The organism is Quatrionicoccus australiensis (genome assembly GCF_020510525.1).
In the GTDB taxonomy this organism is placed as follows: Bacteria; Pseudomonadota; Gammaproteobacteria; order Burkholderiales; family Rhodocyclaceae; genus Azonexus; species Azonexus australiensis_B.
Map to the genome: position 1 here is coordinate 1 of NZ_CP075188.1, position 112,588 is coordinate 112,588.

At 61.8% G+C, this 112,588-nt stretch carries 104 protein-coding genes, 1 tRNA gene and 1 riboswitch (1 of these 106 cut by a window edge); of the genes, 39 read left to right on the forward strand and 66 right to left on the reverse strand.

Annotated features, from left to right (window positions below):
* The 4 genes from dnaA to dtd all read left to right on the forward strand — a co-directional run bounded on the left by dnaA (position 1) and on the right by dtd (position 5,741).
* Positions 1-1,380 (forward strand): chromosomal replication initiator protein DnaA, encoded by a 1,380-nt coding sequence (dnaA, locus tag KI612_RS00005; RefSeq protein WP_226441778.1) that lies wholly within the window; start codon positions 1-3, stop codon positions 1,378-1,380.
* A gap of 209 nt (positions 1,381-1,589) precedes the next feature.
* The gene (dnaN, locus tag KI612_RS00010) at positions 1,590-2,696 is read left to right on the forward strand and encodes a DNA polymerase III subunit beta (protein ID WP_226441779.1); all 1,107 of its coding nucleotides are present in this window, start codon (positions 1,590-1,592) and stop codon (positions 2,694-2,696) included.
* 40 nt (positions 2,697-2,736) lie between these two features.
* On the forward strand, positions 2,737-5,226 hold the full coding sequence (gyrB, locus tag KI612_RS00015; protein ID WP_226441780.1) for a DNA topoisomerase (ATP-hydrolyzing) subunit B: 2,490 nt from the start codon (positions 2,737-2,739) through the stop codon (positions 5,224-5,226).
* A 62-nt stretch (positions 5,227-5,288) separates the two neighbouring features.
* Positions 5,289-5,741 carry a D-aminoacyl-tRNA deacylase gene (gene dtd, locus KI612_RS00020; RefSeq protein WP_226441781.1) on the forward strand — a complete coding sequence of 151 codons (453 nt, stop codon included), beginning with the start codon at positions 5,289-5,291 and terminating at the stop codon, positions 5,739-5,741.
* On the opposite strand, the gene KI612_RS00025 is transcribed toward dtd, so the two are convergent.
* From KI612_RS00025 to gshA, 7 genes are all read right to left on the reverse strand, one after another.
* Complete coding sequence (locus KI612_RS00025) at positions 5,738-6,547, reverse strand: SIR2 family NAD-dependent protein deacylase (RefSeq protein ID WP_226441782.1); 810 nt, start codon at positions 6,545-6,547, stop codon at positions 5,738-5,740. The two genes, dtd and KI612_RS00025, sit on opposite strands and share 4 nt — an antisense overlap.
* A complete protein-coding gene (locus KI612_RS00030) occupies positions 6,547-6,735 on the reverse strand; it encodes a hypothetical protein (RefSeq protein WP_226441783.1) in 189 nt (62 codons plus the stop codon). The genes KI612_RS00025 and KI612_RS00030 overlap by 1 nt, the downstream gene beginning before the upstream one ends.
* 43 nt (positions 6,736-6,778) lie before the next feature.
* A complete protein-coding gene (locus tag KI612_RS00035; RefSeq protein ID WP_226441784.1) occupies positions 6,779-7,915 on the reverse strand; it encodes an HD-GYP domain-containing protein in 1,137 nt (378 codons plus the stop codon).
* Positions 7,912-12,276, reverse strand: a complete 4,365-nt coding sequence (locus KI612_RS00040) for a response regulator (RefSeq protein WP_226441785.1) — start codon at positions 12,274-12,276, stop codon at positions 7,912-7,914. The genes KI612_RS00035 and KI612_RS00040 overlap by 4 nt, the downstream gene beginning before the upstream one ends.
* A 125-nt stretch (positions 12,277-12,401) precedes the next feature.
* Complete coding sequence (locus KI612_RS00045; protein WP_226441786.1) at positions 12,402-13,430, reverse strand: FAD:protein FMN transferase; 1,029 nt, start codon at positions 13,428-13,430, stop codon at positions 12,402-12,404.
* Entirely contained in the window at positions 13,415-14,437 is a 1,023-nt protein-coding gene (gshB, locus tag KI612_RS00050; protein WP_226441787.1) for a glutathione synthase, read from the reverse strand. The genes KI612_RS00045 and gshB overlap by 16 nt, the downstream gene beginning before the upstream one ends.
* An 11-nt stretch (positions 14,438-14,448) precedes the next feature.
* On the reverse strand, positions 14,449-15,735 hold the full coding sequence (gene gshA / locus KI612_RS00055; protein ID WP_226441788.1) for a glutamate--cysteine ligase: 1,287 nt from the start codon (positions 15,733-15,735) through the stop codon (positions 14,449-14,451).
* A 161-nt stretch (positions 15,736-15,896) separates the two neighbouring features.
* Here gshA and KI612_RS00060 point away from each other — a divergent pair, with 161 nt between their 5' ends.
* The gene (locus KI612_RS00060; protein ID WP_226441789.1) at positions 15,897-17,519 is read left to right on the forward strand and encodes an ABC-F family ATPase; all 1,623 of its coding nucleotides are present in this window, start codon (positions 15,897-15,899) and stop codon (positions 17,517-17,519) included.
* Positions 17,520-17,588: 69 nt separating this feature from the next.
* Here KI612_RS00060 and KI612_RS00065 read toward each other — a convergent pair whose 3' ends face one another.
* Positions 17,589-18,059 (reverse strand): SRPBCC family protein, encoded by a 471-nt coding sequence (locus tag KI612_RS00065; RefSeq protein WP_226441790.1) that lies wholly within the window; start codon positions 18,057-18,059, stop codon positions 17,589-17,591.
* A gap of 95 nt (positions 18,060-18,154) precedes the next feature.
* On the opposite strand from KI612_RS00065, the gene KI612_RS00070 reads away from it, so the two are divergent.
* The 3 genes from KI612_RS00070 (at position 18,155) to KI612_RS00080 (ending at position 20,920) form a co-directional block, all read left to right on the forward strand.
* Positions 18,155-18,862, forward strand: coding sequence for a pseudouridine synthase (locus KI612_RS00070; protein WP_226444320.1), 708 nt, complete (start codon positions 18,155-18,157; stop codon positions 18,860-18,862).
* Positions 18,859-19,773 (forward strand): hydrogen peroxide-inducible genes activator, encoded by a 915-nt coding sequence (locus tag KI612_RS00075; protein WP_226441791.1) that lies wholly within the window; start codon positions 18,859-18,861, stop codon positions 19,771-19,773. Before KI612_RS00070 ends, KI612_RS00075 begins: the two co-directional genes overlap by 4 nt.
* 64 nt (positions 19,774-19,837) lie before the next feature.
* Positions 19,838-20,920, forward strand: coding sequence for a GNAT family N-acetyltransferase (locus tag KI612_RS00080; RefSeq protein WP_226441792.1), 1,083 nt, complete (start codon positions 19,838-19,840; stop codon positions 20,918-20,920).
* A gap of 87 nt (positions 20,921-21,007) precedes the next feature.
* On the opposite strand, the gene KI612_RS00085 is transcribed toward KI612_RS00080, so the two are convergent.
* The 3 genes from KI612_RS00085 to KI612_RS00095 all read right to left on the reverse strand — a co-directional run bounded on the left by KI612_RS00085 (position 21,008) and on the right by KI612_RS00095 (position 25,711).
* Positions 21,008-23,524: a DNA topoisomerase III gene (locus tag KI612_RS00085; RefSeq protein ID WP_226441793.1), complete on the reverse strand. Its 2,517-nt coding sequence runs from the start codon at positions 23,522-23,524 to the stop codon at positions 21,008-21,010.
* Between the two features lie 79 nt (positions 23,525-23,603).
* Positions 23,604-24,680: a DNA-processing protein DprA gene (gene dprA, locus KI612_RS00090; protein WP_226441794.1), complete on the reverse strand. Its 1,077-nt coding sequence runs from the start codon at positions 24,678-24,680 to the stop codon at positions 23,604-23,606.
* The gene (locus tag KI612_RS00095) at positions 24,677-25,711 is read right to left on the reverse strand and encodes a LysM peptidoglycan-binding domain-containing protein (RefSeq protein ID WP_226441795.1); all 1,035 of its coding nucleotides are present in this window, start codon (positions 25,709-25,711) and stop codon (positions 24,677-24,679) included. The genes dprA and KI612_RS00095 overlap by 4 nt, the downstream gene beginning before the upstream one ends.
* 142 nt (positions 25,712-25,853) lie before the next feature.
* Here KI612_RS00095 and def point away from each other — a divergent pair, with 142 nt between their 5' ends.
* Both def and fmt read left to right on the forward strand, forming a co-directional pair.
* Entirely contained in the window at positions 25,854-26,357 is a 504-nt protein-coding gene (gene def, locus KI612_RS00100) for a peptide deformylase (RefSeq protein ID WP_226441796.1), read from the forward strand.
* A complete protein-coding gene (fmt, locus tag KI612_RS00105) occupies positions 26,354-27,277 on the forward strand; it encodes a methionyl-tRNA formyltransferase (protein WP_226441797.1) in 924 nt (307 codons plus the stop codon). The genes def and fmt overlap by 4 nt, the downstream gene beginning before the upstream one ends.
* 36 nt (positions 27,278-27,313) lie before the next feature.
* Here fmt and speD read toward each other — a convergent pair whose 3' ends face one another.
* Together speD and KI612_RS00115 are read right to left on the reverse strand one after the other, a co-directional pair.
* A complete protein-coding gene (gene speD / locus KI612_RS00110) occupies positions 27,314-27,694 on the reverse strand; it encodes an adenosylmethionine decarboxylase (protein ID WP_226441798.1) in 381 nt (126 codons plus the stop codon).
* Positions 27,695-27,703: 9 nt separating this feature from the next.
* The gene (locus tag KI612_RS00115) at positions 27,704-28,585 is read right to left on the reverse strand and encodes a S1/P1 nuclease (protein WP_226441799.1); all 882 of its coding nucleotides are present in this window, start codon (positions 28,583-28,585) and stop codon (positions 27,704-27,706) included.
* Positions 28,586-28,619: 34 nt separating this feature from the next.
* Here KI612_RS00115 and rsmB point away from each other — a divergent pair, with 34 nt between their 5' ends.
* The 7 genes from rsmB (at position 28,620) to KI612_RS00150 (ending at position 38,331) form a co-directional block, all read left to right on the forward strand.
* Positions 28,620-29,879, forward strand: a complete 1,260-nt coding sequence (gene rsmB / locus KI612_RS00120; RefSeq protein ID WP_226441800.1) for a 16S rRNA (cytosine(967)-C(5))-methyltransferase RsmB — start codon at positions 28,620-28,622, stop codon at positions 29,877-29,879.
* Entirely contained in the window at positions 29,872-30,450 is a 579-nt protein-coding gene (locus KI612_RS00125; RefSeq protein WP_226441801.1) for a DUF4390 domain-containing protein, read from the forward strand. Before rsmB ends, KI612_RS00125 begins: the two co-directional genes overlap by 8 nt.
* Entirely contained in the window at positions 30,447-32,579 is a 2,133-nt protein-coding gene (locus KI612_RS00130; protein WP_226441802.1) for a sensor histidine kinase, read from the forward strand. The genes KI612_RS00125 and KI612_RS00130 overlap by 4 nt, the downstream gene beginning before the upstream one ends.
* Entirely contained in the window at positions 32,579-33,844 is a 1,266-nt protein-coding gene (locus KI612_RS00135) for a sigma-54-dependent transcriptional regulator (RefSeq protein ID WP_226441803.1), read from the forward strand. Before KI612_RS00130 ends, KI612_RS00135 begins: the two co-directional genes overlap by 1 nt.
* An 84-nt stretch (positions 33,845-33,928) precedes the next feature.
* Complete coding sequence (gene hemE, locus KI612_RS00140; protein ID WP_226441804.1) at positions 33,929-34,996, forward strand: uroporphyrinogen decarboxylase; 1,068 nt, start codon at positions 33,929-33,931, stop codon at positions 34,994-34,996.
* Positions 34,997-35,295: 299 nt separating this feature from the next.
* Entirely contained in the window at positions 35,296-37,278 is a 1,983-nt protein-coding gene (locus KI612_RS00145; RefSeq protein ID WP_226441805.1) for a primosomal protein N', read from the forward strand.
* A 51-nt stretch (positions 37,279-37,329) separates the two neighbouring features.
* Entirely contained in the window at positions 37,330-38,331 is a 1,002-nt protein-coding gene (locus tag KI612_RS00150) for a hypothetical protein (RefSeq protein WP_226441806.1), read from the forward strand.
* Here the strand turns inward: KI612_RS00150 and KI612_RS00155 are convergent.
* From KI612_RS00155 to KI612_RS00170, 4 genes are read right to left on the reverse strand one after another with little or no spacing between them, the layout of a single operon-like run.
* On the reverse strand, positions 38,275-39,495 hold the full coding sequence (locus tag KI612_RS00155; RefSeq protein ID WP_226441807.1) for an MFS transporter: 1,221 nt from the start codon (positions 39,493-39,495) through the stop codon (positions 38,275-38,277). The two genes, KI612_RS00150 and KI612_RS00155, sit on opposite strands and share 57 nt — an antisense overlap.
* Before the next feature lie 13 nt (positions 39,496-39,508).
* Positions 39,509-40,189: an MOSC domain-containing protein gene (locus tag KI612_RS00160; RefSeq protein WP_226441808.1), complete on the reverse strand. Its 681-nt coding sequence runs from the start codon at positions 40,187-40,189 to the stop codon at positions 39,509-39,511.
* A gap of 18 nt (positions 40,190-40,207) precedes the next feature.
* Positions 40,208-41,101 carry an ROK family protein gene (locus KI612_RS00165; protein ID WP_226441809.1) on the reverse strand — a complete coding sequence of 298 codons (894 nt, stop codon included), beginning with the start codon at positions 41,099-41,101 and terminating at the stop codon, positions 40,208-40,210.
* Between the two features lie 3 nt (positions 41,102-41,104).
* Entirely contained in the window at positions 41,105-41,755 is a 651-nt protein-coding gene (locus KI612_RS00170) for a methyltransferase domain-containing protein (protein ID WP_226441810.1), read from the reverse strand.
* Between the two features lie 76 nt (positions 41,756-41,831).
* On the opposite strand from KI612_RS00170, the gene KI612_RS00175 reads away from it, so the two are divergent.
* Positions 41,832-42,158, forward strand: a complete 327-nt coding sequence (locus KI612_RS00175) for a DUF1840 domain-containing protein (protein ID WP_226441811.1) — start codon at positions 41,832-41,834, stop codon at positions 42,156-42,158.
* A gap of 14 nt (positions 42,159-42,172) precedes the next feature.
* Here KI612_RS00175 and KI612_RS00180 read toward each other — a convergent pair whose 3' ends face one another.
* A complete protein-coding gene (locus KI612_RS00180; RefSeq protein WP_226441812.1) occupies positions 42,173-42,742 on the reverse strand; it encodes a hypothetical protein in 570 nt (189 codons plus the stop codon).
* 106 nt (positions 42,743-42,848) lie between these two features.
* Between KI612_RS00180 and KI612_RS00185 the strand changes: the two genes are divergently transcribed.
* Positions 42,849-43,583: an N-acetylmuramoyl-L-alanine amidase family protein gene (locus tag KI612_RS00185; protein WP_226441813.1), complete on the forward strand. Its 735-nt coding sequence runs from the start codon at positions 42,849-42,851 to the stop codon at positions 43,581-43,583.
* Here KI612_RS00185 and murB read toward each other — a convergent pair.
* Positions 43,534-44,547, reverse strand: a complete 1,014-nt coding sequence (murB, locus tag KI612_RS00190; protein WP_226441814.1) for a UDP-N-acetylmuramate dehydrogenase — start codon at positions 44,545-44,547, stop codon at positions 43,534-43,536. The genes KI612_RS00185 and murB overlap by 50 nt on opposite strands.
* Positions 44,548-44,551: 4 nt before the next feature.
* Positions 44,552-45,208, reverse strand: coding sequence for an HAD family hydrolase (locus KI612_RS00195; RefSeq protein WP_226441815.1), 657 nt, complete (start codon positions 45,206-45,208; stop codon positions 44,552-44,554).
* Between the two features lie 184 nt (positions 45,209-45,392).
* On the opposite strand from KI612_RS00195, the gene KI612_RS00200 reads away from it, so the two are divergent.
* A complete protein-coding gene (locus KI612_RS00200; protein ID WP_226441816.1) occupies positions 45,393-46,259 on the forward strand; it encodes an AraC family transcriptional regulator in 867 nt (288 codons plus the stop codon).
* A 64-nt stretch (positions 46,260-46,323) separates the two neighbouring features.
* Here KI612_RS00200 and metH read toward each other — a convergent pair whose 3' ends face one another.
* The 5 genes from metH to KI612_RS00225 all read right to left on the reverse strand — a co-directional run bounded on the left by metH (position 46,324) and on the right by KI612_RS00225 (position 53,589).
* On the reverse strand, positions 46,324-49,986 hold the full coding sequence (gene metH, locus KI612_RS00205; protein WP_226444322.1) for a methionine synthase: 3,663 nt from the start codon (positions 49,984-49,986) through the stop codon (positions 46,324-46,326).
* Between the two features lie 69 nt (positions 49,987-50,055).
* Positions 50,056-50,123: riboswitch (S-adenosyl-L-homocysteine riboswitch) on the reverse strand.
* 49 nt (positions 50,124-50,172) lie between these two features.
* Entirely contained in the window at positions 50,173-50,667 is a 495-nt protein-coding gene (bamE, locus tag KI612_RS00210) for an outer membrane protein assembly factor BamE domain-containing protein (RefSeq protein WP_226441817.1), read from the reverse strand.
* On the reverse strand, positions 50,664-51,860 hold the full coding sequence (locus tag KI612_RS00215) for a multidrug effflux MFS transporter (protein WP_226441818.1): 1,197 nt from the start codon (positions 51,858-51,860) through the stop codon (positions 50,664-50,666). The genes bamE and KI612_RS00215 overlap by 4 nt, the downstream gene beginning before the upstream one ends.
* On the reverse strand, positions 51,853-53,346 hold the full coding sequence (locus KI612_RS00220; protein WP_226441819.1) for a YifB family Mg chelatase-like AAA ATPase: 1,494 nt from the start codon (positions 53,344-53,346) through the stop codon (positions 51,853-51,855). Before KI612_RS00220 ends, KI612_RS00215 begins: the two co-directional genes overlap by 8 nt.
* Before the next feature lie 3 nt (positions 53,347-53,349).
* The gene (locus KI612_RS00225; protein ID WP_226441820.1) at positions 53,350-53,589 is read right to left on the reverse strand and encodes an accessory factor UbiK family protein; all 240 of its coding nucleotides are present in this window, start codon (positions 53,587-53,589) and stop codon (positions 53,350-53,352) included.
* A 246-nt stretch (positions 53,590-53,835) separates the two neighbouring features.
* Here KI612_RS00225 and KI612_RS00230 point away from each other — a divergent pair, with 246 nt between their 5' ends.
* From KI612_RS00230 to KI612_RS00240, 3 genes are all read left to right on the forward strand, one after another.
* Positions 53,836-54,618, forward strand: coding sequence for a TorF family putative porin (locus KI612_RS00230; protein ID WP_226441821.1), 783 nt, complete (start codon positions 53,836-53,838; stop codon positions 54,616-54,618).
* A gap of 82 nt (positions 54,619-54,700) precedes the next feature.
* Complete coding sequence (gene glnK, locus KI612_RS00235; RefSeq protein ID WP_226441822.1) at positions 54,701-55,039, forward strand: P-II family nitrogen regulator; 339 nt, start codon at positions 54,701-54,703, stop codon at positions 55,037-55,039.
* A 12-nt stretch (positions 55,040-55,051) separates the two neighbouring features.
* Positions 55,052-56,542 carry an ammonium transporter gene (locus tag KI612_RS00240; protein ID WP_226441823.1) on the forward strand — a complete coding sequence of 497 codons (1,491 nt, stop codon included), beginning with the start codon at positions 55,052-55,054 and terminating at the stop codon, positions 56,540-56,542.
* A gap of 163 nt (positions 56,543-56,705) precedes the next feature.
* Here KI612_RS00240 and KI612_RS00245 read toward each other — a convergent pair whose 3' ends face one another.
* From KI612_RS00245 to KI612_RS00260, 4 genes are all read right to left on the reverse strand, one after another.
* Entirely contained in the window at positions 56,706-57,248 is a 543-nt protein-coding gene (locus KI612_RS00245; RefSeq protein WP_226441824.1) for a hydrolase, read from the reverse strand.
* A 4-nt stretch (positions 57,249-57,252) separates the two neighbouring features.
* Positions 57,253-58,116 carry a formyltetrahydrofolate deformylase gene (gene purU, locus KI612_RS00250; protein WP_226441825.1) on the reverse strand — a complete coding sequence of 288 codons (864 nt, stop codon included), beginning with the start codon at positions 58,114-58,116 and terminating at the stop codon, positions 57,253-57,255.
* Positions 58,117-58,263: 147 nt separating this feature from the next.
* Positions 58,264-58,872 (reverse strand): bifunctional phosphoserine phosphatase/homoserine phosphotransferase ThrH, encoded by a 609-nt coding sequence (thrH, locus tag KI612_RS00255; RefSeq protein WP_226441826.1) that lies wholly within the window; start codon positions 58,870-58,872, stop codon positions 58,264-58,266.
* Between the two features lie 881 nt (positions 58,873-59,753).
* Positions 59,754-61,661: an ATP-binding cassette domain-containing protein gene (locus tag KI612_RS00260; protein WP_226441827.1), complete on the reverse strand. Its 1,908-nt coding sequence runs from the start codon at positions 61,659-61,661 to the stop codon at positions 59,754-59,756.
* Positions 61,662-61,702: 41 nt separating this feature from the next.
* Between KI612_RS00260 and KI612_RS00265 the strand changes: the two genes are divergently transcribed.
* Genes KI612_RS00265 through KI612_RS00275 form a run of 3 tightly spaced genes read left to right on the forward strand, consistent with a single transcriptional unit; the run spans position 61,703 to position 64,708 of the window.
* Complete coding sequence (locus KI612_RS00265; RefSeq protein WP_226441828.1) at positions 61,703-62,908, forward strand: HD-GYP domain-containing protein; 1,206 nt, start codon at positions 61,703-61,705, stop codon at positions 62,906-62,908.
* Positions 62,872-63,474, forward strand: a complete 603-nt coding sequence (locus KI612_RS00270) for a hypothetical protein (RefSeq protein WP_226441829.1) — start codon at positions 62,872-62,874, stop codon at positions 63,472-63,474. The genes KI612_RS00265 and KI612_RS00270 overlap by 37 nt, the downstream gene beginning before the upstream one ends.
* Positions 63,475-63,487: 13 nt before the next feature.
* The gene (locus KI612_RS00275) at positions 63,488-64,708 is read left to right on the forward strand and encodes an HD-GYP domain-containing protein (RefSeq protein WP_226441830.1); all 1,221 of its coding nucleotides are present in this window, start codon (positions 63,488-63,490) and stop codon (positions 64,706-64,708) included.
* On the opposite strand, the gene mutY is transcribed toward KI612_RS00275, so the two are convergent.
* A complete protein-coding gene (mutY, locus tag KI612_RS00280) occupies positions 64,680-65,717 on the reverse strand; it encodes an A/G-specific adenine glycosylase (RefSeq protein ID WP_226441831.1) in 1,038 nt (345 codons plus the stop codon). The genes KI612_RS00275 and mutY overlap by 29 nt on opposite strands.
* A gap of 62 nt (positions 65,718-65,779) precedes the next feature.
* Between mutY and KI612_RS00285 the strand changes: the two genes are divergently transcribed.
* From KI612_RS00285 to ltrA, 3 genes are all read left to right on the forward strand, one after another.
* Positions 65,780-66,271, forward strand: coding sequence for a flavin reductase family protein (locus tag KI612_RS00285; protein ID WP_226441832.1), 492 nt, complete (start codon positions 65,780-65,782; stop codon positions 66,269-66,271).
* Positions 66,272-67,238: 967 nt separating this feature from the next.
* Positions 67,239-67,313, forward strand: a tRNA-Gly gene (locus tag KI612_RS00290).
* 17 nt (positions 67,314-67,330) lie between these two features.
* On the forward strand, positions 67,331-69,001 hold the full coding sequence (gene ltrA / locus KI612_RS00295; protein ID WP_226441833.1) for a group II intron reverse transcriptase/maturase: 1,671 nt from the start codon (positions 67,331-67,333) through the stop codon (positions 68,999-69,001).
* A gap of 607 nt (positions 69,002-69,608) precedes the next feature.
* Here ltrA and KI612_RS00300 read toward each other — a convergent pair.
* Positions 69,609-69,755, reverse strand: coding sequence for a hypothetical protein (locus KI612_RS00300; protein ID WP_226441834.1), 147 nt, complete (start codon positions 69,753-69,755; stop codon positions 69,609-69,611).
* Positions 69,756-70,123: 368 nt separating this feature from the next.
* Between KI612_RS00300 and KI612_RS00305 the strand changes: the two genes are divergently transcribed.
* Positions 70,124-71,707 (forward strand): tetratricopeptide repeat protein, encoded by a 1,584-nt coding sequence (locus tag KI612_RS00305; protein WP_226441835.1) that lies wholly within the window; start codon positions 70,124-70,126, stop codon positions 71,705-71,707.
* Positions 71,708-71,756: 49 nt separating this feature from the next.
* Here KI612_RS00305 and KI612_RS00310 read toward each other — a convergent pair whose 3' ends face one another.
* From KI612_RS00310 to rapZ, 5 genes are all read right to left on the reverse strand, one after another.
* Complete coding sequence (locus KI612_RS00310) at positions 71,757-72,392, reverse strand: LON peptidase substrate-binding domain-containing protein (protein WP_319002966.1); 636 nt, start codon at positions 72,390-72,392, stop codon at positions 71,757-71,759.
* Positions 72,389-72,994 carry a flavin prenyltransferase UbiX gene (locus KI612_RS00315; protein ID WP_226441836.1) on the reverse strand — a complete coding sequence of 202 codons (606 nt, stop codon included), beginning with the start codon at positions 72,992-72,994 and terminating at the stop codon, positions 72,389-72,391. The genes KI612_RS00310 and KI612_RS00315 overlap by 4 nt, the downstream gene beginning before the upstream one ends.
* Positions 72,994-73,512, reverse strand: coding sequence for a Gx transporter family protein (locus tag KI612_RS00320; RefSeq protein WP_226441837.1), 519 nt, complete (start codon positions 73,510-73,512; stop codon positions 72,994-72,996). Before KI612_RS00320 ends, KI612_RS00315 begins: the two co-directional genes overlap by 1 nt.
* Before the next feature lie 106 nt (positions 73,513-73,618).
* Positions 73,619-73,993 carry a NusG domain II-containing protein gene (locus tag KI612_RS00325; RefSeq protein WP_226441838.1) on the reverse strand — a complete coding sequence of 125 codons (375 nt, stop codon included), beginning with the start codon at positions 73,991-73,993 and terminating at the stop codon, positions 73,619-73,621.
* A 37-nt stretch (positions 73,994-74,030) separates the two neighbouring features.
* Positions 74,031-74,873: an RNase adapter RapZ gene (gene rapZ / locus KI612_RS00330; protein ID WP_226441839.1), complete on the reverse strand. Its 843-nt coding sequence runs from the start codon at positions 74,871-74,873 to the stop codon at positions 74,031-74,033.
* Between the two features lie 71 nt (positions 74,874-74,944).
* Here rapZ and KI612_RS00335 point away from each other — a divergent pair, with 71 nt between their 5' ends.
* Both KI612_RS00335 and KI612_RS00340 read left to right on the forward strand, forming a co-directional pair.
* Complete coding sequence (locus KI612_RS00335; protein WP_226441840.1) at positions 74,945-76,120, forward strand: M20 aminoacylase family protein; 1,176 nt, start codon at positions 74,945-74,947, stop codon at positions 76,118-76,120.
* Between the two features lie 4 nt (positions 76,121-76,124).
* A complete protein-coding gene (locus KI612_RS00340; protein WP_226441841.1) occupies positions 76,125-76,415 on the forward strand; it encodes a helix-hairpin-helix domain-containing protein in 291 nt (96 codons plus the stop codon).
* Here the strand turns inward: KI612_RS00340 and KI612_RS00345 are convergent.
* From KI612_RS00345 to KI612_RS00435, 19 genes are all read right to left on the reverse strand, one after another.
* Positions 76,412-78,025 (reverse strand): methyl-accepting chemotaxis protein, encoded by a 1,614-nt coding sequence (locus tag KI612_RS00345; RefSeq protein ID WP_226441842.1) that lies wholly within the window; start codon positions 78,023-78,025, stop codon positions 76,412-76,414. The two genes, KI612_RS00340 and KI612_RS00345, sit on opposite strands and share 4 nt — an antisense overlap.
* 141 nt (positions 78,026-78,166) lie before the next feature.
* Positions 78,167-78,592 carry a DJ-1/PfpI family protein gene (locus tag KI612_RS00350; RefSeq protein ID WP_319002967.1) on the reverse strand — a complete coding sequence of 142 codons (426 nt, stop codon included), beginning with the start codon at positions 78,590-78,592 and terminating at the stop codon, positions 78,167-78,169.
* A gap of 93 nt (positions 78,593-78,685) precedes the next feature.
* Positions 78,686-79,600 carry an MBL fold metallo-hydrolase gene (locus tag KI612_RS00355; RefSeq protein ID WP_226441843.1) on the reverse strand — a complete coding sequence of 305 codons (915 nt, stop codon included), beginning with the start codon at positions 79,598-79,600 and terminating at the stop codon, positions 78,686-78,688.
* On the reverse strand, positions 79,597-79,773 hold the full coding sequence (locus KI612_RS00360; RefSeq protein WP_226441844.1) for a DUF1289 domain-containing protein: 177 nt from the start codon (positions 79,771-79,773) through the stop codon (positions 79,597-79,599). Before KI612_RS00360 ends, KI612_RS00355 begins: the two co-directional genes overlap by 4 nt.
* A complete protein-coding gene (locus tag KI612_RS00365; RefSeq protein WP_404818068.1) occupies positions 79,766-79,969 on the reverse strand; it encodes a DUF1289 domain-containing protein in 204 nt (67 codons plus the stop codon). The genes KI612_RS00360 and KI612_RS00365 overlap by 8 nt, the downstream gene beginning before the upstream one ends.
* Positions 79,969-80,958 carry a hypothetical protein gene (locus KI612_RS00370; RefSeq protein ID WP_226441845.1) on the reverse strand — a complete coding sequence of 330 codons (990 nt, stop codon included), beginning with the start codon at positions 80,956-80,958 and terminating at the stop codon, positions 79,969-79,971. Before KI612_RS00370 ends, KI612_RS00365 begins: the two co-directional genes overlap by 1 nt.
* Positions 80,955-81,863 (reverse strand): hydroxymethylglutaryl-CoA lyase, encoded by a 909-nt coding sequence (locus KI612_RS00375; protein WP_226441846.1) that lies wholly within the window; start codon positions 81,861-81,863, stop codon positions 80,955-80,957. Before KI612_RS00375 ends, KI612_RS00370 begins: the two co-directional genes overlap by 4 nt.
* Positions 81,860-82,270: an endonuclease domain-containing protein gene (locus KI612_RS00380; protein WP_226441847.1), complete on the reverse strand. Its 411-nt coding sequence runs from the start codon at positions 82,268-82,270 to the stop codon at positions 81,860-81,862. Before KI612_RS00380 ends, KI612_RS00375 begins: the two co-directional genes overlap by 4 nt.
* Before the next feature lie 47 nt (positions 82,271-82,317).
* A complete protein-coding gene (locus KI612_RS00385; protein WP_226441848.1) occupies positions 82,318-84,315 on the reverse strand; it encodes an acetyl/propionyl/methylcrotonyl-CoA carboxylase subunit alpha in 1,998 nt (665 codons plus the stop codon).
* A gap of 3 nt (positions 84,316-84,318) precedes the next feature.
* Entirely contained in the window at positions 84,319-85,107 is a 789-nt protein-coding gene (locus tag KI612_RS00390) for an enoyl-CoA hydratase/isomerase family protein (protein WP_226441849.1), read from the reverse strand.
* 678 nt (positions 85,108-85,785) lie between these two features.
* The gene (locus KI612_RS00395) at positions 85,786-86,406 is read right to left on the reverse strand and encodes an FMN-binding negative transcriptional regulator (RefSeq protein ID WP_226441850.1); all 621 of its coding nucleotides are present in this window, start codon (positions 86,404-86,406) and stop codon (positions 85,786-85,788) included.
* 3 nt (positions 86,407-86,409) lie between these two features.
* Entirely contained in the window at positions 86,410-88,017 is a 1,608-nt protein-coding gene (locus KI612_RS00400) for a carboxyl transferase domain-containing protein (RefSeq protein ID WP_226441851.1), read from the reverse strand.
* Positions 88,018-88,110: 93 nt separating this feature from the next.
* Positions 88,111-88,710 carry an LOG family protein gene (locus KI612_RS00405; RefSeq protein ID WP_226441852.1) on the reverse strand — a complete coding sequence of 200 codons (600 nt, stop codon included), beginning with the start codon at positions 88,708-88,710 and terminating at the stop codon, positions 88,111-88,113.
* Positions 88,711-88,730: 20 nt separating this feature from the next.
* Positions 88,731-89,351, reverse strand: a complete 621-nt coding sequence (locus tag KI612_RS00410; RefSeq protein WP_226441853.1) for a 2-hydroxychromene-2-carboxylate isomerase — start codon at positions 89,349-89,351, stop codon at positions 88,731-88,733.
* A gap of 70 nt (positions 89,352-89,421) precedes the next feature.
* Entirely contained in the window at positions 89,422-90,558 is a 1,137-nt protein-coding gene (locus KI612_RS00415; protein WP_226441854.1) for an acyl-CoA dehydrogenase, read from the reverse strand.
* A 123-nt stretch (positions 90,559-90,681) separates the two neighbouring features.
* On the reverse strand, positions 90,682-91,872 hold the full coding sequence (locus KI612_RS00420; RefSeq protein ID WP_226441855.1) for an acetyl-CoA C-acyltransferase: 1,191 nt from the start codon (positions 91,870-91,872) through the stop codon (positions 90,682-90,684).
* A gap of 30 nt (positions 91,873-91,902) precedes the next feature.
* Positions 91,903-93,051, reverse strand: coding sequence for a carbonate dehydratase (gene can / locus KI612_RS00425; protein WP_226441856.1), 1,149 nt, complete (start codon positions 93,049-93,051; stop codon positions 91,903-91,905).
* A gap of 263 nt (positions 93,052-93,314) precedes the next feature.
* Positions 93,315-94,487 (reverse strand): isovaleryl-CoA dehydrogenase, encoded by a 1,173-nt coding sequence (locus KI612_RS00430; protein WP_226441857.1) that lies wholly within the window; start codon positions 94,485-94,487, stop codon positions 93,315-93,317.
* A gap of 157 nt (positions 94,488-94,644) precedes the next feature.
* Entirely contained in the window at positions 94,645-95,037 is a 393-nt protein-coding gene (locus KI612_RS00435; protein ID WP_226441858.1) for a MerR family transcriptional regulator, read from the reverse strand.
* Between the two features lie 102 nt (positions 95,038-95,139).
* Here KI612_RS00435 and KI612_RS00440 point away from each other — a divergent pair, with 102 nt between their 5' ends.
* Both KI612_RS00440 and KI612_RS00445 read left to right on the forward strand, forming a co-directional pair.
* On the forward strand, positions 95,140-96,174 hold the full coding sequence (locus KI612_RS00440; protein WP_226441859.1) for an MBL fold metallo-hydrolase: 1,035 nt from the start codon (positions 95,140-95,142) through the stop codon (positions 96,172-96,174).
* 17 nt (positions 96,175-96,191) lie between these two features.
* Positions 96,192-98,030 (forward strand): PHA/PHB synthase family protein, encoded by a 1,839-nt coding sequence (locus KI612_RS00445; protein ID WP_226441860.1) that lies wholly within the window; start codon positions 96,192-96,194, stop codon positions 98,028-98,030.
* A gap of 80 nt (positions 98,031-98,110) precedes the next feature.
* Here the strand turns inward: KI612_RS00445 and ubiT are convergent, their stop codons facing one another.
* The 9 genes from ubiT to KI612_RS00490 form a co-directional block, all read right to left on the reverse strand.
* On the reverse strand, positions 98,111-98,563 hold the full coding sequence (gene ubiT / locus KI612_RS00450) for a ubiquinone anaerobic biosynthesis accessory factor UbiT (RefSeq protein ID WP_226441861.1): 453 nt from the start codon (positions 98,561-98,563) through the stop codon (positions 98,111-98,113).
* Positions 98,564-98,565: 2 nt separating this feature from the next.
* On the reverse strand, positions 98,566-99,468 hold the full coding sequence (locus tag KI612_RS00455) for a U32 family peptidase (protein WP_226441862.1): 903 nt from the start codon (positions 99,466-99,468) through the stop codon (positions 98,566-98,568).
* 2 nt (positions 99,469-99,470) lie between these two features.
* The gene (ubiU, locus tag KI612_RS00460; RefSeq protein ID WP_226441863.1) at positions 99,471-100,478 is read right to left on the reverse strand and encodes a ubiquinone anaerobic biosynthesis protein UbiU; all 1,008 of its coding nucleotides are present in this window, start codon (positions 100,476-100,478) and stop codon (positions 99,471-99,473) included.
* A gap of 87 nt (positions 100,479-100,565) precedes the next feature.
* Entirely contained in the window at positions 100,566-101,576 is a 1,011-nt protein-coding gene (locus KI612_RS00465; protein WP_226441864.1) for a septal ring lytic transglycosylase RlpA family protein, read from the reverse strand.
* Positions 101,573-102,685 carry a rod shape-determining protein RodA gene (gene rodA, locus KI612_RS00470; RefSeq protein ID WP_226441865.1) on the reverse strand — a complete coding sequence of 371 codons (1,113 nt, stop codon included), beginning with the start codon at positions 102,683-102,685 and terminating at the stop codon, positions 101,573-101,575. Before rodA ends, KI612_RS00465 begins: the two co-directional genes overlap by 4 nt.
* Entirely contained in the window at positions 102,685-104,592 is a 1,908-nt protein-coding gene (gene mrdA, locus KI612_RS00475) for a penicillin-binding protein 2 (protein WP_226441866.1), read from the reverse strand. Before mrdA ends, rodA begins: the two co-directional genes overlap by 1 nt.
* A gap of 14 nt (positions 104,593-104,606) precedes the next feature.
* Positions 104,607-105,128 carry a rod shape-determining protein MreD gene (gene mreD / locus KI612_RS00480; protein WP_226441867.1) on the reverse strand — a complete coding sequence of 174 codons (522 nt, stop codon included), beginning with the start codon at positions 105,126-105,128 and terminating at the stop codon, positions 104,607-104,609.
* Positions 105,128-106,060, reverse strand: coding sequence for a rod shape-determining protein MreC (mreC, locus tag KI612_RS00485; RefSeq protein WP_226441868.1), 933 nt, complete (start codon positions 106,058-106,060; stop codon positions 105,128-105,130). Before mreC ends, mreD begins: the two co-directional genes overlap by 1 nt.
* A gap of 29 nt (positions 106,061-106,089) precedes the next feature.
* Positions 106,090-107,133, reverse strand: a complete 1,044-nt coding sequence (locus KI612_RS00490) for a rod shape-determining protein (RefSeq protein ID WP_226441869.1) — start codon at positions 107,131-107,133, stop codon at positions 106,090-106,092.
* A gap of 106 nt (positions 107,134-107,239) precedes the next feature.
* Here KI612_RS00490 and gatC point away from each other — a divergent pair, with 106 nt between their 5' ends.
* Genes gatC through gatB form a run of 4 tightly spaced genes read left to right on the forward strand, consistent with a single transcriptional unit; the run spans position 107,240 to position 110,981 of the window.
* Positions 107,240-107,527 (forward strand): Asp-tRNA(Asn)/Glu-tRNA(Gln) amidotransferase subunit GatC, encoded by a 288-nt coding sequence (gatC, locus tag KI612_RS00495; protein ID WP_226441870.1) that lies wholly within the window; start codon positions 107,240-107,242, stop codon positions 107,525-107,527.
* Positions 107,524-108,981: an Asp-tRNA(Asn)/Glu-tRNA(Gln) amidotransferase subunit GatA gene (gene gatA, locus KI612_RS00500; RefSeq protein WP_226441871.1), complete on the forward strand. Its 1,458-nt coding sequence runs from the start codon at positions 107,524-107,526 to the stop codon at positions 108,979-108,981. The genes gatC and gatA overlap by 4 nt, the downstream gene beginning before the upstream one ends.
* A gap of 2 nt (positions 108,982-108,983) precedes the next feature.
* Positions 108,984-109,514, forward strand: coding sequence for a hypothetical protein (locus tag KI612_RS00505; protein WP_226441872.1), 531 nt, complete (start codon positions 108,984-108,986; stop codon positions 109,512-109,514).
* A 12-nt stretch (positions 109,515-109,526) separates the two neighbouring features.
* Positions 109,527-110,981: an Asp-tRNA(Asn)/Glu-tRNA(Gln) amidotransferase subunit GatB gene (gene gatB, locus KI612_RS00510; protein ID WP_226441873.1), complete on the forward strand. Its 1,455-nt coding sequence runs from the start codon at positions 109,527-109,529 to the stop codon at positions 110,979-110,981.
* Here the strand turns inward: gatB and KI612_RS00515 are convergent, their stop codons facing one another.
* Both KI612_RS00515 and pyrE read right to left on the reverse strand, forming a co-directional pair.
* Complete coding sequence (locus tag KI612_RS00515) at positions 110,982-111,629, reverse strand: hypothetical protein (RefSeq protein ID WP_226441874.1); 648 nt, start codon at positions 111,627-111,629, stop codon at positions 110,982-110,984.
* Positions 111,616-112,257, reverse strand: a complete 642-nt coding sequence (pyrE, locus tag KI612_RS00520; protein WP_226441875.1) for an orotate phosphoribosyltransferase — start codon at positions 112,255-112,257, stop codon at positions 111,616-111,618. Before pyrE ends, KI612_RS00515 begins: the two co-directional genes overlap by 14 nt.
* A gap of 48 nt (positions 112,258-112,305) precedes the next feature.
* Between pyrE and KI612_RS00525 the strand changes: the two genes are divergently transcribed.
* Positions 112,306-112,588, forward strand: the beginning of a protein-coding gene (locus tag KI612_RS00525) for an exodeoxyribonuclease III (protein ID WP_226441876.1). Its footprint extends 491 nt past the window's final position; 283 of the gene's 774 nt are visible here — the first part of the coding sequence; its start codon is at positions 112,306-112,308; its stop codon lies beyond the right edge, outside the window.

A 112,588-nucleotide genomic window follows, 5' to 3' on the forward strand; every position in this document is an offset into this window, starting at 1 on the left:
ATGGCCGGTTTCTGGGAATCCTGTTTGCTCCGTTTTGAGCAGGAATTGCCCGCGCAGCAATTCAATACCTGGATCAAGCCTTTGCGGCTTGAAGGTGAAAATGCGCCAGAAGAAGGTTTGCGTCTGATCGCACCCAACGGCTTCATCATGAAGTGGGTCAAGGATCGTTACCTGAGCCGGATCGAAGAGTACAGCCACAGCTTCTTTTCCGTACCGACCGGCATCACCCTGGTCATCAGCAACAAGGGAAGCAGTGCGCGACCGGAAAACCGGATCAACCCGAACAGCGCTGCGCAAAGCGAGATTTCTTCCGTCGTCTCCGGCAGCAGCGAAAAGCCGCGCAGCAAGAGTGGCAACTACGAAAAATCGCGGCTCTTTTCGTCATTCACCTTCGACAATCTGGTGGTCGGCAAGGCCAATGATCTGGCGCGCGCCGCCGCCGTGCAGGTGGCCAACAATCCGGGCGGTGCCTACAATCCGCTGTTCATCTACGGTGGCGCCGGCCTCGGCAAGACTCACCTGATCCACGCCATCGGCAACACCATCCTTGCCGAAAACCCGGAAAAGATCGTTCGCTACGTACATGCCGAGGATTACTACTCGGACGTCGTGCGCGCCTATCAGCAGAAGTCTTTCGACACCTTCAAGCGCATGTACCGGACGCTGGATGTGCTGTTGCTCGACGACGTGCAGTTTTTCAACGGCAAGAACCGCTCGCAGGAGGAATTCTTCTTCCTGTTCAACGCGCTGATCGAAGCCCGCAAGCAGATCATCATCACCTGCGATACCTATCCCAAGGATATCAACGGCCTCGACGACCGCCTGGTGACCCGCTTCGACTGGGGTCTGACCGTGCAGATCGAGCCGCCGGAACTGGAAATGCGCGTCGCCATCCTGAAGAAGAAAGCCGAGGCCGAAGGCCTGCAGCTCGACGACGAAGTGGCTTTCTTCATTGCCAAGCATCTGCGCTCCAACGTGCGCGAACTGGAAGGCGCACTCAAGAAGGTGCTTGCCTATTCTTCCTTCCACGGTCGCATCATTGCCCTCGATCTGGCCAAGGAAGCGCTGAAGGACCTGATCGGTTCGGTACGCAATGTCGGTATGGACAATATTCAGAAGACGGTTGCCGACTATTACAAGATCAAGGTTGCCGATCTTTTCTCGAAGAAGCGTACGCGTGCCATTGCGCGGCCGCGCCAGGCAGCGATGTGGTTATGTCGTGAAGTCACTTCGCACAGTTTTCCGGAAATTGGTGACGCTTTCGGCGGACGTGATCACACGACGGTCATCCATGCGGTAAAAACAATTGACTCCTTGCGTCTCAAGGAAAGCGAACTGAATCATGACCTGCATGTGCTGTTGCAGGTGTTGAAAGGATAGGGCTGTTAGTAAGTCTGTGGGAAAGCTGTCCATGCTTTGTGGATCATCTGTTGATTCCCGGTTTATGGGAAAATTGTCCAGAATTCATCCACAGGCAATTCAGAGCTTTCTGCAGAGCGTAAAAATTGCATTAGTTTAATGATTTTAAAGATTAATTTTTAGTTATCCACAGAGTAGTTCCCGATATAGTCTACTTAGGAATTTAATTTATGGTTCTTATTAAAACCCATAGAGACACGCTTTTGGCCCCTTTACAGTCCGTATCGGGGATCGTTGAAAGGCGTCATACGCTTCCCATTCTTTCCAACGTCCTGTTGGAAAAGAAGGGCGACCGTCTCACCCTGCTTGCTACCGATATTGAAATCCAGATCACCACGGCAACCGATTGTGCCGGCAGCGAAGGTGATGGCGCCGTAACGGTTGGCGCACGCAAGTTGCAGGAAATCCTGCGCTCCTTGCCCGATACCTCCGAAGTCAGCCTTGTCCTCGAAGACAAGCGTCTGCAGGTACGCGCCGGCAAGAGCCGTTTCAGCCTGCAGACCCTGCCGGCTGACGACTTCCCGCGCATGACGATGACCGAAGGCGAAACCAAGCAGTTTTCGATCACGCAAAAGGCTTTCCGCCAATTGCTCGGCAAGACCCAGTACAGCATGGCCGCCCAGGACGTTCGTTACTACCTGAACGGCTTGCTGTTGCTGGTCGAAGGTAAGGAACTGCGTGCCGTGGCCACCGACGGGCATCGTCTGGCTTACGCCAGCGTTGAGATCGAAGCCGATCTGCCGCGCCAGGAAATGATCCTGCCGCGCAAGACGGTGCTCGAGCTGAACCGCCTGCTGGTCGACAATGACGAGCCGCTCAATATCTCCCTGACCTCGAATCAGGTCCGTTTCTCGTTTGGTTCGGTCGTTCTCGTTTCCAAGCTGATCGACGGCAAGTTCCCGGACTACGAACGTGTTGTACCGGCAACCCTGAAGAATCACATGACGGTCGGTCGCCAGATCCTGATGCAGGCAATGAGCCGTGCCGCCATTCTGACCAATGAAAAATTCCGGGGCGTGCGCGTCGTTCTCGGCGACAATAGCCTCAAATTGATCGCCGCCAATGCCGAGCAGGAAGAGGCTCAGGAAGAAATCGAAGTGCAATACACCGGCGACGTCATCGATGTCGGCTTCAATGTCGGCTATCTGCTGGATGTGCTCAACAACGTGCACACCGAAGAAATCCAGTGGAGTTTCAACGATGCCAACTCCAGCGCGCTGATTACCGTACCGGGCAATGAGCGCTTCAAGTACGTTGTCATGCCGATGCGTATTTGAGCCCTGTATCTAAAGACCAGTTTCACGTGGAACACATGCAATGAGCGAAGAAAACACGCCGATCAACACCCCGCAGGACGGCTCGCCGGCCTATGGCGAATCCAGCATTCAGATTCTCGAAGGGCTGGAAGCCGTCCGCAAGCGTCCGGGCATGTATATCGGCGACACTTCCGATGGCACCGGCCTGCACCATCTGGTGTTCGAGGTTGTGGACAACTCGATCGACGAAGCACTGGCCGGGCATTGTGACGACATCGTCGTCACCATCCATACCGACAACTCGATCAGCGTTACCGACAACGGCCGGGGTATTCCGGTCGGCGTCAAGATGGACGACAAGCACGAGCCGAAGCGCTCTGCCGCCGAAATCGCGCTGACCGAACTGCACGCCGGCGGCAAGTTCAACCAGAACTCCTACAAGGTGTCGGGCGGTTTGCATGGCGTCGGCGTGTCCTGCGTCAATGCGCTGTCGAAGTGGCTGCGTCTGACCATCCGCCGCGATGGCAAGAAGCACACGATGGAATTCTGCCGTGGGCATGCTGTTGACCGCGTCATCGAAGTGCGTGACGGCATTGAAGTCTCGCCGCTCAAGGTGGTTGGCGATACCGAGAAGCGCGGTACGGAAGTGCACTTCCTCGCTGACGAGGAAATCTTCGAGCACATCGAATTTCATTACGAAATTCTCGCCAAGCGCCTGCGTGAACTGTCCTTCCTCAACAACGGCGTGCGTATCCGCCTGATTGACCAGCGTACCGGCAAGGAAGAGGATTTCGCTTTCGCCGGCGGTGTGCAGAGCTTTGTCGAATATATCAACCGCAGCAAGAGCGTCCTGCATCCGAGCATTTTCTACTCGGCCGGTGAAGCCAAGGTCGGTGAAACCGGTGTCACCATCGGTGTTGAAGTTGCCATGCAGTGGAACGATTCCTACCAGGAACAGGTGCTCTGCTTCACCAACAACATCCCGCAATCCGATGGCGGCACCCACCTGACCGGCCTGCGCGCCGCGATGACGCGGGTGATCAACAAGTACATCGACGAACACGAAATCGCCAAGAAGGCCAAGGTCGAGATCGCCGGCGACGACATGCGCGAAGGCCTGGCCTGCGTGCTGTCGGTCAAGATGCCCGATCCCAAGTTCGCCTCGCAGACCAAGATGAAGCTGGTTTCCAGCGAAGCCCGTCCGGCCGTCGAAGAAGTCGTTGCCCAGAAACTCGCTGACTTCCTGCTCGAACGTCCGGCCGACGCCAAGATCATCACCGGCAAGATCGTCGAAGCCTCGCGCGCCCGCGAAGCCGCCCGCCGCGCCCGCGAACTGACGCGCCGCAAGGGTGTGCTCGACGGTATCGGCCTGCCCGGCAAACTGGCTGACTGCCAGGAAAAGGATCCCGCCCTCTGCGAAATGTATGTGGTCGAGGGCGACTCCGCCGGCGGCTCCGCCAAGCAGGGTCGTGACCGTAAATTCCAGGCCATCCTGCCGCTGCGCGGCAAGGTGCTCAACGTCGAGAAGGCCCGTTTCGACAAGCTGATTTCCTCCGAGCAGATCGTTACCCTGATCACGGCGCTCGGCACCGGTATCGGCAAGGACGAATTCAAGATCGAGAAGCTGCGTTATCACCGCATCATCATCATGACTGACGCGGACGTTGACGGCGCCCACATCCGTACCCTGTTGCTGACGCTGCTCTATCGCCAGATGCCGGAACTGATCGACCGCGGCTATGTGTATATCGCTCAGCCGCCGCTCTACAAGGTCAAGCACGGCAAGACCGAGCGTTACCTCAAGGACGATCAGGAATATCACCAGTTCCTGCTGCGCATGGCGATGGACGAAGCCAGCCTGACGCCGCGTGCCGGTGCCGAGCCGATTGTCGGTGCGGCCCTCGAGGAATTGGCCCGTTCCTGGCTGTTGACCGAAGCCGTCATCGAACGGGTTTCGCATCTGGTCGATCCGCTCGTCCTCAAGTCGCTCGTTCAGCACAACCTCAAGCTGGATCTGGGCAGCGAAGCCGGCGCCACCGCCAGTGCCGAACTGCTGACCAAGCATCTCGACGGCAAGATCCGTGTCGTGCCGCGTTACGACGACATCCAGGAGCGCTGGACGCTGCGCGTCGAAAAGATTCACCACGGCAACCTCAAGGTCGGCCTGATCGACGAGGACCTGCTGCTTTCCGGTGATTTCATGCAACTGCGCCGTACCGCAGAAACGCTTGCCGATCTGTTCGGGGCCGGCGCCTTCATGGCACGTGGCGAGAAGAAATTTACCGTGACCAATTTCGGCGATGCCATGAAGTGGCTGCTGGCCGATGTCGAGCGGGGTATCAGCAAACAGCGCTACAAAGGTCTGGGTGAAATGAATCCGGATCAGCTCTGGGAAACCACCATGGATCCCAAGGTTCGCCGCCTGCTGCGCGTGCAGATCGACGACGCGATTGCTGCCGACGAAATCTTCACTACCCTGATGGGCGAGCTGGTCGAGCCAAGACGGGCATTTATCGAAACCAATGCCTTGAATGCACGGATCGATATTTAAGCGTTTTTGCTTTCAGGAAAAGGCTCCGCTGGTCGGAGCCTTTTCTTTGTCGGAGATTTTCCATGCGGGTGGTGATTCAGCGGGTCAAAGAGGCTTCGGTAGCGGTCGACGGTGAAATTTGCGGCAAAATCGGGCCGGGTTTGCTGGTTCTGGCGGGTTTCGAAGAAGCCGATACGGCAGCCGATCTGGACTGGATGGCTGGCAAGATTGTGCGCAGCCGTATTTTTTCCGATGCGGACGGCGTGATGAATTGCAGTGTCCAGGAGGTCGGTGGCGGGATTCTGGCGGTGTCGCAGTTCACGCTTTACGCGTCATTGAAGAAGGGCAACCGGCCGTCGTGGAGCCGGGCGGCGCGCGGCGATATCTCGCAGCCGCTGTTCGAACGCTTCGTGGCAAAACTGGCGCTGGAATTGGGTCGACCGGTGGCGACCGGTATTTTCGGGGCTGACATGCAGGTCAGTTTGCTTAACGACGGGCCGGTCACCCTGACGGTTGATTCGCGCAATCCCGACTAGGCCAATGCCTGGTACAGCTGTTTCAAGCCGGCCAGTGCGCCGAGCGGCAAGGCAAGGGCATCCGGGTGGCGGGCAATTTCCGGTTCGTCCGGATTGAGGCGGATCAGCCGGCCTGGCTGTCTTTCAGAAAAATGGCGAACGGTTGCAACCTGGGTTCCCGCGCCGATTTCGAGCGTTACCAGGCGGTCGACCGTTGCCAGCCAGCGCTGCAGGTTCTGTTGTTGCAGCGCGCTGCGCCGTTCCAGCCATTGCCAGTCGCCGAACATCAGGATGTTGGGCCTTGCCAGCTGGCCGCAACGCGGACAAAGCGGCGGATCACCCATGAGTCGGCAGTTCTCGTTATCGACTTCGGGCTGAAAACTGTCGGCCGACCATATTTCGTCACTACATGCGGCAGCGCATTGCAGGTGGTGGATCGAGCCATGCACTTCGCAGATCCGCTCGGCCGCAAAGCCGGCTTTCCGGAAGTGGCCATCGACATTGCTGGTGAAGACGAAGGCGCCGCGTTCCAGCTTTTCTGCCAGCGCCTGCAGCATGGCAAAGCCGGCATGCGGTTTGGTCTGGCGGTAGAGCGCCAGGCGATGCCCGTAAAAGCCCCAGGCAAGCGCCGGGTTGCGTTCGAAGGCGGCAGGGTTGGCGATGGCCTCAAATGCGATGCGGGCTCTGCCCAGGGCCGGATAAACACCCCAGAAGCCTCCCGGGCCACGAAAGTCCGGCAGGCCGGAATCGATACCCATGCCGGCGCCGGCGGTAATCAGCAGGCCGTCGGCTTGGCGGATCCAGGCGGCGGCTTCCTCGATTGGCATCAAGCGGGGAGCACCAGGTTGACCAGAATGGCGCCGAAATAAAGGGCGAGTGCGCATCCGAAGATCAGCAGCAAGCGCTTTGCCCAGTATTTTTCGCGGCGCTGCTGGGCAAGTTCGCGCTCGGCCAGTTGCTGCAGAAGCCGCAGATTTTGCCGCGGTATATCGGTCAACCGCGCGAAAAGCGCCATTTTCGTTCCGGGTTCGGACGGGACAGGCGCCATGGCGGGAAAATCAGTTGCCGTCCTTCGGGCTGGTCAGAACGCCCGGGTAGCCTTGTGGATCGTTGCGGTGCGCGTAGATTTCGTTGATCTTGAACTCGACGTCGGTAAGCGGCCCGTATTCATCGGCGTAGATTTCCCTGACCCGGAGGATTTCCGGCAAGGCCTTTTCGAAGGCGAGCATCAGGCTCGGGTCGAAATGCAGACCGGACTGCTTCTGCATCAGTTCCAGCGACTCTTCGACCGGGTAGGCCTTTTTGTAGGGACGGACCGAAACCAGGGCATCAAAGACGTCGGCGATGGCGACGATGCGGCCTTCGAGCGGGATGTTTTCGCCTTTCAGGCCTTGCGGATAACCGCTGCCATCCCATTTTTCGTGGTGCGAAAGGGCAATGATGCGGGCGGTTTCGAGCAACTCGTTTTCATGCTTGCCGATGATTTCGGCGCCCATGATCGGATGCTGGTGCATGACCTTCCATTCTTCTGCATCCAGTTTGCCCGGCTTGAGCAGGATGGAATCGGGAATGCCGATCTTGCCGATGTCGTGCATCGGCGCGGTGTTGAAGATGATATTGGCGGTTTCTTCACCCAGGCCGTGCGCTTCGGCGATCAGGTGGGCGTAGTGGCTCATGCGCAGCACATGGTTGCCGGTTTCGTTGTCCTTGAATTCGGCGGCCCGCCCGAGGCGGCGGATGATCTGCTGCCGCGTTGTCATCAGCTCATGGGTGCGCTGCTTGACCATGCGTTCTAGCTCGCGGCTCTGGTCGTAAAGCGCCAGATGGGTGCGCACGCGCGCCTTGACGATGGGCGGGCTGATCGGCTTGGTGATGTAATCGACGGCGCCGAGTTCGAGGCCAAGTTCCTCGTCTTCGATTGAGCTCATGGCGGTGACGAAAATGACCGGAATGCGGCGCCGGTCGGGATTGGCCTTGAGGCGGCGGCAGATTTCCAGGCCGGAGAGGCCGGGCATCATGATGTCGAGCAGGATGAGGTCGGGCGGTTCGTCCGAGTAGGCGATCTTCAGGGCCTTTTCGCCGGAGGTGGCGACCCGGATCCGGTAGTCGCTGCCGAGCAGTTCGCTGAGCAGGGTGATGTTTTCCGGCGTGTCATCGACAACGAGAATGCTCTGTTTGGGTAGCAATGGGGTCATGGCTGGCTGCGGATCTGGTCCGTATTGAGATCGATGGAGAGTTCGCCGGCTATTTTCAGCAGCGTTTCGATGGCACTATCAAATTCGTAATTTTCAACATCGCGGACCAGTTTCCTGACCTGCAGCGGATCAGTCTGCACATTGAGTTCCTGTTCAATTGTAGCGATTTGCTGGACTGCCGACGCATCCGAGTTGGCAAGCAGTCTCTGCATCTCGATCAGCGAGGTGCGCAAACGTTCGTTATCGCGCGGCAAGGCTTCGCTGCTTGCCGGCGCTTTCGTCTTTGCCGTCGCCGCCAGCAGCAGTAGTTTGTCGAGGGCAGAGGCCAGTTCGGCGAGCACGATGTCGAGTTGTTCCGGCTTGTTCAGGGCGGCGTCTTTCAGCTGGCTTTCCAGTGAGCGTGCCAGTGCAGCGACCTGGTCGGCGCCGATATTTCCCGCCAGGCCTCGCAGCGTGTGGGCCAGGAGCAGCATTTTCTCGACGTCGCCGGCTGCACGCCAGGTTTTCAGACGCTCGATTGCATCCTGCTGGTTTTCATGAAAGCGGCCCAGGATGCGTTCGAACATCGCCCGATTGCCGCCCAGACGTTTGAGCGCGGCATTCTCATCAAGTACGGCGAGTTCGGACAGGCTCTTTTCCTGGCTTGGCATTGCCGGGTTTGCCGGGGCTTGCGTGCTGCTGCCGGTTTTTTTCAGCCAGCGGGCCAGCGTGGCGTAGAGCAACTCGACGTCGATCGGTTTGGCGATATGGTCGTTCATGCCTGTCGCCAGGCAGCGTTCGCGGTCGCTGGCCATGGCATTGGCGGTCATCGCAATGATCGGCAGTTCGGCGAAACGCGGCTCAGCCCGAATCAGCCGGGTGGCTTCGTAGCCGTCCATCACCGGCATCTGGCAATCCATCAGCACCAGGTCGTAGTTTGCCTGCCTGACGCACTTGACGGCCTCTTCGCCATTGACCGCAAGCTCGACGGTCAACCCGGTCAAACAGAGCATTTCCTCGGCCAGTTCGCGATTCACTTCGTTGTCTTCAACGAGCAGGACATGATGTCCGGAAAGGTCGGGGCGGCCGCTGCTTGGCGCATGTTTGCCGGCCAGGGTTTCCGTGCCGCCCTGGCGGTGTACCGTCTCGACAATGGCGTCGAAAAGCGAGGAGGGCGTGACCGGTTTGGCAAGGATCGCGTCAACGCTCAACTGGCCCAGTTGCTGGCGCAATTCGTCGTGATCGTAGGCTGTCGTCATGATGACCTTGACGTCCGCATCCAGAGCCTGCGTTTCCCGCAGGCGACGCAGTGTCTCGATGCCGTCCATGCCGGGCATTTTCCAGTCGATGATCAGCAGCTGGTAGGGCTGGCCGGCTGCGCCGGCACGGGCGACTTCGGCAAGTCCCTCGGGGCCGCTGGCAACGGCCAGGCTGGGCAGACCGAAGGCGAGCAGCTGGTGGCGGAAAATCTGGCGGGCACCGGGACTGTCATCGATGACCAGGGTGTTCAACTGTTCGGGCAGGCCGAGGCGGCCGCGGCTGATACCGGTTTCGGCGGCAAGTCCGAAGGGCAGCGTGAAATGGAAACGACTGCCGATGCCCGGTACGCTGCTGACGCCGATGCGGCCACCCATCATCTCGACGATGCGCTTGCTGATCGACAGGCCAAGTCCGGTGCCGCCGTATTTTCGGGTGGTTGAACTGTCGGCCTGGCTGAAGGCCTTGAACAGTTGTTGCTGCTGCTCTTCCGACATGCCGATGCCGGTATCGCTGACTTCGAAGCGCAGTTCGACGCCATCTTCATTGCGCGAAGCCAGGCTGACCGTCAGCGTGACCTCGCCCTGTTCGGTGAATTTGACGGCATTGCCGATCAGGTTGAGCAATACCTGGTTGAGGCGCAAGGGATCGCCCTGCAAATTGCCCGGCACATCGCTGGCGATGTCAAAGAGCAGTTCGAGACCGCGTTCGCTGGCCTTGACCAGGCAGACGTCGGCGAGATTCTGCAGATTGTCGTCGAGCCGGAAGGCGGTTTGCTCAATGAGCATCTTGCCGGCCTCGATTTTCGACAGGTCGAGAATGTCGTTGATGATGCCGAGCAGGCCCTTGGCGGCATTGTCGACCTTGCTCAGGTAGTTTTTCTGGCGGGCGGTGAGGTCGGTTTGCAGCGCGAGGTGGGTCATGCCGATGATGGCATTCATCGGGGTACGGATTTCGTGGCTCATGTTGGCCAGGAAGTCGGCCTTGGCGGCGGCGGCATCCTCGGCGGCGGCGCGGGCGCGCTCGGATTCGCGTTCGGCGTTCTTGAGCGGGGTGATATCGACAATGACGCCGATCAGTCCGCCCGGTTCGCCTTCCGTCGTGCGGAAGCCAGTGACCGAGTACAGCGTGTCGCGCAGCGTGCCGTCAGCGGTCGACATCGGAATTTCGCGGGAAATGCGGCCGCATTCGGCAATCACCTGTTCGTCTTCGGCCTGATAGGTGAGGCGCGCCTCTTCCGGCAGGTAATCGAGATCGAGTACCCGCTTGCCGATGAAGTCCGCACGGTCAACGCCGAAAAAAGCCTCATAAGCATGATTGCAGCCGAGGAAGCGGGTGTGCGGACCCTTGTAGAAAATCGGATTGGGAATGGTGTCGAGCAGGGCTTGCAGGAAGGCAAACTGGCGGATCAGCTCGGCTTCCATCTGGCGGCGGTCGGTGATGTCGAGCACGGTGACGAGCAGTGAGTCGAGTTCGCCGCCATCGCTTCGGATGGGGGTAATCTGCACATCGCCCCAACGCGTTTCGCCGCCTTTGGCGAGAAACTCGAATTCGCTGCGGATGAACTTGTCCTGGCCGCTGGCGAGTCTGGCCAATGCGGCTTCCAGCCTGTCCTGTTCGTGCAGCGGCAGGACGCGGATATCCGGTTTGGTGAGCAGGACCTCGATCGGGTAGCCGGTGAACTCGGCATAGGCACGGTTGACCTGGGTGCGCTGTTTTTGCGGATCCAGGCTGACGATGCCGACCGCGGCATTATCGAAGACGGCGCGGAAGAAGCTTTCGCGCTTTTGCAGGATGCCCTGGCTTTCGCGCAGGGCCTGGGTGCGATTGGCAACCGTGATTTCCAGTTCGGAATAGGCGTCCTGCAAGGCTTGCCGCGAGTTGCGCAGGTGTTCGCGCATGGTCTCAAGGGCGGTGGCGAGCTGGGTGACCTCGCGCCAGGGTGCGTCGCTGAACACCGGATCGTCCAGCTCCAGTTTGCCGATGCGCTCGCTTTCTTCGGCGAGGGCGAGGAGCGGATGTCCGAATTGCTTGGCCAGGCGGATTGCCACGATCAGGCCCAGGCCCAGACAGACCAGGGTGATCAGCGCCAGCAGCCAGAGATCGCGCTGACTGGTCGGGTTGAAATCACTTTCCGGTGCGAAGACGCCGATCCAGATGCGTTGAGTGCCGCTGTCGATCGGCCGGAAATGGCTGAACCAGTCGCCATCAGGCAGTTCGAAACCGTTCAGGCCGCCGGATTGCTGGCCGCCATTGTGCCAGGCGGCGTAGCCCGCACCCAGTTCGGGCATCTCGAGTTCTTCGGCGGTTTTCAGCAAGGCTTTGTTGATGGCGGCCCGGTCGGTGAAGCGCGGGTCATGCGGGGGGGCCAGCAATTTTCCGTCCGAGGTGAATAGTGCGGCTTTCTCGCGCGAGCCCGGCGTCAGCTGCGTCGTGTATTCGGCGATATCGCTGAGCCTGACGTCATGGCCGATGACATAGCGCGATCCGTCGGCAGCCCGCCACACTGTCGCTGCGGTCAGGCCGGCTTCCTTGGTCGTGTAGAAAATGTAGGGGGCCGTCCAGAAGATCGACTGCGGGTCGCTCAGTGCCATGGCGCCCTTGAACCAGGGGCGGGTGCGGGCGTCGTAGTCGCGCTGGCGCATTTCCACGCTTTCGATCTGGCGTTGCGCGTTCCAGGTGATCCAGTAGGTCTGGTCGCCCCAGTTGCCCGGATCGCTGATGCGATTGATCCAGTGCCCGTCGCTGTTGCGCAGGAGCAGGAATTCGCGGCCGGATTCGTGCGCGAAGATGACCGAGGAAATGTCGCGATTGTTGGCGAGAATGGGGAAAAAAAGTTCGTTGAAGCGCAACAGCTGGTTGTGGTCGAGCGCACCGTGCTCGCCCCAGTCGCGGCTGCTGCGCAGGGTGATCTCGACGGTTTTGACGAGGCGGTTGAGGCGCGCTTCGAGCTGCTCGGAAACGAGCTGCATCTGGGCTTCGGCCAGACGGTCAATGCTGGGGCGGCCGATCAGCTGATAGATGCTGAAGGAGAAGACGGCAAGGGCAAAAAGGATGAGCAGCCCGATGCGCAGGATCAGACTGTTGGCAAAGCCAGGCTTGCGGAATGAGACACCCTGGAACAAAACACTCCCCTTTGTGTGCTGGCTTGTCAGCCGGGTCTGCTGGCGCTAACTGCCTGTCGTATGCAGAAGCCGGTTGAGGAGATATACGACTAGCATCCGGCAGTGTCAACCCGGCTCGCCATGGTTCAGGGGACGACGTTGATGGCTGGTGGCTGGCCGATGAATTCGAGGCGTTTGTGCAGGGCTTCGCTGACGAAAATGCGTTCCTGGCGGTCGACGCGCAAAACCATGCCGATTTGCATTTGGTTTGCCATTTCCCGCCAGCGTTCGTCGCCGGCAACAAAGATCGGCTTGGACGCGGCATCGGACAGCGTGCCGGCTTTGGGGCCGGCGGGAATCAGCACGGTGACTGCCTGCGTGTGATCGACCGGATAGCCGGTCCGCGGGTCGAGCAGATGGGCATAGCGCTTGCCGTCGACTTCGAAGAAACGCTGGTAATCGCCGGAGGTGCCGATCGCTTCGCCATCCTCGAGGGCGATGGTGGCGAGCGGGCCGGGCTGGCGCGGATGCTGGATGCCGACACGCCATTTCTTGCCTTCCTTGCTGCCCAGCGCCATGACATTGCCGCCGATGTTGATCAGCGCGTTGTTGATGCCCTGGCTGCGCAGGATGGCGGCGGCGCGGTCGAGCGCGACGCCCTTCAGGTAGCCGCCGAAGTCGAGGGCGACGTGGCGGTTGCGGCTGCTGATCGTGGTGTCGCGGATGCTGATGTCGGCCAGCGACGGCTTTTTCGCCAGCCAGGCCTTGATGGCGGCCTCGGGAGGCAATTCGGCCTTGAATTCGTCGGCCTGAAAACCCCAGAGTTTGATCAGTTGACCGATGGCGGGATCGAACAGGTAGTCGCCCTGCTTGCTGAGCTGCTGCGCTTCGCTGACGAAGTTGGCCAGTTCGGGTGTCACGGCCAATGGCTTGCCGGCGGCGATTGCGTCGTTCAGCGCGGTCAGCTCCGACGGTTGCCAGGCGTGATAGGCGCGATGCAGGCGGTCGAATTCGCGCAGTACGGCGGCAATCGCCTGGCGGCCCTGTTCCGGGTCATTGCTGACGACCAGCACTTCGACGCGCGTGCCGAAAACGTAGGCCTGCTGTTCCTGCAAGGGCGTACGGCCGCAGGCCGCCAGCCAGAGCAGGGAAAGAAGGATCAAGAAATGCCGCATGCGTGTTCGATGGCCGTGATGAAGGCACCGGCTGCGTCGAAACCCGTCTGCTGGCGGATTTCGACCATGCAGGTCGGGCTGGTGACATTGATTTCGGTGAGATGGCTGCCGATGACATCGAGTCCGACCAGCATCAGGCCGCGCTTGAACAGGATGGGGCCGAGGTGTTCGGCGATCTCGCGGTCCCGAAGGCTGAGTTCCTGCGCGACGCCGGTGCCGCCGACCGCGAGGTTGCCGCGCGTCTCGCCCGCCTTGGGGATGCGCGCCAGACAATAGGGAACCGGCTTGCCGGCAATCAGCAGGATGCGTTTGTCGCCCTGGCTGATCTCGGGCAGGTAGCGTTGCGCCATCACGGTGCGCGCGCCCTCGTGCGTCAGCGTCTCGATGATGACGTTGCGGTTCGGGTCGTTGCGGTGGATGCGGAAAATCTGGCTGCCGCCCATGCCGTCGAGCGGCTTGAGGATGACATCGCGCTGCTCGTCGATGAAATGCTGCAGCAGATGCATGTCGCGGGCGATCAGCGTGGTCGGTGCGTATTGCTCGAACTCGGTGATCGCGATCTTTTCCGAATGCTCGCGCAGCGCACGTGGCCGGTTGAAGACGCGCACGCCGCTCGCTTCGGCACGTTCAAGCAGCCAGGTCGCGGTGATGTACTCGAAATCGAAGGGCGGGTCCTTGCGCATGATCACCGCGTCGAAGGCCTTGAGCGGCAGCCATTCGCGGTGGGTTTCGCGGTACCAGTCGTGATCGTCGGGGCGCAGGTGCAGATGTACCGCCTCGCCGAAGACGCCACCGGCGTGGTGGCCGGGTTCGGCGGTGCGCCAGCCGAGCGTCGCGCAATCGATCGCGTAAACCTCGTGCCCGTGCTTTTCGGCGGCCCGCATCATGGCCACCGAGGAGTCCTTCCAGGCTTTCAGGGAATCGAGCGGGTCGAGGATGAAAGCCAGTTTCAGCGACTGGCTGCTGCCGCCGAGCAGGTGTTTTTCGAAATGGAGTTGTTGCGTCACAGGCCCGGTTTTCAGCCGTTTTCAGGCGTCGACCGCTCAAGCTCGACCGCCGCCGCCAGACAGGCGAGACGACCGACCACGCCATAGGCGTAGAAGCGGTTGGGTGGGGAATCCGGATTGCCGCAACGATAGTCCGGCAGGTTGCAGCCGGTTTCGAAGGCGAGCGGCTCGAAATGCATGCCCGGCGCATTGAGGTTCTCGTCCTTGCCGCGCCCGGTATGCACGCGGTAGAAGCCACCGACCACGTAGCGGTCGATCATGTAGATGACCGGTTCGGCAACCGCATCGTTGAGCGTCTCGAAGGAATGCACGCCTTCCTGGATCAGCACCTCGGAGACTTCCAGGCCTTCCTTGCCGACGCTCATCTTGTTGCGTTGCTTGCGGTTGAGCGCGATCACTTCATCGGCGTCGCGCACCGTCATGACGCCCATGCCGTAGGTGCCGGCATCGGCCTTGACGACGACGTAGGGCGTTTCGGTGATGCCGTATTCCTTGTACTTTTCCTTGACGATGTCGAGCACGGCGGCGACGTTGGCGGCCAGGCATTCCTCGCCCTGGCGCTCGTGGAAATTGATGCTGCGGCAGACCGAGAAAGCCGGATTGATGCGCCACGGATCGATGCCGATTTCCTTGGCAAAGTCGTTGGCGACCTGGTCGTAGGCGGCGAAGTGGTTGGACTTGCGACGCACCGCCCAGCCGGCATGCACCGGCGGCAGCACGACCTGTTCATGCAGGTTCTGCAGGATGGCCGGAATGCCGGCCGACAGGTCGTTGTTGAGCAGGATGGCGCAGGGTTCGAAACCGGCGACGCCGAGCCGGTTGCCGTTGCGGACCAGCGGTTCGAGCAGCAGGCTCTGGCCGTTCGGCAGGTCGATCGTGGTCGGCTGGGTGATTTCCGGCAGCATCGAGCCGAGGCGGACGTTAAGTCCGGTCTGCTTGAGGATGGCGGCAATCTGCGCGACGTTCTGCAGGTAGAACTGGTTGCGCGTGTGGTTTTCCGGAATCAGCAGCAGGCTGCGCGCATCCGGACAGAACTTCTCGATGGCGCTCATCGCCGCCTGCACGCAGAGCGGCAGGAAGGCCGGATTCAGGTTGTTGAAGCCGCCGGGAAAGAGGTTGGTATCGACCGGCGCCAGCTTGAAGCCGGAGTTGCGCAGGTCGCACGACGAATAGAAGGGCGGGGTGTGCTCCTGCCACTGGCCGCGCAGCCAGTGTTCGATCTGCGTGCTGCTTTCCAGGAACTTGCGTTCGAGTTCGAGCAGGGGGCCGGTGAGGGCGGTTGTCAGGTGTGGAACCATGGTGCTGTCTCTAAATCCCGGGGTTTTTATTGTGGCTGCAAATCTTACACCGCAGTGCACAAAATTGGGCTGCGGCCACACGGTCAACCCGTTGAAAACAGGTAAAATTCGGCCCTTGGTTTTACCGCTTGTCTTACATCAATTCGTAGATCGGAATCGTCGTGCTTGTCGCCGCCAATATCACCATGCAGTTCGGGGTCAAACCCCTGTTCGAGAACGTTAACGTCAAATTCGGCGAGGGCTATCGCTACGGCCTGATCGGCGCCAACGGGGCGGGCAAATCGACCTTCATGAAAATCCTCTGCGGTGCGCTTGAGCCGTCGGCCGGCAATGTCTCGAAAGAGAAGCACGAGCGCATGGCCTACCTGAAGCAGGACCAGTTCGCCTACGAAGACATGCGCGTCCTTGACGTCGTGATGGCCGGCCACGAGGAACTGTGGGCAGCGATCCAGGAACGCGACGCGATCTACGCCAATCCGGAAGCGACCGAAGACGACTACATGAAGGCCGCCGAGCTGGAAGGCAAGGTTGGCGAATACGACGGTTACACCGCCGAATCGCGCGCCGGCGAACTGCTGCTCGGCGTCGGCATTCCGACCGACCAGCACAACGGCCCGATGAGCCAGGTCGCACCCGGCTGGAAGCTGCGCGTGCTGCTCTGCCAGGCGCTGTTTGCCAACCCGGACATCCTGCTCCTCGACGAACCGACCAACAACCTCGACATCAATACCATCCGCTGGCTGGAAGACATCCTCAACGCGCGTGAGTCGACGATGATCATCATCTCCCACGATCGTCACTTCCTGAACCAGGTCTGTACCCACATGGCCGACCTCGACTACGGCAAGATCACCACTTACGCCGGCAACTACGACGACTTCATGGAAGCCGCGCAGCAAGCCCGCGAGCGCCTGTCGAACGCCAATGCCAAGGCCAAGGAACGCATCGCCGAACTGCAGACCTTCGTGCGCCGCTTCTCGGCCAATGCCTCCAAGGCCAAACAGGCGACCAGCCGCATGAAGCTGATCGACAAGTTGAAGCCGGAAGACGTCAAGCCGTCGTCGCGCCAGTATCCGTGGATCCGCTTCGATTACGACGAAAAGCAGAAGCTGCACCGCCAGGCGGTCGAGATCGAAAACCTCTCCTTCACCTACGAGGGTGGCGAGCGCAAGATCTTCAACAACCTGACGCTGACCATCAATGCCGGCGAGAAGATCGCCGTGATCGGTGAAAACGGCGTCGGCAAGACGACTTTCCTGAAATTGCTGATGGGCGAAGTGACGCCGCAGTTCGGCACCGTCAAATGGGCGGAAAAGGCCAATCCCGGCTATTACGCGCAGGACCACAGCGCCCAGTTTGCCGGCGAGCAGAGCCTGACCGACTGGATTGCCGGCTATGCCCGCGCCACCATTGAAGATGGCGGCGACCTGGAAACCCTGATCCGCGGTACGCTTGGTCGCCTGCTGTTCTCCGGCGACGAGGTCAAGAAGCCGGTCAATGTCATTTCCGGTGGCGAGCAGGGCCGCATGCTCTTCGGCAAGCTGATGCTGTCCAAGCACAACGTCCTGATCATGGACGAACCGACCAATCACCTCGACATGGAATCGATCGAAGCCCTGAACAGCGGCCTGGAAAAATTCCCCGGCACCCTGGTCTTCGTCTCGCATGACCGCGAATTCGTTTCCTCGCTGTCGACCCGCGTGTTCGAAGTGAAGAACGACGGCCGCATCATCGATTACCTCGGTGGGTATGAGGATTACCTGGCCAGTCAGGGCGTCAATTAAGCGCCTTCAGTCCAATGCAAAATGCCCGCGAAAGCGGGCATTTTTTCTGGTCGACCGGTTCGGCCGGATTTACTGCAGCGGACCGCCGGCGGCCAATGTCCGGATGATACGGACGCAATCGACGTCCGACTGGTGATACGCCGATTTGACGTATTCGATGTAGGCCCGGTCTTCCGAATTGGGGTTGTTGGCCAGCGTCGTTTCGTAAGTGAAGCGCAGGAACAGGAAGCCCGGTTCGGGTTCCTCGATGGCAATGCTCAGGCCGCCGCCGGCGTGGGCCTCGGAGGGCACGATGTCGAAGCGCACCGAGTGCATGTCGACCAGCGTGACGCGGTCCTGGATCACGGCCGGGCCGAAATCGAGTTCGCGCAGCAGCGTGTCGGCCTGGCGTTCGAGGATGGTGAAGGCTTCCAGGCCGGGCAGGAAGGGGATGGGATTCTCGACGCGGTGGAGCAGGCCCTGCCACAATTGCTGGCGGTCGAGCGGCTCGATCAGCGGATTTTCCGGGTCGTTGATCTGGATGAGGTGTTCGAAATTCATGGCCGAATTGTATTGCATCGGCCGGCCGCCGATAAGCGGCTTGCCACCGTTTGCTGCGCGCTGAGGAAGCGATGCGGCGTGTTAACATGCTGGCCATGCAACTAGAACGTATCCTCCAAAAACACGGTTTCGGCACCCGCAAGGAATGTCGCGGGCTGATTCGCCGTGAACGCGTCGCCATCAATGGCGAAATCTGCGACGATCCCTTCGCGGAAATCGATATCGAGGGCCTGGTCTTTACGGTCGACGGTGTCGATTGGCCATATCTTGAATTCGCCACGCTGATGCTGCACAAGCCCGTGCATTACGAGTGCTCGCGCAAGCCCAAGCATCACCCGGGCGTGCTCGAACTGCTGCCGGTGCAATTGCGCGAACGCGATGTGCAGCCGATCGGCCGGCTCGACGAAGACACCACCGGCCTGCTGCTGATCACCAACGACGGCCAGCTCAATCATCAGCTATCCTCGGCCAAGCGCAAGGTGCCCAAGGTTTATCTGGCGACCACCAAGCATCCCGTTGATCAGGCCCAGATCGATCAACTGCTGGCCGGCGTGTTGCTCGCCGACGAATATGAACCAATTGCCGCGGCCGCAGCCGAGATAGCCGGCGAAAACCTGCTGCGCCTGACCCTGACCGAGGGCAAGTATCACCAGGTCAAGCGCATGGTGGCGGCGGTCAGCAACCGCGTCGAAGCCCTGCACCGCGAATCGGTCGGCGAACTCTCTCTTCCGGCCGACCTGCAACCCGGCGAATGGCGCTGGCTGACGCCGGTCGACCTGCAAAAACTGGGTTATTTGCCATGACCCTGACCGAAATGCGCTACATCGTGGCCCTGGCCCGCGAGCGTCATTTCGGCAAGGCGGCAGAAACCTGCCACGTCAGCCAGCCGACCTTGTCGGTGGCGCTGAAGAAGGTCGAAGGGCAGCTGGGTGCGGCACTGTTCGAACGGACGGCCTCCGATGTGCGGATTACCGCGCTCGGCGAACGCATCGTCGCCCAGGCCAAGCGCGTGCTCGACGAGGCCGTGCGTCTCGAGGAAATTGCCGATTCGACCGGCGATCCGCTGAGTGGTCAGCTGCGCGTCGGCATCATCTACAGCATCGCGCCCTACCTGCTGCCGCAGTTCATTCCGGCCCTGCACCAGCAGGCGCCGAACATGCCGCTGTTCCTCAAGGAAGATTTCACCGGCAACCTGATTCCCGCGCTCAAGGCCGGTGAGCTTGATGTCATCGTTATTGCGCTGCCTTTTGCCGAACCCGGTCTGGTCGCCCAGGCGGTCTATGAAGAGCCGTTTCGCGTTGTCGTGCCGGCAGCGCATCCGTGGAGCCGGCGGGAAGCGATTCCGGCCGATGAACTGGACGGTCAGAATCTGTTGCTGCTCGGTCAGGGCAATTGCTTCCGCGACCAGGTGCTGGAATCCTGCCCACGCCTGACGGCACCCGATGGCCTGGCCCATTCGCTGGAAGGCGGTTCGCTGGAAACCATCCGCTACATGGTGGCAAGCGGTGCCGGCATTGCCGTCATGCCGAGCACGGCCGCCGATCCCCTGGTCGGCAAGGAGGCCATGGTCAAGGTTTTGCCCTTTGCCGGCACGCAGCCGTCACGTACCGTCGGTCTGGTCTGGCGCGTCACCTTCCCGCGCCCGCAGGCGATTGATGCAGTCCGGGCGGCGCTGCTGTCCTGCCGTTTGCTCGGAACGAAGTTGATTTCCTGACTTCATCGTTGGGGGTAAGTGAACGTAATCTCTTCGATGTGGAAGTCACGCCGGGTGTAAACGATTGAAGTTGAATATCTCTGTAATTCGCTCGATTTCCGAGATTGATGCTGGACAATGGAATGCATGTGCTCAAGGGATGGCATTGCTTCAGCATGCGTTCTTTACTGCTCTTGAGTGCAGTGGGGCGATCGGGAAGGGCACGAGAATAGCGCCTCGCTATATTCTGTTGCGCGATCAGGAAGGGCTCCTGGTCGCTTGTGCGCCTGCCATGCTCAGCACTGGAACTCTCACCGAATATGGACCGGAGTATCTCTGGCTCGATTCGGGGCTGAAAGCAGGATGCTTTTCCTGGCCAAAGTTTCAGGTTGGGTTGCCGTTGTATCCGGTGCGTTGTCAAAAGTTGATGGTTCGATCAGATGTGCGACCGGATTCGATGAGAAAGGCAGTCATTCTGAGTCTGCTGCAACTCGTCAAACAAGACAAGCTGGCGACCTTCAACCTGATGCATGTTGATCGGGATACTGCCTTGAAATTGAGGCAGGAGGGGTGGTTAATCAGTCACGAAGTCCATTCGTTCTGGAATAACACCGGCTATGGTGATTTTGAGACTTATCTCAAGTCATTGCCGCATCGTAAGCGCTACATGATGAACAAGGACCGGCGTAAGGTTGCTCAGTTGGGGCTCACAATAAAGCTGATCGCGGGTGAATCAATCAGCCCGACTTTATTGGACAGCTACTATGCCGGGCATCGCAAGGTGTGTCTCCGCCACGGAAACCATCCGTGGCTTCCGATAGAGGTATTGCAAAAATTTGTTGAATTGATGCCGGACTCTGTGCGGCTGATTGCTGCTTTCGATGGCGATCGGTACGTTGCTGGTGCATTCTGGATTCTTGACAGCTCGGCGCTTTATTTGCGCACGTGGAGTGCAATGGAGGAATTACCCGAGCTTTGTTTTGAGCTGGTTTGCTATCGTCCGATTATCCATGCGATAGAAAATGGTTTGAAATATATCGATTCGGGTTTGTACGGGGGGCACAAACAACAACGTGGCTATCCGGATGAGCTGGTGTACAGCGCGCATTGGTTTCGCGACGACAAGCTCCGCCAGTTGGCAATCAGAGAACTATTCAAACAGGGATAGTTCTCTGATTGCCAACTGGCGCTGTCCAGTCTTTCGGATGAGCTTGGGCTGTTTTCCCTCTCCTTGGCTGATAGCGCCAAAGAGGGTTTAGTCGGCTTTCTTCTTCGCCGGCGCCTTGGGTTTGGCGACCTTCTTTTCGAACTCGAAACTCACCTTGCCATCCTTGGCGACCAGATAGGCCGAGAACTTGCGGCGCGTGCGGTTGGAGACGAATTCCTTCAACAGGTCGGTCTTGCCTTCGGTCAGCAATTTCTGCATCTGGCCAGGTTCGATCGGTTGTTGCAGGATCACCTTGCCGGAGCGGAAATCGCAGCTCTTTTCCGGGCCGACCGATTTTTCACAGACGTAGGTGCTGCCGTGGTCATAGACGTTGGCGGCGCACTTCGGACATTTGCCGAGGCTGGTCTGGGCCGAGAAGTCGACCGGCTCGTTGTTGGCTTCGTCGTTCTTGTCCTGGCCGAAGTCGAATTCCGGTTCCATCTTGTCGTTCAACTTGATGGCGGCCGAGAAAGTCCGCCCCATCTTGTTGCGGAAGCCGGTCAGCGGGCCGATCTGCTTTTCGTTGATCAGGGTGTCGATTTCTTCCGGTTCGAACTGGCGGCCGGCAACGATCTTCCACAGCGAGTAGTCGCAGCCACCGCACTGGAATTTCTTGTAGGTTTCGCGAATCTCGCCGCCGCAGCGCGGGCACTTGGCGGTCAACACGCCAAAATCGCCCGGAATGGTGTCGGCCTCGAAAGTCTTGGCGCGCTCGACCATGTGGCGGGTCATTTCGGCGATTTCGCGCATGAATTCCTCGCGCGTGAATTCGCCCTTTTCGATGCGGCCGAGCTTCCATTCCCAGTCGCCGGTCAGTTCCGGCTGGGTCAGTTCGTTGATGCCGAGGCCGTTCAACAGCGTCATCAGCGAAAAGGCCTTGGCGGTCGGCGTCAGTTCGCGGCCTTCGCGCAGCATGTACTGCTCGCCGATCAGGTTTTCGATGATCTGGGCGCGCGTCGCTGGTGTGCCGAGGCCACGCCCGGCCATGGCGGCCTTGAGTTCCTCGTCATCGACCATCTTGCCGGCGCCTTCCATGGCGGAGAGCAGGGTGGCTTCCGAGTAGCGGGGCGGCGGCTTGGTTTCGTTGGCCTTGACCGTGACTTCCTCGGTTTTGACCTTTTCATCCTTGTCGACCGCAACGAGATTGCCCTCGGTACCTTCCTGGCCTTCCTTGCCATGCACGGCCAGCCAGCCCGGATTGACCAGTACCTTGCCCTCGGTCTTGAAGGGGTGGCCTTCGACGCGGGTGATGCGAGTGGTCACCATGTATTCGGCGGCCGGGAAGAACACGGACAGGAAGCGACGCACGACGAAATCGTAGAGTTTCTGCTCGACTTCGTTGAGATTCTTTGGCGCCTGCGGCGTCGGGATGATTGCGAAGTGATCGCTGATCTTGGCGTTGTTGAAAATGCGTTTGTTCGGCAGCACCCAGTTGCGCGCCAGAATCTGGTGGGCAAACGGCGAGTAGCGGGCGAGCAGCACTTCGTCGTGCCCCTTGCCGGCGCCTTCGCCGGTCAGGATGGTCAGCGTCTCGCGCACCGTCGGCAGGTAGTCTTCCGGCAGGCAGCGCGAATCGGTCCGCGGGTAGGTCAGGACCTTGTGCTTTTCATAGAGTGCCTGGGCGATCGACAGCGTCGTCTTGGCCGAGAAGCCGAAACGCGCATTGGCCTCGCGCTGCAGGCTGGTCAGGTCGAAGAGCAGCGGCGAAAGGCGGGTTTCCGGCTTGGCTTCCTCGGTGACGATGCCCGGCTTGCCGGACGTGGCGGCACGGATGGCTTCGGCCTTGGCCAGTTCCCACAGGCGGTCGGCACGGGCATGCTCGTCTTCGGCCTTGCCCTTGTAGGCTTCGTCGAACCATTTGCCGGTGTAGTTGCCGGCCTTGGCGGCGAAGTCGGCTTCGACTTCCCAGTAGTCGCGCGACTTGAATTCACGGATCCTGCGTTCGCGCTCGACGACGATGGCCAGGGTCGGCGTTTGCACACGGCCGACGGTGGTCAGGTGGAAGCCGCCAGTTTTCGAATTGAAGGCGGTCATCGCCCGCGTGCCGTTGATGCCGACCAGCCAGTCGGATTCGGAACGGCAGACGGCGGCATCGCCCAGGCCCTGCATTTCGTTGCCCTGGCGCAGACGTGTGAAACCATCGCGGATCGCGCCCTGGGTCATCGATTGCAGCCACAGGCGCTGGATCGGCTTGGTGGTCTTGGTGTGTTGCGCGATGTAGTTGAAGATCAACTCGCCTTCGCGCCCCGCGTCACATGCGTTGATCAGGGCAGAGACGTCCTTGCGCTTGATCAGCTTGGTCAGCACCTTGAGGCGCGACTCGGTTTTCTCGATCGGTTTCAGTGCGAAGTGCGGCGGGATTACCGGCAGATGGGCAAACGACCATTTGCCGCGTTTGACTTCGAACTCCTCCGGGCAGGCCAGTTCCAGCAAGTGACCGACGGCCGACGAGATGACGTGCGTCTCGCTTTCGAAGTAGTCGTCGTGCTTGGTAAAGCCGCCCAGCGCCTTGGCAATGTCGGCCGCGACGGATGGTTTTTCGGCGATGATCAGTTTTTTGGTCATGGGGTCTGCCTGTTGGATGCCGGGGCATGATAAGTGCCCGGCGCGCGGCTTGGCAAGCCATCTATATATATGCAGCGATTTAGTTGAGGCGCTGGTAGCGGTTGCCGGGCAGGGTGGCGAGCACGCCGGAGAGCTCCAGCGTCAGCAATTCAGTGAGCAGTTGTTCGGTGCTGTAACCGGTCCGTTCGGCCAGTTGGTCGAGGCTGCACGGATCGTGGCCAAGGGCGATGAGCAGGGGATCTTCGGTCCGATGGGGGGCCTCATCCGGAAGCTGATTGTTCGCCGTCAGGTTGCCCAGTTCTTCCAGTATGTCGTCAGCGGTTTCGACCAGCTTGGCGCCTTGCCTGATCAGTTTGTGGCAGCCCCGGGCAAGCGGGGAGTGGATGGAGCCGGGAATGGCAAAAACTTCGCGTCCCTGCTCGCCGGCCAGGCGCGCCGTGATCAGCGAACCGCTTTCCGGTGCGGCTTCGACGACCAGAACGCCGCGCGACAGGCCGGAAATGATCCGGTTGCGGCGGGGAAAATTGGCCGCCAGCACCGGTGTACCGAGTGGAAACTCGGAAACAATCAGGCCCTGTTCGGCGATCTGCAGGGCCAGTTCCTTGTTGCGGGCGGGGTAGATTCGGTCGGCGCCGGTGCCGATGACGGCAATCGTATTTCCGTTGGCGGCCAGCGCACCTTGATGAGCTGCCGCGTCGATGCCGAGTGCCAGGCCACTGATGATGGTCAAGCCTTGTCCGGCAAGCGTCCGGGCAAAGCCGTGGGCCGTCTGCAGGCCCTGTGGCGTTGCATTGCGACTGCCGACGATCGCCAGGCCAGGTTGTTGCAACAACGCCGGGTTGCCGCGCAGATAGAGCACATTGGGCGGGTCGGCAATTTCCAGCAGGGCGGCGGGGTAGGCTTCGTCGGCCAGGGTCAGGATGTGCTGCTCGGGGTCTTCCGCCCAGTGCAGGCTACGGTCGACGGCTTCGCCGGGGTCAAAATCAAACAGCAGGTCGGCTGTTTCGCCGATGACCGAGCGCGCAGCCAGCCGGCCGGCGGCGAAAATTCCTTCCGGTAAACCAAAAGCGGCGAGAAGCTTTCTCTGCCTCTCGCCGCCGATTCCGGGGATCAGGGTCAGCCGCAGCCAGGCGGCCAGACCTTTGGTTGTTTTCACGGATTCTTGAAAGAGTCGCCGATCATCACGGATTTTGCCGACTCAACCACCAGCGCATAGCTGACGCGATCGAAGACGCGGAACACAAAGGCCAGTGCGTAACGCTCTTCAGGAATCGGCGTGGAGACCTTTTTGCCTTTTTCGTCGTAACCGAAAGAAACCCGGTTGCGGTAAAGGGCGAGAACGTGGCCCACCTCAAGTGCGTCGTTGCGGCCACGGTTGATGGCGACGACGGAGCTGGCGCCACCTTCACGCAGACCGCCATAGATGCTGACGATCTTGCCGGAGATTTCCTGTTCCGGGCGATGCGGCACATAAGCAACGATATTGGCGGGGGGCGTCGGCAGCAGGCGATCACCGCGACCGATTTCTTCCTTGGCGATCATGATGCTGACCGAGGCCGGTTCGCCGGGCTGAACCAGGCGGGCGCTGCCGAGGAAAAAGGCTTCATGACCGAGCACTTCACCAGTATCGGGATCCTTCAGGGCCTTGCCCGGACGGAAGATGTTCCAGTTGACGACACTGGCATCGGGGATGCCGGTCACAAATGCCGTATCGCCGCTGCCCATGAAGACGCGGTCTTCCTGCGAGGCGATGATGCGCGCGACGTTGTCGTGGGCGCCGGGTTCGATGATCAGCGGTTGCGAGAGGAAGGGCTCGATTGCGTTCGATGGAATGCTCGGCACGATCTGCTGCACGGCTTCGCTGTATACCTTCGGCTGCAAGCGGCCGTTGCCGGTGCTGCCGACTGACTTGCCGAGTTTCAGACGCGGTTTGCCATTGACGTAGTCAAGCATGATCACGTCGCCGGGATAGATCCAGTGCGGATTCTTGATCTCGGCCTTGTTCATGTTCCAGATTTCCGGCCAGCGCCAGGGTTGCTTCAGAAATTTGCCGGAAATGCCCCACAGCGTGTCACCGCGGACAACGATGTGGCGATCAGGGGGATTGTCGACGAGTTGAAGCGGCTCTTCGGCAGATGCGCAGAAGGCCGTTACGGCCAGGATGAGCGCGGATATAATGCGAACCATTGTCGTAACCTCTCGTGCCGGTGGAACGCGGTGCGATCAACACTGTCTGAATAGTGTCTGGCAAGCCGGTTCATATCTCGGAAATTGCTGGAGATTCTGCACGTAATAACCTAATCGAGCAAGCTTTTCATCCGTTTTCCCTATGGCACTTCTACCCATTTTGCGTTTCCCCGATGTCCGGCTGAAAAAAGTTGCCGTACCGGTTTCAAAAATTGACGATGGCATCCGAAAACTGGTCGCCGACATGGCCGAGACCATGTACGAGGCGCCCGGTATCGGCTTGGCCGCGACCCAGGTCGACGTGCATAAGCAGATCGTCGTGATCGATATTACGGAGGAAAAGAACGACCTCCGCGTATTCATCAATCCGCGCCTTGATCAATGCACGGGGTCGCAGGAGGGCGAGGAAGGATGCCTGTCGGTGCCCGGCATCTATGACAAGGTCGAACGGGCCGAATTCGTCACCGTGCATTACCTCGATCTGGATGGCAAGACACAATCCCTGCAGGCCGACGGCCTGCTCGCGGTCTGCATCCAGCACGAACTCGATCATCTGAACGGCAAGGTCTTCGTCGATCACCTGTCGCAACTCAAGCAGACCCGGATCCGGAACAAGCTGGCGAAACAGGCGCGCGTCACCGCATGAGGCTGATCTTCGCCGGGACACCGGAATTTGCCGCGCAGGCGCTGCAGGCCATTATTGCAGCGGGTCACGACGTGCCGCTCGTGCTGACCCAGCCCGACCGGCCGGCCGGGCGCGGTATGAGCCTGCAGCCGTCGCCGGTCAAGAAACTGGCGCTCGAACATGGCATCGAGGTCTTCCAGCCCTTGAGCCTGAAGGATGCCGAAGCGCAGGCGAAGATCGCCGCCATTCAGGCCGAGGTGATGGTGGTTGCCGCCTACGGGCTGATCCTGCCGCAAGTCGTGCTCGACATGCCGCGTCTGGGCTGCATCAATATTCACGCTTCGCTGTTGCCGCGCTGGCGTGGTGCCGCACCGATCCAGCGCGCTTTGCTCGCCGGTGATGCCGAGACCGGCGTCTGCATCATGCAGATGGAAGCTGGCCTCGATACCGGGCCGGTGCTGCTGCGCGGCGCTTTCCCGATTGCGCCAACAGAGACGACGGCGACCCTGCACGACCGTCTGGCCGAGCTGGGAGCTTCGCTCGCGGTCGAGGCACTTGGCAAGTTGCCGTTGCCGGCCGCGGCGCAGCCGGTCGAGGGCATCACCTACGCACACAAGATCGAGAAGGCGGAAGCCCTGATCGACTGGTCGAAAAGCGCCGCCGAACTCGATCGCCACATCCGCGCCTTCAATCCGTTTCCTGGCGCCCAAGCCTTGTTGCGCGGCCAGACCGTGAAGCTGTGGCAGGCCGCGCCGGTTCCCGGTCAAGGCGAAATCGGACAGATTTTGCAGGTCGACCGGCAGGCGATCGTCGTGGCCTGTGGTTCCGGGGCGCTGGCGATCAGCGAGTTGCAAAAGGCCGGTGGCAAGCGTCTGCCGGTACAGCAGTTCCTGGCGGGTAACCCGTTGCAGGTCGGCGACCGCTTCGATCTGCCGGCCTGAGTCTGGTTTGCCGCCCCGCGGTTTTGGCCGGGCGCGCTAACTGCCGAGGTGGCCGCGTGCCACCTCTTTTTTTTCCAGCCGCTCCGGCGCGAAGGTGGCGATGACTTCGGCAAACAGGGCGCGGGCCCGAGCACTGTTGTCGCCACTGAAATTACAGACATAGACATCGAGTGTCACGCCGCCGATTTCCGGCCAGGTGTGCACGGCCAGGTGCGATTCGGCCAGCACCACGGTGCCGGTGACACCGGCCGGCTGACCGGTGGCGTCGGTGAACGCGTGGAAGAGGCGGCCGACCACGCTCAGGCCATGGCGGCGGCAGGCATCGACACAATAGTCTTCCAGGCCGGCGGCATCGAGCAGCAAGCCCGGGGCGCAGCGGCAATCGTGCAGGTCAGCGATCAGGTGCAGGCCATTCATTTGGCAATTTTATGGCGTTTCACGTGAAACTCGGCGGGCAAAAATATTTTCCAGTAGGCGGCCCAGCCGATAACCGGCATTGACGATCTGCTGTTCGGCGATGCTGCGTGCCTGCGCGTCGAATTCGTCGGTGATCAAGGGCAGCAGGCTGCCGGCCGGGGGATAAGCGTCAGCAAGCAGATGATGGCTTTCGCTGCGCCAGCCGATAACCGAACCCTGGGCCGGCGCCGGATAGCGGGCGAGCAGTTCGGCGGCGCGCTTGTCCAGACGCTTGCCGCGCAGGGAAGACGGTCCGGGCAATTCATCCCAGTACTGATGCAGGTTGGAGAATGGCTGGCGGCGGGCCGGATTCTCAATTTCGACGCGGTTGCCGCCGTCGTCGCCGTGGCGGCCGACATGCAGTGGCTGGTGGATGTCGCCGACCAGATGCAGCAGCCAGGGCAGTGCCCAGGAAATCTGCTCCGGGCTGGCGGTCGACCGCAAAATTTGGCTGATTTTCCCGATCTGGAGGTCGATTTCACCGGCCCGGCGTTTGCCCTTGCTGTCGAGGTCGACGTAATGCCAGCCCTTGTGGCGGGCCTGATCGAACAGGCCGGGGATGGCCGGTGTCGGTGTTTCCCGGGTTTCATCGTAATAGCGGGGATCATGGCGGATGTTGTCCGCCCAGGTTGCAGCTTCGGCGAAGAGGGCCTGCGGCTCGTCGGAACGGGCCTTTTCCTGCCAGCTCGGGTAATCAGGATGGCGGGCCAGGATTTCGCCAATCTGCTGCCGGCTGGCCGGCGATAATTGCTGCCAGGCAATGATGGCAGTCAGCCGGTGCCCGGCCCCATTCCAGGCATGGGCCAGGGGCGGGCAGAGGAACAGGAAGAACAGAATCAGGAATCGACGCATTGCGGCATTATGCCGCGTGCGATAATCAGAGACTATGTCGAAACTGCCGCTCACCTCTCTGGCTTTTGCACTGCAACAAGCCGCCCTCATCAACGTCGCCGTCTTCGCCGGGCAAAGCCTGGCCGACGGGCTGCTAGGCCGTATTGATCCGCTCGCCCGCCCGGCGGTTCAGGATCTGGTCTACGGCAGCCTGCGCCAGTACGGACGGGGCGATTTCTTTTTGTCCCGCCTGCTCAGCAAGCCGCTGGCTGCCGAAGAAATTCGCGCCTTGCTGCTGGTTGCGATCTATCGTCTGGAAACCCGTCCGGACTCGGCGCATACCGTGGTTGATCAGGCGGTGGTGGCAGCCGGCGTCATGGCCGAAGGCCGTTTCCGCTCGCTGGTCAATGCCGTGCTGCGCAATTTCCTGCGCCAGCAGGCGGCACTGAATACTGACCTGGCGGCTGATGAACTGGCCGCCAGCCAGCATCCCGACTGGTGGCTGGCGCAATTGCAAACGGCCTATCCGAACGATTGGCCGGCCATCGTCGCAGCCGGCAACGCGCCACCGCCGATGGCACTGCGCGTCAATCTGCGCCGCATCGGCCGCGACGAATATCAACAGCGCCTGAGTGCCGTCGATATCGCATCGACGCCGATTGACGAGGCGGGTCTGATGCTCGACAAGCCGGTGGCAGTTGATCGTCTGCCCGGCTTTTTCGATGGCCTGGTTTCGGTTCAGGATCCGGGCGCCCAGCGCACCGCCAGCCTGCTCGACCCGCTGCCCGGCAGCCGTGTGCTTGATGCCTGCGCTGCGCCCGGCGGCAAGACGGCGCATCTGCTGGAACGCGCCGAACTCGATCTGCTGGCGCTCGATCTCAAGCCGTCGCGCTGCCGCCGCATCGAGGAAAACCTGGCTCGCCTCGGGCTGCAGGCCGGGGTCAAGGCAGCCGATTGTGCCAAACTGAATTTGTGGTGGGATGGCCGTCCGTTCGATGCCGTGCTTGCCGATGTGCCCTGTACGGCAAGCGGTGTTGTGCGGCGTAATCCGGATGCCAAGTGGCTGCGCCGGGAAACCGATATCGCCAGCTTTGCGGCCAGCCAGGCGCGTATTCTCGATGCCTTGTGGCAGGTTGTCCGGCCGGGAGGTAAACTGCTTTACGTGACCTGTTCGGTTTTTCCGGCTGAAAACACCGAACAGATCGGGCTGTTCCTGGCGCGTCAGCCGCTGGCCCGCCGGTGTCATGAGGAACAGCTTTTGCCTACCGCTGAACATGATGGTTTCTTCTATTGCCTCCTCGAAAAACGTGACTGAGCGACTACGGCGCTGGTTGTTGCTGCTGGTTTTCCTGCCTGTACTGGCGTGGACCGCAGAGATCGACATTGCAGCGCCGCAGATCGTGGCCGGCGATGATGGCTACGTGCTGTCGGCCGATTTCACGTTCGAACTGAACCAGCGCCTGGAAGAGGCGGTGACCAAGGGCGTCGTGCTCTATTTTGTTGCCGACTTCGAGCTTTCCCGACCGCGCTGGTACTGGCTTGATGAAAAGCTGCTCAGCCGCAGCCAGACCTACCGCCTGTCCTATCACGCGCTGACCCGGCAATACCGCTTGTCCACCGGCGCCCTGCACCAGTCGTTCTCCTCCTTGTCTGACGCCTTGCGCATGCTGGCGCGCATGCGCAACTGGGTGGTGATCGACAAGAACGACAAGACCATCAAGGCTGGCGAACCCTACCAGGCGGCCTTGCGCCTGCGTCTGGACATCACGCAATTGCCGCGTCCCTTCCAGATCAGCGCGCTCGGCAACAAGGAGTGGAGTCTGGCTTCCGACTGGAAGACCTGGCAGCTCAGCCTGCCTGCCGTGCTGCCGGCGGAGGTCAAGTGAAGCGTTTCGTCGCTGCCAGCGGCGCCCTCGCGGCAGCCGTCGGCGCCATTGTCTGGTTCCTGCTGCTGATGTCGACGGCGGCGGATACGGTCATTTTTTCGCGCAATTACCCCTTGCTGATCGCCCTCAACGTCATGCTGGCGCTCGGCATGCTCGCCCTCGTCGGCTCGCAGCTGCGCTCCTTGTGGCGCGATTACCAGGCCCAGGTTTTCGGCGCCCGCCTCAAGCTGCGCCTGATGCTGATGTTTGGCGTCATCGCCGTGTTGCCGGGCGCGCTGGTCTATGGCGTTTCCGTCCAGTTTGTGACGCGTTCGATCGAAAGCTGGTTCGACGTGCGCGTCGAGAAGGCGCTTGAGTCCGGCCTGCATCTCGGTCGTTCGGCCCTCGATTCGCTGCTCGCCGATCTTGGCGAAAAGGGACGCAGCATGGCCGCCGAACTTTCCGATATCCAGGAATTTTCCCGCCGCTCGGCCTTGCTGCGCCTGCGCGACGAAAAAGGCGTGCAGTCGGCGGCCTTGTTTTCGCTGGGTGGCCAACTGCTCTCCAGCGCAACCGGCGAACTGGGGGCCCTGCTGCCGGAATTGCCGACCCAGGCGCAGCTCAAGCAGGCGCGCAGCACGCGGGCCGTCAGTTCGGTCGAAGGCGAGGGCGGCAAGCTCTTTTTGCGCGTACTGGTGCCGGTGACGGCGCGCGACGTTTTCGAGGAACCGCGCATCCTGCAACTGATTCAGCCGGTGCCGGAAGGTCTGGCGCACGATGCCGATGCGGTGCAGGCGGTTTATCGCGATTATCAGGAGTTGCAGCTGGCCCGCGAGGGTCTGACCCGCATTTATGCCCTGACTTTGACGTTGACCGTGCTGGTTGCCCTGTTCGGGGCTTTCGCGCTGGCCTACGTGATGGCCCGCCGCCTGGTCGCGCCGCTGCACATCCTGGCCGAAGGCACGCAGGCGGTGGCGCAGGGCGACTTTTCGCCGCGCCAGGCAATCTACAGTGGCGACGAACTCGGTGTGCTGACCCAGTCCTTCAACCGGATGACCCGCCAGCTCAACGAAGCACGGCACGAAACCGAGCGCCACCGGGGCGAGCTGGAGTCGGCGCGCGGCTATCTCGAGTCGATCCTGGCCAATCTGTCGGCCGGTGTGCTGGTTTTCGACCGCCATTTCGTGCTGCGTACGGTCAACGAAGGCGCTTTGACCGTTTTGAACGATGACTTCACCGGCCTGATCGGCGAAGCCGTTGAAAACTGGCCGCGCCAGAGCATCATGGGCGAATGCATCCGTACGCATTTCTCGGCCACCGACGAAGTCGAATGGCAGGCCCAGCTTGAACTGGAGCGCCCGAACGGCATGCCGCAGGTTCTGCTGCTGCGCGGTTCGCGCCTGCCGGAAGCGAGTGGCGGCGGCGATGTCGTGGTCTTCGACGATGTGACGCGAATGATCGCCGCCCAGCGCAGTGCCGCCTGGGGCGAAGTGGCGCGCCGCCTGGCGCATGAAATCAAGAACCCGCTGACGCCGATCCAGCTCTCGGCCGAGCGCCTGCAGTTCAAGCTGGCCGGCAAGTTGCTCAACGGCGATGCCGACATGCTGGCGCGCGGCACGCAGACCATCATCAACCAGGTGCAGGCGATGAAGCGCATGGTCGATGATTTCCGCGACTATGCCCGCCTGCCGGCGCCGGAAGTCTCGCCGCTCGATCTCAACGAACTGATCGGCGAAGTGCTCGGCCTCTACGAAAGCTCGTCGGCGCGCATCGAAACCGAACTGGCCGCCGATCTGCCGGCTGTCCTCGGCGATGCGACGCAACTGCGCCAGATCATCCACAATCTGCTGCGCAATGCCGAAGATGCGCTCGAGGAGCGTCCGGACAGCTGCATCCGGATCATTACCGAACGCCTCGGCCGCTGCGCCCGCCTGCAGATCGCCGATAACGGCCCGGGCTTCCCGGCCGAACTGCTGCCCCGGATTTTTGAACCCTACGTCACCACCAAGGCCCGCGGTACCGGCCTTGGCCTGCCCATCGTCAAGAAAATTGTCGAAGAACACTCGGGCAGTATCGAAATCAGCAATGCACCGGAAGGCGGAGCACGAATCGACATTCGTCTGCCCCTGGTGAAGGAGGAGAGCCAATAATGGCGATTATTCTGGTCGTTGACGACGAAGTCGGCATTCGCGAACTGTTGTCGGAAATCCTGATCGACGAGGGCTACGATGTCCGCCTCGCCGAAAATGCCGCGGCGGCCCGCCGGGTGCGCGGCGAGTTGCGCCCCGATCTGGTCCTGCTCGACATCTGGATGCCCGACACCGACGGCATCTCGCTGTTGAAGGAGTGGCATGCCGGTGGCCAGCTCAACATGCCGGTGGTGATGATGTCGGGCCATGGCACGATCGATACGGCGGTCGAGGCGACGCGTTTCGGTGCCTTCGATTTCCTGGAAAAGCCGATTGCGCTGCAGAAGCTGCTATCCACGGTGCAGAAGGCGCTCAAGCACGATGCGCCGCCGCAACGCCCGCCACTGACCCTGGAAGCCTTCGGGCGCTCGGCCTTCATCAAGGAATTCAAGCGCCGGCTCGAACAGGCTGCCGCCAAGTCGCCGCTGCTGTTGCTCAAGGGCGCAACCGGCGGCATGGCGGAAATCTGCGCGCGCACCTTGCAGACGCCGCGCGCCCCGTGGCTGGACCTGTCCGGCATCAGCAGCGCCCTGACCCAGGAAATGCTGGAAAAGGTCAGTGGCGGCCTGCTCTTCGTGCCGGATCTGTCGGCGCTGGGCAAGATGCAGCAAATGAACCTGTCCTATGCGGTCGACCGTCTGGAAAAGCTCAATTTGCAGCTGGTTGCCGCCACCGCCCGGCCGCTCGCCGCGCTGGGCGAAGCGGGCTGGGACGGCAAGCTGCTCACGCGGCTCGGCGAAGTCTTTGTTGCCATGCCTTCGCTGGCAGGGCACGCCGACGAGTTGCCGGAAATCGCCAGCCTGCTGCTGAGCAATTTCGTCGAACGCGGTGAAGTGCCGCCGCGGCGTTTTTCGACCGGTGCCCTCAATGCCTTGCGTACGCTGCCCTGGAAGAGCCTGCCCGATGCCAGCTGGACCGATCTCTATGTGCTGGTCCGCAACCTGGCCCTGACCGCGCTCGATGAAGACATTTCGGCCGAGGATGTGATCCGGGTGACGCCCGAGAAGGAAGGGAACAGCCAGGAACTGATTTCGCTGCAGCCCTTGCTTGAGCAGCCACTGCGCGAAGCGCGCGATGCCTTCGAGAAGCTGTATTTCGAGCATCACCTGCGCCTCGAAGGCGGCAACATGACCAAGCTCGCCGAGCGTTCCGGCCTGGAACGTACGCACCTGTATCGCAAACTGAAGCAGCTCGACGTCAAACTCGGCAAGCGCAGCGAGGAATAGCCGGCGACGACTGCGCGGCAACCGTGACCTGATGCCCGGAAAGGCGGATAATGCCGCCTTTCCGAATTCATGGCGGAGTGCGACGTGAGCCGACCCAAAAACGATACCTTCCTGCGTGCCCTGCTCAAGGAGCCGACCGAATACACCCCGCTCTGGCTGATGCGCCAGGCCGGTCGCTACCTGCCGGAGTACTGCGAAACCCGCAAGCGGGCCGGCAATTTCCTGAACCTGTGCAAGTCGCCGACCCTGGCCTGCGAAGTCACATTGCAGCCGCTGGCCCGTTACGACCTCGACGCGGCCATCCTTTTCTCCGACATCCTGACCGTGCCCGATGCGATGGGGCTCGGTCTCTACTTCGCCGAAGGCGAGGGCCCGCGTTTCGAGCGTCCGCTGCGCGAGGAATGGGCGATCAACAACCTGACCGCCACCGATCCCTACGAGCATCTCGGCTACGTCATGGATGCCGTCGCCGAAATCCGCCGCGCGCTGGATAACTCGGTGCCGCTGATCGGCTTCTCCGGCAGCCCGTACACGCTCGCCTGCTACATGGTCGAAGGTCAGGGTTCGAGCGATTTCCGCCATATCAAGGGCATGATGTACAGCCGGCCGGACCTGCTGCACAAGATCCTGTCGGTAACCACCGAATCGGTGATTTCCTACCTGAATGCCCAGATCGATTCCGGTGCCCAGGCAGTGATGATTTTTGATACCTGGGGCGGTTCGCTGTCGAACGCGGCCTACCAGGAGTTCTCGCTGCAATACATGCAGCGCATCGTGGCCGGCCTGAAGAAGGAAAAGGACGGCCAGCGCATTCCGAGCATCGTATTCACCAAGAACGGTGGCCTGTGGCTGGAAAAGATCGCCGCCATCGGCTGCGATGCGGTCGGACTGGACTGGACGATCGATATCGGCGAAGCGCGTCGCCGCGTGGGCGACAAGGTCACGCTGCAGGGCAATCTCGATCCGAACGTGCTGTTTGCCGGGCCGGAAGTCGTGGCTGCCGAGGCGAAGAAAGTGCTCGACAGCTTCGGTGCCGGCAATACCGGTCACGTTTTCAACCTCGGTCACGGCATTTCGCAATACACACCGCCGGAAAGTGTCACCGCGCTGGTTGAAACCGTGCATGCGCACAGTCGTTTATTACGTAAGTAATAGCCATAAGTAAGGGTCAAGGCGCTACTTATGCACAGTGCCTTGATCGCCGGAACAAAAAAATCCGGGAAATCGCTTGACAGGATGATTATTGTCCAAGTTGATGAATTTAAAGGGGTTTGTGTTTTGCCCATTATTGCGGCGAAGTGACAAATCCCTTTGCTGACCACTACTTAGCGCAAACATCCAGAAGAAATCCACAAAGTTATCCACAGCTTTTGTGGGTAAGATAAAAACCTTGTCTCTGGCAAGGTTTTCCCCAGGAAAACCGGAGAAATTTCGGCTCTCGCCGTTGATCCATGCCCGTCTTACGCGTCGCCCTCGATTTGCCCCTGCACCGGCTGTTCGATTATGTCGCGGCCGAGGCGTCGACCGCTGACGTTGGCCTGCGCGTGCGCGTGCCCTTCGGGCGCGGCGAAAAAATCGGCATCATCGTCGAGGTTGCGGCGGGCAGCGACTGGCCGCTTGAGCAGTTGAAGGTGGCCGGCGAGATCCTGCGCGACGTGCCGCCCTTGCCGGCCGATTTCCTGCGTTTGTGCGAGTTTGCCAGCAGCTATTACCAGGCGGCCTACGGCGAGGTATTGCTGCAGGCCTTGCCGGCCGGTCTCAAGCGCCTCGATCCGCCGACCCGGCGCAATGCGCGTCCGGTCAAAATCACGGAAAGCGTGCCCCGACCCGAGTTGACCGGTGAGCAAGCGGTTGCCGTCGAGGCGATCGACCCGGCCGCCGGCTTTGCCGCGCATCTGCTGCACGGTGTGACCGGCAGCGGCAAGACCGAGGTTTATCTGCGCCTGATCGAGCGCACGCTGGCCGCCGGCCAGCAGGTGCTGCTGCTGGTCCCGGAAATCAACCTGACGCCGCAGCTCGAAGGCCGGGTGCGGGCGCGTTTTCCCGATACCGGCGTCGTTTCGCTGCACAGCGAACTGGCCGAAGCCGCGCGCGAGCGCAACTGGCGGGCGGCCTTTGCCGGCGAGGCGAGCATCGTGCTCGGCACGCGCCTGGCGATTTTCACGCCGCTGCCGCGCCTCGGGCTGATCATCATTGACGAGGAGCACGATTCCTCGTTCAAGCAGCAGGACGGCATGCGCTATTCGGCGCGCGATGTCGGCGTCTTTCGCGCCCGCCAGCTTGGCATTCCGATTTTGCTTGGCTCGGCGACGCCGTCGCTGGAGTCCTGGGCCAACGCGCAGGGTACGCGCTACAACCTGCTGACACTCAAGGAGCGGGCCAATCCGGAAGCCTCGCTGCCAACGGTCCACGTGCTGGATACGCGCAAAATGGTCTTGCAGGAAGGCGTCAGTGCGGCGCTGGTGGCCGGCATCCGCGACCGCCTGGCGCGCGGCGAGCAGAGCCTGGTCTTCCTCAACCGGCGCGGTTATGCGCCGGTGCTGGCCTGTCCGGCCTGCGGCTGGGTGTCGCGCTGCACGCGCTGCGCCGCCAACATGGTGCTGCACCTCGCCGACCGCCGCTTGCGTTGCCATCATTGCGGCTGCGAGCATCGCATCCCCAAGAGTTGCCCGACCTGCGGCAATCAGGACATCCATCCTTTCGGTCGCGGTACGCAGCGCCTTGAAGGCTGGTTGCGCGAAACCTTCCCGGAGGCGCGCATCCTGCGTGTCGATCGCGATTCGGTGAAAAGCCGCAAGCAGTGGGAAGCCATCCTCGAACGCATCCACGGCGGCGAAGCCGACATCCTGGTCGGCACGCAGATGCTGGCCAAAGGCCACGATTTCCCCAAGCTGACCCTGGTCGGTGTGCTCGGTGCCGATTCGGCCCTCTTTGCCGCCGACTGGCGTGCGCCGGAGCGCCTGTTCGCGCAGTTGATGCAGGTCGCCGGCCGCGCCGGTCGCGCCGAACTGAAGGGTGAGGTGCTGATCCAGACGCAGTATCCGGATCATTCGCTGTACGCGGCGCTGGTCAAGCACGATTACCCGGGCTTTGCCGCGACCCTGCTCAAGGAGCGCGAGCAGGCCGGTTTCCCGCCCTATGCCTTCCAGGCCATGCTGCGCGCTGAAGCACCGCTGATGGCCGACGCCATCGCCTTCCTGACCACGGCGGCCAGTCTGCCGGTGGTCGCCGAGCACGGCAATATCCTGGTGTTCGATCCGATCCCGATGAAAATGGCGCGCCTGGCCAATCTCGAACGCGGCCAACTGCTCGTCGAATCGCATTCCCGGCCTGCCATGCAGGCCTTCCTGCCAGCCTGGCGGGAAGCCGTTGAAGGCATCAAGGCGCCGGCGAAATTGCGCTGGCATATCGAAGTCGACCCCTACGAATTCTGACCGGCACGACCCTTGCGGATAGATGCACCCAAACCACTCAAGGAGGGTGTCATGCGTATCCAGGAATCGAACGTTCAACTCTCGGCCAATCACGAGGCCAGTCGCAGTCAAACCAGCGAAACGACCATGTATACGGACTTTCGCGCCTTGTTCAAGAGCCTCGTGGCGGTCCCGGACGAAGGCGAGGCGGCTGTGCGCCAGCGCGTGCAGAAAATGCTGCAGTCGCTGGTCGACGCCATTCTTGCCGCGATCGATGGCAAGAAATGCAGTGACGATCTTGCCGCCGGCAAGGATTTGCCGGCCGCGGCGGCAAGTACGGCAAGCTCGCCGCCAGCCGGCCGCACTGCGGAAATCACCTGGCAGCGCACGGTGTGTGAAACCGTTTCCGAGTCGGAGCGGACCAATGTCTGCGGTAGCGGCAAGGTGAAAACCTGCGATGGCCGGGCGATAGACTTCGACTTCTCGCTCGCTCTTTCCCGTGATTACCAGAGCACGAAGACGAGCAGTGAATCCGGCAGCATCGCGTTGCGCGACCCGCTGGTGCTCAGCTTTTCCGGCAATTCCTGCGAGTTGACCGATGAGCGCCTGAGCTTCGACCTGAATGCCGATGGTGTCGCCGAGCAGATTCCCGGTCTGGGTGCCGCCAGTTGCTTCCTGGTCTTCGACCGTAACGGCAACGGCAAGGCCGACAACGGCAGCGAGTTGTTCGGCGTCGCCAGTGGTAACGGCTTTGCCGATCTTGCCAAGCTCGACAGCGACCACAACGGCTGGATAGACGAGGCGGACCCGGCCTGGAGCCAGCTTGGCCTGTGGTCGGGCAAGGACTACCAGACGCTGGGCGAAGGTGGGGTCGGCGCGCTGTACACCGGCGCGGTCGACGCGCCGTTTTCACTCAAAACCAGGGACAACGAACTGCTCGGCCAGATCCGCGCGGCTGGTGTCTATCTATCCGAAGCGGGTGAGGTGGGTAACCTGCAGCAGGTCGATTTGGCCGTTTCAGGCGCGTCGACCGCCCAGGAACAGCCAGAGCAGGGCCAGCAACTGGCCGCCTAGCAGGCTGAAAAAGGCGGCGCGGAAGGCCGCGTCGCCTGCCCAGCCGGCTGCCTGCAGGTTGTCGACGAGAATGCCGATGCCCCATTGCAGGCCGAAAGCGCCGGCAAAAACGAGCAGGTTGAGCGCCGTGTTGGCGCGCCCGGAAAGTGCCGGCGGAAATGCCTGGGCGACCAGCGAGTAGGAGATGTTGGACAGCGAGAAGCAGGCACCGAGGACCGGCCACAACAAGCCACCGGCCAGCGTCGGCTGGGCGCTGATCAGGGCGAAGCAGGCGAGGGCGAGCAACATGGCGCCGAGGTAGAGCTTGTCGAGCGCGATACCGCGGTGTACCAGGCGCGTCGCGAAAAATCCCATGAACAGGAAACCGGCCAGCATGGCACCGCTGATCAGCGTCAGGCGATAGGCGATGCCGGTACTCTCCAGTCCTTCGAGCACGCTCATCCAGCGCGATGCCCATAGCCCCTGCACGGCCATGAAGCCGCCGGTGAAGAAGAAGCCCATCGGCGCATAGCGCCAGAAATGCCGGCTGGCGAAAATGCTGCGTACGCCGGCCATTTGCGCGGCAAAACCGCCGGCCTGCTTTTCTTCACCGGCCTTGTCGGGAACCAGGAACCAGAGCAGGGCGGCGACGAGCAGGGTGGTTGCGGCCAGGCCGAGGGCGATCTCGCGCCAGCTGGCAAAGCCGAGTGCCAGCTCAAGCGGCTTCGATGCGGCCAGTGCGCCGAGGCCGCCGGAGGCCATGATCCAGCCGGTCAGCGAGGCCTGGCGCTCGGGCGGAAACCATTGGCTGAAGGCCTTGAACGATGCCATCAGGCAGGCCGAGACGCCGAGCCCGATCAGGGCGCGACCGCTGGCCAGGCCGGTCAGCGTGTCTGAGAGCCCAAAGACGGCAGCGCCGGCGGCGGCGAGCAGAAGCAGGCCAGCCTCGACGCGGCGCGGTCCGAAGCGGTCGAGCAGCATGCCAAGCGGCAACTGGGCGGCACCAAAGGCGAGAAAATAGGTGCTGGTCAGCAGGCCGAGCGCGTTGTCGCCGAGCGCCAGCTCACGCGCCAGTACCGGGCCGATCACCGCATTGGCGGTGCGGAACAGGTAGGACAGGAAATAACCCGCGGCAAAGGGCAGGAAGAGGCTGATCCACAGCCGGCGTTGCTCTGTCTGATTCATGCTCATTCGGGTTTCACGTGGAACTGGTCGCGGGTGAGGGAGCCTGATTCTGGCGTAGCCAGGTGAGGCGGGTTTCCAGCTTTTGCTGCCAACCCTGTGCAATGCCGGGCGCGGCAGCCAAGGTGGCCAGTTCGGCGAGCGGCGGGCGATGCGCCTGGCAAAGCAGCAGGGCGGCGGCCAGGGTCAGACTGTTGCTGGCGGTTTGTTCGAGAATCAGCTCGGCGCCCGGTTCAACCCGGCCGGGCGTCAGGACGCGCCAGTACCAGCCGGTCAGGCGCAGTTCGGCGATGAAAAGCGCCATGCCGTCGCTGGCGAAGCGTTCGTCGATTTTCCAGCACGGGTTGCGCGGCTGGCAAACCTGCAGGCGGGCGCTGCCCAGGCGGTAGATGTCGCCGATGCTGACATCGCTTTCGTCGAGGTCGGCGGTGGCGATGTTCTCGCCGAGACTGCCGGGAACGAGTTGCGCCGCGGCTTCCGGAAAGCGGGCCGCAAGCTGGGCGTAATGCCGGCTCGGATAGAGGTGGACGGCTTTTTCCGGGCCGCCATGCACGCGCCGGTCGGCTTGATGATCGCCGATGAAACCCTCCGGGCCAAGTTCGAGCGAACCCGTTGCCGGCTGCTTGTAGATGCCGCTGGGGCGGCCCGACTCAGGGAGCGGCCGGATGTCGCCGACGAAGAGAGAGATATGCGCCATGGTTGCCGGATTCTGCCATCAATTCCACAACCAGGCCGCGCCGCGCACCCCCGAGGAATCCCCATGTGTCGGGGGCAATATTTTGGTGTAAAAAGCGTCGGAAAAAACATGTGGACCGCAGGCCGCCGGCAAGTTGCGGTAGAGGCGCTGCATTTTCGACAGGCCGCCACCGAGCACGATCACGTCCGGATCGAGGATGTTGATGATGCCGGCCAGGGCGCGTCCGAGGCGGGCTTCGTAGCGCGCCAGGGTGGCGCTGCAGGCGGCATCGCCGGCGTTGGCGCGGGCCTCGATCTCGATCGCGTTCAGGGCTTCGCCGCTGTTGGCCAGATGGTCGCGCGCCATGGCCGGGCCGGACAGCCAGGCTTCGACGCAGCCGCGACGGCCGCAATAGCAATCCGGTGCCGGGCCGCTTTCCCCTTCGCCCGGCGGCAAAGGGTTGTGGCCCCACTCGCCGGCAATCGCGTTGGCACCGGTCAGCACCTGGCCATGGACGACAATGCCGCCGCCGACGCCGGTGCCGAGAATGACGCCGAAGACAATATTCGCACCACGACCGCTGCCGTCGATCGCTTCGGACAAGGCAAAGCAGTTGGCGTCGTTGGCAAGGCGGACGTCGCGCCCGAGCAGGGTTTGCAGGTCCTGGCGCAGCGGCTGGCCGATCAGGCAGGTCGAGTTGGCATTCTTGATCAGGCCGGTGACCAGCGATTCGGCGCCAGGGATGGCGAGGCCGACGCTGCCGCGCTGGCCCAGTTCATTTTCGGCATTTTCAACCAGTCGACCGATGGCCGCCAGCGTCGCCCGGTAATCGCCCTGCGGCGTCGCAACACGCCGGCGCAGCAGTTCGTGACCATCAGCGGCGAGCGCGATGATCTCGATCTTGGTGCCGCCGAGGTCGATGCCGAGACGCAAGGCTCAGACCCGGACAGCGATGCCCTTGACGTTGCCGTAGGTGGTGGTCAGGGTGCGCAGCACGCTGCCGCCGGCTTCCAGGAGCAGCATGAAAAGATTGCGTTCGGAATACAGACAGACCGGACCCTTGATGCCGTATTTCTTGACCATCGGCGGTGCCAGCTCGCAGAAGCGGGCTTCGACATCCTCGTCGTAGCAGGCGTAGCCCTCGCTCAGTTCGGAGTGCAGGCCAAGAATGGAGACGTAGAGCTTGCCGCCGATGCGCAGCTTTTGCAGCAATTCGCGGACGACCTGGCGGGCTTCGGCGTAAGGCAGGCCGCACAGGCTGCGCCGTACGATGATGATGTCGAAGGGCTCGCCGGGCGAGTTTTCCGGCGGCTGCGGCAGGGTGCAGGGAGCGAAGCTGATTTCGTTGATCATGCTGGCGGCGAGGATGCGGCCATTGATGTCCTGGCGCCGCGCCTCGTTGTCGGCGACCGTGACCTGGGCGCCGAGGCGGGCAAACTCGGTAGCCAGTTCGCAATGACCTGCCGGCATGATCAGTACCGATACCCGGTTGTCGAAGCGATGGCGTTTGACGCACTCTTCCAGCGCGAAGCGTTCGAGCTCGTCGGTGCCTGGCTCCATCGGATTGACGGTACTATGTGTACTCATGCTTTATCTCTCCCTTGAGTTCATTGTGCACGATGGCCGGGTGCTCTGACAACCCGGATGGTCAAAGGAAGTAAATATGCTGGTTAGATTTGTATCGAGTGAAACAGGCGAAGTCCTGATGTTTGCCGAAACGGCGAAGATTTTGCTGGAAGCAATCGGCAAGGAGACGACCGCGCGTGGCACCTTCACGCGGGAGGAAATGCCGCTTGCTGCCGAGGCTTTGCGCCAGGCGGTGGCACGGGCCGGCAAGCCGCCCGAGGAAGATGAAGAAGAGCGCGACAAGACCAAGCCGCCGGTCATTGCCCTCGGCACGCGTGCCTGGCCATTGATTGAAATGCTCGACCGCACCGGTCGTTCCGGTCCGGACGCGAACATCATCTGGGAAGCACCGAACGCCTTCTGACGTCCGGCCGGTGCTCAGAAGAGTTCGATATCGTCGTTCTTGTCCTTCATTTCCGCCATGAAATGATCGATTGCTTCCTGCACCGGCATGCCCTGCATGACCGCCTCGAACATCGCGATTTCCTCGCGGGTCGTGTACTTGCACTTGATCTTTGACTGCAGTGCGACCCATTCGCCCGGATTGAACAGGCGCCCGGTGTCACCGACCAGATCGCTCAGGTCGCCCAGACTGATGCCGACGTGGGCGAGGCGCTGCACCAGCTTGTCGTAAAACTGGAAAGCGATGATCGCCTGATGCACCATGCTCGAGACGTGTTCCGAGATGCCGCCGAGATTCTTCTTGGCTTCGCCGACCGAACCATCGTCGGGCAGGGTTTCGACGGTATCGGAGATGGTCCGCATGTAGCCGGCCATGGTCGTGAAGGAGTCGGTCAGCACTTCGACCGAAGCATTGCTGTCCTTCATTGCCGCTTCGATCTGGACGGCGGCCAGTTCGAGCATCAGCACGGTTTCGCGGACCTGGCTCCAGTTCAGGTCGGGGCTGTGGGCGGTCGAGCCACGTTGGGTGGTGATCTTGTTGCTCATTCTTGGCGTTTGTCCTCTGGTGGTTCGGCAAACTATAGCGCAAGCGCCATCGCGAATTCCAGCCCGCCGCTGTCGAAAACGCACGTTTTGCCACGATAATTGCCTGATGAACTATCGTTTTCTTCCGGTTTTTTGCTTTTTTGGCCTGTCGACCGCTGCCGCTGCGGCGCCCCTGGTGGCAGTCGATGTGGGGCACGGCAACAAGGATACCGGCGCGCTCAGCGCGCGCGGCCGCGCCGAATTCGAATTCAACGGCGTGCTGGCCCGGGTTCTGGCCAAGGCCTTGCGCGAGAAGACGCTGGCGGTCCGCGAAATCAACTTTGCCGGCGATATCGGCAGCCTGAGTGCCCGCCCGGAGCAGGCGAAAGGCAGCGACTTCTTCATCTCCATCCACCACGACTCGATCAGCGAAGCCTGGCTCAAGCCCTGGGTCTGGGAGGGCGTCGAGCGTACCCATACCGACGTCAAACGCGGCTACGGCATATTCGTGTCACAGCAGAATCCCGACCTGGAAACCAGCCTGCGCTGCGCTTCGGCGATCGGCAGCCAGCTACGCCGGGCCGGTTTCGTACCGACGCCCTGGCATGGCCGCAAACACAAGCCGGCCGATGCTGAAAACGGTGTCTGGTATTACGACAATCTCGTGGTTTTGTACCGCACGACCTTGCCGGCCGTGCTTTTCGAGGCCGGGGTCATCAAGCACCGTGACGAAGAGCTTGAGCTGCTCGATCCCGAGCGTCAGACCTTGATGGCCGACGTCGTGGCGACCGGCATCGCCGCCTGCCTGTCGGTCAAAGAAATATCGGCTCCGGCGTCAGATCCACCGCAAAGCGCGCCCTGACCTCGGCCTGCACGGCGGCCATGGTGCGTTTGACGTCGTCGCCGGTGGCGCCGCCGCGGTTGACCAGGACCAGCGCCTGTTTTTCATACATGCCGACCGGCCCGAGGTTTTTCCCCTTCCAGCCGGCCTGTTCGATCAGCCAGCCGGCGGCCAGCTTGACCCGGCCATCGGGCTGCGGATAACGCGGCAGATTCGGGTAGGTGCTGGCCAGCCGCTCGGCTTCTGCAGCGCTGACCACCGGGTTGTGGAAGAAGCTGCCGGTATTCGGGATCTGCGCCGGGTCGGGCAGCTTGCGCTGACGCACGGCAATGATGGCGTTGGCGATTTCCTGCGGCGTCGGTGCGGCGATCTCGCGCGCGGCCAGCTCCTGCGCCACATCGGCATAGCGGATATTGGGCTGCCAGGCTTTCGCCAGGCGGAAAACCACTGAAATGATCGCCATCCGGCCGGTCAAATGCCAGCCTTGCTGCTTGAACAGGCTGTCGCGGTAGGCGAAGCGGCAGGCCAGACGGTCGACGGTCGTAAATTCCTGCTTTTCAAAATCCCAGGCGGTCAATGAATGGAAACATTCGCCGACTTCCAGTCCGTAGGCGCCGATATTCTGGATCGGCGCGGCGCCGACCGTGCCGGGAATCAGGCTGAGATTTTCCAGGCCGGGCCAGCCCTGATGCAGCGTCCATTGCACGAAGTCGTGCCAGTTCTCGCCGGCGCCGGCTTCGATGTACCAGGCATCTTTGTCTTCCTGCAACAAGCGCTTGCCGGGGATCGCCATGTGCAGCAGCAGGCCGGCGAAATCGCCGGTCAGCACGAGGTTGCTGCCGCCGCCGAGGATGAAGCGCGGCCCGTCTTTCAGTGCCGGATCGGTCAACTGCGCCGGATCGGTGATTTTCAGGTAGCGTGCCGCCTTGCCAGGCAGGGCGAGGGTATTGAAGGGCGTCAGGTCGACGGCGGTGGCGAGCTTCATGCGCTCATTCGCCAAGCAGCAGCGCGCCCAGCGCTTCCGGCTGCGCCGCCGCCCGCCAGCCGGCGCGCATCTCGCCGGCAGTCAGGCTGCCGTAACCCCAGGTCACGGCGATGAAGGGCAGGCCGTTGGCGTCCGCCGACTCGCCGTCCTCGCTGCGGTCGCCGATGTAGATCGCCTGCTCCCGGGCGATGTTCTGGTCGGCGAGCAGCCGGGCGATCATCGCCGCCTTGTCGGGGAGGCGCGGCGTGAACAGGTCGAGGGAATAAACATGGGCGAAATGCCCGCTCCAGCCGAGATGCTCAAGGATCAGCCGGGTCGGGTGGATGCGCTTGTTAGTGGCAATCGACAGCGTCAGCCCGGCACCGGCCAGCTCGGCGAGCAATTCGCCGACCCCGGCAAAGGCGGCCGTCGCCTTGTAGCCCTCGCTGTCGTAACTCGCCTTGAAGGCTTCGGCCAGCTCCGCGACCAGGGCCGGATCATCGCTGCCCGACAGCAGTTGCAGGGTTTCCACGAGCGGCGGCCCGATCACGCTGTCGTCGATGCTCCGCGCCGGCGCAATGCCGGTCCGCGCGAAGGCCTCGCGAAAACTGGCCAGGATGGCGGGGGCGGAGTCGATCAGGGTGCCGTCGAGATCGAAAAGGATGTGCGGGTGGCGAGGCATGGCGGCTAGTGACGGTTGGCGGAGGCGCAATTATCGCCCGCGTTGAGGCATTCGGTGATAATCCCCGCCAGCATTCCTGCATCTATCAATCCTTAGATCGGGAGTTTGCACATAGTGAGCAATCCGAGTCAGGATTTCATCTGCCGTGTCGCGCATAGTGCTGGCCATGGATAGAGGAAGAACAATGAGCGAAGCCAGGGCAACAGCGTATGCGGCACGATTGGACCGGGTCCTTGATTACATCGAGGCCCATCTCCACGAGAGCCTGGGCGTGGAGCAACTGAGCCAGGTCGCGAATTTCTCCAAATTTCATTTCCATCGGCAATTCGCCGAGTTTGTCGGGACCAGTGTCGGGCGTTACGTCCTCCTGTTGCGGCTGCGGCGGGCCAGTTACCAGCTCGCCTTGAACCGGCGGCGGAAGGTGATCGACATCGCGCTGGATACCGGCTTTGAAAACCCGGAATCGTTTTCCCGCGCTTTCAGGAACACCTTCGGCAAGTCGCCCTCCGCATTCAGGCGGGCGCCGGACTGGGTGTCGTGGCACGAGCGCTATCGATTCCGCATTCCGGAAAGGAAGAGAAACATGCAGGTTGAAATCGTCAATTTCACAACGACCTTGCTCGCGGTGCGCGAACATCGCGGCCCGCCCGAGCGCGTCAACGAATCGGTCGGTGAGTTCATCGCCTGGCGCCAGCAAAGCGGTCTGTCACCCAAACAGAGCAGCCGGAGTTTCGGCATTGTCTACGACAATCCCGATACGACGGAGCCGGATCAGTTCCGTTTCGACATCGCCGGCGAAGTGCTGGCCGAGGTACCGCCCAATGCGCAGGGCGTGCTCAACAAGTGCATTCCCGGCGGGCGTTGCGCGCGGGTGCGGCACTGCGGTTCGCATACCCGGATCGGCGAAAGCATCTACCCGCTTTACCGCGAGTGGCCACCGGAGAGCGGTGAGGAACTGCGCGACTTCCCGCTCTATTTCCATTACCTGAATCTGCTGCCGGAAACGGCCGAGGCCGATCTGGTGACGGATATCTACCTGCCGTTGAAGTAGCGCTGCATCAAGCCGACGGAAAAATGGCCTCGCATGCGAGGCCATTTTTGCTGCAAGTCCCGGATCAGAGCAGCGGCGCCAGCCAGTACTCGGCGTCCTTGAGGGACATGCCCTTGCGTGCCGCCCAATCTTCCAACTGATCCCGGCCAATCTTCGGAATCGCAAAATAGGTCGCTGCCGGATGTCCGATGTAGAAGCCGGACACCGCCGCTGCCGGCGTCATCGCGCAGGATTCGGTGAGTTGCATGCCGGCCGTGTTCGGGGCATCGAGCAGGGCGAACAGTTCGCGTTTGGCGGTGTGGTCCGGGCAGGCCGGGTAGCCGGGGGCAGGGCGGATGCCCTTGTATTGCTCGTTGATCAGTGCGTCGTTGTCGAGCTTCTCGTCGCTGGCGTAGCCCCAGTAGTGAGTGCGTACTTCGGCGTGCAGCCATTCGGCAGCGGCTTCGGCGAAACGGTCGGCGAGCGACTTGAGCATGATTGCCGAGTAGTCGTCGTTGGCTTTTTCGAAGGCGGCGACGCGTTCATCAATGCCCAGACCGGCAGTGACGGCGAAGGCGCCGACGTAGTCTTCTGCCCCGACATAATCGGCGAGCGCGACATTGAAACGGCCCTTCGGCTGCTTGTGCTGCTGGCGCAGGCCGACCCAGCGGGTCAGCTCGGTCGTGCGGCTTTCATCGCTGTAGATGATGATGTCTTCGTTGTCGCCGCGCGCCGGGTAAAGGCCGAACACCGCCTTGGCGGTCAACCACTTCTCGCTGACGATTTTGCTCAGCATGGCTTGCGCATCGGCAAACAACTGGCGGGCGGTTTCGCCGACCACGTCGTTTTGCAGGATGGCCGGGTAGCGGCCGGCCAGGTCCCAGCTCTGGAAGAAGGGCGACCAGTCGATGTAGGGCACCAGCTTTTCCAGGTCCAGCGTCAGCGTGTGGCGGCCGGGCTGTTGCGGTTTGACCGGCGTATAAGTTTCGTTCCACGTGAAACGGTTGGTGCGGGCTTCGGCCAGCGTGACCATGGTGGCGCCCTTGCGGCCGGCGTGTTCGGCACGCACGGTTTCGTATTCAGCGACGATTTCGGCCATGTAGCCGTCGCGCTGGTCGGCGGAAAGCAGCTTGGTGGCGACGCCGACGGCACGCGAGGCGTCCGGCACGTAGACCACGGCGCCTTCGGTATTGGGGGCGATCTTGATCGCGGTATGGGCGCGGCTGGTCGTGGCGCCGCCGATCAGCAGCGGCTGCTTCATGTTCAGGCGCTGCATCTCGCTGGCGACGTGAGCCATTTCCTCGAGTGAGGGCGTGATCAGGCCGGACAGGCCGATGATGTCGACGCGATGCTCGAGCGCCGCCTTGAGGATGTTGTCGCAGGAGACCATGACGCCGAGGTCGACGACGTCGTAGCCATTGCAGCCGAGCACGACGCCGACAATGTTCTTGCCGATGTCGTGCACGTCGCCCTTGACCGTGGCCATCAGGATCTTGCCCTTGCTGCCCAGACCGGTGCGGGTCTTTTCCGCTTCGATGTAGGGCAGCAGGTGGGCGACCGCCTGTTTCATCACACGCGCCGACTTGACGACCTGCGGCAGGAACATCTTGCCGGCGCCGAACAGGTCGCCGACCACGTTCATGCCGTTCATCAGCGGCCCTTCGATGACGGAAAGCGGCGGCTTGCCTTCACTTTCGAGCTTGGCGCGGACTTCCTCGGTATCGGCCACAACGAAGTCGGTGATGCCCTTGATCAGCGCGTGTTCCAGACGCTTCTCGACCGACTGTTCGCGCCAAGAAAGATCCGGGCCGGAATCCTTGGCCTTGCCTTCCTTGACGGTCTGGGCGAAATCGACCAGCGCCTCGCCGGCGCCGGGATTGCGGTTGAGCACGACGTCCTCGACCTTGTCGCGCAGCACCGGTTCCAGATCGTCATAGACACCGAGCATGCCGGCATTGACGATGCCCATGGTCATGCCGGCCTGGATCGCGTGGTAGAGGAATACGGTGTGGATCGCTTCGCGCACGGCGTCGTTGCCGCGGAAAGAAAACGACACATTGGAGACGCCGCCGGAAATGTGCGCGTGCGGCAGGTTCTGCTTGATCCAGCGCACCGACTCGATGAAATCGACGGCGTAGTTGTCGTGCTCGGGAATCCCCGTCGCAATCGCGAAGATGTTTGGGTCGAAGATGATGTCTTCGGCCGGGAAGCCAATGCTCAGCAGCAGTTCGTAGGCGCGCTGGCAGATCTCGGTCTTGCGCGCGTAGGTGTCGGCCTGGCCCTTTTCGTCGAAAGCCATGACGATGACGGCGGCGCCGTAGCGGCGGGCGAGCTTTGCCTGTTCGATGAACTTGGCTTCGCCTTCCTTCATCGAGATCGAATTGACGATGCCCTTGCCCTGGATGCACTTGAGGCCGGCTTCGATGACTTCCCATTTCGACGAGTCGATCATGATCGGCACGCGCGAGATGTCCGGTTCCGAAGCAATCAGCTTGAGGAAACGATCCATCGCAGCGATCGAGTCGAGCATCGCCTCGTCCATGTTGATGTCGATGACCTGCGCGCCGTTTTCGACCTGCTGGCGGGCAACGGCCAGGGCGTCGTCGAAGCGGCCTTCGAGAATCATCCGGGCGAAGGCTTTCGAACCGGTGACGTTGGTGCGCTCGCCGACGTTCACATAGAGCGAGTCAGCGCCGACATTGAACGGCTCCAGCCCGGACAGGCGCAGCTTCTTCTCGATTTCCGGCACTTTGCGCGGGGTGACCGCTGTGACGCGTTCGGCGATGACGCGGATGTGATCGGGTGAGGTGCCGCAACAGCCGCCAACGATATTGACGATGCCGGTCTTGGCCCAGCTCTCGATCTCGTCGGCGAGCATTTCCGGTGTTTCGTCATAGCCGCCGAAGGCATTGGGCAGGCCGGCGTTCGGGTGGGCGGAAACGAAGCAGTCGCAAACACGCGACAGCTCTTCGACGTACTGGCGCAATTCATTGGCGCCGAGCGCGCAGTTGAGGCCGAAGGAGAGCGGCCGGATGTGGCTCAGCGAGTTCCAAAAAGCCTCGGCGGTCTGGCCGGACAGCGTGCGGCCGGACGCGTCGGTGATCGTGCCCGAGATCATCACCGGCCAACGCCGGCCGGTCTGCTCGAAGAAGCTTTCGATGGCGAACAGCGCAGCCTTGGCATTGAGCGTGTCGAACACGGTTTCGACGAGCAGGATGTCGGCGCCGCCATCGACCAGGCCGGTGATGGCTTCGAGGTAATTGGCGACCAGTTCGTCGAAAGTGACGTTGCGGTAGCCGGGGTCGTTGACGTCCGGCGAGATCGAGGCGGTGCGGCTGGTCGGGCCGAGTACGCCGGCGACGAAGCGCGGCTTGGCCGGGTTGGCGGCGGTGAATTCGTCGCACAGCTCGCGGGCGATGCGGGCGCCCTCGAAATTCAGCTCATAGACCAGCTCGGTCAGGTTGTAATCGGCCTGCGAGACGGCGGTCGAGTTGAAGGTGCAGGTCTCGAGAATGTCGGCGCCAGCTTCGAGGTAGGCACGATGGATGCCGCTGATGATCTGCGGCTGGGTCAGCAGCAGCAGGTCGTTGTTGCCCTTGAGGTCGTGCGGGTGATCCTTGAGGCGCTCGCCGCGGTAGTCCGCTTCCTGTAGTCCATGGTGCTGGATCATCGTGCCCATGGCGCCGTCGAGGACGAGCAGGCGCTGCTGGAGCAGGGATTGGAGTTCGGCAGTACGGTCGGCTTGGATCATGGATTACCTCGGCGAAACAAAAAACACGCCGGAGGGAGCCGAAAAAAAGGCGCCACAAACCGGCTGGGTTTGCGAGCGCCGTTGATCATTGCCAAGCCTGGCCCCAGTGCAGGGTCGCAGCGCTCCTTGGCAGAGGCGCTAGTTTACCGGCCGCCGCCCGGCCTGCCAAGTGCCTTGATTTATCTAGCCTTTCGTTGCGACGCGCTGTGAGGTCTTCTTGACGCCGCCGGAAGCCAGGTCGAAATGCACCATGAAGTAGGTTTCCTCCATCGGGGTGACGCCGGCGATGCGCCATTCCCAGATGTCTTCGCCGAGATTGTCGAACACCACCTTGGAGCCCGGGGCGCCGATCAGACGGCGAACTTCGGCGCGAGTCATGCCGTCGCGGATCTTCGCAAGATTGGCCGGGGTCAGGACCTGCTCCATTGTGCGGACGATCTGGTCGCTGCCGATGGTGATCATGTAGCAGCTCGTACCGTTCGGCTGGCGGTTGTATTCCCAGGTGACGCTGCCGTCGTCGTTGCCGAACTCGTAAGCCGGGTTGCCCATGCGCGAACGGACTTCGGCGGCGGTGGTGATGCCCGGCTTGATCTCGGGCAGGTTGACCGCGTCGCAGGCGGGCAGCAGGGCTGCGCCGATGGCGGCGAACACGGCGCTGATCCAGGCGGGGATTTTCATTTCTTGCGTCTCCATTTGCGGTGAGCGAAAGCGCCCAGGCCACCAAGGCTGAGCAGGCCGGCCATGCCGAGCGACAGGGTCAGGGTCGAACCCCAGAGCAGCGGCACGATCAGGCCGGCGGCGATGCTGTTGGCGCCGGACTGGAAAAAGGTCTGACAGGACGCGGCGAGACCGCGTTGTTCGGGGAAGGGATCGAGGGCGAGCAGCGTCAGGCTGGGCATCGCCAGCGACATGCCCAGCGTGTAGACGAAGATCGGCATGACGCTCCACGGCAGGCCGGGCGGCAGGGCGAGATTGAGACTGACATTGAAAATGGCGGCGCTGACCATCAGGAGATAGCCGAGGCCTATGGTCTTTTCCGGCGAACGCTTGCCGGCCAGGCGTCCGGACAACCAGGCACCACCCATCAGGCCGCTCATCGCCGGGCCGAACAGCCAGAGGAAGCCGGTTTCCGGAACACCAAGGTGTTTCATCAGGAAAGTCGGCGCCGACAGCACGTAGATGAAGAAACCGAGGAAATTGAGCGACAGCGCGGCGCAGGCAAACAGGAAGCGCGGCGAGGTCAAGACCTTGAAATAGCTGCGGCCGAGGTAGGCGGGCTGCAGCGACTGGCGTTTTTCCGGCGGCAGGGTTTCCGGCAGCAGTTTCCAGCAGGCGAAGCCGAGCGCAGCGGTCGACAGCACCAGAAAGGCAAAAATCGAGCGCCAGCCGAAAAAGGTCTGCAGCCAGCCGCCGATGACCGGTGCGATGGCCGGGGCGAGTGCGAACATCATGGTGATCTGCGACATCAGGCGCTGCGCCGGCGGGCCGTCGAACAGGTCGCGCACGATGGCGCGGCTGATGACGATGCCGGCACCGGCCGTAACGCCCTGCATGGCGCGCCAGAACCATAGCTGCTCGATGCTGGTGGCGACCAGGCAGCCAACCGAGGCCAGTCCGAACAGGCCGAGTGCGGCAAGAATCACCCGGCGGCGGCCAAAGCGGTCTGAAATTGCGCCGTGCCACAGGGTCATCATGGCAAAGGCCAGCAGGTAGACAGAGAGTGTCTGCTGCACCTGCAGCGGTGTCGCGTGCAGTTTTTCGCCGATCTCGTGAAAGGACGGCAGGTAGGTGTCGATGGAAAACGGGCCGAGCGCCGAGAGCGCGGCCAGCAACATTGCTATGCCGCGTGGTGCGGGACGGGCTTTAGTCATGGGTGAGACGCCGATACTGAATGGCTTCTCCGACATGCGGGGCGAGGATTCGTTCGCTGCCGGCCAGATCGGCAATGGTGCGGGCGACCTTGAGAATGCGGTGCCAGGCACGCGCAGAGAGATCGAGGCGGGTAATCGCCTGCTTGAGCAGATTGCTGCCGGCGTCGTCCGGCACGCAGTGCACTTCGACCTCGCCGGCCGTGAGCCGGGCATTCGGTTTGTGCTGGCGCTCGTATTGCCGGGTGGCCGCCGGTTCGACCCGCTGGCGTACGCTGGCCGATGTTTCGCCATCGCTCTTGCCGCTCAGCGCCTCGGCCGGCAGGGCCGGGACTTCGATCAGGATGTCGATGCGATCCAGGAAAGGTCCGGACAGACGGCCTTTGTAGCGGGCAATCTGGTCGGGCGTGCAGCGGCATTTGCCATTGCTGTGGCCATGAAAGCCGCAAGGACATGGATTCATTGCGGCGACCAGCTGGAATTCGGCCGGAAATTCGGCATGACGGGCAGCTCTGGCAATATGGATGCGGCCGGTTTCCAGCGGTTCACGCAGGGTTTCCAGCACTTTTCGGTCGAATTCCGGGATCTCGTCAAGGAAGAGAATGCCCTGGTGCGCCAGGCTGATTTCACCCGGACGCGGCGGATTGCCGCCACCGACCAGCGCGACGGCCGAGGCGGTGTGGTGCGGCTGGCGATAGGGCCGGATGCCGAACGATTCGGGGCGAAACTGCCCGGCCAGCGACAGCACGGCCGCCGAAGCGCGTGCCGCTTCAATCTCCAGCGGCGGCATCAGGCCGGGCAGGCGGGCCGCGAGCATGGATTTGCCGGAGCCGGGCGGGCCGATCATCATCAGGGAATGGCCGCCGGCCGCCGCAACTTCGAGCGCGCGCTTGGCCTGATGTTGGCCGCGGACCTCGGCAAGGTCGGGGAAAACCGGCGGTTTTTCACTGTCGACCGCTGGTGCTGCCGCGAGCATTTGCTGCCCGGCCAGATGGGCACAGACTTCGAGCAGGGAGTTGGCGGCAAGAATATTGTCGGCCCCGGTCAGGGCTGCTTCCCGGGCGCTTGCCTCGGGCAGGATGAAAGCCTTGCCATTGCCGGCGGTCTGCAGGGCCATGGCCAGCGCGCCGCGAATCGGACGCAGTTCGCCGGAGAGCGACAACTCGCCGGCAAACTCATGATCGGCCAGTACCTTGGCGGGGGCTTGACCGCTTGCCGCGAGAATGCCCAGTGCGATCGGCAGGTCGAAACGCCCGGACTCCTTGGGCAGGTCGGCTGGTGCGAGATTGACAGTGATGCGCTTGGCGGGAAACTCGAAGCCAGAATTGAGAATGGCGGCGCGCACGCGGTCGCGCGCTTCCTTGACTTCGGTATCGGGCAGGCCGACCAGCGTGAAGCTGGGCAGGCCGCTGGCAATATGCACCTCGACCAGAACCGGAGGTGCGTTGAGGCCGTCAAGTCCGCGACTGTGAGCGACGGCCAGTGCCATGTCTTAAGCCTGACCTGCCTTTTCCAGCGCTTCGATGCGGGCTTCCAGTTCTTTCAGCTTTTCGCGGGTCCGGGCCAGCACCTGGGCCTGCACATCGAACTCTTCGCGGGTCACCAGGTCCAGCTTGCCGAGCAGGCCACTGATTACGGCCTTGGCATTCTTTTCAATATCCCGGGCGGGTGAATTGGCGAGCAGCGCGCTGATTTTGGCGCCGAAATCTTCAAGGGTTTTGGGGTCTAGCATGACTTTCCTCCGTAGAATCCCAGTTTATCACAGCGCATGTTGCACTCATTTTGGAATGCCGCTCGTATGTGGTGCGTGACAATCTGTAACCGCACGAATTTGGTGCGTCAACTTGGTGCTGATTCCCTGATGCCAGTTGCAAATGCATGATTTTTATTGAGAAAATCACCTGGCACGCCTCGTGCTATTTCTGTTCGGCACATCTTTTATTCAATGCTATTCAAACTGTACTGTAGGAGAGAAATAATGAAAAAATCCCTGATCGCTCTGGCACTGGTTGGTGCTTTCGCCGCTCCGGCTTTCGCTGAAGAAGCCGCTGCCCCGGCCGAGCATACCTTCACCGCCAACATCGGCGCCGTGACCAACTACGTTTTCCGCGGTATTACGCAGAGCCAGCATCAGCCCGCCATCCAGGGTGGTGTCGATTATGCTCACTCGAGCGGTATTTATGTCGGTACCTGGGCTTCTTCCATTGAATGGGTGAATCGTCGCGATTTCGTCTATCAAAAAGACAACAACATCGAACTCGACCTCTACGCTGGGTACAAGGGCGCGATCGGTGACTTCAGCTATGACGTTGGTGCCATTCGCTATTTCTACCCGGGTGATTTCACTACCAGCACAGGTGCATTGGTTACTGCCAACACGACCGAAGCCTACATTTCCGGCTCCTGGAAGTACTTCACCCTGAAGTACAACCGCGCACTGACCAGCTTCATCGGCTGGGGCGGTACGAGCAGCGAAAACAAGAGTAAGGGCAGTGATTACATCGACCTGACCATGACCTATCCGATCGATGAAACCCTGAATGTGATCGCCCACATTGGCCATCAGAACGTCAAGAACAACAGTTTTGCCAGCTACAACGACATCAAGCTGGGCGTGACCAAGGACTTTGGCTTCGCTGTGGTTGGTCTGGCTTACACCGCGACCGATGCCGATCATAAGCTTCTGAACGGCGACTACAACTTCTCTGGCAAGAATGCCGGCAAGCAGGTTCTTGCTGCCTCGATCACCAAGACTTTCTAATCCGCTTTAAAACTTCCCCGCCGGTGACCCGGCCGGCGCTGGCGGGGAAGCAACCAATATCAACCCTTGTGAGGAACTACTCATGAAATTCGTTACCGCCATCATCAAGCCGTTCAAGCTTGACGAAGTGCGTGAGGCGCTTTCCGCCATTGGCGTGCAAGGCATCACGGTCACTGAAGTGAAGGGTTTCGGCCGGCAAAAAGGGCACACCGAGCTGTATCGGGGTGCTGAATATGTCGTCGATTTCCTGCCGAAGGTCAAAATCGAGGCTGCCGTGAAGAGCGAGCAACTCGACCAGGTCATCGAAGCCATCGAAAAATCCGCCAGCACCGGCAAGATCGGTGACGGCAAGATTTTTGTCTTCGAACTCGAACAAGTCATTCGTATCCGTACCGGTGAAACCGGTACCGATGCCCTGTAAGGAGATCGCGCAATGAAACGCCTATTTGCAATGCTCGCCCTGCTCGGCGCCGTCGGTTTTGCCGCGCCGACCTGGGCTGAAGAAAAGGCCGCTCCGGCCGAAGCAGTCACGGCTCCGGCCGCTGCTGCTCCCGCCGCCGCAGCTCCGGCTGCCGAGGCTGCCCCTGCCGCTGAAGCTGCCCCTGCTGCCGCACCGGTCCTGAGCAAGGCCGACAACGGCTGGATCATGGTTTGTGCCGCGCTGGTCATCCTGATGTCCATTCCCGGTCTGGCGCTGTTCTACGGCGGTCTGGTCCGTACCAAGAACATGCTGTCGGTGCTGATGCAGGTTTTCGTGACCTTCTCGCTGATCTCGCTGCTCTGGGTGGTTTATGGCTACTCCGCAGCCTTCACCGAAGGCAACGAGTTCTTTGGCGTACTCGACAAGCTCTTCCTGAAGGGCGTCACGCCGGATTCGCTGGGTGCGACCTTCTCCAAGGGTGTCGCCATCTCCGAACTGACCTTCGTGGTCTTCCAGGGCGCCTTCGCCGCCATTACCTGCGGCCTGATCGTCGGTGCCTTTGCCGAACGTGCCAAGTTTGCTGCCGTGCTGGTCTTCATGGTGATCTGGTTCACGCTGTCCTACATCCCGATGGCTCACATGGTCTGGTACTGGGCGGGTCCTGATGCCTACATCGATGCTGCTGCTGGCGAAGCTGCTGGCAAGACCGCTGGCTTCCTGTTCCAGAAGGGCGCACTTGATTTCGCCGGCGGTACCGTCGTGCATATCAACGCTGCTGTTGCCGGTCTGGTCGGTGCCTACATGGTTGGCAAGCGCACCGGCCTGGGCAATGTCTCGATGGCTCCGCACTCCCTGACCTTCACGATGATCGGTGCTTCCCTGCTGTGGTTCGGCTGGTTCGGTTTCAACGCCGGCTCCGCTCTCGAAGCTTCCGGTGGTGCTGCTCTGGCCATGGTCAATACCTGGGTTGCCACGGCTGCTGCCGCGCTGTCCTGGATGTTTGCCGAATGGATGCTCAAGGGCAAGCCGTCGATGCTGGGTGCTGCTTCCGGTGCCGTTGCCGGTCTGGTTGCGATCACCCCGGCTGCCGGCTTCGTCGGTGTCATGGGCGCCATCATCATCGGCCTGCTGGCTGGTGTGGTCTGCCTGTGGGGCGTCAATGGCCTGAAGAAGATTCTCGGTGCTGACGACTCCCTCGACGTTTTCGGCGTCCATGGCGTCGGCGGCATCCTCGGTGCCATGCTGACCGGTGTCTTCGCTGATCCGGCTCTCGGCGGCACGGGTGTCTATGACTATGTTGCCAACGCTGTTGGTGCCTACGACATGACTGCTCAGCTGATCTCGCAAGCCTGGGGTGTCGGTACCGTGATCGTCTGGTCCGGCGTGGTCTCGCTGGTTGCCTACAAGCTGGTCGATATCGTTATCGGTCTGCGTGTGCCGGAAGACGAAGAGCGTGAAGGTCTTGACCTCACCTCGCACGGCGAAACCGCTTACCACCACTAAGATCGTTGTTTGGAGGCTGGTCCTGCGACCGGTCTCCAGCTTGCCAGGAGCAAGCCTGAAAATCTCTGTAGTCTCTCTCCTTCGGGCACCTTCGGGTGCCCGTTTTTTTTGCCGGCAATTCCGGTTTTTGCCTTTTTTCAGGCGTCGACCGCCAGGCAGGGACTTACTTGATCAGCGGGAGGAGGGCGCGGAACTGTTCGGTGTCGGCGGCGTGCAGCCACTCGAAAAGCACCATCTCGGTGGTGACGATGCCGACTCCGCCGGCGCGCAGGCGCTCGATGGCGGCGCTGCGGTTTTCCGGCGTGCGCGAAGAGGCCGCATCGGCGACCAGATAGACTTCAAAGCCGGCCGCGAGCAGCCCGAAAGCAGTCTGCAGCACGCAGACATGGGTTTCGGTGCCGGTCAGGATGACCTGCTGTTTTTGCGCGCTGCGCAGCAGATCGAGCACGCCGGGCTCGGCCGTGCAGGAGAAATGCGTTTTCTCGAAAAAACGGGCGTCGTGTGCCGCCGCGCGGACGGCTTCGAGGCTGGGCCCCAGGCCGCGTACGTATTGCTCGGAAACGAAGGCCGGCACCTCGAGCTGGCGGGCAGCTTCAAGCAGGCGAACGGAATTGGCGACGACGCGCTCGCCGTCATGAATCGCCGGCGCCAGCTTCTGCTGCAGGTCGATGACCAGCAGCAGCGAATCTTCGCGCCGGATCAGCATGGGCTCAGCGGAAGACGATGGTCTTGTTGCCATGCACCAGCACCCGGTCTTCCAGGTGGTAGCGCAGGCCGCGGGCGAGCACGGTCTTCTCGATGTCCTTGCCGTAACGGACCATGTCTTCCGGCGAATCGGAGTGATCGATGCGGATCACGTCCTGCTCGATGATCGGTCCCTGATCGAGTTCGGCCGTCACGTAATGGCAGGTCGCGCCGATCAGTTTGACGCCGCGCTCGTAGGCCTGGTGATAAGGCTTGGCGCCGGCAAAGCTGGGCAGGAAGCTGTGATGGATATTGATGATCTTGCCGGCCAGTGCCTCGCACAATTCCGGCGACAGAATCTGCATGTAGCGCGCCAGCACCATGGTGTCGCCATGCACATCCGCAAAGATGCGCTGCATCTCGGCGTAGGCCGCCTTCTTGTTGTCGGCGGTGACCGGCACATGATGGAAGGGGATGCCATGCCATTCGACGAAGCCGCGGAAAGTATCGTGGTTCGAAATGACACACGGGATCTCGATGTCGAGTTCCTTGGCCTGCCAGCGCGCCAGCAGGTCGTAGAGACAGTGTTCCTGCTTGGAAACCATGACCACGACACGTTTCTTGACGGCGCTGTCGTTGATTTGCCAGGTCATCGACAAGGGCTCGGCGACTTCCGTGCGGAAGCGCTCGCGGAACTCGGCGAGCAGGCAGGGCAGCGAATCCGCCTTGATCTCGATGCGCATGAAATAGCGACCGCTCAGCACGTCCGAGTGGAAGCTCGACTCGAGAATCCAGCCGCCATTGCCGGCGATGAAGCCGGAAACGCGGGCGATGATGCCGACCTGGTCGGGGCAGGAAGCGGAAAGAGTGTAGAAACGGTCGCGATGCATGGTTTTCAGGATCGAGCTATTAGGATCGAGGATCCAGTGGGGTTGGTCTTGCTAGGTCACTGGATCTCAGGCAATAAACTGAGGATTGGGGTATTAGGATCGAGGACCCAGCGGGTTTGATCTTGCTAGGCAACTCGATCCTAACGACTAGCAGCTAGCAAATGCCTTGTCGATTTCGCTGCGCAGGTCGTCGTAATTGAGGACGACCGGATACTGCGGGAATTCGCGGATGACGTTTTCCGGCGGATGGAACAGGATGCCGCCGTGGGCTTCGCCGAGCATCGCCGTGTCGTTGTAGGAATCACCGGCGGCGACGATGGTGAAGTTCAGTTCCTTGAAGCGCTTGACCGCTTCCTGCTTCTGGTTCGGCATGCGCAGGTGGTAGGCGACCAGCATGCCGGAAGTGTCGGCTTCCAGCGAATGGCAGAACAGCGTCGGCCAGCCGAGCTGGCGCATCAGCGGATGCGCGAATTCGTAGAAGGTGTCGGACAGGATGACGACCTGGTAATCCTCGCGCAGCTTGTCGAGGAAGGCGCGCGCGCCCGGCATCGGGCCCATTTCGGCGATCACCTTCTGGATATCCGGCAGACCGAGCTTGTGCTCGCGCAGGATGTTCAGGCGGTAGGTCATGAGCTTGTCGTAATCCGGCTCTTCGCGCGTCGTGCGCATCAGCTCGGGAATGCCCGTGCGCTTGGAGAATTCGATCCAGATTTCGGGAACAAGGACCCCTTCGAGGTCAAGGCAGACGATTTGCACGGGTTGGCTCCTGCGGAGGTATTCGGAAGGGGGCGATTTTACCTTATGAGGGATGGGATTCGGCTGGTTTTGGGGTTTTTGGGGGAGCTGACCGGTGAGGATGCTTCCTTGGTGGGTAAGGAGGGGGGCTTGCCGATATTGGAATGTTGTCTTCGTTTGGCGGTTGGGTATTGCCCCTGCTTGGCGGGGGCTTTGCTTGCAGAACCGTTGGGTTCCGCGCTGGCGGCGCGGGCGTACTTTCTTTTGCTTCGCCAAAAGAAAGTAGCCAAAGAAAAGGCGACCCCCGGGTCGGCGCCGGGCGTTGCCCGGTTCCTTGCGCTACTCGGTCGTCCGGGCGGCTTGCTAAACTCGCCTGCGGCTCAGACAGACGCAAGCCGAAATCCCCCGGCCGTCCTGCGTTGCTCAGCGCCTCTCAGGGGGACCCGAAAGGCGTCTCGGAACAACGGCTCTGCCCAGAAAAAAAACAAAAAGGGTGTTTTTTAGCGGTCGACCGCTTGAAACAGGGCAAAACCATTTTGAGCGGTTCGGCGGCGACGCTTTTCCGGGTCCCCATGTGGAGCGCCGAGCAACGGAGCTGATGGCGGAAAGAGGGCGAGGACTGTCTGAGGCCCGCAGGGCCGAGTTCCGCAGCCCCCGCCAGCAGCGAGTAGCGCAGGGAAGTCGGCAACGCCGACCGCGTAGCCTGGGGTCGCCTTTTCTTTGGCTACTTTCTTTTGGCGAAGCAAAAGAAAGTACGCCCGCCCGCAAGGCGGAACCCCCACGCCACACAAGAACAACATTCTCCGTAGCCGAGACGCCCCGCAAAGGCGGAACCCCCACGTAAAACACATATCGCACCCAACGTAGCCGAGACTAAGCCCAAAAAAGAGCAAAACCGGAGGTCAGTCGACCGCCGGCAACCCCTCCAGTGCCTCATGCACCTCCAGCCAGCGCATCTCCGCTTCATCAATCTGTTCGCCCAGCAAAGCCGCCTGCTTGTGCATTTCTTCGCTTTTTACACGGTCGACCGATGTGTAGAAGTCAGGATCGGCAAACACGGTTTCCAGCGCTGCCTTTTCCTCGTTCCACTTGGCGAGTTTCCTTTCGAGCTGCTCGATTTCCTTGAGCAGCGGCCGGCGCTGGCTGAGGATGGCTTGGCGGTTCGCCTTGGCATCGGCCCGTGACTGCAGGCGTTCGCTTTTCTCGGCCGCCATTTCCGGCTCGGCGGCGCGTTCGGCGCTGCGCTGGGCGGCCAGCCAGGCGGCGTAGTCGTCGAGGTCGCCGTCGAATTCGCTGGCTTTGCCGTCGGCGACGAGGATCAGTTCGTCGGCGCAGGTGCGCAGCAGGTGGCGGTCGTGCGAGACGAAGACCATGCCGCCTTCGAAGTCCTGCATGGCGAAGGTCAGGGCTTCGCGCATTTCGAGGTCGAGGTGGTTGGTCGGTTCGTCGAGCAGCAGCAGGTTGGGCTTGGTGCGGATGAGCAGGGCCAGCGCCAGGCGCGATTTTTCGCCGCCCGAGAAGGGTTCGATGGCGCGCATTGCCATGTCGCCGCGGAAGTCGAAGCCGCCGATGTAGTCGCGCAGTTCCTGTTCCGGCGTTGTTGGTTCGAGGCGGACCAGGTGTTGCAGCGGCGATTCATCGGGGCGCAGCTGTTCGAGCTGGTGCTGCGCGAAATAGCCGATATTGAGCGCCTTGGCTTCCTTGCGCTCGCCGCCCTGTTGTTCGATGGCGCCGGCGAGCAGCTTGATCAGCGTCGATTTGCCGGCGCCGTTGCGGCCAAGCAGACCGATGCGACAGCCCGGGCGCAGCACGAGCGAGACATGGTCGAGGATCTTGTGGTCGGCATAGCCGGCCGAGGCTTTTTCTATGCTCAGCAGCGGGTCGGGCAGGGCACTGGGCGTCCGGAAGCTGAACTGGAAGGGCGAGTCGGCATGCGCCGCGGCGACCATTTCCATGCGCTCCAGCGTCTTGATCCGGCTCTGCGCCTGGCGCGCCTTGGTCGCCTTGGCGCGGAAGCGCTCGATGTAGCTGGAAAGGTGGGCGATCTGGCGCTGCTGCGCTTCATAGGCCGATTGCTGCGTTGCCAGGCGCGCGGCACGGGCGCGTTCGTAGTCGGAATAGCCGCCGCTGGTCAGGGTCAGGCGCTGCAGGTCGATGGCGAGGATCTGGCCGACCACGGCATCGAGGAAGTCGCGGTCGTGCGAAATCAGCAGCAGCGTTGCCGGCGTGTTCTTGAGCCAGGTTTCCAGCCAGAACACGGCGTCGAGATCGAGGTGGTTGGTCGGCTCGTCGAGCAGCAGCAGGTCGGCGCGGCAGGACAGGGCGCGCGCCAGGTTGAGGCGGACGCGCCAGCCGCCGGAGAATTCGGCCACCGTGCGCGTGAAGTCGGCATCCTTGAAACCGAGGCCGTGCAGGATTTCGGCGGCGCGCGCCTTGGCCGAGTAACCTTCGATTTCGCCGTAACGGGCATGCAGGTGGCCGATCGCGACGCCGTCGCCGCGCGCTTCGGCGGCGGCCAGTTCGCGTTCGACACGACGCAGTTCGAGGTCGCCGTCGAGCACGAATTCGAGCGCCGTATCGGGCAGGGCCGGGGTTTCCTGGGCGACGCGGGCGATGTGCCAGCTGGCCGGGATTCCGACATCGCCCGATTCGGCGTGCAGTTCGTTGGCAAGCAGGGCGAACAGGCTGGATTTGCCGCAGCCGTTGGCGCCGACGACACCGACCTTCCAGCCGGGGTGGATCTGGACAGAAGCATCGATGACCAGCGGGCGGCCGGCGCGGGCGAAGGTGACTTGGCGCAGTGCAATCATGAGGCGGCAGATTATAGCGGCGGGCTGCTAAAATCCCGCGCATGATCAAGCAGATTCGCTCCGAACAGCTCAAGCCGGGCATGTACATCCACGACCTGAATTGTGGCTGGCTGGATCATCCCTTCGTTTCCAGCACTTTCAAGGTGCGCGACGAGGCGACGGTCAACAAGATCATCGAACTCGGCATCCGCGAGCTCTACATCGATACCGTCAAGGGCGCCGATGTCTGGGAGGCGCGCACGCAGAGCGAGGTCAATGCCGAGCTTGAGCAGCGCATGCAGGAAATCGCCGCCAAGAAGTCGGAGCGGCCGGTGGTCGTCGAGTTGCGCGAAGAAACTGCACGTGCCCGGCGCCTGCATGGCGAAGCCAACAAGATCGTGCGCAACCTGATGGAAGACGTCCGTTTAGGGCAAAAAATCGAGGTCGACCGTCTGGCGCCGCTGGTCGAGAGCACCGTCGAGTCCATCTTCCGCAACCAGGATGCCTTGCTGCCGCTGGCTCGCCTGAAGAACCACGACGATTACACCTTCGAACACTCGGTCAGCGTCTGCGCGCTGCTCGTCGCTTTTGGCCGTGCCATGAAGCTGGGCAAGGAAGACATTCGCGAACTGGCGATGGGCGGTCTGCTGCACGATGTCGGCAAGGCCTGCATCCCTGACGATATTCTCAACAAGCCGGGCAAGCTCGATGACGCCGAGTTCGCCAAGATGCAGTCGCATGTCGTGCAGGGTGTTGTCCTGCTGCAGCAAAGCGGCGGTATCAGCAAGATTGCCTTGCAGGTGGTGGGCGAGCACCACGAACGTTTCGACAGCACCGGCTATCCGCGCCACCTGGGCAGCGAAAAAATCTCGCTGTACGGCCAGATGGCGGCGATTGTCGATGTCTATGACGCCATTTCATCGGAGCGCGTCTATCACAAGGGCATGCCACCGCCGCAGGCGCTGAAGAAGCTGCTCGAGTGGAGCAACCACCACTTCGACCCGCAGCTGGTCAAAACCTTCATCCGTGCCATCGGCGTCTATCCGACCGGTACCCTGGTCCAGCTCGAAAGCAAGCGGCTCGGCGTCGTCGTCGAGCAGAATGAAGGTAACCTGCTCGAACCGGTGGTGCGCATTTTTTACCACGCCGGCCAGAAGCACTACATCCCGCCCGAAACCGTGGATATCTCCAAGGTTCAGGACAGCATCGCCAGTTTTGAGAATTACGAAAAATGGAATATCGATCCCTATCACTGGCTGCCTGCCTGATCAGCCTCGCTTGTCTGGCGACTCCAGCGCTGGCGGAAGAGGCGGTTGATCCGGCCTTGCAGCAGGACTGGAAGGCGCGTCTCGACAAGGCGGCTGCCCTGCAGGCCGAAGGCAAGCAGCGCCAGGCCGAGGCAGCGCGCGTGCAGGCGCAGAAAAATGCCGAGTGCGAGCACCGGTTTTTCGTTAATAGCTGCCTGAACGAAAGTCGTGAGGAGTACATGGCGGTATCCCGCCAGGCCCGCCTGCTGGAAAACGAAGGCAGCGCCATCGAACGTCAGGTCAAGAAAGAACAATTGAGCGAACGCGACCGCCAGCAGCGTACCGAGGCGCCCAAACGTGCCGCTGAGCTGCAGGCACGTCAGGCAGAAACCGCCGCACTACGTGACGAAGCGGCAAGCCGCGAAACAGCAATCCGCGCCGACAAGGAAAAGAAGGCCGAGGAAGGTGCCCGGCGCAAGGCCGAAGACGCTGCCAAGCAGCGCCGCAAGCAGCAGGAGCATGCGGCCCGGGTTGCCGAAAAGATGGACAAGGCGGCGCGACGGGCGGCCGAAGCATCGGGGCAGTAGGCGAGCCGCATTGATGATCCGCAAAATTCCGATCCGCCAGTTGTTGCCCGGCATGTATGTCGTGGATCTGCACAAGCATTGGCTGGAGCACAACATCTGGCAGCGCCGCTTCATGATCCGCGACGAAGCGCATGTCCAGAAGCTGGTCTACGAAGGCATCGAGGAAGTCAGTATCGATCTCGGCCGCGGCATCGATGTTCCGCCGCCGCCACCGCCGCCGGAACGGGGTTCGACGGAGTTCGAGCGCAAGTTCCTGTCGCTGGCCGAGCGCTTTGCCCCCGGGCCGCGCCAGGTCTCGCTGGGCGAAGAGCGGCGCCGCGCTGCACGTTTGCTCAGCGACGCCGGCAGCATGCTCAACGAGCTGATGATTGCTGCCCAGATCGGTCGCGAGGTCGATGCGGCGCGCCTTGAGCCGCTGGTCGGCAAAATGATGGAGTCGATCCGGCGCAATCCCGATGCGCTGGTGCCGCTGGCCCGCCTGAAAACCCGTGATGCCTACGCTGCCGACCATGCCGTCGCCACCGCCGGCCTGATCATCGCGCTCGGCCTGCAGCAAGGCCTGCCCGACCCGGAAATCGAGAAGCTGGCGATCGGCACCATGCTCAAGGACATCGGCCAGGCGGCGCTCGACGAAACCCTGATCACCAAGCCCGGCATGCTGTCGCAGGCCGAGTATTCGACCGTCAAGAGCCATGTCGAGGAAGGCCTGGCCGTGCTCGAGGCGACCTCGCGCCTGTCCGAGACCTCGGTCGCCGTCGTGCTTGAACACCACGAGCGCTACAACGGCTGCGGCTATCCCTATCGTATGGCCGGCGACGAAATTTCCGCCGCCGGGCGCATGGCGGCGATTGTCGATACCTACGACGCGATGACTTCGGATCGTCCCTATCGCCAGGCCATGTCGCCGGCGCTGGTGCTGCGCCAACTCTTCGAACAGGGCGGCACGCAGTTCGACCCGACCCTGGTTTCCGCCTTTGTCCGCACGGTCGGCGTCTATCCGGTCGGAACGCTGGTCTTGCTGGAAAGCGGCCATCTCGCGGTGGTCGACGAGCTGCACCAGGACAATCTGCTCAGCCCGCTGGTCCGCGTCATCTTCCACGCCGGGCGCCGGCAGTATGTGGCGCCGGTCGAGGTCGACCTGTCGCGCAAGATCGGCAATCACTACGGCCAGATCGTGCGCGCCGAAAACTACGAGCGCTGGGGACTCAGTCCGCTGCGCTGGCAACCTGCCTGATCAGCTTGCGGATCGGCGTCGGCACGCCGGCGTCGGCAGCCTTGGCGATTTCCACCCACTCCAGGCCCGGCTCGGCGCAGACCTGATTCGTCGCCACCTCGCACAGCACCGGCTGCAGCGTCAGGCGAAAATGCGTGAACACATGCTTGAACGGTGCCAGTTCGCGTTGCCCGGTAACTTGCAGACCTAGGCGGGCGAGCACGCCGGCCGGCTCGCCTTCGGGCGGCACCAGCAGGCCGCCCCACAAGCCGCTCGGCGGGCGTCTTTCGAGCAACAGGCGCTGGCCGTCGCTGATCAGTACGAAACTGCTGCTGCGCTCGGGCACGGCCTTGCGCGGCTTGGCCTGCGGCAGTTCGCCCTGACGCCCGTCGCGGCAGGCGACGCATTCGGCGGCAAGCGGGCAGTAGCCACAACGCGGCCGGCCGCGCGTGCATAGCGTCGCGCCGAGATCCATCAGGCCCTGCGTGTAGGCTTCGATATCAGTTTCCGGCAGCAGCGACTCGGCGAGTTGCCAGAGCGCACGGTCGACCGGCGCCACGCCGGGAAAACCGTCGATGCCGAAATGCCGGCACAGCACGCGCTTGACGTTGCCGTCGAGAATCGCGGCGCGCTGCCCGAAGGCAAAGGCGGCCACCGCCGCAGCGGTCGACCGGCCGATACCAGGCAATTCCACCAGTTGCTCGCTGGTTTTCGGGAATTTTCCGGCGTGGACCGCTACGATCTGCTGCGCACAGCGATGCAGGTTGCGCGCCCGGGCGTAATAACCCAGCCCGGCCCAGTGCTCGATCACCGCCTCGATCGGCGCGGCGGCGAGGGCGGCGACATCGGGAAAGCTGGCGAGAAAACGTTGGTAATAGGGAATCACCGTCGCCACCTGCGTCTGCTGCAGCATGATCTCGGAAAGCCAGATGCGGTAAGGATCGCGCGTGTTCTGCCAGGGCAGGTCATGGCGCCCGGCGACTTTCTGCCAGGCGATCAGGCGGGTGGTGAAGGAATGCGGAACGGCCAATTCTGCCTCGACGTAGGGGGCGGGAGCACGGATAATACGGCCTTTTCCCGCCGGACCCCCCGATGTCTCAAGCTCAAACCGATACCCGCGCCCTGCGCAACGCCCTCGGGCAATTTGCCACCGGTATCGCCATCGTTACCGCCATCGATCCGGATGGCCACCCCATCGGGCTGACCGTCAATTCCTTCTCCGCCGTCTCGCTCGACCCGGCGCTTGTCCTCTGGTGCCTCGACAACGGCTCGCACAACCTGGCCGCCTTCCAGCGCGCCAGCCATCACGCGATCAACATCCTGTCGGTTGACCAGAAGGATCTCTCCAACCGTTTCGCCACTTGGCCGGCCGACCGCTTCGTCGGTATCGACTGGCAAGCCGGCGCTGGCGGCGCCCCGGTTTTCCCCGGCTGCTGCGCGACTTTCGAAGTTGCCAACGCAACGCAAACCGCCGGCGGCGACCACACCATCTTCATCGGTCGCGTCGAACGTTACGCCCAGGCCAGCGAACTCGCCCCGCTGCTTTTCCACGCCGGCCAGTACCGCACGCTCGCCGACTCCTGAGAAAGATTGAACCGACCGCCTTCTGCGCATAGAATGGCGGCCAGTCACCCAGAGCGGGCGTCGTATAATGGTAATACCCTAGCTTCCCAAGCGTGCGATGCGAATCGCAAGGTTTACGAGTCCCCAGTCAGACGCTTAATTCTGACAAATCTTGACTCGCTATATCCACCCGCCCGGGTGGGTTCCTTGTCGGTGAATGCCGAACAAGTAATTGTGCTGCTATCTATAAGGGCCTGTGATCGTCCGTTGGAGACAATGGAGTAGCAGGGGCAAGAAAATAGACAGCACCGGGGTTTCAGCACCCCGTAGCCTAGGAGCAGTGCGTCACTGGTAACGGTGAGGTGCTAAGCGCTCTGACAATGTAGCCACCTTTAGGGGTACGCCATACCCCGCGAGGGGTTCTGGCGTGATATCGGAAGTTGCATCCGATTGAGGCGCTAGGCTGGGCTGGATGGCCAACGTAAGTGAATCGCTGTTAAACACCGTCAAGCTTGATGAGCCAAAAGCAACTTGTTGTATCGGGCTCTGCCAAAAGGCACGTGATCGGTTGTCCTCCTGCTTGGTGGGGACACGCTGACATGGCATCACCGGTGGAAAAGCGGGGCCTTCCCAGTTCTGTTACTTGCTCGGAACGCAGTAAGCCTGATTAGGCGTTCTTTAACAATTAGGCAATCCATAACACCCCGGCCAGACGAGAGTCTGGTTTGGGAACGTTATCGCTTACGTGTTTGAGAACAAGACGCCCCGCAAGGGTCGTTTTACCTGAGCAGGTAGAGGAGGATGGAAAAAGCGAATGTCTGCCTGTAATGGGCAGGATAGGGGATGAAACGATTGCCCTGACGTGAAAGCGTGCTGACTTCCATCTGGTGACTCTTCGTGAGAAGGGTCTGTGTAATCGCTAACCCGAGGGGGTTGATGCTACAATCCCCGACCGGGGAAAAGTTGCGTCTTCCTCCAAAGGTTCAGAGCGGGCGTCGTATAACGGCTATTACCCTTGCTTCCCAAGCAAGAGACGAGGGTTCGACTCCCTTCGCCCGCTCCATACAACCGGAGGTTGATATGGACGCAACGCAGTTCAATTGCGATGTCGCCTCTACGGCTTGGCAGTCTTGGCACGAGATTCAATGGGTCAAAGCTTATCAAGTTGTCGCGAGGTTACAGACACGTATTGCGAAGGCAGCAAAAGCAGGGGAGTGGCGGAAGGTTCGCACCTTGCAGAGACTCCTGACTAAATCGAGCGGCGCAAAAGCGCTGGCAGTTCGGCGGGTCACGGAGAATCAAGGCCGGAAAACTCCAGGTGTGGATCAACAAACCTGGGATACGCCGGAAGCGAAGTGGAAAGCGGTCGTTGATCTTGGCAACAAGAGATACAAGCCGTTACCGCTACGTCGCATCTACATTCCGAAAGCAAACGGTGAAAAACGCCCTCTGGGCATACCCACCATGCGTGATCGGGCGATGCAAGCGCTGCATTTACTGGCGCTGGAGCCTGTCGCTGAAACAACTGGCGATCATCATTCCTACGGATTCCGACGTGAGCGTTCGACGGCAGATGCCATCGAACAAGTGCGAAACGTGCTGGGCCGGAAAGCTTCCCCGAAATGGGTGCTGGAAGGAGACATCAAAGGCTGTTTTGACAACATCAGTCATGACTGGCTGGTTGCCAATGTCTGCATGGACAAGGGCATCCTTCGGAAGTGGTTGAAAGCAGGTTTCATCGAAACGGGAAGGCTATTCCCAACGCAAGCAGGTACGCCACAGGGAGGCATCATTTCCCCGGTTTTGGCGAACTTGGCACTGGACGGCCTGCAGCATGAGTTGACCACACTGTTCCGAACAGTGCGGGATGCACGTGCGGCAAAGGTCAATCTGGTGCGTTATGCGGACGACTTCATCATTACGGGTAGCTCGAAAGAGTATCTGGAAGAGAAGGTCAAACCCTTGGTGGAGAAATTCCTAGCCACTCGGGGCCTCATCCTCTCGGAGAAGAAGACCAAAATCACGCATGTGACGGAGGGGTTCGACTTCTTGGGGTGGAATGTCAGGATGTTCAATCGAATGCTGGTCACTCAGCCGTCGAAAAAGAATATCAAGGCGTTTCTGGGGAAAATCCGCAGTCTGTTGCGGGAAAGAAAAGCTGCCAGACAGATTGAGGTGATCGAAAAGCTGACCCCGGTAATCAGGGGGTGGGCTAACTATCATCGAAGTCAAATGGCATCCCGGACGTTTGCAAGGTGCGACCATCAAATCTGGCAAGCATTGTGGCGCTGGGCGTGCCGCCGTCACCCGAACAAGGGAAAGCGGTGGATCAAACAGCGTTACTTCAAATGCCTCAAGGGGCGTGACTGGCTTTTTGCGGATCAGGACAAGTTACTACCGGTCTTGGCGGGATACCTGAAAAGGCCCCATATCAAGATCATGGGGGAAGCAAATCCATATGATCCAGCGTACGACAGCTACTTTTCCAAACGGCTTGCAAAGCGAATGGACAAGACGCTCGAAGGACGACGCAAGCTTCGCTGGTTGTGGTGGTGGCAGGAAGGTGAATGCCCCATCTGCAATCAGAAGATCACGAGAGAAACTGGGTGGCATCTTCACCACATAATCAAACGATCTCAGCGAGGTTCGGACAAGCTGACCAATCTGGTCCTGCTACATCCGAATTGCCATATGCAACACCACGTTCTGGAGAAAACCGGAGTTGCTGCCGGTGCCTCGATGTTCAAATAGGGGTGCTTATGGGTTGCTTGAGCCGTATGCGGGGAAACTTGCACGTACGGTTCTTAGGGGAGGGGATTATCGTGAGATAATCCCCTTACCCGCCTAGAGCCGTGGGTTCGATTCCCATCGCCCGCTCCACATAGAATTCTCGCAGGTCGTTGATCTGTTGACGGAAGCCAGCCAAACACGGTTGGCTTTTTTGTTTTCTGGTCGATTTCTGGTTTTGCTGAATAGGCTGAAAACAATAGGCAGCCGGTGGCGACCGTAAATGTGAGGATGAAGACTTTTCCGGCATTACTTGCAAGCGAGCCAGGTCAGGATGATTGCAAGAAGTTGAGTCACATGCGGTTGTTTTATCGCATCGATCAGGGCGAGGATAACGGGACTGGATTGCTTGTCTGTTTTCATGCTGATCTCGTTAAAAAGAGAGAATTTGGAGAACCGTCCTGATTTAGAAATAGGGCGTAATTGCACATTTGAAAACTACCCACCTGTGTTCTGGTAAGCAGAGTTTGTCTTACTCTTTCTTCATCCCGCAGGGGGATGTCCTTCCCCAGCAGAAGGCGATATCTGCAACTTGGCCAGATCCAAAAAATGTGCTTAATCATCACCGTTTCTATTCCTTGGTTACCTTTAGGCAAGCAATAACAATCCGGCTAATAATCCAAAGGATTCCAAGTATTTCAACCATTGCGGCAATATGCGGGGTCTTCAGTAGATCCAAAAATTGGGTGATCAGGGAGGTGTCAATGTCAAATTTCATGGTTGGATTTCCTTTCTTTGCTTAAGTGATTGCGATGATCTTGCCGTGTAAGCCAGCATTTTTATGGGCTGACCAAGTTGTTATTTTTGAAACCTTCCGATTCGCTAGAGAAGCCCTTGCAAACCGCAGGAAAGCGACGGTCCTTGGAATGTCTTTGCGGCTAACGTAACGCGTGAACACTGAGATACGCGCACCGTATTTCCTGGGGTGAGTCCCCCCAACATCTAGACGCTCGCAACCTTTAAACTTAGGCAAAAAGGAGAAGTGATGAGCAGCAAGCGTTGTCACGTCAGGCAAGCCAAAGTAGTCGCTCATCCTCATCCAGGCATTTCCTCGTCTTTTCGCCCGTCGACCGCCCCGGAACCCGAATGAACAACCCCTTTCTCGAAATTGCCGAGTTGCAGTTCCTGCAGGGCGACGATGCGGCGGTTTTGCGCACGGCGCGGATGGGGCTGGCCCTGGCGCCGACGCATCCCGAATTGCTTGAAATCGCCGCGACCTGTGCGGAGCGTCTGGGTGACGACGCTGATGCCGCCGATTGCTGGTCGGCACTGTTTGCCGCCAATCCGGCGGCGGTGCATGCGCTGAACAGTCTGGCCCTGGCGCGCGAGCGGCTTGGCCAACCGGAGGCGGCCGAGGTGGCTTATCGCCAGGCGCTGGAACTGCTGCCGGACGATGCCAACCTGCATGCCAATCTCGGTTTGCTGCTGGAAAAATCCGGGCGTCTGGATGCGGCGGAGACTCACCAGCGGCAGGCCATGGCGTTGGCACCCGATTCGGCCGAGATTCATTCCAACCTGGCCGCGCTGCTGGCCCGCACCGGGCGCGAGACGGAGGCGGAAAGTCTCTACCGGATGGCGATCCGGCTCGATCCGGCGTTTGCCACGGCGCATTCGAATCTTGGCGTACTGCTTGTCGATACCGGGCGCGAGGCAGAGGCCGAGGCGAGTTTTCGCGAGGCCTTGCGTCTGCAGCCGGACTATCTGCAGGGGCGGATGAATCTTGCCCAGTTGTTGCTCATGCAGGGGCGTCTGGCGGAGGGCTGGCCGCTTTACGAAAGCCGGCAGCAGGTCTATGTCGAGGCGGGCAGCGGCCCGGCCGTGCATTTGCCGCCTTGCCCGCAATGGCAGGGCGAGCCGCTGGCCGGCAAGTCCATCGTCGTGCTGCCGGAGCAGGGGATGGGCGACGAGATCCAGTTCGTGCGCTATCTCGCCTGGCTGAAGGACCAAGGGCCGGCGCGCCTGACCCTGGTCTGCCGGGCGGCGCAGAAGGCCTTGCTGCAGACGCTGGCCGGGCCGGATGTCGTGCTTGAACTGGGCGAGGCGGCGCCGTATCTTGCCGCGCACGATTACTGGGTCTTCCTGCTCAGTTTGCCCTTGCACGCCGGCACGACGCTGGCGACGCTACCTGCGACAACGCCCTACCTGTTCGCCGATCCGCAGCGGCACGAGCGCTTCGCGCCGCTGTTGGCAGGCGATGGCCTGCGCGTGGGGGTTGTCTGGCGCGGCAACCCGCTGCACAGCAACGATGCCGATCGCTCGTTGCCCGGTCTGGAGACGCTGGCGCCGTTGTGGGCGATTGCCGGCGTGCGCTTCTTCAGCCTGCAGAAGAGTCCGCTCGAATTGCCGCCGCTTCCCGCCGGCCAGCCGCTGGTTGATCTCGGGCCGCAGCTTGGCGATTTTGCCGATACGGCGGCGGCGCTGGCCGGGCTCGACCTCCTGGTCACGGTCGATACCTCGGTCGCCCATCTCGCCGGTGCGCTCGGTGTGCCGTGCTGGGTGCTGCTCCCCGCCTACAAGTCCGACTGGCGCTGGCAGAAAGGGCAGAGCGACAGCCCGTGGTATCCGTCCCTGCGCCTGTTCTGGCAGACGCAGCGCGGCGACTGGGCGAGTCCGGTGGCTGAGGTCGCGGCGGCCCTGCAGGATTTCTTGCGCGCGAGACAGATCGCCTGAAAATTGCCCGTTTTTAGCGGTCGACCGCTAAAAAGCAGCGATTTTGCTGTCAGCCGAGCAGCTTGCGCTGGTCGAGGAATTTTTCCAGGATTTCGAGACGGGCGAGCGGGTCTTCGAGTTCGAGCAGCTTCTGCTTGGCGAGGTTCTGGACGGGCAGGATCTCGGTGATGCGGTAGCCGACCCATTCTGCGTCATCGAAATGATGCGGCTCCGGCATGCGCTCCGGACCGAGGTCGCCGACCACGCGGCGCAGCAGCGGCAGCAGGCGCTGGCGTTCGGCCGGCATGGCGAGCGGGCCGTTGTCGGCAATGATCTCGACGCGCGCTTCCTGCAACTGGGCAGCGCCCAGGCGTTTTTCCAGGATGCGGAAGCGGCGCCCGCCGCGCGCGGTGATCTGCAGGATGCCGAGCTGTTCCATTTCCCAGTCGCCGATCTCGGCCAGCGTGCCGACCGGGTGCGGCTCGGCGGCCGGACCGGTTTCCTCGCCGCTGGCGATCAGGCAGATGCCGAAGGGCTTGTTTTCCTTCATGCAGGCGGCGGCCATGTCGAGATAGCGCTGCTCGAAAATCTTCAGCGGCAACACGCTGCCCGGGAAAAGCACGGTCTGCAGCGGGAAGAGCGGAATGTCCATGGTTTCGACGACGGGGCCGGACGGCGTGCGGGAAAAGTCAAACCAGCCCATCATTCGCCCCAGCGTTGCATCAAGGTGTGCGGCACGCCGATCTGGTCGAGGACGCGGGCGACGACGAAGTCGACGATGTCCTGCACGCTTTGCGGGTGATGGTAGAAGCCGGGGCTGGGCGGCAGGATGACGGCGCCGGCGCGTGACAGGCGCAGCATGTTTTCGAGGTGGATGGCCGAGAACGGCGTTTCACGTGGAACCAGCACCAGCTTGCGGCCTTCCTTCAGGACGACGTCGGCGGCGCGTTCGATCAGATTGTCGGCCAGGCCCTGGGCGATGGCGGCCAGCGTGCCCATCGAGCAGGGGCAGACGACCATGGCGTCGGGCGGGTTGGAACCGGAGGCGACCGGCGCGAACCATTCCTCGCGGCCGAAAACGGCCAGTTTTTCGGCGTCGACCGCTGGAAAGCGGGCGAGCAGGGCAGCCTTGGCCTCGCTCGGTCGTGACGGCAGTTCGAAATCCAGTTCCTGCCGCGCGACGACCTGGGAGGCCTGCGAGTAGAGCAACTGCACCTGGCAGCCGGCGTTGAGCAGGCATTCCAGCAGGCGCAGGCCGTAGGGCATGCCGGAGGCGCCGGTCAGGGCAAGGCAGATGGTCTTGGGCATTAGCGGACTTCCGGTGGGGCGGGTTCAGCCAGCAGTTTAGCCGCGATCAGGCCGTTGATGGTGCCGAAGACCAGCGCCGCGCCGGCAAAGACTGGGGTGAGCAGGAATACGCCGTCGTGCGGGATCAGCCAGACGCGGGCGAGCAGCAGCTGGCCGCCGATATGCGCGAAGGCGGCAAGAATCGACAGGCTGACCGGGCCGAACCAGCGTTGCGGCAGGTGCCGGGCGAGGCCGAGCGTGAGCAGGCTGAGCGTCGTGCCGGTCAGCGACAGGAAGAAGCCGGGCGCGAGGAAGTAGCCGAGCAGCAGGCTGCCGGCCAGCACGCGCAGGCCGCTGACCCAGACCGCCGTACCCCAGCCGTAGCGCGCGAGCACGACAAGGGTGACGATATTGGCCAGGCCGGGCTTGACGCCGGGCAGCGGCGACGGGATCGCCGCATCGACCAGCGACAGGCCGACCGCCGCCGTGGCCAGCCAGGCGACACGACGGTCTTCGGCGGTGACCGCGATTTGAGTCATCCCGTGGCGTGGCCCGAGGTCTCCTTGCCACGCTGTACCTTGGCCGTGAGTATTGCCTGTCCCGCTCGCCTCGTCTTGAATGGCAGCGGCTGCGCCAGGCTCGCGCTCAGTAACTGATCGAGTCATAGACCTTGGTCCTGCCGGCAATCTGGACGCTGACGCGGTTCGGGGCGCAGATGGCGATTTCGCCGGGGCGCATCAGCCAGCCCTGCTTGACACAATATTGGCGCGGTCCGGGATCGGAAACAACGCGGGCACGGCCGGGTTCGACGGCGATCAGCGTCGTGCCGAGCGGGCCGCTGACCTCGAATTGTTTGCGGCTGCGCAGATCGACTTCGGCAAAGATCTGACCCTCCTGGCGAATGATCGCGCGCTCGGCCATGCCGCCCTGCCAGAAGAGCGGAATGCTGCCGCCGACGGCCACGGCGCCGAGCAGCATGACCAGCCAGTCGCCGGGGCGGAGCAGGTTCAGCCAGTGCATGACGGCAGGTAAGGGCAGGCAGGCAAGGAAAGGCCGCTCAGCCGGCCAGCGTACGGTGGCGGACGAGGACGCGGGCCTGCCGGGCAAACTGGCGGCCCAGCCATTCGGCGATGTAGACCGAACGATGCTGGCCGCCGGTGCAGCCGATGGCCACGGTCAGGTAATTGCGGTTGTCGCGGATGTAGGCGGGCAGCCAGTTGCTGACGAAGCGGCTGATGTCGTCGCGCATGCGGCGGACTTCCGTTTCGCCCTCGAGAAAGTCGATGACCGGCTGGTCACGCCCGGTGAGCGGGCGCAGTTCGGTGTCGTAATGCGGGTTGGGCAGGCAGCGCACGTCGAAGACGAGATCGGCATCAAGGGGCAGGCCGTGCTTGAAACCGAAGGATTCGAACATCAGGGTCAGGCCCTGGCCGGGTTCGGCTTCGATGAACTGGCGCACCCATTCGCGCAGGGCATTGGCTTTCAGGCCGCTGGTGTCGATGCGGTGACCGAGATCGGAAATCGGCGTCAGCATGTCGCGCTCGGCGCGGATCGCTTCTTCCAGCGTCTGGTCGGCGGTGGCCAGCGGATGACGGCGGCGCGATTCGGAGTAGCGCTTGAGCAGCGTCTCCTGATTGGCGTGCAGGAACAGGAAATTGTGGCGCGTTCCGCTTTCGGTCAGCTTTTGCAGCTTTTCCGGCAGAAGTTCGATGCCATGCCCGGAGCGGGCATCGATGGCAACCGCCACCTTGGCGATCTGTTCTTCCTTGAGCATGCCGACCAAGACCGTCAGCATCGACACCGGCAGGTTGTCGACGCAGTAGTAGCCGGCATCTTCGAGCAGGTGCAGGGCGACCGACTTGCCGGAGCCGGAAAGGCCGCTGATGAGAATGAGTTCCATCAGCCAGAGCATAATCAACGCGGCGCGGCCCGGCAACCCGCGGCATAATAGAAATAAACAAGGAGATGCTCATGCCCCCGACCCTTCCCCTGCTCGAATTGCCCTTTCTTGCCGAGTTGACCGCCCAGCGGCGCGACATCCACGCCCATCCGGAGCTGGCCTTCGACGAGAATCGGACCTCCGAACTGGTCGCCCGCGAACTCGAACGTTACGGCCTGCTAGTGCATCGCGGCATCGCCAGGACCGGCGTCGTCGGCGTATTGCGCGCCGGTACATCGGCCAGGATGATCGGCCTGCGTGCCGACATGGACGCACTGCCGCTCTGCGAACTCAACGAGTTTCCGCATCATTCGAAACACCAGGGCAAGATGCACGCCTGCGGCCACGACGGGCATACCGCGATGCTGCTCGGCGCGGCGCGCTATCTCGCAGCAAATCCCGACTTTGACGGCACCGCCGTGTTCATCTTCCAGCCGGCCGAGGAGTCGGAAGGCGGGGCTGCGGTGATGATCGAGGACGGCCTGTTCGAGCGTTTTCCGGTCGAGGCGGTGTTCGGCCTGCACAACTGGCCGGGCATTCCGGTCGGCGAGATGATGGCGATGCCGGGCCCGGTGATGGCCGGTACCTGTGCCTTCGAGATTTTCGTGCGCGGGCACGGTTGCCATGCCGCGATGCCGCATCAGGGGGTCGACTCCATCGTCGCCGGCGCGCAACTGGTGCAGGCGCTGCAGACCGTGGTCAGCCGCACGCTGCATCCCTGCGAGTCGGCCGTGGTCAGCGTCACGCAATTCCATGCCGGCGAGGCCTGGAACATCATTCCGGAAGAGGTGGTCCTGCGTGGCACCATCCGCAGTTTCAAGCCCGAGGTGCAGGAGGGTGTCGAGCGCGCCATCGAGCGCTTGTGCAGCGGCATTGCCGCAGCCAACGGCGCGCAGATCTCGGTGCATTTCGATCATCGCTATCCGCCGACGGTCAACAGTCCGGCCGAGGCAAAATTCTGTCAGGACGTTGCCCGATCTGTGTTTGGACAAGAGCGTGTGCTCACTGACATCCTGCCATCGATGGGTGCCGAGGACTTCGCTTACATGCTGCGCGAAAAGCCGGGCTGCTACGTCTGGCTCGGCAACGGGCCGGGCACCGGTGGCTGCACGCTGCACAATCCGCACTACGATTTCAACGACGAACTGCTGACGCTCGGGGTCAGCTACTGGGTGCGCCTGGTGCAACAGGCCATGCCCAAGGCCTGAAAACATGCATCCGGCGAAGGTCGACCGGTGCCGGCTCGGTCAACTGACCGATTTGCCCAATATTGGTCCGGCCTGCGCCGCCGATCTGCGCCTGATCGGCATCGCTGCGCCGGCTGATCTTGCCGGGCGCGACCCCTACGCCATGTATGCGCAGCTTTGCGCCGTGACCGGGCACCGACACGACCCTTGCGTGATCGATGTCTTCATCTCGATCACGCGCTTCATGGCCGGCGAAGCGGCGCAGCCCTGGTGGGCATACAGCGCCGAGCGCAAGCGCCGCTTGGCTTCCGGTTAAACCCGGAAGCGGGCAACCGACTGGCCGAGGGCGCCCGAGACGTTTTTCAGGCGGCCGGCCGAGCCGACCACGTCGCGCATTGCCCGGTCGTTCTGCTCGATCAAAGCCTGCACCTGTTCGACATGCGACAGGATGGCTCGTTCGGTCTGACTTTCGACATCAATCGCCTGCGAAATGCGTTGCACGACCTGGCTGACTTCGAGCGAGCTGGCGTTCATGCGATTGAAGGCCTCGCGCGCCTGATGCGACAGTTCGACGCTATGGCCGACCTGCAGCAATCCTGATTCCATGCCTTCGACGGCGCGCTGGGTGCCGTTGCGGATGCGGTCGACCATGGCGGAAATTTCGGCGGTCGATTGCGTCGTGCGCTCGGCCAGCTTGCGCACCTCATCGGCCACCACGGCAAAGCCGCGCCCCTGTTCGCCGGCGCGGGCGGCTTCAATGGCGGCATTGAGGGCGAGCAGGTTGGTCTGGCTGGCAATTTCGGAAATGACGCCGAGAATCGAGTTGATCTGCACCGACTGGGCGCCGAGTTCCTGGATATGGCTGGCGGTCGCGCGTACCGACTCGGCCATCGCTTCGGTTTCGAGCGCTGTTTTACCGGCCAGGGCGGCACCGCTGTCCGAGATGCTGCCCGATTCGGCAACGATGCGCTCGGCTTCGCTGACGGCGCTCATTACGTCGTGCAGGCTGCCGGTCAGGTTTTCTGTATTGCCGACCATGGCGCTGGCCAGTTGCAGTTGTTGCGTACTGCCGGCGGCGACCAGATCGGTGGCATCGGCGACCTGGCGGGCGGTCTGGTCTACATCACGGGCGTGGCCGGACAGGGTGCCGACCAGCTGGCGCAGGTGTTCCTGCATGGCGGCGAGGGCGGCGAGCAGGCTGTCGCGGTCGTTGCCCAGCAGGCTGATCGGCTGGGTCAGGTCGCCGGTTGCCACGGCATTGGCTACCTGGCGGGCGTAAGCCGGCTCGCCCCCGAGTTCGCGGCGGACATAGGCGAGCGTCGTGACGACGCTGCCGATACCGATCGCCACGGCGAGCAGGGCAAGGCCGAGGATGATTTTCTGCTCGCGTTCGATCTGGCTGGTGACTTCGCTGCGATGGGTTTCGGTGAGCTTCTGCAGCGTCTCGATATCATCGAGCAGGGCTTTCTTGAGGGCGCGCCAGGCTGGCGTTTCCTTACTGTTGATCAGGGTTTTGGCTTCGTCAAGACGCCCACTCCTGAGCGCTTCCATGACCACTTTCTGGGCATCGGCCTGGGCGCTGGCGAGTGGTTCCAGACGGCTCACCGAACTGGCGAAGCCGTCGACGGTGGCGGCGGCCCGGCTGGCCGTATCGCGCGCCGCGGCGAAATCCTTGCGCGCCTTTTCGAGATTTTCGAAGGCTTTCGGATTGGCCGGGTCGAGCACGATATTGCGCAATGCCTGACCCATCTGCAGGCCTTGCGCATACATTTCGCGGTAACCCTGATTGAGGCTGCCGACCCCGTCGAGAAAGGCCCCGAACTGGGTGGAGGAGGAGCGCAGGCCGCCGTAGGCGACGACAATGGCAGTGATGAAGGCGGCCATGATCAGTGTCATGCCGAGCAGCAGCCGGTTACGGAAACTCATGGCAAAACCCCTTTGTGGATTAGGATTTTATTATACTTATTTGGCAAGTTTTGGCGCAGATTGCTGATGTTTGATATTTTTGTTGTTTCAGGTTAGTCCCGTTTGCCTCGCAACAAGCGGCACAGGGCTTGGCGCTGGCAATCACAAAAGGTAGGCGCTGCACGCGCGTCCAGCCAGCACCCTGGCCGCCGCGAGCAGTTGGGCGCCGTGGCAGATTGCGGCAATCGGCTTGTTGGTATTGGCAAAATGCTGCACGGCGGCGATCACCTGCGGGTTGAGGCGCAGGTATTCCGGGGCGCGGCCACCGGGAATGACCAGCGCGTCGTAGTCCTCGACCCTGATTTCGTCGAAGCTGGCATTGAGCGTGAAGTTGTGGCCCGGCTTCTCGGAATAGGTCTGGTCGCCCTCGAAGTCGTGGATCGCGGTGCGCACCTGCTGGCCGGCTTTTTTGCCCGGGCAGACGGCGTGGACCGTATGGCCGACCATCAGTAGCGCCTGGAAGGGCACCATGGTTTCGTAGTCTTCGGTGTAGTCACCGGTGAGCATGAGGATTTTCTGCGCTGCCATGTTTGTCTCCTTGTGATTGATATTGCGGCAAGGGACATTCTCGGCATATCGCCGGACAGCGGGTAGCAGCCGGTTGCTACCGGCATGCAAAGCTCAGGCGGCGCTTAGCCAGCCGTCTTCGAGTTGCAGCGCGCCGACCAGCAGCAGCTCGCGCTCGAGGCGCTCGCACAGCAGGTCTTCCGGCAGGTCGAGGTAGCGTTGGTTCACGTCGACGGCAAAGGGCAGGCCGAGGATGAAGCCGGCAAAATCCGCCTCGCGCAGGCGGCGTTTCTCCATCATCGCGAAGGAGGTAATGACCTTGATCGCATGCCAGGCCAGTTTGTCGATGCTGGCGGCGAAGCTGTCGAGGCGGCGGAAAGCGCGCTCGAAAGCGAGGTCGACCGTTGCGAACGGGCTGCCGTGGCCGGGAATGACGATGTCGATCGGCAGGCGGGCGAGCATTTCCAGCGTCGCCCGCGTGCTGGCGATACCGTCGGCCTCGCCGAGCAGTTCCGGGAAGATGACGCCGAAGCCGTTTTCCCAGAGCGCATCGCCGGAGATCAGGATGCGCCGTTCCGGGTTGTAGTAGGCGAGCGCTTCCATGTCGTGGCCGGGCACGGCCAGCGCTTGCCAGTTCAGGCCGCCCATGGCGAACCGGTCGCCCGGTGCGAGCAGGCTGTCGTGCTGGAAGCGGCCGCCTTGCTGCCCGAGCGGCGAGAGGAGCAGGGCGTTTTCGTCCCAGTCGGCAATCACCGCATGCAAGCCGGCCGGCACGACGATTTCGCAGCCATGGGCAACTTGCAGCGCCGCGTTGCCGCCGATGTGGTCGGAGTGCGAGTGGGTATTTATCAGTTTTTTCAGGCGTCGACCGGCCAGCGCCTGCCCGACCAGTTCGACCGTCTGCGCCGCATGCGTGACATAGCCGCTGTCGACCAGCGTCGCTTCCGGCCCGTCAAAACACAGGATGTTGTTGGCCGACAGCCAGCCGCGCTCGAGGACGAGCAGCGAGTCCGGCAGGCCGGGCTTCATGCCGGCGTATCCGGAGCGTGGTCGGCGGGAGAGGGGGTATCTACCGGCGAACTGCCGGCCGCATCGCTTTGCGGTTCGCCCAGCGGTGGCCGGCCGCAGCCCAGGCAGTAGCCGGAATCGGGGTCGAGCTCGCAGATGCCGACGCAGGGGTAGAGGTCTTCCAGGTTATCCATGGGATTTCGTTGGGCAATGGTTGGTAGCGGCACCGGCTTGCTCGCGGCGGCGGGCGACGGCGGCCAGAATCAGCGCGCGACCGGCATCGTCGCTGCGCGACCAGCACGTGATTTCGTCGATGGTGCGGTGGCAGCCCAGACAGAGGCCGCTCTGCGCATCCATCTTGCAGAGGTTGATACAGGGGGAAGCAAGCATCAGATCAGGATGTAACGGTGTTGCCGGTCGCGCACTTTTTCCAGGGCTGCCAGGGCGTCCTGGCGCGGAATCCGGACGAGCATGGCTATGTGCTGACGCCGGTCGCGGCTGATTAGTTCCGGAAAACTGAGCGTTTGCGCCGAGATGTCGTCGCCCGGTGTCTTTTGCACGACTCCCAGCCGGTCGACCGTAATGTTGACCGGACGCAGGAAGAGCGCGGTTTCCGGCGTGCGCAGGAAGTCGCAGAGTGAATCGACGAGATGTTCGGGCATCAGCAGCTCGGTATTCTGGCGCAGGCGGAAATCGAGTTCGGCCAGGTGCCGGGTGTGCGATTCAGCCAGGTGCTGCTCCATGCTCTTGCCCTGGGCGGCGAACTGCGCGTGCTCGACCGAAGCATCGCTGCGCAGGCTCTGCCGTTCGCGGCGTAGCGCATCGACGTGGGCATTGAAGGAATGGAGCAGGCTTTCCAGCGCCTTGGTACGCAGGCGTTCCCGGGTCAGTTCGGGATCGCTGCCCGGCTCGACCAGGGTCTGGTCGGAAAAATAGAGGATTTCCTGCGCCACGTCGTTGCGAATGATGTCGCCCTGCTGCGCCATGCCGAACTGTTTTTTCTGTTGCCGGCGGGCGGCCAGCATGGCGAAAAAATGTTCTTCGGCAAAGGAATCCGGCTGCTCGAGAAAATCCTGCAGCTTGTGGCAACGGCCGAGCATCTCGTCGATGTCCCCCGCCGTTGCGAACAGCGCATGGATCAGCGGGTCGGCACCGAAGGCGCGGCGGTCGATGTCGATCGGGCCGGGCAGTGCCGCAACCAGCCCGGCGCAATAGCCGAGTGCATGCTCGACGGCGGGGGCAAGCTGGCGTTCGAGGTTGGGCATGGCGCGCAGCAAGGGATCGACCATGCCGATGACGTGGTCGAGGGCGGCCTGCAGCCTGGCATCGGGCGGGGGAGACGGCTTCAGTAAATCAGCAACGGCAGAAAAAAAGCTCACTCGGCATTCTTGGCGCAGATGGCCCGGCCGGCCTTGGCACCGTTCGGGCGATTGATGGTGCTGGAAATCCAGTCACCGACAGCCGCCAGTGTAGCGAGATTGATGCCGGTTTCAATGCCCAGGCTGCTTAATAAATAGACAACGTCTTCCGTTGCGACATTGCCGGAGGCACCTTTGGCGTAGGGACAACCACCCAGCCCGGCCAGCGAGCTGTCGAAAGTCGCCATGCCGAGCTGCAGCGAGGCGTAAATATTGGCAATCGCCATGCCGTAGGTGTCGTGGTAGTGCCCGGCGAGGTGCTCGACCGGAATTTTGCGCGCACAGGCCTCGATCATGCGGCTGACACTGGCCGGGTTGCCGACGCCGATGGTATCGCCCAGCGACACTTCGTAGCAGCCCATGTCGAACAGGGTGCGGGCAACGCTGGCCGCCTGCTCGGGTGCGATGTCGCCCTCGTAGGGGCAGCCGACGACGCAGGAAACATAGCCGCGGACGCGGATTTCCAGGGCGCTGGCCGCAGAAACGATGGGTTCAAAGCGTTTCAGGCTCTCGGAAATCGAGCAATTGATGTTTTTCCGGGAAAAACTCTCGGAGGCGGCGCCAAAAATGGCGACTTCCGTAGCCCCCGCCTGCACGGCCGCATCGAAACCCTGCAAATTAGGCGTCAAAACCGGGTAGACCGTACCGGGCCGGCGGCGGATGCCCTGCATCACTGCCGTGTTGTCGCCCATCTGCGGCACCCATTTCGGCGACACGAAGGAAGTCGCCTCGATGACCGGCAGCCCGGCCTCGGCGAGACGCTCGATCAGCTCGATCTTGATTTCGGTCGGGACGACCTGCTTTTCATTCTGCAGCCCGTCGCGCGGGCCGACTTCGACGATTTTGACTTTGCCGGGGAGATTCATGGATGGACCTCTTGTATTCCCTCCCCTTCAAGGGGAGGGCCAGGGTGGGGATGGGGTGTGGCAAGTACGGCCATGATGCTTTCGATGACTGCTTCCGTTTCCTGAAAAACCTGATTGTTCCAAAAACGAAGCACCCGAAAGCCTGCTACTTGAAGGAAGCGCGTTCGCTCATTGTCTGCACTAGCTGTTTCCGCATGTTGCCCCCCATCAAGTTCGATGACCAGCTTTCGTTCCAGGCAGACAAAATCGAGAACATAGTTGCTGAAAGGATGTTGGCGGCGAAACTTCACGCCAAGCTGTTTATCGCGCAGGAATTGCCAGAGAAAGCGCTCGGCGTCAGTTGCTTCTTTCCGGAGTTCCTGAGGAATCCGGTTTTCTTGCAACCACGTGTTGTCTTGTCCTTGCATTCTCTGCCCCATCCCCCACCCGGCCTCCCCCTTGAAGGGGGAGGGGCTTAGTTTGTCTCGAATTCGACCAGTGCCGCGCCATCGCTGACCTGTTCGCCGGCCGCATAGCAGAAGGCCTTGACGGTGCCGGTGGCGGGGGCGGTGATGGTGTGTTCCATTTTCATCGCTTCCAGGATCAGCAGCGGCGTGCCTTTTTCCACCTTCTGGCCGGCCTGGGCGAGCAGGGCGACGACCTTGCCCGGCATCGGTGCGGTCAGGCCGCCACCGTGACTGTCGCCGGCATCGACGCGGTGCAACGGGTCATCACGCAGAAGTGAGTACGTGCTTCCATTGAGAAACACGGCGCGTTTTCCATCCACGCCAACGACGCTGGCGATCAGGCGGCGGTCGTCGAGCTCGACGGCAAAACGGTCGCCATCCAGTTTCTTGCCACGCGCCTGTGTCGTTTCACCATGCAGCGTGATCCGCCAGTGATCGTCCTGATAACGGACATGCGCGTCGATCAGCGTTTCGCCATCGCGGAAGCTGATCGTGCGCGCCGAGCTCAGGTTCATGCGCCAGCCATCGCGGGCGTGCCAGGGCGAGAACGGGTCGCCGCTGCTGTTGGCGGCCTGTTTGGCGACATGCTGTTCCCAGAGCAGTTCACCGACTGTGGCCACCAGCAGCGCATCGCGCGGCACGGCCTGGGCAGCGGGGAAGAGGAATTCCTTCTGGCGTTCGATCAGGCCGGTGTCGAGGTCGGCGCCGGCAAAGGCCGGGCAGGCGACGAGGCGGGACAGGAAGTCGATATTGGTGGTGACGCCGGCGACGCGGTAGTCGGCCAGGGCCTTGCGCATGCGGGCCAGCGCGGCATCGCGGTTTTCATCCCAGACGATCAGCTTGGCGATCATCGGATCGTAGAAGGGCGTGATCTCGTCGCCTTCCTCGACGCCGGTATCGACCCGGACGTTGATCGATTCGGCGGGCGGCGTCAGGCGGATCAGCCGGCCGGTCGAGGGCAGGAAGCCCTTGTTCGCATCCTCGGCGTAGATGCGCGCTTCCAGCGCGTGGCCGCGGATCTGCAGCTGGTTTTGCGCGAGTGGCAGCGGTTGACCGCTGGCGATGCGCAATTGCCATTCGACAAGGTCCTGGCCGGTGATCATCTCGGTGACCGGATGTTCGACCTGCAGGCGGGTGTTCATTTCCATGAAGTAGAACGAACCATCCTGGTTGGCGATGAACTCGACCGTGCCGGCGCCGACGTAAGCAACCGCCCTGGCTGCGGCAACCGCTGCTTCGCCCATCTCGCGGCGGCGTTCCTCGCTCATGCCGGGGGCGGGCGCTTCTTCCAGCACCTTCTGGTGGCGGCGCTGCACCGAGCAGTCGCGCTCGAACAGGTAAACGCAGTTGCCGAGGCTGTCGGCGAAGACCTGGATTTCGATGTGGCGCGGCTTGGTGATGTATTTCTCGATCAGCACGTGGTCGTTGCCGAAGCTGGAAATCGCCTCGCGCTTGCAGGAGGCCAGCGCATCGGGGAAATCGGCCGACTGCTCGACCAGGCGCATGCCCTTGCCGCCGCCGCCGGCCGCTGCCTTGATCAGCACCGGGTAACCGATCTGGTCGGCTTCCTTGTGCAGCAGTGCTGGCGTCTGGTCATCGCCGTGGTAACCCGGCGTCAGCGGTACATTCGCCTTGCCCATCAGCTTCTTGGCTTCGGACTTCGAGCCCATGGCACGGATCGCCGAGGCCGGCGGGCCGATGAAGGCGATGCCGGCCGCGGCCAGCGCGTCGGCAAAATCAGCATTCTCGGAAAGGAAGCCGTAGCCGGGGTGGACCGCCTGGGCGCCGGTGCGCCGGCAGGCGTCGATGATCTTCTCGGCGACCAGGTAGGACTCGCGGGCGGCGGCCGGGCCGAGCAGCACGGCTTCGTCGGCGAGGCGGACATGGCGGGCATTGGCATCGGCCTCGGAATAGACGGCGACGGTGCGGATGCCGAGGCGGCGGGCGGTTTTAATTACCCGGCAAGCTATTTCTCCGCGGTTGGCGATGAGGATCTTGTTGAACATGGCTTATTCCCCTATCCAGGCAGGCGAACGTTTATCAAGGAAGGCGGCGATGCCTTCGCGGGCTTCCGGCGTGGCGCGCAGGTGGGCGATGCGGTGGGCGGTTTCCTCGACCAGGGTCTCGTTGACCGGCTGGCCGGCGACGGCGCGGATCAGGTCCTTGGCCGCAGCTTGGGCGAGCGGGCCGCCCTGGAGCAGCGAGTCGGCGATTTCCCCGATCTTGGCATCGAGTTGTTCCACGTCTACGCATTCATGCACCAGGCCGATTTCGCGGGCGCGTTCGGCGCTGATGCGCTCAGCCGACTGGAAGTAGCGCGTCGCCTGACGGGCGCCGATGGCGCGCAGCACGTAGGGCGAAATGGCCGAGGGGATGATGCCGAACTTCACTTCCGAGGTGGCAAACACCGCCTTTGTCGCGGCGACGGCGATGTCGCAGGCGGCCGCCAGGCCCATGCCGCCGCCGAGTGCGGCGCCCTGGACGCGGGCGATGGTCGGCTTTTTCATCTCGGCCAGCGTGCGCAGCATGCGGGCCAGGGCCCGCGCGTCGTTGAGATTGTCATCGAGCCCGTTGTTGGCGGCGCGCTTCATCCAGTTCAGGTCGGCCCCGGCCGAAAAGCTTTTGCCGCGTCCGGCGAGGACGACGACGCGGACGTCCTTGTCCTCATCGAGGGCGATGCAGGCGGCGGTGAGTTCGGCAATCAGGAGTTCGTCGAAGGCGTTGTGCAGGTCGGGCCGGTTCATCCAGATCGTGGCGACCGGGCCGGTGAGTTCGATTTCCAGGGCTTGGAAGGGCATGGTTTGTCTCGTTTTGTTGTTTGGGTTTTGTTTAGGTGGTGGGGGTGTGCTTGGTCTCGACTACGGTGGGTGTAGCGCTTGTTTTACGTTGGGGTTCCGCCTTGCGGGCGGGCGTACTTTCTTCTTGCTTCGCCAAGAAGAAAGTAGCCAAAGAAGAAGGCGACCCCCGGGTCGGCGCCGGGCGTTGCCCGGTCCCTTGCGCTACTCGGCTAGCCGGGCGGCTTGCTAAACTCGCCTGCGGCTCAGACAGACGCAAGCCGAAACCCCCGGCCAGCCTGCGTTGCTCAGCGCCTCCCAGGGGGACCCGAAAGGCGTCGCCGCCGAACCAGTGGAGATGGTTTTGGGTTGTTTTCAGCGGTCGACCGCTAAAAAATGAGGTTTTTCCTTTTTCCAGGGCAGAGCCGTTGCTCCGAGACGCCTTGCGGGGTCCCCCTGAGAGGCGCTGAGCAACGCAGAAAGCGGCGGAAAGAGGGCGAGGACTGTCTGAGGCCCGCAGGGCCGAGTTCCGCAGCCCCCGCCGATTTCGAGTAGCGCAAGGGACCCGCGCAGCGGGCGCCGACCCGGGGGTCGCCTTTTCTTTGGCTACTTTCTTTTGGCGAAGCAAAAGAAAGTACGCCCGCCCGCAAGGCGGAACCCCAAGCTCATTCAACGGAACCCCAACGCCAAATAAGTGAGATCTCATTTAAAAGAAGCCCCCTCCCGAATCAGCCCCGCCATCGGCTGCCCGTCCAGCGCCGCAATCAAACTCGCCTGATTAACCGCCGGCTGATTCTGGCTGACCTTCCACTTGCCGATCAGGCGCTCAATGACGATCTCGATCCCGACAATCGCCCCAAGCATCTTCTCGATGTAATCAGCCGGTGCATCACCAACCGCCCAGGGCTTGGCCAACCCGGCCTCATGCTCAACGGTCAGCGCCGTCAATTGCGCCAAAAGCCAGTCGGCGTCGTCGACCAGTTGCAGGCGGCCATAGGCATGCACGGCGCAGTAGTTCCAGGTCGGCACGACCTTGCCGTGTTCGGCCTTGGTCGCGTAGCCGGATGGGCTGATGTAGCACTCGTCGCCCTGGAAAATCACCAGAATTTCGCTGTCGACCGTCTGGCGCGCCAGCGGATTGGCGCGCGCGACATGGCCACGCAGCGTGCCGTGCGGGCCGGCTTCCGTATCGAGCAGCAGCGGCACATGATTGGCCTCCAGCCCGTCGGGTCCGTGCGTGACGATGGTGGCGAGCGGGAAGGCGCGCATCAGGTCATGCAGGCGGGCCGGGTCGCTGACTGCGAAGTGCTTGGGCAGGTACATCGCCTACATCCGGAAGATGCCGAATTTCGTTTCTTCGGCCGGCGCATTCATCGAGGCGGAAAGGCCAAGGCCGAGCACGCGGCGGGTGTCGGCCGGGTCGATGATGCCGTCGTCCCACAGTCGCGCCGAGGCGTAGTAAGGATGGCCCTGCGTCTCGTATTGCTCGCGGATCGGCGCCTTGAAGGCGGCTTCCTCTTCGGCGCTCCAGCTCTTGCCGGCCGCTTCGATGCCGTCGCGCTTGACGGTGGCGAGCACGCCGGCCGCCTGTTCGCCGCCCATCACCGAGATGCGGGCGTTCGGCCACATCCACAGGAAGCGCGGCGAGTAGGCGCGGCCGCACATGCCGTAGTTGCCAGCACCGAAGCTGCCGCCGATGACGACGGTGAATTTCGGCACCTTGGCCGTGGCGACGGCGGTGACCATCTTGGCGCCATCGCGGGCGATGCCGCCGTTTTCGTACTTGCGGCCGACCATGAAGCCGGTGATGTTCTGCAGGAAGACGAGCGGAATGCCGCGCTGGGCGCAGAGTTCGATGAAGTGTGCACCCTTGAGGGCCGATTCGCTGAACAAAATGCCGTTGTTGGCGACAATGCCGACCGGGTAGCCGAAGATGCGGGCGAAGCCGCAGACCAGCGTCGTGCCGTAGCGCGCCTTGAATTCGTCGAAATCGGAGCCGTCGACGATGCGGGCGATGATTTCGCGCACGTCGAAAGGCTTCTTGGCATCGGTCGGAATCACGCCGTACAGCTCTTCCGGGCTGAACAGCGGCTCGCTCGGGGCGGTCAACGTGACCGGCGGGGCCTTTTTCCAGTTCAGGTCCTTGACGATGCGCCGCGCGATGGCCAGCGCGTGCGCGTCGTTCTCGGCCAGGTGATCGACGACGCCGGAAATGCGCGTATGCACGTCGGCACCGCCGAGGTCTTCGGCCGAAACGACTTCACCGGTCGCCGCCTTGACCAGCGGCGGGCCACCCAAAAAGATCGTGCCCTGATTCTTGACGATGATCGACTCGTCGCACATCGCCGGTACATAGGCGCCGCCGGCCGTGCATGAACCCATCACAGCGGCGATCTGCGGGATGCCGGCGGCCGACAGATTGGCCTGGTTGAAGAAAATGCGGCCGAAATGTTCCTTGTCCGGGAAGACCTCGTCCTGCATGGGCAGGAAGGCGCCGCCGGAATCGACCAGGTAGATGCAGGGCAGGCGGTTTTCCAGGGCGATTTCCTGGGCGCGCAGGTGCTTTTTGACGGTCAGCGGGTAATAGGTGCCGCCTTTCACCGTCGCGTCGTTGGCAACGATCATGCACTCGATGCCCTCAACGCGGCCGATGCCGGCAATCACCGAGGCGGCTGGTACGTCGCCGCCGTACATGCCGTAGGCCGCGAACTGGCCGATCTCAAGGAAGGGCGTGCCGGGATCGAGCAGGGCGCTGACCCGCTCGCGCGGCAGCAGCTTGCCGCGGGCGAGGTGCTTCTGGCGTGCTGCTTCCGGGCCGCCGAGGGCGATCTTCTCGACCTTCTCGTGCAGGTCGGCGACAACCGTGCTCATCGCGGCCGCGTTGGCCTGGAAGTCGGCGCTGCGCGGGTTGAGTTGGGATTTCAGGATGGTCATGTCTCTTCCTAGTTATTAGTTGCCTGGTTGCCCAGGGGTTTGAGTGGTTCTGCTAACAGCTCAAGCTCCTGGGCAACTCGATCCTCACAATCTTCACAACTGTTTTTCCTGCTTCAGCCAGTTGCTGACGGGTTCCGGCTGGAATGCCGCCATCGCGGCGAGCAGGCGTTCGCCATCGCTGTCGGCCAGTGCCATGGCGCGGTTCTGCGGGCGCAGGAAGCCTTCGCCGACGGCATGGTCGAACAGCGCCAGCAGCGGATCGTAGAAGCCGTTCACGTTGAGCAGGCCCATCGGTTTGACGTGAAAGCCGAGCTGGCCCCAGGTCAGGATTTCGCAGAATTCCTCGAAGGTGCCGAAGCCGCCGGGCATGGCGATGAAGCCGTCGGCGAGTTCGGCCATGCGCGCCTTGCGCGTGTGCATCGAATCGACGACTTCCAGGCGGTTCAAGGCGCGGTGTTCGACATGACGGCCATCGACCTCCTTGCCCATCAGCGCCTGCGGAATAACGCCGATGACGCTGCCGCCGGCACTCAGGCAGGCATCGGCAACGACGCCCATCAGCCCGACATTGCCGCCGCCATAAACCAGCTCGATGCCGCGTGCAGCCAGCAGGCGGCCGAGCTTTTCGGCTTCGTTGCGGTAGAGCGGGTTATAGCCGGGGTTGGCGCCACAGAAGACACAGATACGTTGCATGTTGTTCTCGGTTGTTACTGTTAAAAGCCGCCGCTTTCCAGCCAGTGTTCGATTTGCGGCAGGCGGTCGGCGCCGAAGAAATGTTCGCCGTCGATGATCACGTGCGGCGAGCCGAAGACGCCGGCGGCCAGCGCCTGCGTGCATTCGTCCTTGAGCCTGGCCTTGATCTCCGGGCTTTGCAGCGCGGCGGCCAGCGCCGTACGGTCGACGCCCAGATTTGCGGCAATTTCCAGCACGGTGTCCGGCGATGAAATATCAAGGTCGGTGACGAAGAAGGCACGATAGACGGCATGTGCGAACTGTCGGGCCAGCGCGCAGTCCTGGCCGTGCAGCCAGTAGTAGGCGCGGGCGGCATTCTGCGTCGGCAGCGGGAAGCGGCTCGGCGGGTTGTAGGGAATGCCCATGTGACGGGCCGAGCGGTGGAAGTCGCGCAGCATGTAGCTGCCCTTGCTGCTGGTGCCGTCGGCGGGCGGGCGCGAGCCGGTGGCCTGGAAGATGACCCCGAGCAGGATCGGGTGCCATTTGACCTTGCGCCCGTGCCGGGCGGCGACGTCGTCGATTTTCTCGGCCAGCAGGTAGCCATAGGGGCTGGAAAAATCGAACCAGAAGTCGAGCGGAGCCTTGTTCTCAGTTGCAGTCATGTTTGTCTCCTCGTGCTGACGGTCGCGGGCATTTTTGCTGTTTTTTGCCCGTCGACCGTCCGGGTGCTGCTTATTCGGCGGCGATACTGCGCCCGATGACCAGGCGCTGGATATCGTTGGCGCCTTCGTAGATCTGGCAGATGCGCACGTCGCGGTAGATGCGCTCGACCGGGAAGTCGCTGGTGTAGCCGACGCCGCCGTGGATCTGGATGGCGTCGGAGGCGATCTTTTCGGCGGCTTCGGAAGCGAACATCTTGGCCATCGAGGCTTCCTTCAGGCAGGGCTTGCCGGCATCCTTCAACTGGGCGGCGCGCCAGACCATCAGGCGGGCGGCGTCGAGCAGGGTGTTCATGTCGGCCAGTTTGAAGTTGACCGCCTGGTGGTCGATGATGGGCACGCCGAAGGTGACGCGTTCCTTGGCGTAGCGCACGGCGGCTTCAAAGGCGGCACGCGCCATGCCGATGCTCTGCGCGGCAATGCCGATGCGGCCGGCTTCGAGGTTGGAGAGGGCGATCTTGTAGCCTTCGCCTTCCTTGCCGAGCAGCGCCGAGGTTGGTACGCGGCAGTTTTCCAGGATGATCTGCACGGTGTCGGAAGCGTGCTGGCCCATCTTGTCTTCGGTGCGGCCGACGATGAAACCCGGCGTCGCGGTCGGAATCAGGAAGCAGGAAATGCCCTTCTTGCCGGCGGCCTTGTCGGTGACCGCGAAGACGATGGCCATCTGGGCGTGCTTGCCGGTGGTGATGAACTGCTTGACGCCATTGAGGACGAAGAAGTCGTCATCCTTGTCGGCGCGGGTGGTGATCGCCGCAGCATCGGAGCCGGTGTGCGGCTCGGTCAGGCAGAAGCAGCCGAGCTTTTCGCCGCGGGCGAGCGGCTTCAACCATTCTTCCTTCTGCGCATCGGTACCGTATTTCTGGGTGATGCCGCAGGCCAGCGAGTTCTGCACCGAGACGATGGTCGAGGTGGCGCCATCGCCGGCGGCGATTTCTTCCAGGGTCAGGACCAGCGACATGTAATCCATGCCGGCACCGTCCCATTCTTCCGGCACGACCATGCCGAGCGCGCCGAGTTCACCGAGTTCTTTCAGGGCCTGGGCCGGGAAGGTGTGGTTGCGGTCCCATTCGGCGGCGAAGGGGGCGAGGCGTTCCTGCGCAAAGCTGCGCATGGTGTCGCGGATCATTTCCTGTTCTTGGGTCAGTAGCATTGGGTGTCTCCTTTTGGATCGAGTTATTAGGATCGAGGATCGAGGGGCGAGGATCGAGTGGATGTTTCCGCGCCTTGCGGCGCGCAAATTTTCGCTAACAGCTCGATCCTCAATCCTGGATCCTTACAGCATTTCCACCGCGAGGGCCGTGGCTTCGCCGCCGCCGATGCAGAGCGAGGCAACGCCGCGCTTCTTGCCGTATTTCTTCAGTGCACCGAGCAGCGAAACGACGATACGCGCGCCGGAGGCACCGATCGGATGGCCGAGCGCACAGGCGCCGCCGTGGACGTTGACCTTGGCCGGATCGAGCTTGAGGTCGTGCAGCGCGGCCATGGTGACGACGGCGAAGGCTTCGTTGATTTCGTAGAGATCGACGCTCTCGGCGGTCCATCCGGTTTTTGCGAACAATTTCTGCATCGCGCCGACCGGAGCCGAAGGGAACAGCGCCGGGACGCCGGCATGCGTGGTGTGCGCGACGATGCGGGCAACCGGGCTGAGGCCGAGCTTGGCAGCCTGCGATTCGCGCATCAGGATCATGGCGGCGGCGCCGTCGGAAATCGACGAGGAGTTGGCAGCGGTGACCGTGCCGTCCTTCTTGAAAGCCGGCTTCAAAGTCGGGATTTTTTCGACGTTGACCGCAAACGGGCCTTCGTCCTTGTCGATGACGACATCGCCCTTGCGGCCGGCGACGGTGGTCGGGGCGATTTCCCAGGCGAAGGAGCCGTTGTTGCTGGCTTCGATGGCGCGGGTGGTCGAGCGGACGGCGAATTCATCCTGTGCTTCGCGGGTGAAACCGTAAGTGGTCGCACACTCTTCGGCAAAGGTGCCCATCAGGCGGCCGCGGGTTTCCTTGCTGTAGGAGTCTTCCAGACCATCGAGGAACATGTGGTCGAACATCTGGCCGTGGCCGAGGCGATAGCCGCCGCGTGCCTTGGCGAGCAGGTAGGGGGCATTGGTCATCGACTCCATGCCGCCGACTACGGCTGCGCCGTAGGAGCCGGCGAGAATGCCGTCGTGGCCGAGCATCGTGGCCTTCATGGCGGAACCACACACCTTGTGGATGGTGGCGCAGCCGGCGGAAAGCGGCAGACCGGCCTGCAGGGCGGCCTGGCGGGCCGGCGCCTGGCCCTGGCCGGCTTGCAGCACGCAGCCCATCAGCACTTCCTCGATCAGGTTGGCGTCGATGCCGGCGCGCTCGACGGCGGCCTTGATAGCGACGGCACCGAGGTTGGCGGCGGTCAGGCTGGCAAAGCCACCCTGGAATGCGCCCATGGCGGTACGGACGGCGGAAACGATGACAATCGGGTCGTTCATGCTGATTTCTCCTGCGTGCTTGTTATCAAATCATGCTTCCAACGCCTTTAGTGCGGCGTCGTAGCGGGTGGGTAAATCTTCGGGACAATCGACGGTGATGCCGAGGTCGTGCATCAGGCCGTCCTTGAGGCCATACAGCCAGCCATGTACGGTGAGCTTCTGCTGGCGCATCCAGGCATCCTTGACGACCGGCGTGTGGCACAGATTGACGACCTGCTCGAGCACGTTCAGTTCGCACAGGCGATCATGGCGCTGCGCTTCAGGCAGGGCATTGATGTGGGCAAGGTGCTTGTTGTGGACTTCCTGCACGTTGTGCAACCAGAAATCGACGATGCCGACGCGGTCGCGGCGCAAGGCGGCGCCGACGCCGCCGCAGCCGTAGTGGCCCACGACCATGATGTGCTTTACCTCCAGCACATCGACCGCGTACTGGATCACCGACAGGCAGTTCATGTCGGTATGCAGCACCAGGTTGGCGACGTTGCGATGCACAAACACTTCGCCCGGCAGCAGGCCGACGATCTGGTTGGCCGGGACGCGCGAGTCGGAACAGCCGATCCACAGGAACTCCGGGGCCTGCAGCTTGGACAGCTTGTTGAAGTAGGTCGGATCGACCTCCTGCATGCGCTGCGCCCAGGCGCGGTTGAAGTCGAACAGGTGGGAAAGGTTTTCGTTGCGGATTTCTTCTTCCGACCAGTTGTCGAGGTCGAGTGCCAGGAACATCGTGCCTTCGACCGGCGTCTGGTAGTAGTTCGGTGCTTCGGTGAAGCCCAGTTCGCGGTAGAGCTTCACGGCCATGCGCATATTGGGCAGGGTATCGATGATCAGCTTGCGGTAGCCGATTTCCTTGGCCGCCTTGATTGCTGCCAGCGCCAGTGTCGAGCCGATGCCGTGGCCGCGTTGTTCCGGATCGACATAGAGGCGCTTCATTTCGCAGACGCCATCGCTGTCGGAAAGCGGGCGCACCCCGACACAGCCGGCCGGCTGACCATTCACTTCGGCAAAAAACAGCCGGCCCTGCGGCGCGACATAGGCGCCGGGCAGGGAGGCCATTTCCTGGTCGAAGTTCTGGTACGACAGGTCGACGCCCAGCCAGGCCGCATAGTTGCGGAAGTACTGGCGAACCTGCTCGATGGCTTCGCTGTCGCTGGCGGTAAGGGTGCGTAAGGTAACGGGCATGCTGTTCAGCTCCATGTGGCGATGCTCCTGTCCGGAGCATCGGCAGGAGCGTGTTATATGGTTTCCACGGAAAACCCGTGATTGATCAGCATTCTACCTTTGCTGCGGCGCATCATCAGCGGGTCTCCGCCATCAGTTCGCGGCCGATCAGCATGCGGCGAATTTCGCTGGTACCGGCTGGGGCAATTTGTCTCCGGCCGGCGCGTTGCGCCTTAACCCGCGCTGTGCGCGCGTTAGCCTGCGACGAATTGTGGCCGGCCATCTCAGCGCGTCTCCGCCATCAACTCGCGGCCGATCAGCATCCGCCGAATTTCCGACGTGCCGGCCCCGATTTCATATAGCTTGGCATCGCGCCACAAACGGCCGGTTGGGTACTCGTTGGTGTAGCCAACGCCGCCCAGGGTCTGGATTGCCTCGCCGGCCATCCAGGTTGCCTTCTCGGCGGAATAGAGGATGGCGCCGGCAGCGTCCTTGCGCAGGGTGCGCGAGTGGTCGCCGGCATCACAGGCGCGGCCGACGGCATAGACGTAGGCGCGGGTGGCCTGCCAGGTCGAATACAGGTCGGCGACCTTGCCCTGCATCAGCTGGAAATCGCCGATTGCCTGGCCGAACTGTTTGCGCTCGTGCAGATAGGGCACGACGACGTCCATGCAGGCGGCCATGATGCCGAGCGGGCCGCCACAGAGCACGGCGCGTTCGTAATCGAGGCCGGACATCAGCACCTTGGTACCTTTGCCGACGCCGCCCAGCACGTTTTCTTCCGGTACTTCGCAGTCGTCGAAGAAGAGCGGGAAGGTGTTGGAGCCGCGCATGCCCAGCTTGTCGAGGTGCGTGCCGTGCGTGAAGCCCTTGAAACCCTTCTCGACGATGAAGGCGGTCATGCCCTTGGCGCCGGCGGCCGGGTCGGTCTTGGCGTAGACGACCAGGGTGTCGGCATCGCCACCGTTGGTGATCCACATCTTCGAACCGTTCAGCACGTAGCGGTCGCCCTTTTTCTCGGCCTTCAGCTTCATCGAGACCACATCGGAGCCGGCATTCGGCTCGGACATGGCGAGTGCGCCGACGTGTTCGCCGGAGATCAGCTTGGGCAGGTATTTCTGGCGTTGGGCCTCGGTGCCGTTGCGGCGGATCTGGTTTACGCACAAATTCGAGTGTGCACCGTAGGACAGCCCGACCGAAGCGGAGGCGCGCGAGATTTCCTCGAGGGCGACAATGTGGGCGAGATAGCCCATGTTGGTGCCGCCGTATTCCTCGCCGGCAGTCATGCCGAGCAGGCCCATGTCGCCGAATTTTTTCCAGAGGTCGGCCGGGAATTCGTTAACGCGGTCGATTTCTGCGGCGCGCGGCGCGATTTCGGCGTCGGCAAAGGCTTTCACTGCATCGCGCAGCAGGTTGATGTCTTCGCCGAGGGCGAAGTCGAGGCTGGGAATGTTCATGGGGTTTGTCTCCGTCTGGTTATGGATTGCCTGCTTGCTGCGCTGCCAGAGTGGGTTTCTCTGGCAGTTCAAGCTCCCGGGCAACTTGATCCTGAATTCTGCTTTCCCGCGATTGTATTGACGTTGACGTTAACGTCAACTGCCTGGCAAAAAAATTTCAACTGGCGGCGCGGCGGTTCAGTTCCTGCTGGCATTGCAATTCAAACTGGGCAATTTCGCCGAGCATGGCTTCGATGTCCTCGCGCTGCTGTTCGAGAGCTTCCCGCCGCTTCGACATGATGCGCAGGCATTCCTGCAGTTGTGGCGTTTCATCCTCGGTCGAGGCGTACATGCCGATCAGGTCTTTGATTTCGGCCAGCGACAGGCCAAGGCGTTTGCCGCGCAAGGCCATCTTGAGACGGGCGCGGTCGCGCCGGGTGAATACGCGCTTGCTGCCCTCGCGTTCGGGCGACAGGATGCCTTGGTCTTCCCAGAAGCGGATGGTGCGCGGGGTGATGCCGAATTCGCGGGCGAGATCGGAAATGGCGAAGGTAATGGCCGGCTGGCTCAAGCGAGTCTCCTCAAAGTGCGCGTCAGTAAATCAGAAGAGGGGGGTTTTTTCAATTAGCCATGCCTATGGTAACTTGCTCCCTCAAATAAAAAGGTTCGTTTCATGTCTCCCCAATATCCCCATGACCAGCCGCCGGCGGCTGGCGAACTCAAAGAGGTCGCGCCCGGTGTTTTCTGGTTGCGCATGCCCTTGCCGTTCCAGCTCGATCACATCAACCTCTGGCTGCTGCGTGACGGTGACGGCTGGACCATCATCGATACCGGTTTCCCTGATGACGGGGTGCGTGCCACCTGGTCGGCAATCATCGAGCGCCTTGACGGGCCGGTCCGGCGCCTGATCGTCACCCATTTTCATCCTGACCATCTTGGTCTCGCCACCTGGCTGATGGAGAAAACCGGAGCGACGCTGCTGATGACCACCGGCGAGTTCCTGACTGCGCATGTAGTCTGGAACGAGGTCGGCGGCCACGGTGCCCGGTTCATGGTTGAACAGTTCCGCCAGCATGGCCTCGATGCCGAACGGCTGGCCAAATTCGAGAAGCGCGGCTCCGGTTATCGCAAGGCCGTGCCGGCCTTGCCCGAGTATTACCAGCGCATCAAGGCCGGTGATGTCGTGACGGTCAACGGCTTGAATTGGCAAATAATCATCGGCCACGGCCATGCACCCGAGCATATGTCGCTTTACTGTCCCGAACTCGGCGTGTTAGTTTCCGGAGACATGCTTTTACCGAGAATTTCGACCAATGTCAGCGTGTTCGCGGCGACGCCGGATGCCGATGCCCTGGGCTGGTATCTGGAGTCACTCGATGAACTGACAGGAAATATTCCGGAAAAGACCCTGGTGTTACCTTCGCACGGTCTGCCTTTCTTCGGAATAGGGGCCCGGGTGGAGGCGTTGCACGCGCACCATGAAGATCGATTGCGTGCATTGGAGAGCAGTTGTGAACAAGCGCCACAGAGCGCCGCAGACTTACTCGAGACCCTCTTCCAGCGGGCACTCGATACGCATCAAACCATGTTCGCCATGGGTGAGGCTATTGCTCACCTGAATTATCTTGAACAAGCCGGCCGGCTGTCGCGCAGCACCGACGCCGACGGGGTAATTCGCTACACGCGGTCGCCCAAAGCCGCGCACTGACAGAGGGAGTTTCAAGCATGTCGCAGCAAACCGAAGACAAGGGTGCCAATCTGCCCAATCCGGCGGAAATCGCCAAGACCTACGCCGAAGTCGCCCAGCGCGCCTCGCGCCTGATCACCAGTTTCGTTGAAAAGAAGGCCAAGGATGGCGTCAGCGCGCCGACCGATGAACTCGGCGTCGCCAAGGCCTTCATGGACCTGTCGTCCCGTCTGCTGGCCAATCCGTACAAGGTGGCCCAGACCCAGATGAACATGATGTGGGACTACTTCTCGCTGTGGCAGAACACTTCGATGAAGATGATGGGCATGCCGGTGCAGGCACCGGTTGCCTCGCCGAAGAAGGGTGACAACCGCTTCAAGGACGAAGAGTGGGAACAGCATTTCCTGTTCGACTTCGTCAAGCAGTCCTATCTGATCACTGCCCGTCACCTGCATGACACTGTCGCCGATACCGAAGGTCTCGACGAAGCCACGCAGCAGAAGGTCAATTTCTTCACCCGCCAGTACATTGATGCGCTGTCGCCGTCGAACTTTGCCCTGACCAATCCGGAAGTCTTCCGCGAAACCGTCAAGAGCCACGGCCAGAACCTGATCAAGGGTCTCAACAACCTGCTGCACGACGTCGAGTCCGGTGACGGCCAGCTGCGCATCCGCATGACCGACACCTCGGCCTTCGAAATGGGCAAGAACGTTGCCACGACGCCGGGCAAGGTGATCTTCCAGAACGAACTGTTCCAGCTGATCCAGTACAACCCGAGCACGCCCGACCAGAACAAGAAGCCGTTCCTGATCGTGCCGCCGTGGATCAACAAGTACTACATCCTCGACCTGCGCGAGAAGAACTCCATGGTCAAGTGGGCGACCGACCAGGGCCACACCACCTTCATCATGTCCTGGACCAACCCGGACGAGAAGCTGGCCAAGAAGTCCTTCGAGAACTATCTGCTCGAAGGTTCGCTCGAGGCGATCAACCAGGTCTGTGCCCACACCGGCGAAGACAGCGTCAATCTGGCCGGTTACTGCCTGGGCGGTACTTTGCTGATGACGACCCTGGCCTACATGACGGCCAAGAAGGACAAGCGTGCCAATTCCGCCACCTTCTTCACGACCATGCTCGACTTCTCCGAGCCGGGTGAACTGGGCATCTTCCTTGATGAAGGCGCCGTTTCCGGCCTCGAAAAGAAGATGGCCGAGCGCGGCTTCCTCGAAGGTTCCGAAATGGCCGGCACCTTCAACATGCTGAAGGCCAACGACCTGATCTGGTCGTTCGTGGTCAATAACTACCTGATGGGCAAGGATCCGTTCCCGTTCGACCTGCTGTACTGGAATTCCGACTCGACGCGCATGCCGGCCGCAATGCACAGCTATTACCTGCGCAACATGTATCTCGGCAACCTGCTCAAGGAACCGGGCGGCCTGACGTTGGGTGGTGTCAAGATCGACATCTCCAAGGTCAAGACCCCGTGCTACTTCATCTCGACCATCGAAGACCACATCGCACCGTGGAAGAGCACCTACATGGGGGCCCGCCTGCCGTCCGGCCCGACCAAGTTCGTGCTCGGCGGTTCCGGCCACATCGCCGGCATCGTCAATCCGCCGGTCGCCAACAAGTACGGCTACTGGACCAATGACGCGACCGACAGCAATCTGCCGGAAAGCCCGGAAGATTTCCTGGCCGGTGCAACGCAGAATGCCGGTTCGTGGTGGACGCACTGGAACCAGTGGGTGACCAGCCTGCCGGGTGGTTCGACCAAGGTCAAGGCACGTCAGCCGGAAGACGGCGCGCTCAAGGTCATCGAGGATGCCCCGGGCAGCTACGTCAAGTTCCGTCTCGATACGCAGAAGAAGGAAAGCTGATCCGGCAAGGGATCCAAGCAGAAAGGGAGGCCGCGGCCTCCCTTTTTTTGTCCTGAGTTTCGCCGCCGGAGCGACGGGGGTCAGCGGTGGAGCAAGGGAATGTGCGGCAGGCTGGGCCATTCGATGGCATCCAGCATGTTCTTGACGATCAGGCCCAGCTCCGTGTCGCCGGTGATTTCCAGTTCGCGGTTGAAAAACAGCGTATCCGGGTCTTCCTGGCGGGCGACCAGTTGCAGGAAGGCCGACAGGTTGGCGGCGAAAGCCAGGTCGGGTTCGCGCGTGACCTGGAATAGCGGCCGGAAAAGTCCGTCGCGATAGGTGAATGTTGCCTTGCCGCCGGTATCCAGGACATGGATGCTGAACAGTTTGTCTTCCAGGGCGGTCAACTCGCTTTCCGGCAGCAATTTCATTTTCAGCGCGACGTTGAGTCCGGCGATCAGGGTCAGCGTATGCGGCCATTGCGGCAGCCGCTTCCCGATCTCGCCGATGATGGCGGGCAGACGGAACTTCGGGATGGTGAAATTCTGGTCCATGCTCATGCTCCCAGTTGGGCGAGGGCTTGTGTGTGGTGGGCAACGATGCCGGCGTCGCCGAACCAGTAGCCGTCGACCAGGCCGCTGGCATTCCAGCCGGTGGTGTCGGGTTGCGGCGTCTCGCCGCGGCGGGCGGCGTCGAAGGCAGCGATGATGGCATTGATGTGCTGCTTCTGCGGGCTGATCCGGACGATGTCGATGCCCATGGCCAGCATCTGCGGGATTTCGTGCAGCAGGTTGTAGCTCTGCGCCGACATGGTCTGGATGCCGTTGATGCACAGGAAATCCTGGCCGTCGCGGGTGGTCAGGGTCAGACCCTCGGCGTGGTCGAGGCACTTGAACTGGCAGTCGTCCTTGTTCAGGTCGTAATGGCGGGCCGTGAAGCAGCGCGCCGAGAAGGCGAGCGGCAGCTTGCCGTACACGAAGACCTCGGTTTCGACACCGGCCGGCCGGCTGGCGTGCAGGGTTTCGATCAGCGCCCGGCTGGCTTCGAGCGGCGGCACCCAGCGCTTCAGGCCGTGTTTGGCGAAGGTGGCGAGCGTCGCCTCGTTGTAAATGTTGAGGTGCGGGCCGGCGACGAAATCCTGCCCGTGCACGAGGTTGACCGCGCCGAGATCGTTGGCTTCGAGCTTGCAGCCGGCTTCGTCGACCAGGCGGCGCAGTGCCTTGAGGTCGCTTTCCGATTCGAGCAGGGCCTGGGCCGAAACGACGACCTCCTTGCCGGCGTCGGTCAGATCGCGGGCAAGGCCGATCCAGTCGGCGGTGCGCAGTTGTTGTCGGCGCGAACAGACGACTTCGCCGACGTAGATGATGTCGAGCGCCGGGTTCTGTGCCATTTCGGCGTAGAACTCCATGACTTCGGCCTTGGGCCAGAAATAGAGCAGGGGTCCGAGGGAAAGCTTCATTCTTATCTCCACGGCCGGTTGTAGGCACCCAGCGTTGCCTGGCTGCCTTCGGAGACCTTGGCCAGCTCGGCCTGCCAGGCCGGTTTGACGTGGAAGCGCTCGCCGCCTTCGGCCAGCGTGTCGAGGGCGGCACGCAGCGTGCGGGTGACCTGGGTAACGTAGGCCGGGCTGCGCTGGCGGCCTTCGACCTTGATCGCGCGCACGCCGATTTTCATGATCTCGGGCAGAATGGAGATGACATTCAGGCTGGTCGGTTCTTCCAGCGCGTAATAGGTTTCGCCCTGGACTTCGAAGCGGCCCTTGCACAGGGTTGGATAACCGGCCGGTTCATCGTCGCCGAAACGGTCGATGAGAATGCCGTTGAGGCGGGTTTCCATGGCTCCCGGTTGCTTGTCCCATTTCACGTACTTGGCCGGCGAGCAGGCGCCGACGGTATTCGGCGATTCGCCGCAGGCGTAGGAGGACAGCCAGCAGCGGCCCTCGTTCATGACGCACAGGCTGCCGAAACCGAAGACTTCGATTTCGACCGTGGTGTTCCTGATCACGTTTTCAACCTGGGCCAGCGTCAGCACGCGCGGCAGCACGGCACGCTTGATGCCGAATTCGCGCTGGCAGAAATTGATCGCCTCGTAGCTGGTTGCCGAGCCCTGCACCGAGAGGTGCAGACGCTGCTGCGGATGCTTGTTGCGGGCGTAATCGAGGAGGCCGACGTCGGCCAGGATAATCGCGTCTACGCCCTGGTCGACCGCTGCGTCGACCGCCTTGTGCCATTCACCGACGCGTCCGGCCTGCGGGAAGGTATTGATCGCGAGCAGGATTTCGCGACCCTTGGCATGGGCGTAGCGGATGCCTTCTGCCATGTTCTTGGCGTCGAAATTGAGGCCGGCGAAATTGCGCGCGTTGGTGTCATTCTTGAAGCCGAGGTAAACCGCATCGGCGCCGTTGTCGACCGCAGCCTTGAGCGCGGGCAGGCTGCCGGCCGGGCAGATCAGATCAGGCAGGGAACTCATGGAATAGGGGACCGGAAGGATCAGCCGGGCAGTATAGCCAGCCAGTGCTGGCTGCCATTGATCCTGGTCAAAGAGCCGGTGTCTGGTTCAGCGGATCACGATGGTCGGCTTGTAGCCGAGGCTGCTGCGGATTTTTTCCGCGACCCTGTCAGCGTCGCCACGGTTGGCATAGGGCCCGATTTGCAGGCGATGGATGCCGGCGCTTGGATTGATCTGCATGCTTTCATTCAGCCAGTCGAGTTCGCGGCTCAAATGGTTTTTCAGGTTTTCTGCATTGTCGGCATTGGCAAAGGCACCCAACTGCAGATAGACGCCCTTGGCGACGATCTTTTCACCCGTGCTGTCGCTGCTGCTGGCGGTTTGTACCGGGCGTTCTTCCTGGCGCATGCGCATGGCCATCTGCTCGATATCGTCTGCGCCGGTCGGGCTCGTGACGGGCTTTTGCGGCGCGACCTGGGCATAGGTGACGCCGGTCGCTTCACCCGGAATGATGGCTTCGACATCGACCAGGCCACTGCCGCCATTGATCAGGCCGAGCTTGTAGGCGGCGGTATAGGACAGGTCGATGACGCGATCGGCGTGGAAGGGGCCGCGGTCAGTGATGCGGACAATGACCGACTTGCCGCTCTGGGCATGCGTCACACGGACATAGGACGGCAAGGCCAGGGTAGGGTGCGCTGCGGTCATTGCGAACATGTCGTAAGGCTCGCCGATCGATGTCTTCTGGCCGTGGAATTTCTTGCCGTACCAGCTGGCGATGCCGCGCGCCTTGTATGGCTTGACGGCGGTATTCGGTACATATTCCTTGCCGAGCACGACATAGGGGCGGGTGGCTGGCTTGTGCAGGGGTTCCCACCTGGGTTCGGCATCCGGGATGTCGTCCAGCCCATCCGGAATCTCGTCGGCCGGGCCGTCATCCTTGTAGAAACCGCCACCGCGCTTCAGTGTCACGCCGGGCTTGCGGGTCGGCGTTGGCGCTCTGGAAATCGGGCTTTTTGCCGTGTCGACCGTTGTTTCCCGTTCGGTGTGCAGCGGCGAACTGCCACAGGCAGAAAGTAGCGAGACGAGCAGCGCGGCAGGGAGCAGGCGGAGGATCATTTCTTGACCAGCATGCGGTGCGTGTGGATCGACATCAGCATGCCAATCCCGAGAAACAGCGTCACCAGTGCCGTGCCGCCATAGCTCATGAAGGGCAGCGGGACACCGACGACCGGCAGGATGCCGCTGACCATGCCCATGTTGATGAAGGCGTAGGTGAAAAAGCCGAGCGTGATGGCGCCGGCGAGCAGGCGCGAGAACAGCGTCGGTGCCGCCGAGGCGATCATCAGGCCGCGTCCGATCAGCATGGTGTAGAGGAAGAGCAGCAGAAGGTTGCCCATCAGTCCCCATTCTTCCGAGAAGACCGCAAAAATGAAGTCGGTGTGTTTTTCCGGAATGAATTCGAGGTGGGTCTGTGTGCCGTTCAGATAGCCTTTGCCGATGGCGCCACCGGAACCGATCGCGATGGTTGCCTGGATGATGTGATAGCCGGAGCCGAGCGGATCGGTGGTCGGGTCGATCAGGGTCAGGATGCGCTTCTTCTGGTAGTCATGCAGCATGCCCCAGAGGAAGGGCGCTGCGGATGCCCCTGCGACGATCATGCCGACGATGATCTTCCAGGGCAGGCCGGCAAAGAAAATCACGTAGAAGCCGGCCGCGCCGACCAGCAGTGCGGTACCAAGATCGGGTTGCTTGGCGATCAGGGCAAACGGAATAATCAGCAGCAGGGCAGCGATGACGTAATGCTTGAATTTCAGGGTGGCTTCGTATTTCTGGAAATACCAGGCCAGCATCAAGGGCATTGCGATCTTCATGATCTCGGATGGCTGGATGCGGGTGAAGCCGAGCGACAGCCAGCGGCGGGCACCGTTGATCTTGATGCCGAAAAGAAAGACCGCGACGAGCAGAACGAGGCCGAGCACATAGAGCGGAATGGCGAAGCTCATCAGTTTTTGCGGTGGCAGGCGGGAAACGAACCACATGATGACCATTGCCACGCCCATGTTGCCGGCTTGCGACAAAACCCGCTGGTTGCCGTCAAAGGTTGCCGAATGTACGGTGGCCAGGCCGATTGCCATGATTGCCAGCGTGATGCAGAGCAGCGGAAAGTCGATATGGGCAATCAATTGTTGCCAACCGCGGCGCAAGGTACCGGCGACATCGATCATTATTCGGCCTCCTCTTCGACGGCGGCGCTGTCTTCCGGCGCGGCGCCGGCCGGCAATTTGCCGAGCAGGTAGTAGTCGATGACCATGCGGGCGATCGGTGCCGCCGACTGGGCGCCAAAACCACCATTCTCGACCAGTACGGCGAGTGCAATTTTCGGATTCTCGGCTGGGGCAAAGGCGATGAACAGGGCGTGGTCGCGCAGTTCCTTCTTGATGCCACCTTCTTTGTACTGCGCTCCCTTCAGCGAGAAGACCTGGGCCGTACCGGTCTTGCCGGCAGCTTCGTAAGGCGCACCGGCAAAAGCGCGGGCACCGGTACCTTCCTTGTTGACCCCGACCATGGCACGGCGGATGACCTCGACGTTTTCCGGCCTGAGATTGAGGTCGCGGATAGGCTGTCTTTCGATCAGACGCTTCTGGCCGGTCTTGGTGTCAATGATGTGATGCACGATGTGTGGCCGGAACATCACGCCATTATTGGCAATCGTTGCCGTTGCCTGGGCGAGCTGGATGGGGGTGTAAGCGTTGTAGCCCTGGCCGATCCCGATCGAGATGGTTTCGCCGGCATACCATTTCTGCTGTTCCGGCTTTTTGAAGCGCTGCCTTTTCCATTCCTGCGAGGGCAGCACGCCCTTCGACTCGCCGTATTCATCCTTGCCGAGGTCGATGCCGGTGCGTTGTCCCAGTCCGAGCTGACCCATGAACTTGGCGATGTTGTCGATCCCCATGTCGTTGGCCAGCATGTAGTAGTAGGTATCGCAGGAGTGGACGATCGATTTGTACATGTCGACGATGCCATGTCCGCCCTTTTTGTCGTCGCGGAACTGGTGATTGCCGAAATTGTAGTAACCGGGGTCGCTGATTGCCTGACTCGGCGTACGCTTGCCCATTTCCAGCGCAGCCAGTGCCATGAAAGGCTTGAAGGTGGAACCCGGAGGGTAGGCGCCGTTGATGGCGCGGTTGACCATGGGCTTGCTCGGGTGCTCGTTGAGCTCTTTCCAGTTGTCCGGCGTGATGCCGTCCACGAAGAGATTGGGGTCGTAGGTCGGATTGGAAACCAGGGCCAGGATGCCGCCGGTCGAGGGTTCGATGGCGACCAGTGCGCCCTTGCGGTCACCGAAAGCCTGCTCGGTAATTTCCTGCAGCTTGGCATCCAGGGTCAGGGCCAGATTGTTGCCGGAAACCGGCGGGATGCGCTTGAGGCTGCGTAGGGCGTGGCCGCCGGCGTCGATCTCGACTTCCTCGTAGCCGGTCTGGCCATGCAGTTCGAACTCGTAGTGCTGTTCCAGCCCGGTCTTGCCGATGTGGTCGGTGCCCTTGAACATGGCCTGCTGTTCGGCTTCTTCGATCCATTTCAGGTCGCGGTCGGTAATCCGGCCGATATAGCCGATCGCGTGCGAGGCAACCGTGCCGAGCGGATACTGGCGGAAAAGCCGGGCCTTGACCTCGATGCCGGGGAAACGATAGCGCTGGGCGGCGAACTTGGCGACTTCGGCATCGGTCAGGCGGGTCCGGATCGGGATGGATTCGAAGTTCTTTGCTTCATCCATCAGGCGCTTGAAGCGCTTTCTGTCCTTGGGCTGGATATCAATGATGGCGGCCAGTTCGTCAATTGCCACATCCAGGTCGGCAACCCGCGATGGCGTGATTTCCAGCGTGAAAGCGGAGTAATTGCGGGCCAGTACGGTGCCGTTGCGGTCGGTGATGACGCCGCGGTTGGGTACGATGGGAATCAGTGCAATCCGGTTGTCTTCAGCCCGTGTCTGATAAAAGTCGTGCTGGATGACCTGCAGCCAGATGAAGCGACCGAGCAATAGCGAAAAGGCGAGCAGGACGGCAATTGCGGCAAAGCCGGAACGGAAGCGAAAGCGGTCGAGGTCGGCTTCGGGATTGTGGAAATCACCCACGGGTTGCCACCTGTTCAGATCGGTCGATCAGGATCCTGCTCGACCGGCTGATACTGCGGCAGGAGCAGGATGAAGGTGGCGGGAATCCAGAGCAGGGCTCCGATGAGCGGCCCGATGAAGTAGGTCAGTCCGGGGAATTCGGCGCCGACAGCCAGACGCATCAGCGCCTGGACAAGCTGGGTGCCGAGCAGCAGCGGCATGACCTGCAGTGCCTGCTGGGCGAGCGGGAACCAGAGCAGGCGCCGGGACGCGGCGGTTGAAACATAGGCGAGCAGGACATAGGCAAAACAGTGCTGGCCGAGTACCGAGCCATCCGCGACATCCATCAGCAGACCGAGAATGAAGGCCCAGCCCATGCCGACGCGACGGAATTCGCGCACGCTCCAGAAGCAGAGGACAAGTGCCACCCAGTCCGGCATGGCAGGCCAGTGGGCGGTCGGCAGAAAGTTGAGCAGAACGGCCGCAATCAGGCTCAGGAAAATGAACCATGGGCGGACCGGGAGCAGGATGCGCGAAGAGGAGAAGGTTGGTTGCATCAGTTGCTCTTTTTCGCGCGGTTCTTCTGGCGGACCGTCATCTTGTCGGTGCCGCTTTCCCGGCTGGTGGACTCGGGCGGAGCCGGCGGCAAGGGCTGGCGTGGATCAAGAACCATGATTTCGCCGAAATTCTCGACGCCGGCCACCGGCACGCAAAAGATGCGGGCAAAGGAATAGGCACTGTCACGCTCGATATTGATCACCTTGGCGACCGGAAAACCCGGCAGGTAGATGCCGTCGAGGCCGGATGTCACCAGAATATCGCCTTCCTGAACGTCGGCATTGGCGGGCATGTAGCGCAGTTCAAGCTGGCCGTTGCCGAGGCCGAAGACGACCGAGCGCTGGCCGCTGCGGACGATCTGTACCGGTACCGCCTGATCCTTGTCGGTAATCAGCGTGATTTCTGCCGAGAAAGGGAATACGCGGGTGACCTGGCCAACGACACCGGCCTCGTCGATGGCCGGCTGGCCGGCGACGATACCCGACTGCTGGCCCTTGTCGACGATGACCTTGCGCGAAAACGGATCACGGGCGGTGTACAGAATCTGGGCAACCTGGCCATTGGCCTTTTCGCGTTCCTTGACGCTGAGCAATTTGCGCAGGCGCTCGTTTTCCACCTCAAGCTGGAGCAGGCGCTGCAGGTTGGGGGCGGTGTTGAGCTGGGCGTGCTTGAGCGCGTTGTTCTCTTGATGCAGCGCCTGCAGGCCTTGCAGGTAGTTGTTGGCGTAGTCGACCAGGCTGCCCGGCGTCTGGGCGACCCGTTGAACCGGGTCGACCAGTAATGCAATGCTCTGGCGCAGCAGGTTGAGGCTGCGAAAACGCAGGTCGAGCACGAACACCGCCAGTGAAATGGCGATGTAGAAAGTCAGAAGGGCCAGCGGTGCTGGCCCTCGCTTGAAGAACGGTGGCGGTGCGTGGTCGATGCCGGCCATCGCTTAAGCTCGAATTGTGGCGATCAAGTTCAGTCCGAGGCGAAGATGCTGCCCAGCTTGTCCATCTTTTCCAACGCCATGCCGCAACCGCGGGCAACGCAGGTCAGAGGCTCGTCGGCAACGATCACCGGCAGACCGGTTTCTTCCATCAGCAGACGGTCGAGATCGCGCAACAGGGCGCCACCGCCGGTCAGGACCATGCCCTTTTCGGCAATGTCGGCACCGAGTTCGGGCGGGGTCTTTTCCAGCGCCGACTTGACGGCGGAAACGATCTGGTTGAGCGGGTCGGTCAGCGCTTCGAGGATTTCGTTGGACGAAATCGTGAACTTGCGCGGGATGCCCTCGGCCTTGTTGATGCCGGAGACTTCCATTTCGCGGACTTCGGCGCCCGGGAAGGCGGAGCCGATGTTCTTCTTGATGTTTTCGGCGGTGTTCTCGCCGATCATCATGCCGTAATTGCGGCTGATGTAATTGATGATGGCTTCGTCGAGCTTGTCGCCGCCGACGCGCACCGAGCCGGCATAGACCATGCCGCCGAGCGAGATGACGCCGACTTCGGTCGTGCCGCCGCCGATATCGACGACCATCGAGCCGGTCGCTTCGGCAACCGGCAGGCCGGCACCGATTGCAGCCGCCATCGGCTCCTCGATCAGGTAAACCTGGCTGGCGCCGGCACCGATCGCGGATTCGCGGATGGCGCGGCGTTCAACCTGGGTCGAACCGGAGGGCACGCAGATGATGATGCGCGGGCTCGGGCTGAACAGCTTCGAGTCATGCACCTTCTTGATGAATTGCTTGAGCATCTGTTCGGTGACGGTGAAGTCAGCGATCACGCCGTCCTTCATCGGACGAATGACGGTGATGCTACCCGGTGCCTTGCCAAGCATTTCCTTGGCTTCCTTGCCGACGGCCTGGATGGTTTTCTTGGCATTGGGGCCGCCTTCGAGGCGGATGGCGACGACCGAAGGCTCATCGAGGACGATGGAGCGACCGCGAACATAAATCAGCGTATTCGCTGTGCCAAGGTCGATGGCCAGATCGTTTGAGAAATATTTACTGAGGAAACCGAACATCTGCTGTGACTCCGCTGGGGGGGGTGCGGTAGGGAAAACTTTTATGATACCTTATAACGCTTTCCATTTTAAGACTTTGTGCGCCGCAATAAAGTCTTTGGCAGCCATGTCGCTCACATTAGAACAGGTTCAGCGCATCGCCCACCTCGCCCGTATCGAGGTCAGCGAATCCGAAGCGCTCTCCACCCAAACCCACCTCAACGGCATCTTCGAGTTGATCGAACAGATGCAGGCCGTAGATACCTCCGGTGTCGAGCCGATGGCGCATGCCCAGGATCTCAGCCAGCGCCTGCGCGCTGACGTGGTCAGTGAAGTCGATGGCCGGGCTGCTTTCCTGGCGATCGCTCCGGAAAGCGAAGCCGGTCTCTTCCTTGTGCCGAAGGTGATCGAATGATCAATGCCAGCCTCAAACAGCTGTCGCAGGCCCTGGCCGCGAAGCAGATTTCCAGTGTCGAGCTGACTCAACTGTTCCTTGATCGCATTGCGCGCCTCAATCCGACGCTGAATGCGTTTGTTACGGTCGACGCCGAAAAAAGTCTCAATTCCGCCCGCGCCGCCGATGCGCGTATCGCGGCCGGTAATGCCGGCCTGCTGACCGGTATCCCGATCGCCCAGAAGGACATCTTCTGTGCCGAAGGCTGGCGCACGACCTGCGGTTCGAAGATGCTGGCCAATTTCGTTTCGCCCTACGATGCGACGGTGATTCGCAAGATGGAAAGCGAAGCCGGTCTCGTGTCGCTGGGCAAGACCAATATGGACGAATTCGCCATGGGCTCGTCGAACGAAACCTCGTTCTTCGGTCCGGTGCGCAATCCCTGGGATAGCGAACGCGTGCCCGGCGGTTCTTCGGGCGGTTCGGCCGCAGCCGTGGCCGCGCGTATGGCGCCAGCCGCAACCGGTACCGATACCGGCGGTTCGATCCGCCAGCCGGCGGCGCTGTGCAATCTGACCGGTCTCAAGCCGACCTATGGTGTCGTTTCGCGTTACGGCATGATTGCCTTCGCCTCCTCGCTCGACCAGGCTGGCCCGATGGCGGCCAGCGCCGAAGACTGTGCGCTGCTGCTCAACAGCATGGCCGGTTTCGACGAGCGCGACTCGACCTCGCTGGAGCGTCCGCGCGAAGACTACAGCCGGGATCTGGAAAAGCCGCTGGCCGGTCTGCGCATCGGCCTGCCCAGGGAGTTCTTCGGCGAAGGTTGTGATGCCGCCGTGATGGCCGCCGTGCGTGCCGCCATTGCCGAATACGAAAAGCTGGGTGCAACGACCGTCGAGGTTTCGCTGCCCAATTCGCACCTGTCGGTGCCGGCCTATTACGTTATTGCACCGGCCGAAGCCAGTTCCAACCTGTCGCGTTTCGACGGGGTGCGCTATGGCTTCCGCGCCGAGGATTACAGCAATCTCGACGATATGTACATGAAGAGCCGCGCCCAGGGCTTCGGTGCCGAGGTCAAGCGCCGCATCATGATCGGTGCCTACGTGCTGTCACACGGCTATTACGACGCCTACTACCTGCAGGCACAGCGTATCCGTCGCCTGATTGCCAACGACTTCGTCGAAGCCTTCAAGTCCTGCGACGTGATCATGGGGCCGACTTCGCCGTCCACCGCCTTCAAGCTTGGTGAAAAGGCGGCTGATCCGGTGCAGATGTACCTGTCGGACATCTACACGATTGCGGTCAATCTGGCTGGTCTGCCCGGCATGTCGGTGCCTTGCGGTTTTGTCGGCGGTTTGCCGGTCGGGCTGCAGCTGGTCGGTAATTACTTTGCCGAGGCGCAGTTGCTCAACGTTGCGCATCGTTATCAGCAGGCAACGGACTGGCATCAGCGTCGGCCGGCCGGTCTGGTCTGAGCATGAGGGCTGGGTGGGCGCTGTTGCTGGTCTTGCTGGCGGCCGGTTGCGCCGAGGTCGAAAAGCAGCCGGAGCCGGTGGTTGCTGCCGAACCTGAGAAGGAAGCGCCGCCGGTCAGCAGCGAACCGAAATTCAAGAATTCGACGCTCAAGTACCTGGCCAACCGCAACCTGAAACCGCAGCCGACGCGGCCGCTCAACGTCAAGTCGAAGTGCTCGCACAAGGACGCGATCGGCACGACAACCCAGCTCGACCTGCTGGTCAAGGAGTCGCTGATCAAGAGTTTCAGTGCCCAGGTGACGATGAAGGGTTATGGCGCCTGCCGTTTCAACCTGAAAGATTTCGAGCAGGTGGAAAAAATGCCGCAGCCGCTGCTTCGTCACAAGAAGGACGAAGGTTGCCAGGTGCGCATGTGGGAGCAGGGCGCGAAAATGACGATTGCTTTCAACAGTTGCCCGAAAGCCTGCGACGGGGATGCTTTCAGCTACCTCTGGCCGATCATGGTCGAGGCAAAATCGGGACGTTGTTTCTGAACGGATGACATTATGAATCAGTGGGAAGTGGTGATTGGCATCGAAACGCACGCGCAACTGGCGACCGTTTCGAAAATTTTCTCCGGCGCCTCGACGGCTTTCGGTGCCGAACCCAATACGCAGGCCTGTGCGGTCGACCTCGCCTTGCCCGGCGTTTTGCCGGTGCTCAACAAGCAGGCCGTCGAATGCGCCATCCGCTTCGGTCTGGCGATCGATGCTGAAGTCGCTCGCAAGTCGGTGTTTGCCCGCAAGAATTACTTCTACCCCGATCTGCCCAAGGGCTATCAGATCAGCCAGATGGACCTGCCGGTCGTCGTCGGCGGCCAGATTGCGGTGCAGGTTGGGCAGGGCGACAAGGCCTACGAAAAGGTCGTGCACCTGACCCGTGCCCATCTTGAAGAAGATGCCGGCAAGTCGCTGCACGAGGATTTTCACGGCAAGTCGGGTATCGACCTCAATCGTGCCGGCACGCCGCTGCTTGAAATCGTTACCGAGCCGGACATGCGCTCCTCCGACGAGGCTGTCGCCTACGCCAAGGCTCTGCACGCGCTGGTCCAGTGGATTGGCATCTGCGACGGTAACATGCAGGAAGGCTCGTTCCGTTGCGATGCCAATGTTTCGGTGCGCCCGAAAGGCCAGGCCGAATTTGGCACACGTCGTGAAATCAAGAACCTCAATTCCTTCCGTTTCCTCAAGGAAGCCATCGACTTCGAAGTCCAGTGGCAGATCAACGAGATCGAGGAAGGCCGCAAGATCCAGCAGGCGACCGTGCTGTTCGATCCGGACAGTGGCGAGACGCGCATGATGCGCAGCAAGGAAGACGCGCACGACTACCGCTACTTCCCCGATCCCGACCTGCTGCCGCTGATCATTTCCGAGGAGTGGCTCGCCCGCGTTCGCAGCGAACTGCCGGAATTGCCGGTGCAGAAGCGTGAACGCTTCGTCAGTGAGTTCGGCCTCTCGATATACGACGCGACGACGCTGACCGCCAGCCAGGAAATGGCCGCTTATTTCGAGTCGACCGTTACGGTTGCCGGCAAGGCCAATGCCAAGCCCTGCGCCAACTGGGTGATGGTTGATCTGGCCGCCCGGCTCAACAAGGAAGGCCAGGAAATCAGCACTTCGCCGGTCAGCGCCGAACAACTGGGTGGCTTGATCCAGCGTATCGCCGACAACACCATTTCCAACAACATCGCGAAAAAGGTGTTCGATGGACTGTGGACCGGTGAGGGCAAGACGGCCGACGAGATCATCGAGAAACAGGGCCTGAAGCAGATCACCGACACGGGTGCCATTGAAGCGCTGGTCGACGAAGTGCTTGCTGCGAATGCCGCCAATGTCGCCGAATTCCGCGCCGGCAAGGAAAAGGCATTCAACGCGCTGGTCGGTCAGGTCATGAAGGCGGCCAAGGGCAAGGCCAATCCGCAACAGGTCAACGATCTGCTGCGCGCCAAGCTGGCTGGCTGATCAGCGGACGACGGGCTTGGCCGGTGCGCCCGGGCTGCGCCGGCCGGTCAGTTCCTGGTAGCGCTTGCGATCCGCTTCGTACTTGTTGCGGATGGTTTCCATGTCGCGTTTCTTGACGTCGAGGAGTTCCTGCTCGACCTTGATCTCGTGCTCGACGGCCCGCAGGTTTTTTTCCAGCTCGGGTGGCAGGCGTTTCTTTTTGTAAAACTCTGCTTCGTCGGCCAGCTTCTTGCGATTTTTGGTCGCGTTGTCGATCTTGGCCTGGGTGGCGGCAATCGCCAGGTTGACGTCATTCTCGGCCTTGCGCTGGGCAAGATCGATGTCCTGCGGTGTCGCATAGGTGTCGAGCAGTGCCTGGTCCTTGCGCTGCTGTTCGCGCGCCGCTTCTTCCAGCTGCTTTTTGCGCTGGTTTTCCAGTACCTGCTGCGCCTTTTCTTCCGGCGTCAGCGGTGGACCGACTTCCTTGATGACGTTGCCGCCGCTGTCCAGCACGCGATAGGGGCGGCCCCGACACTGGTCCGGAAGCGTGTCGCCACATACCCGGCGGCCATTGCTGGCGTCCTGGCAGCAATAAAACTCACCGCCTGCCCTGGCTGGGATGGCCAGCAGGAGCAGCAGCGGCACGAGCAGGAATCTAGACGCTGACACCGTACTGTTCACGGTAGTGAGCAACGGCACCACGATACGATGCGAACTCGGGATGGTGTTCCAGGAAGGCCATCAGGTCTGCCAGGCCGGCAACGGCAATCACCGGGATGCCGTAATCGCGTTGAACTTCCTGGACTGCCGACAAATCGCCCAGACCACGCTCCTGCCGGTCGAGTGCGATCAGCACGCCGGCCGGGGTGGCGCCGGCGGCGCGGATCATTTCGACCGATTCGCGCACCGAGGTGCCGGCCGAGATCACGTCATCAACGATCAGTACCTTGCCGCTCAGCGGCGCGCCGACGATGGTGCCGCCTTCGCCATGATCCTTGGCTTCCTTGCGGTTGTAGGCGAAGGGGAAGTTGCTGCCACGGCCGGCCAGGGCAACGGCGATCGCTGCGACCAGCGGGATGCCCTTGTAGGCCGGACCGAACAGCATGTCGAACTGGATGCCGCCGGTTTCAGCTGCTTTCGCGTAGAATTCGGCGAGGCGACCAAGCGAATTGCCATCGTTAAACAAACCGGCGTTGAAGAAATAAGGCGAGAGCCGTCCCGCCTTGGTCTTGAATTCGCCAAAGCGCAAAACCTTGCAGTCGACCGCGAATTCGATGAAATCCTGACGAAAGTCCATATTTTTCCATTTCCTGTGGTCAGTCTGCGCTGACCGGTACATTGCCCAATGTTACGCATCATCTCCCTGAATCTCAACGGTATACGCTCCGCCTGGAGTAAAAATGTGTTGTCCTGGGTGGTTGCCCAGCAGGCTGACATCATCTGTCTGCAGGAACTGAAAGCACAATTGCCTGATCTTTCGCCCGAAATGCTGCAGCCCGATGGTATGCATGCGTACTACCACTGTGCTGAAAAGAAGGGTTACAGTGGTGTCGGTATCTGGAGCCGGAGCAAGCCGGATCGCGTCATCGAGGGTTTTGACGGTGGCGAGTTCGATGCCGAAGGGCGCT

Excerpts from the sequence above, each read along its gene's own strand:
- dnaA (WP_226441778.1), top strand. The coding sequence starts at position 1 with ATGGCCGGTTTCTGGGAATCCTGTTTGCTCCGTTTTGAGCAGGAATTG.
- dnaN (WP_226441779.1), top strand. The coding sequence starts at position 1,590 with ATGGTTCTTATTAAAACCCATAGAGACACGCTTTTGGCCCCTTTACAG.
- gyrB (WP_226441780.1), top strand. The coding sequence starts at position 2,737 with ATGAGCGAAGAAAACACGCCGATCAACACCCCGCAGGACGGCTCGCCG.
- dtd (WP_226441781.1), top strand. The coding sequence starts at position 5,289 with ATGCGGGTGGTGATTCAGCGGGTCAAAGAGGCTTCGGTAGCGGTCGAC.
- KI612_RS00025 (WP_226441782.1), bottom strand. The coding sequence starts at position 6,547 with ATGCCAATCGAGGAAGCCGCCGCCTGGATCCGCCAAGCCGACGGCCTG.
- KI612_RS00030 (WP_226441783.1), bottom strand. The coding sequence starts at position 6,735 with ATGGCGCTTTTCGCGCGGTTGACCGATATACCGCGGCAAAATCTGCGG.
- KI612_RS00035 (WP_226441784.1), bottom strand. The coding sequence starts at position 7,915 with ATGACCCCATTGCTACCCAAACAGAGCATTCTCGTTGTCGATGACACG.
- KI612_RS00045 (WP_226441786.1), bottom strand. The coding sequence starts at position 13,430 with ATGCGGCATTTCTTGATCCTTCTTTCCCTGCTCTGGCTGGCGGCCTGC.
- gshA (WP_226441788.1), bottom strand. The coding sequence starts at position 15,735 with ATGGTTCCACACCTGACAACCGCCCTCACCGGCCCCCTGCTCGAACTC.
- KI612_RS00065 (WP_226441790.1), bottom strand. The coding sequence starts at position 18,059 with ATGAATTTCGAACACCTCATCCAGATCAACGACCCGGAAAATCCGCTG.
- KI612_RS00070 (WP_226444320.1), top strand. The coding sequence starts at position 18,155 with ATGCAACTAGAACGTATCCTCCAAAAACACGGTTTCGGCACCCGCAAG.
- KI612_RS00075 (WP_226441791.1), top strand. The coding sequence starts at position 18,859 with ATGACCCTGACCGAAATGCGCTACATCGTGGCCCTGGCCCGCGAGCGT.
- KI612_RS00085 (WP_226441793.1), bottom strand. The coding sequence starts at position 23,524 with ATGACCAAAAAACTGATCATCGCCGAAAAACCATCCGTCGCGGCCGAC.
- KI612_RS00095 (WP_226441795.1), bottom strand. The coding sequence starts at position 25,711 with ATGGTTCGCATTATATCCGCGCTCATCCTGGCCGTAACGGCCTTCTGC.
- def (WP_226441796.1), top strand. The coding sequence starts at position 25,854 with ATGGCACTTCTACCCATTTTGCGTTTCCCCGATGTCCGGCTGAAAAAA.
- fmt (WP_226441797.1), top strand. The coding sequence starts at position 26,354 with ATGAGGCTGATCTTCGCCGGGACACCGGAATTTGCCGCGCAGGCGCTG.
- speD (WP_226441798.1), bottom strand. The coding sequence starts at position 27,694 with ATGAATGGCCTGCACCTGATCGCTGACCTGCACGATTGCCGCTGCGCC.
- KI612_RS00115 (WP_226441799.1), bottom strand. The coding sequence starts at position 28,585 with ATGCGTCGATTCCTGATTCTGTTCTTCCTGTTCCTCTGCCCGCCCCTG.
- rsmB (WP_226441800.1), top strand. The coding sequence starts at position 28,620 with ATGTCGAAACTGCCGCTCACCTCTCTGGCTTTTGCACTGCAACAAGCC.
- KI612_RS00135 (WP_226441803.1), top strand. The coding sequence starts at position 32,579 with ATGGCGATTATTCTGGTCGTTGACGACGAAGTCGGCATTCGCGAACTG.
- KI612_RS00145 (WP_226441805.1), top strand. The coding sequence starts at position 35,296 with ATGCCCGTCTTACGCGTCGCCCTCGATTTGCCCCTGCACCGGCTGTTC.
- KI612_RS00150 (WP_226441806.1), top strand. The coding sequence starts at position 37,330 with ATGCGTATCCAGGAATCGAACGTTCAACTCTCGGCCAATCACGAGGCC.
- KI612_RS00155 (WP_226441807.1), bottom strand. The coding sequence starts at position 39,495 with ATGAATCAGACAGAGCAACGCCGGCTGTGGATCAGCCTCTTCCTGCCC.
- KI612_RS00160 (WP_226441808.1), bottom strand. The coding sequence starts at position 40,189 with ATGGCGCATATCTCTCTCTTCGTCGGCGACATCCGGCCGCTCCCTGAG.
- KI612_RS00170 (WP_226441810.1), bottom strand. The coding sequence starts at position 41,755 with ATGAGTACACATAGTACCGTCAATCCGATGGAGCCAGGCACCGACGAG.
- KI612_RS00175 (WP_226441811.1), top strand. The coding sequence starts at position 41,832 with ATGCTGGTTAGATTTGTATCGAGTGAAACAGGCGAAGTCCTGATGTTT.
- KI612_RS00180 (WP_226441812.1), bottom strand. The coding sequence starts at position 42,742 with ATGAGCAACAAGATCACCACCCAACGTGGCTCGACCGCCCACAGCCCC.
- KI612_RS00185 (WP_226441813.1), top strand. The coding sequence starts at position 42,849 with ATGAACTATCGTTTTCTTCCGGTTTTTTGCTTTTTTGGCCTGTCGACC.
- murB (WP_226441814.1), bottom strand. The coding sequence starts at position 44,547 with ATGAAGCTCGCCACCGCCGTCGACCTGACGCCCTTCAATACCCTCGCC.
- KI612_RS00195 (WP_226441815.1), bottom strand. The coding sequence starts at position 45,208 with ATGCCTCGCCACCCGCACATCCTTTTCGATCTCGACGGCACCCTGATC.
- KI612_RS00200 (WP_226441816.1), top strand. The coding sequence starts at position 45,393 with ATGAGCGAAGCCAGGGCAACAGCGTATGCGGCACGATTGGACCGGGTC.
- bamE (WP_226441817.1), bottom strand. The coding sequence starts at position 50,667 with ATGAAAATCCCCGCCTGGATCAGCGCCGTGTTCGCCGCCATCGGCGCA.
- KI612_RS00215 (WP_226441818.1), bottom strand. The coding sequence starts at position 51,860 with ATGACTAAAGCCCGTCCCGCACCACGCGGCATAGCAATGTTGCTGGCC.
- KI612_RS00220 (WP_226441819.1), bottom strand. The coding sequence starts at position 53,346 with ATGGCACTGGCCGTCGCTCACAGTCGCGGACTTGACGGCCTCAACGCA.
- KI612_RS00225 (WP_226441820.1), bottom strand. The coding sequence starts at position 53,589 with ATGCTAGACCCCAAAACCCTTGAAGATTTCGGCGCCAAAATCAGCGCG.
- KI612_RS00230 (WP_226441821.1), top strand. The coding sequence starts at position 53,836 with ATGAAAAAATCCCTGATCGCTCTGGCACTGGTTGGTGCTTTCGCCGCT.
- glnK (WP_226441822.1), top strand. The coding sequence starts at position 54,701 with ATGAAATTCGTTACCGCCATCATCAAGCCGTTCAAGCTTGACGAAGTG.
- KI612_RS00240 (WP_226441823.1), top strand. The coding sequence starts at position 55,052 with ATGAAACGCCTATTTGCAATGCTCGCCCTGCTCGGCGCCGTCGGTTTT.
- KI612_RS00245 (WP_226441824.1), bottom strand. The coding sequence starts at position 57,248 with ATGCTGATCCGGCGCGAAGATTCGCTGCTGCTGGTCATCGACCTGCAG.
- purU (WP_226441825.1), bottom strand. The coding sequence starts at position 58,116 with ATGCATCGCGACCGTTTCTACACTCTTTCCGCTTCCTGCCCCGACCAG.
- KI612_RS00260 (WP_226441827.1), bottom strand. The coding sequence starts at position 61,661 with ATGATTGCACTGCGCCAAGTCACCTTCGCCCGCGCCGGCCGCCCGCTG.
- KI612_RS00265 (WP_226441828.1), top strand. The coding sequence starts at position 61,703 with ATGATCAAGCAGATTCGCTCCGAACAGCTCAAGCCGGGCATGTACATC.
- KI612_RS00270 (WP_226441829.1), top strand. The coding sequence starts at position 62,872 with ATGGAATATCGATCCCTATCACTGGCTGCCTGCCTGATCAGCCTCGCT.
- KI612_RS00275 (WP_226441830.1), top strand. The coding sequence starts at position 63,488 with ATGATCCGCAAAATTCCGATCCGCCAGTTGTTGCCCGGCATGTATGTC.
- KI612_RS00285 (WP_226441832.1), top strand. The coding sequence starts at position 65,780 with ATGTCTCAAGCTCAAACCGATACCCGCGCCCTGCGCAACGCCCTCGGG.
- ltrA (WP_226441833.1), top strand. The coding sequence starts at position 67,331 with ATGGACGCAACGCAGTTCAATTGCGATGTCGCCTCTACGGCTTGGCAG.
- KI612_RS00300 (WP_226441834.1), bottom strand. The coding sequence starts at position 69,755 with ATGAAATTTGACATTGACACCTCCCTGATCACCCAATTTTTGGATCTA.
- KI612_RS00305 (WP_226441835.1), top strand. The coding sequence starts at position 70,124 with ATGAACAACCCCTTTCTCGAAATTGCCGAGTTGCAGTTCCTGCAGGGC.
- KI612_RS00310 (WP_319002966.1), bottom strand. The coding sequence starts at position 72,392 with ATGATGGGCTGGTTTGACTTTTCCCGCACGCCGTCCGGCCCCGTCGTC.
- KI612_RS00315 (WP_226441836.1), bottom strand. The coding sequence starts at position 72,994 with ATGCCCAAGACCATCTGCCTTGCCCTGACCGGCGCCTCCGGCATGCCC.
- KI612_RS00320 (WP_226441837.1), bottom strand. The coding sequence starts at position 73,512 with ATGACTCAAATCGCGGTCACCGCCGAAGACCGTCGTGTCGCCTGGCTG.
- KI612_RS00325 (WP_226441838.1), bottom strand. The coding sequence starts at position 73,993 with ATGCACTGGCTGAACCTGCTCCGCCCCGGCGACTGGCTGGTCATGCTG.
- rapZ (WP_226441839.1), bottom strand. The coding sequence starts at position 74,873 with ATGGAACTCATTCTCATCAGCGGCCTTTCCGGCTCCGGCAAGTCGGTC.
- KI612_RS00335 (WP_226441840.1), top strand. The coding sequence starts at position 74,945 with ATGCCCCCGACCCTTCCCCTGCTCGAATTGCCCTTTCTTGCCGAGTTG.
- KI612_RS00340 (WP_226441841.1), top strand. The coding sequence starts at position 76,125 with ATGCATCCGGCGAAGGTCGACCGGTGCCGGCTCGGTCAACTGACCGAT.
- KI612_RS00345 (WP_226441842.1), bottom strand. The coding sequence starts at position 78,025 with ATGAGTTTCCGTAACCGGCTGCTGCTCGGCATGACACTGATCATGGCC.
- KI612_RS00350 (WP_319002967.1), bottom strand. The coding sequence starts at position 78,592 with ATGGCAGCGCAGAAAATCCTCATGCTCACCGGTGACTACACCGAAGAC.
- KI612_RS00355 (WP_226441843.1), bottom strand. The coding sequence starts at position 79,600 with ATGAAGCCCGGCCTGCCGGACTCGCTGCTCGTCCTCGAGCGCGGCTGG.
- KI612_RS00360 (WP_226441844.1), bottom strand. The coding sequence starts at position 79,773 with ATGGATAACCTGGAAGACCTCTACCCCTGCGTCGGCATCTGCGAGCTC.
- KI612_RS00365 (WP_404818068.1), bottom strand. The coding sequence starts at position 79,969 with ATGCTTGCTTCCCCCTGTATCAACCTCTGCAAGATGGATGCGCAGAGC.
- KI612_RS00375 (WP_226441846.1), bottom strand. The coding sequence starts at position 81,863 with ATGAATCTCCCCGGCAAAGTCAAAATCGTCGAAGTCGGCCCGCGCGAC.
- KI612_RS00380 (WP_226441847.1), bottom strand. The coding sequence starts at position 82,270 with ATGCAAGGACAAGACAACACGTGGTTGCAAGAAAACCGGATTCCTCAG.
- KI612_RS00385 (WP_226441848.1), bottom strand. The coding sequence starts at position 84,315 with ATGTTCAACAAGATCCTCATCGCCAACCGCGGAGAAATAGCTTGCCGG.
- KI612_RS00390 (WP_226441849.1), bottom strand. The coding sequence starts at position 85,107 with ATGCCCTTCCAAGCCCTGGAAATCGAACTCACCGGCCCGGTCGCCACG.
- KI612_RS00395 (WP_226441850.1), bottom strand. The coding sequence starts at position 86,406 with ATGTACCTGCCCAAGCACTTCGCAGTCAGCGACCCGGCCCGCCTGCAT.
- KI612_RS00400 (WP_226441851.1), bottom strand. The coding sequence starts at position 88,017 with ATGACCATCCTGAAATCCCAACTCAACCCGCGCAGCGCCGACTTCCAG.
- KI612_RS00405 (WP_226441852.1), bottom strand. The coding sequence starts at position 88,710 with ATGCAACGTATCTGTGTCTTCTGTGGCGCCAACCCCGGCTATAACCCG.
- KI612_RS00410 (WP_226441853.1), bottom strand. The coding sequence starts at position 89,351 with ATGACTGCAACTGAGAACAAGGCTCCGCTCGACTTCTGGTTCGATTTT.
- KI612_RS00415 (WP_226441854.1), bottom strand. The coding sequence starts at position 90,558 with ATGCTACTGACCCAAGAACAGGAAATGATCCGCGACACCATGCGCAGC.
- KI612_RS00420 (WP_226441855.1), bottom strand. The coding sequence starts at position 91,872 with ATGAACGACCCGATTGTCATCGTTTCCGCCGTCCGTACCGCCATGGGC.
- can (WP_226441856.1), bottom strand. The coding sequence starts at position 93,051 with ATGCCCGTTACCTTACGCACCCTTACCGCCAGCGACAGCGAAGCCATC.
- KI612_RS00430 (WP_226441857.1), bottom strand. The coding sequence starts at position 94,487 with ATGAACATTCCCAGCCTCGACTTCGCCCTCGGCGAAGACATCAACCTG.
- KI612_RS00440 (WP_226441859.1), top strand. The coding sequence starts at position 95,140 with ATGTCTCCCCAATATCCCCATGACCAGCCGCCGGCGGCTGGCGAACTC.
- KI612_RS00445 (WP_226441860.1), top strand. The coding sequence starts at position 96,192 with ATGTCGCAGCAAACCGAAGACAAGGGTGCCAATCTGCCCAATCCGGCG.
- ubiT (WP_226441861.1), bottom strand. The coding sequence starts at position 98,563 with ATGGACCAGAATTTCACCATCCCGAAGTTCCGTCTGCCCGCCATCATC.
- KI612_RS00455 (WP_226441862.1), bottom strand. The coding sequence starts at position 99,468 with ATGAAGCTTTCCCTCGGACCCCTGCTCTATTTCTGGCCCAAGGCCGAA.
- ubiU (WP_226441863.1), bottom strand. The coding sequence starts at position 100,478 with ATGAGTTCCCTGCCTGATCTGATCTGCCCGGCCGGCAGCCTGCCCGCG.
- KI612_RS00465 (WP_226441864.1), bottom strand. The coding sequence starts at position 101,576 with ATGATCCTCCGCCTGCTCCCTGCCGCGCTGCTCGTCTCGCTACTTTCT.
- rodA (WP_226441865.1), bottom strand. The coding sequence starts at position 102,685 with ATGATCGATGTCGCCGGTACCTTGCGCCGCGGTTGGCAACAATTGATT.
- mreD (WP_226441867.1), bottom strand. The coding sequence starts at position 105,128 with ATGCAACCAACCTTCTCCTCTTCGCGCATCCTGCTCCCGGTCCGCCCA.
- mreC (WP_226441868.1), bottom strand. The coding sequence starts at position 106,060 with ATGGCCGGCATCGACCACGCACCGCCACCGTTCTTCAAGCGAGGGCCA.
- KI612_RS00490 (WP_226441869.1), bottom strand. The coding sequence starts at position 107,133 with ATGTTCGGTTTCCTCAGTAAATATTTCTCAAACGATCTGGCCATCGAC.
- gatC (WP_226441870.1), top strand. The coding sequence starts at position 107,240 with ATGTCGCTCACATTAGAACAGGTTCAGCGCATCGCCCACCTCGCCCGT.
- gatA (WP_226441871.1), top strand. The coding sequence starts at position 107,524 with ATGATCAATGCCAGCCTCAAACAGCTGTCGCAGGCCCTGGCCGCGAAG.
- KI612_RS00505 (WP_226441872.1), top strand. The coding sequence starts at position 108,984 with ATGAGGGCTGGGTGGGCGCTGTTGCTGGTCTTGCTGGCGGCCGGTTGC.
- gatB (WP_226441873.1), top strand. The coding sequence starts at position 109,527 with ATGAATCAGTGGGAAGTGGTGATTGGCATCGAAACGCACGCGCAACTG.
- pyrE (WP_226441875.1), bottom strand. The coding sequence starts at position 112,257 with ATGGACTTTCGTCAGGATTTCATCGAATTCGCGGTCGACTGCAAGGTT.